The organism is Frigoribacterium sp. PhB24 (assembly GCF_003755185.1).
In the GTDB taxonomy this organism is placed as follows: Bacteria; Actinomycetota; Actinomycetes; order Actinomycetales; family Microbacteriaceae; genus Frigoribacterium.
In genome coordinates this window covers 56,176-167,601 of the sequence record NZ_RKIC01000016.1, presented here as the reverse complement: position 1 = coordinate 167,601, position 111,426 = coordinate 56,176, and the positions used below count along the sequence as shown (strand labels likewise).

General features: G+C 71.5%; 110 protein-coding genes and 1 pseudogene (2 of these 111 cut by a window edge). 58 read left to right on the top strand and 53 right to left on the bottom strand.

What is annotated here, in order from left to right; genetic code table 11:
* Both EDF50_RS16105 and EDF50_RS16100 read right to left on the bottom strand, forming a co-directional pair.
* Window positions 1-1,050: the 5' portion of an MFS transporter gene (locus tag EDF50_RS16105; RefSeq protein WP_123520507.1), read on the bottom strand. Its footprint begins 318 nt before the window's first position; 1,050 of the gene's 1,368 nt are visible here — the first part of the coding sequence; the start codon lies at window positions 1,048-1,050; its stop codon lies off the left edge, out of view.
* A gap of 16 nt (window positions 1,051-1,066) precedes the next feature.
* The gene (locus EDF50_RS16100) at window positions 1,067-2,284 is read right to left on the bottom strand and encodes an MFS transporter (protein ID WP_123520506.1); all 1,218 of its coding nucleotides are present in this window, start codon (window positions 2,282-2,284) and stop codon (window positions 1,067-1,069) included.
* A gap of 46 nt (window positions 2,285-2,330) precedes the next feature.
* Here EDF50_RS16100 and EDF50_RS16095 point away from each other — a divergent pair, with 46 nt between their 5' ends.
* From EDF50_RS16095 to EDF50_RS16080, 4 genes are all read left to right on the top strand, one after another.
* Window positions 2,331-2,915 carry a sugar O-acetyltransferase gene (locus EDF50_RS16095; protein ID WP_123520505.1) on the top strand — a complete coding sequence of 195 codons (585 nt, stop codon included), beginning with the start codon at window positions 2,331-2,333 and terminating at the stop codon, window positions 2,913-2,915.
* 2 nt (window positions 2,916-2,917) lie between these two features.
* On the top strand, window positions 2,918-3,472 hold the full coding sequence (locus EDF50_RS16090) for a TetR/AcrR family transcriptional regulator (RefSeq protein ID WP_123520504.1): 555 nt from the start codon (window positions 2,918-2,920) through the stop codon (window positions 3,470-3,472).
* 168 nt (window positions 3,473-3,640) lie between these two features.
* The gene (locus EDF50_RS16085; protein WP_123520503.1) at window positions 3,641-4,114 is read left to right on the top strand and encodes a hypothetical protein; all 474 of its coding nucleotides are present in this window, start codon (window positions 3,641-3,643) and stop codon (window positions 4,112-4,114) included.
* A gap of 97 nt (window positions 4,115-4,211) precedes the next feature.
* Window positions 4,212-5,171, top strand: a complete 960-nt coding sequence (locus EDF50_RS16080; protein WP_123520502.1) for a helix-turn-helix domain-containing protein — start codon at window positions 4,212-4,214, stop codon at window positions 5,169-5,171.
* 23 nt (window positions 5,172-5,194) lie between these two features.
* Here the strand turns inward: EDF50_RS16080 and EDF50_RS16075 are convergent, their stop codons facing one another.
* On the bottom strand, window positions 5,195-6,433 hold the full coding sequence (locus EDF50_RS16075; protein WP_123520501.1) for a polysaccharide pyruvyl transferase family protein: 1,239 nt from the start codon (window positions 6,431-6,433) through the stop codon (window positions 5,195-5,197).
* Between the two features lie 175 nt (window positions 6,434-6,608).
* Here EDF50_RS16075 and EDF50_RS16070 point away from each other — a divergent pair, with 175 nt between their 5' ends.
* On the top strand, window positions 6,609-8,879 hold the full coding sequence (locus tag EDF50_RS16070; protein ID WP_123520500.1) for a glycosyltransferase: 2,271 nt from the start codon (window positions 6,609-6,611) through the stop codon (window positions 8,877-8,879).
* Complete coding sequence (locus EDF50_RS16065; RefSeq protein ID WP_123520535.1) at window positions 8,876-10,315, top strand: glycosyltransferase; 1,440 nt, start codon at window positions 8,876-8,878, stop codon at window positions 10,313-10,315. Before EDF50_RS16070 ends, EDF50_RS16065 begins: the two co-directional genes overlap by 4 nt.
* A 278-nt stretch (window positions 10,316-10,593) precedes the next feature.
* Here EDF50_RS16065 and EDF50_RS16060 read toward each other — a convergent pair whose 3' ends face one another.
* A complete protein-coding gene (locus EDF50_RS16060) occupies window positions 10,594-11,250 on the bottom strand; it encodes a hypothetical protein (protein WP_123520499.1) in 657 nt (218 codons plus the stop codon).
* Between the two features lie 200 nt (window positions 11,251-11,450).
* A complete protein-coding gene (locus EDF50_RS16055; RefSeq protein WP_123520498.1) occupies window positions 11,451-12,704 on the bottom strand; it encodes an ROK family protein in 1,254 nt (417 codons plus the stop codon).
* 161 nt (window positions 12,705-12,865) lie between these two features.
* Here EDF50_RS16055 and EDF50_RS16050 point away from each other — a divergent pair, with 161 nt between their 5' ends.
* From EDF50_RS16050 to EDF50_RS16035, 4 genes are all read left to right on the top strand, one after another.
* On the top strand, window positions 12,866-14,152 hold the full coding sequence (locus EDF50_RS16050) for an ABC transporter substrate-binding protein (RefSeq protein ID WP_233570679.1): 1,287 nt from the start codon (window positions 12,866-12,868) through the stop codon (window positions 14,150-14,152).
* Between the two features lie 71 nt (window positions 14,153-14,223).
* Entirely contained in the window at window positions 14,224-15,165 is a 942-nt protein-coding gene (locus tag EDF50_RS16045) for a carbohydrate ABC transporter permease (protein WP_123520533.1), read from the top strand.
* Window positions 15,165-16,091 carry a carbohydrate ABC transporter permease gene (locus tag EDF50_RS16040; protein WP_123520497.1) on the top strand — a complete coding sequence of 309 codons (927 nt, stop codon included), beginning with the start codon at window positions 15,165-15,167 and terminating at the stop codon, window positions 16,089-16,091. Before EDF50_RS16045 ends, EDF50_RS16040 begins: the two co-directional genes overlap by 1 nt.
* A gap of 82 nt (window positions 16,092-16,173) precedes the next feature.
* Entirely contained in the window at window positions 16,174-17,865 is a 1,692-nt protein-coding gene (locus EDF50_RS16035) for a glycoside hydrolase family 13 protein (protein ID WP_123520496.1), read from the top strand.
* 122 nt (window positions 17,866-17,987) lie between these two features.
* Here EDF50_RS16035 and EDF50_RS16030 read toward each other — a convergent pair whose 3' ends face one another.
* Window positions 17,988-18,374, bottom strand: a complete 387-nt coding sequence (locus EDF50_RS16030; protein WP_123520495.1) for a PLD nuclease N-terminal domain-containing protein — start codon at window positions 18,372-18,374, stop codon at window positions 17,988-17,990.
* 293 nt (window positions 18,375-18,667) lie between these two features.
* Between EDF50_RS16030 and EDF50_RS16025 the strand changes: the two genes are divergently transcribed.
* Window positions 18,668-19,753, top strand: coding sequence for a M23 family metallopeptidase (locus EDF50_RS16025; RefSeq protein WP_123520494.1), 1,086 nt, complete (start codon window positions 18,668-18,670; stop codon window positions 19,751-19,753).
* 45 nt (window positions 19,754-19,798) lie between these two features.
* Here the strand turns inward: EDF50_RS16025 and EDF50_RS16020 are convergent, their stop codons facing one another.
* Entirely contained in the window at window positions 19,799-20,869 is a 1,071-nt protein-coding gene (locus EDF50_RS16020; RefSeq protein ID WP_199738829.1) for an adenosine deaminase, read from the bottom strand.
* 170 nt (window positions 20,870-21,039) lie between these two features.
* A complete protein-coding gene (locus EDF50_RS16015) occupies window positions 21,040-21,726 on the bottom strand; it encodes a hypothetical protein (protein ID WP_123520531.1) in 687 nt (228 codons plus the stop codon).
* A gap of 110 nt (window positions 21,727-21,836) precedes the next feature.
* Between EDF50_RS16015 and EDF50_RS16010 the strand changes: the two genes are divergently transcribed.
* Window positions 21,837-22,880, top strand: coding sequence for an NAD(P)-dependent alcohol dehydrogenase (locus EDF50_RS16010; RefSeq protein WP_123520493.1), 1,044 nt, complete (start codon window positions 21,837-21,839; stop codon window positions 22,878-22,880).
* Between the two features lie 90 nt (window positions 22,881-22,970).
* Here EDF50_RS16010 and EDF50_RS16005 read toward each other — a convergent pair whose 3' ends face one another.
* A complete protein-coding gene (locus EDF50_RS16005) occupies window positions 22,971-23,153 on the bottom strand; it encodes a hypothetical protein (RefSeq protein ID WP_123520492.1) in 183 nt (60 codons plus the stop codon).
* Window positions 23,154-23,343: 190 nt separating this feature from the next.
* Here EDF50_RS16005 and EDF50_RS16000 point away from each other — a divergent pair, with 190 nt between their 5' ends.
* The 6 genes from EDF50_RS16000 to iolD all read left to right on the top strand — a co-directional run bounded on the left by EDF50_RS16000 (window position 23,344) and on the right by iolD (window position 31,693).
* Complete coding sequence (locus EDF50_RS16000; protein ID WP_123520491.1) at window positions 23,344-25,245, top strand: ABC transporter ATP-binding protein; 1,902 nt, start codon at window positions 23,344-23,346, stop codon at window positions 25,243-25,245.
* Window positions 25,246-25,368: 123 nt separating this feature from the next.
* The gene (gene iolC, locus EDF50_RS15995; protein WP_123520490.1) at window positions 25,369-26,352 is read left to right on the top strand and encodes a 5-dehydro-2-deoxygluconokinase; all 984 of its coding nucleotides are present in this window, start codon (window positions 25,369-25,371) and stop codon (window positions 26,350-26,352) included.
* Window positions 26,339-27,247 carry a class I fructose-bisphosphate aldolase gene (locus EDF50_RS15990; RefSeq protein WP_370454008.1) on the top strand — a complete coding sequence of 303 codons (909 nt, stop codon included), beginning with the start codon at window positions 26,339-26,341 and terminating at the stop codon, window positions 27,245-27,247. Before iolC ends, EDF50_RS15990 begins: the two co-directional genes overlap by 14 nt.
* 26 nt (window positions 27,248-27,273) lie before the next feature.
* Entirely contained in the window at window positions 27,274-28,797 is a 1,524-nt protein-coding gene (locus EDF50_RS15985; protein ID WP_123520489.1) for a CoA-acylating methylmalonate-semialdehyde dehydrogenase, read from the top strand.
* A 41-nt stretch (window positions 28,798-28,838) separates the two neighbouring features.
* A complete protein-coding gene (iolB, locus tag EDF50_RS15980; RefSeq protein ID WP_123520488.1) occupies window positions 28,839-29,741 on the top strand; it encodes a 5-deoxy-glucuronate isomerase in 903 nt (300 codons plus the stop codon).
* Between the two features lie 74 nt (window positions 29,742-29,815).
* On the top strand, window positions 29,816-31,693 hold the full coding sequence (gene iolD / locus EDF50_RS15975; RefSeq protein WP_123520529.1) for a 3D-(3,5/4)-trihydroxycyclohexane-1,2-dione acylhydrolase (decyclizing): 1,878 nt from the start codon (window positions 29,816-29,818) through the stop codon (window positions 31,691-31,693).
* A 9-nt stretch (window positions 31,694-31,702) separates the two neighbouring features.
* Here the strand turns inward: iolD and EDF50_RS15970 are convergent, their stop codons facing one another.
* The 4 genes from EDF50_RS15970 to EDF50_RS15955 all read right to left on the bottom strand — a co-directional run bounded on the left by EDF50_RS15970 (window position 31,703) and on the right by EDF50_RS15955 (window position 35,510).
* Complete coding sequence (locus tag EDF50_RS15970; protein WP_123520487.1) at window positions 31,703-32,464, bottom strand: GntR family transcriptional regulator; 762 nt, start codon at window positions 32,462-32,464, stop codon at window positions 31,703-31,705.
* 64 nt (window positions 32,465-32,528) lie between these two features.
* Complete coding sequence (locus EDF50_RS15965) at window positions 32,529-33,434, bottom strand: ATP-binding cassette domain-containing protein (RefSeq protein ID WP_123520486.1); 906 nt, start codon at window positions 33,432-33,434, stop codon at window positions 32,529-32,531.
* Window positions 33,431-34,474: an ABC transporter permease gene (locus EDF50_RS15960; RefSeq protein WP_123520485.1), complete on the bottom strand. Its 1,044-nt coding sequence runs from the start codon at window positions 34,472-34,474 to the stop codon at window positions 33,431-33,433. The genes EDF50_RS15965 and EDF50_RS15960 overlap by 4 nt, the downstream gene beginning before the upstream one ends.
* A 67-nt stretch (window positions 34,475-34,541) precedes the next feature.
* Window positions 34,542-35,510 (bottom strand): sugar ABC transporter substrate-binding protein, encoded by a 969-nt coding sequence (locus tag EDF50_RS15955; RefSeq protein WP_123520484.1) that lies wholly within the window; start codon window positions 35,508-35,510, stop codon window positions 34,542-34,544.
* 168 nt (window positions 35,511-35,678) lie between these two features.
* Here EDF50_RS15955 and EDF50_RS15950 point away from each other — a divergent pair, with 168 nt between their 5' ends.
* Window positions 35,679-36,863: a Gfo/Idh/MocA family protein gene (locus EDF50_RS15950; protein WP_123520483.1), complete on the top strand. Its 1,185-nt coding sequence runs from the start codon at window positions 35,679-35,681 to the stop codon at window positions 36,861-36,863.
* 89 nt (window positions 36,864-36,952) lie between these two features.
* On the opposite strand, the gene EDF50_RS15945 is transcribed toward EDF50_RS15950, so the two are convergent.
* The 7 genes from EDF50_RS15945 to EDF50_RS15915 form a co-directional block, all read right to left on the bottom strand.
* Window positions 36,953-37,696 (bottom strand): TIM barrel protein, encoded by a 744-nt coding sequence (locus tag EDF50_RS15945; RefSeq protein WP_123520528.1) that lies wholly within the window; start codon window positions 37,694-37,696, stop codon window positions 36,953-36,955.
* 37 nt (window positions 37,697-37,733) lie between these two features.
* The gene (gene iolG, locus EDF50_RS15940; RefSeq protein ID WP_123520482.1) at window positions 37,734-38,738 is read right to left on the bottom strand and encodes an inositol 2-dehydrogenase; all 1,005 of its coding nucleotides are present in this window, start codon (window positions 38,736-38,738) and stop codon (window positions 37,734-37,736) included.
* Window positions 38,739-38,802: 64 nt separating this feature from the next.
* Window positions 38,803-39,720 (bottom strand): sugar phosphate isomerase/epimerase, encoded by a 918-nt coding sequence (locus EDF50_RS15935; protein WP_123520481.1) that lies wholly within the window; start codon window positions 39,718-39,720, stop codon window positions 38,803-38,805.
* Between the two features lie 145 nt (window positions 39,721-39,865).
* Complete coding sequence (locus EDF50_RS15930; RefSeq protein ID WP_123520480.1) at window positions 39,866-40,414, bottom strand: hypothetical protein; 549 nt, start codon at window positions 40,412-40,414, stop codon at window positions 39,866-39,868.
* Window positions 40,407-40,742: a PadR family transcriptional regulator gene (locus tag EDF50_RS15925; protein ID WP_123520479.1), complete on the bottom strand. Its 336-nt coding sequence runs from the start codon at window positions 40,740-40,742 to the stop codon at window positions 40,407-40,409. The genes EDF50_RS15930 and EDF50_RS15925 overlap by 8 nt, the downstream gene beginning before the upstream one ends.
* Window positions 40,743-40,861: 119 nt before the next feature.
* Window positions 40,862-41,134: a hypothetical protein gene (locus EDF50_RS15920; protein WP_123520478.1), complete on the bottom strand. Its 273-nt coding sequence runs from the start codon at window positions 41,132-41,134 to the stop codon at window positions 40,862-40,864.
* Between the two features lie 75 nt (window positions 41,135-41,209).
* On the bottom strand, window positions 41,210-42,037 hold the full coding sequence (locus EDF50_RS15915) for a GDSL-type esterase/lipase family protein (protein WP_123520477.1): 828 nt from the start codon (window positions 42,035-42,037) through the stop codon (window positions 41,210-41,212).
* A gap of 347 nt (window positions 42,038-42,384) precedes the next feature.
* Here EDF50_RS15915 and EDF50_RS16745 point away from each other — a divergent pair, with 347 nt between their 5' ends.
* On the top strand, window positions 42,385-42,555 hold the full coding sequence (locus EDF50_RS16745; protein ID WP_158612749.1) for a hypothetical protein: 171 nt from the start codon (window positions 42,385-42,387) through the stop codon (window positions 42,553-42,555).
* Window positions 42,556-42,714: 159 nt separating this feature from the next.
* Entirely contained in the window at window positions 42,715-43,140 is a 426-nt protein-coding gene (locus tag EDF50_RS15910; protein ID WP_123520476.1) for a DUF4307 domain-containing protein, read from the top strand.
* Window positions 43,141-43,241: 101 nt separating this feature from the next.
* Here EDF50_RS15910 and EDF50_RS15905 read toward each other — a convergent pair whose 3' ends face one another.
* Window positions 43,242-43,892 (bottom strand): NADPH-dependent F420 reductase, encoded by a 651-nt coding sequence (locus EDF50_RS15905; protein ID WP_123520527.1) that lies wholly within the window; start codon window positions 43,890-43,892, stop codon window positions 43,242-43,244.
* Window positions 43,893-44,092: 200 nt separating this feature from the next.
* On the opposite strand from EDF50_RS15905, the gene EDF50_RS15900 reads away from it, so the two are divergent.
* Genes EDF50_RS15900 through EDF50_RS15890 form a run of 3 tightly spaced genes read left to right on the top strand, consistent with a single transcriptional unit; the run spans window position 44,093 to window position 47,527 of the window.
* Window positions 44,093-45,544 (top strand): protein kinase, encoded by a 1,452-nt coding sequence (locus EDF50_RS15900; protein ID WP_123520475.1) that lies wholly within the window; start codon window positions 44,093-44,095, stop codon window positions 45,542-45,544.
* 19 nt (window positions 45,545-45,563) lie between these two features.
* On the top strand, window positions 45,564-46,685 hold the full coding sequence (locus EDF50_RS15895; protein WP_233570678.1) for a DNA adenine methylase: 1,122 nt from the start codon (window positions 45,564-45,566) through the stop codon (window positions 46,683-46,685).
* Window positions 46,686-46,687: 2 nt separating this feature from the next.
* A complete protein-coding gene (locus EDF50_RS15890; RefSeq protein ID WP_123520474.1) occupies window positions 46,688-47,527 on the top strand; it encodes a hypothetical protein in 840 nt (279 codons plus the stop codon).
* 44 nt (window positions 47,528-47,571) lie between these two features.
* Here EDF50_RS15890 and EDF50_RS15885 read toward each other — a convergent pair whose 3' ends face one another.
* On the bottom strand, window positions 47,572-48,087 hold the full coding sequence (locus EDF50_RS15885; protein ID WP_123520473.1) for a MarR family winged helix-turn-helix transcriptional regulator: 516 nt from the start codon (window positions 48,085-48,087) through the stop codon (window positions 47,572-47,574).
* A 274-nt stretch (window positions 48,088-48,361) separates the two neighbouring features.
* Between EDF50_RS15885 and EDF50_RS15880 the strand changes: the two genes are divergently transcribed.
* Window positions 48,362-48,961 carry a hypothetical protein gene (locus EDF50_RS15880; RefSeq protein ID WP_123520472.1) on the top strand — a complete coding sequence of 200 codons (600 nt, stop codon included), beginning with the start codon at window positions 48,362-48,364 and terminating at the stop codon, window positions 48,959-48,961.
* 90 nt (window positions 48,962-49,051) lie between these two features.
* Window positions 49,052-50,539: a signal peptidase I gene (locus EDF50_RS15875; RefSeq protein WP_123520471.1), complete on the top strand. Its 1,488-nt coding sequence runs from the start codon at window positions 49,052-49,054 to the stop codon at window positions 50,537-50,539.
* A gap of 18 nt (window positions 50,540-50,557) precedes the next feature.
* Here the strand turns inward: EDF50_RS15875 and EDF50_RS15870 are convergent, their stop codons facing one another.
* Both EDF50_RS15870 and EDF50_RS15865 read right to left on the bottom strand, forming a co-directional pair.
* Window positions 50,558-51,040 (bottom strand): glutathione peroxidase, encoded by a 483-nt coding sequence (locus tag EDF50_RS15870; protein ID WP_123520470.1) that lies wholly within the window; start codon window positions 51,038-51,040, stop codon window positions 50,558-50,560.
* An 83-nt stretch (window positions 51,041-51,123) separates the two neighbouring features.
* Complete coding sequence (locus EDF50_RS15865; RefSeq protein WP_123520469.1) at window positions 51,124-52,089, bottom strand: glycyl-tRNA synthetase; 966 nt, start codon at window positions 52,087-52,089, stop codon at window positions 51,124-51,126.
* Window positions 52,090-52,418: 329 nt separating this feature from the next.
* Here EDF50_RS15865 and EDF50_RS15860 point away from each other — a divergent pair, with 329 nt between their 5' ends.
* Window positions 52,419-53,378 (top strand): helix-turn-helix domain-containing protein, encoded by a 960-nt coding sequence (locus EDF50_RS15860; RefSeq protein ID WP_123520468.1) that lies wholly within the window; start codon window positions 52,419-52,421, stop codon window positions 53,376-53,378.
* A gap of 2 nt (window positions 53,379-53,380) precedes the next feature.
* Here EDF50_RS15860 and EDF50_RS15855 read toward each other — a convergent pair whose 3' ends face one another.
* Window positions 53,381-54,310: a diacylglycerol kinase family protein gene (locus EDF50_RS15855; protein ID WP_123520467.1), complete on the bottom strand. Its 930-nt coding sequence runs from the start codon at window positions 54,308-54,310 to the stop codon at window positions 53,381-53,383.
* 98 nt (window positions 54,311-54,408) lie between these two features.
* On the opposite strand from EDF50_RS15855, the gene EDF50_RS15850 reads away from it, so the two are divergent.
* Both EDF50_RS15850 and EDF50_RS15845 read left to right on the top strand, forming a co-directional pair.
* Window positions 54,409-54,861, top strand: coding sequence for a DUF4383 domain-containing protein (locus EDF50_RS15850; protein WP_123520466.1), 453 nt, complete (start codon window positions 54,409-54,411; stop codon window positions 54,859-54,861).
* Between the two features lie 143 nt (window positions 54,862-55,004).
* Window positions 55,005-55,649, top strand: a complete 645-nt coding sequence (locus EDF50_RS15845; RefSeq protein WP_123520465.1) for a heme oxygenase (biliverdin-producing) — start codon at window positions 55,005-55,007, stop codon at window positions 55,647-55,649.
* A 50-nt stretch (window positions 55,650-55,699) separates the two neighbouring features.
* Here the strand turns inward: EDF50_RS15845 and EDF50_RS15840 are convergent, their stop codons facing one another.
* Window positions 55,700-57,040, bottom strand: a complete 1,341-nt coding sequence (locus EDF50_RS15840) for an ATP-dependent RecD-like DNA helicase (RefSeq protein WP_199738828.1) — start codon at window positions 57,038-57,040, stop codon at window positions 55,700-55,702.
* Between the two features lie 104 nt (window positions 57,041-57,144).
* Between EDF50_RS15840 and EDF50_RS15835 the strand changes: the two genes are divergently transcribed.
* Window positions 57,145-58,158 carry a hypothetical protein gene (locus EDF50_RS15835; RefSeq protein WP_148076859.1) on the top strand — a complete coding sequence of 338 codons (1,014 nt, stop codon included), beginning with the start codon at window positions 57,145-57,147 and terminating at the stop codon, window positions 58,156-58,158.
* A 17-nt stretch (window positions 58,159-58,175) separates the two neighbouring features.
* On the opposite strand, the gene EDF50_RS15830 is transcribed toward EDF50_RS15835, so the two are convergent.
* Window positions 58,176-59,180, bottom strand: a complete 1,005-nt coding sequence (locus EDF50_RS15830; protein WP_123520462.1) for a GlxA family transcriptional regulator — start codon at window positions 59,178-59,180, stop codon at window positions 58,176-58,178.
* A 100-nt stretch (window positions 59,181-59,280) separates the two neighbouring features.
* Here EDF50_RS15830 and EDF50_RS15825 point away from each other — a divergent pair, with 100 nt between their 5' ends.
* Window positions 59,281-59,907 carry an HD domain-containing protein gene (locus tag EDF50_RS15825; RefSeq protein ID WP_123520461.1) on the top strand — a complete coding sequence of 209 codons (627 nt, stop codon included), beginning with the start codon at window positions 59,281-59,283 and terminating at the stop codon, window positions 59,905-59,907.
* A gap of 89 nt (window positions 59,908-59,996) precedes the next feature.
* Window positions 59,997-61,031, top strand: a complete 1,035-nt coding sequence (locus EDF50_RS15820) for an LLM class flavin-dependent oxidoreductase (protein WP_123520460.1) — start codon at window positions 59,997-59,999, stop codon at window positions 61,029-61,031.
* Window positions 61,032-61,160: 129 nt separating this feature from the next.
* Here the strand turns inward: EDF50_RS15820 and EDF50_RS15815 are convergent, their stop codons facing one another.
* The 9 genes from EDF50_RS15815 to EDF50_RS15775 all read right to left on the bottom strand — a co-directional run bounded on the left by EDF50_RS15815 (window position 61,161) and on the right by EDF50_RS15775 (window position 67,794).
* Entirely contained in the window at window positions 61,161-63,146 is a 1,986-nt protein-coding gene (locus EDF50_RS15815) for a cytochrome c oxidase assembly protein (RefSeq protein WP_123520459.1), read from the bottom strand.
* A 141-nt stretch (window positions 63,147-63,287) separates the two neighbouring features.
* Window positions 63,288-63,575 (bottom strand): HU family DNA-binding protein, encoded by a 288-nt coding sequence (locus EDF50_RS15810; RefSeq protein WP_043595940.1) that lies wholly within the window; start codon window positions 63,573-63,575, stop codon window positions 63,288-63,290.
* A gap of 105 nt (window positions 63,576-63,680) precedes the next feature.
* Window positions 63,681-63,986 carry a 30S ribosomal protein S14 gene (rpsN, locus tag EDF50_RS15805; protein ID WP_043595941.1) on the bottom strand — a complete coding sequence of 102 codons (306 nt, stop codon included), beginning with the start codon at window positions 63,984-63,986 and terminating at the stop codon, window positions 63,681-63,683.
* Window positions 63,987-63,988: 2 nt separating this feature from the next.
* Entirely contained in the window at window positions 63,989-64,156 is a 168-nt protein-coding gene (gene rpmG / locus EDF50_RS15800) for a 50S ribosomal protein L33 (protein ID WP_043595944.1), read from the bottom strand.
* A complete protein-coding gene (rpmB, locus tag EDF50_RS15795) occupies window positions 64,156-64,392 on the bottom strand; it encodes a 50S ribosomal protein L28 (protein ID WP_043595945.1) in 237 nt (78 codons plus the stop codon). Before rpmB ends, rpmG begins: the two co-directional genes overlap by 1 nt.
* Window positions 64,393-64,630: 238 nt before the next feature.
* A complete protein-coding gene (locus tag EDF50_RS15790) occupies window positions 64,631-65,044 on the bottom strand; it encodes a Fur family transcriptional regulator (RefSeq protein ID WP_123520458.1) in 414 nt (137 codons plus the stop codon).
* 37 nt (window positions 65,045-65,081) lie between these two features.
* Complete coding sequence (locus EDF50_RS15785; protein WP_123520457.1) at window positions 65,082-65,972, bottom strand: metal ABC transporter permease; 891 nt, start codon at window positions 65,970-65,972, stop codon at window positions 65,082-65,084.
* On the bottom strand, window positions 65,969-66,850 hold the full coding sequence (locus EDF50_RS15780; protein WP_370454006.1) for a metal ABC transporter ATP-binding protein: 882 nt from the start codon (window positions 66,848-66,850) through the stop codon (window positions 65,969-65,971). The genes EDF50_RS15785 and EDF50_RS15780 overlap by 4 nt, the downstream gene beginning before the upstream one ends.
* The gene (locus tag EDF50_RS15775; protein WP_123520525.1) at window positions 66,847-67,794 is read right to left on the bottom strand and encodes a metal ABC transporter solute-binding protein, Zn/Mn family; all 948 of its coding nucleotides are present in this window, start codon (window positions 67,792-67,794) and stop codon (window positions 66,847-66,849) included. The genes EDF50_RS15780 and EDF50_RS15775 overlap by 4 nt, the downstream gene beginning before the upstream one ends.
* 215 nt (window positions 67,795-68,009) lie before the next feature.
* On the opposite strand from EDF50_RS15775, the gene EDF50_RS15770 reads away from it, so the two are divergent.
* A complete protein-coding gene (locus EDF50_RS15770) occupies window positions 68,010-68,612 on the top strand; it encodes a cupin domain-containing protein (RefSeq protein WP_148076858.1) in 603 nt (200 codons plus the stop codon).
* A gap of 30 nt (window positions 68,613-68,642) precedes the next feature.
* On the opposite strand, the gene EDF50_RS15765 is transcribed toward EDF50_RS15770, so the two are convergent.
* On the bottom strand, window positions 68,643-69,893 hold the full coding sequence (locus EDF50_RS15765; RefSeq protein ID WP_370454009.1) for a PTS transporter subunit EIIC: 1,251 nt from the start codon (window positions 69,891-69,893) through the stop codon (window positions 68,643-68,645).
* A 188-nt stretch (window positions 69,894-70,081) separates the two neighbouring features.
* Here EDF50_RS15765 and EDF50_RS15760 point away from each other — a divergent pair.
* Window positions 70,082-70,336 (top strand): annotated as a pseudogene (locus EDF50_RS15760) (glucose PTS transporter subunit EIIB); the annotation flags it as partial.
* Entirely contained in the window at window positions 70,333-70,803 is a 471-nt protein-coding gene (locus tag EDF50_RS15755) for a PTS glucose transporter subunit IIA (protein ID WP_123520453.1), read from the top strand. The pseudogene EDF50_RS15760 and the gene EDF50_RS15755, both read left to right, overlap by 4 nt.
* Before the next feature lie 32 nt (window positions 70,804-70,835).
* On the opposite strand, the gene EDF50_RS15750 is transcribed toward EDF50_RS15755, so the two are convergent.
* The 5 genes from EDF50_RS15750 to EDF50_RS15730 all read right to left on the bottom strand — a co-directional run bounded on the left by EDF50_RS15750 (window position 70,836) and on the right by EDF50_RS15730 (window position 76,526).
* Window positions 70,836-71,567, bottom strand: coding sequence for a GntR family transcriptional regulator (locus EDF50_RS15750; protein ID WP_123520524.1), 732 nt, complete (start codon window positions 71,565-71,567; stop codon window positions 70,836-70,838).
* A gap of 147 nt (window positions 71,568-71,714) precedes the next feature.
* Window positions 71,715-73,229 (bottom strand): dihydrolipoamide acetyltransferase family protein, encoded by a 1,515-nt coding sequence (locus tag EDF50_RS15745; RefSeq protein WP_123520452.1) that lies wholly within the window; start codon window positions 73,227-73,229, stop codon window positions 71,715-71,717.
* A 10-nt stretch (window positions 73,230-73,239) separates the two neighbouring features.
* The gene (locus EDF50_RS15740; RefSeq protein ID WP_123520451.1) at window positions 73,240-74,268 is read right to left on the bottom strand and encodes an alpha-ketoacid dehydrogenase subunit beta; all 1,029 of its coding nucleotides are present in this window, start codon (window positions 74,266-74,268) and stop codon (window positions 73,240-73,242) included.
* Entirely contained in the window at window positions 74,265-75,425 is a 1,161-nt protein-coding gene (locus EDF50_RS15735; protein ID WP_123520450.1) for a thiamine pyrophosphate-dependent dehydrogenase E1 component subunit alpha, read from the bottom strand. The genes EDF50_RS15740 and EDF50_RS15735 overlap by 4 nt, the downstream gene beginning before the upstream one ends.
* A gap of 30 nt (window positions 75,426-75,455) precedes the next feature.
* Entirely contained in the window at window positions 75,456-76,526 is a 1,071-nt protein-coding gene (locus EDF50_RS15730) for a histidinol-phosphate transaminase (RefSeq protein WP_123520449.1), read from the bottom strand.
* 108 nt (window positions 76,527-76,634) lie between these two features.
* On the opposite strand from EDF50_RS15730, the gene EDF50_RS15725 reads away from it, so the two are divergent.
* Genes EDF50_RS15725 through purB form a run of 3 tightly spaced genes read left to right on the top strand, consistent with a single transcriptional unit; the run spans window position 76,635 to window position 78,924 of the window.
* Window positions 76,635-77,042: a phage holin family protein gene (locus tag EDF50_RS15725; protein WP_123520448.1), complete on the top strand. Its 408-nt coding sequence runs from the start codon at window positions 76,635-76,637 to the stop codon at window positions 77,040-77,042.
* Window positions 77,039-77,545, top strand: coding sequence for a low molecular weight protein-tyrosine-phosphatase (locus tag EDF50_RS15720; protein WP_255410097.1), 507 nt, complete (start codon window positions 77,039-77,041; stop codon window positions 77,543-77,545). The genes EDF50_RS15725 and EDF50_RS15720 overlap by 4 nt, the downstream gene beginning before the upstream one ends.
* Window positions 77,542-78,924, top strand: a complete 1,383-nt coding sequence (gene purB / locus EDF50_RS15715) for an adenylosuccinate lyase (RefSeq protein ID WP_123520447.1) — start codon at window positions 77,542-77,544, stop codon at window positions 78,922-78,924. Before EDF50_RS15720 ends, purB begins: the two co-directional genes overlap by 4 nt.
* A gap of 94 nt (window positions 78,925-79,018) precedes the next feature.
* Here purB and EDF50_RS15710 read toward each other — a convergent pair whose 3' ends face one another.
* Together EDF50_RS15710 and EDF50_RS15705 are read right to left on the bottom strand one after the other, a co-directional pair.
* On the bottom strand, window positions 79,019-79,264 hold the full coding sequence (locus tag EDF50_RS15710; RefSeq protein ID WP_123520446.1) for a hypothetical protein: 246 nt from the start codon (window positions 79,262-79,264) through the stop codon (window positions 79,019-79,021).
* Window positions 79,261-79,959, bottom strand: coding sequence for a DUF308 domain-containing protein (locus EDF50_RS15705; protein ID WP_233570677.1), 699 nt, complete (start codon window positions 79,957-79,959; stop codon window positions 79,261-79,263). The genes EDF50_RS15710 and EDF50_RS15705 overlap by 4 nt, the downstream gene beginning before the upstream one ends.
* Window positions 79,960-80,147: 188 nt before the next feature.
* On the opposite strand from EDF50_RS15705, the gene EDF50_RS15700 reads away from it, so the two are divergent.
* Window positions 80,148-81,290: an acyl-CoA desaturase gene (locus EDF50_RS15700; RefSeq protein ID WP_123520445.1), complete on the top strand. Its 1,143-nt coding sequence runs from the start codon at window positions 80,148-80,150 to the stop codon at window positions 81,288-81,290.
* A 39-nt stretch (window positions 81,291-81,329) separates the two neighbouring features.
* Here the strand turns inward: EDF50_RS15700 and EDF50_RS15695 are convergent, their stop codons facing one another.
* Together EDF50_RS15695 and idi are read right to left on the bottom strand one after the other, a co-directional pair.
* A complete protein-coding gene (locus tag EDF50_RS15695) occupies window positions 81,330-81,527 on the bottom strand; it encodes a hypothetical protein (protein WP_148076857.1) in 198 nt (65 codons plus the stop codon).
* 125 nt (window positions 81,528-81,652) lie between these two features.
* Entirely contained in the window at window positions 81,653-82,222 is a 570-nt protein-coding gene (gene idi, locus EDF50_RS15690) for an isopentenyl-diphosphate Delta-isomerase (protein WP_123520443.1), read from the bottom strand.
* 18 nt (window positions 82,223-82,240) lie between these two features.
* Between idi and EDF50_RS15685 the strand changes: the two genes are divergently transcribed.
* The 6 genes from EDF50_RS15685 to EDF50_RS15665 are packed head-to-tail and all read left to right on the top strand — an operon-like array spanning window position 82,241 to window position 87,602.
* Window positions 82,241-83,311: a polyprenyl synthetase family protein gene (locus tag EDF50_RS15685; RefSeq protein ID WP_233570676.1), complete on the top strand. Its 1,071-nt coding sequence runs from the start codon at window positions 82,241-82,243 to the stop codon at window positions 83,309-83,311.
* Window positions 83,308-84,189 (top strand): phytoene/squalene synthase family protein, encoded by an 882-nt coding sequence (locus EDF50_RS16850; protein WP_199738827.1) that lies wholly within the window; start codon window positions 83,308-83,310, stop codon window positions 84,187-84,189. The genes EDF50_RS15685 and EDF50_RS16850 overlap by 4 nt, the downstream gene beginning before the upstream one ends.
* Complete coding sequence (gene crtI, locus EDF50_RS15680) at window positions 84,186-85,934, top strand: phytoene desaturase family protein (RefSeq protein WP_199738826.1); 1,749 nt, start codon at window positions 84,186-84,188, stop codon at window positions 85,932-85,934. Before EDF50_RS16850 ends, crtI begins: the two co-directional genes overlap by 4 nt.
* Window positions 85,934-86,323, top strand: coding sequence for a lycopene cyclase domain-containing protein (locus tag EDF50_RS15675; RefSeq protein ID WP_123520442.1), 390 nt, complete (start codon window positions 85,934-85,936; stop codon window positions 86,321-86,323). The genes crtI and EDF50_RS15675 overlap by 1 nt, the downstream gene beginning before the upstream one ends.
* Window positions 86,320-86,724 carry a lycopene cyclase gene (locus tag EDF50_RS15670; protein ID WP_123520441.1) on the top strand — a complete coding sequence of 135 codons (405 nt, stop codon included), beginning with the start codon at window positions 86,320-86,322 and terminating at the stop codon, window positions 86,722-86,724. The genes EDF50_RS15675 and EDF50_RS15670 overlap by 4 nt, the downstream gene beginning before the upstream one ends.
* Window positions 86,721-87,602, top strand: coding sequence for a prenyltransferase (locus EDF50_RS15665; RefSeq protein ID WP_123520440.1), 882 nt, complete (start codon window positions 86,721-86,723; stop codon window positions 87,600-87,602). Before EDF50_RS15670 ends, EDF50_RS15665 begins: the two co-directional genes overlap by 4 nt.
* 45 nt (window positions 87,603-87,647) lie before the next feature.
* Here EDF50_RS15665 and EDF50_RS15660 read toward each other — a convergent pair whose 3' ends face one another.
* Entirely contained in the window at window positions 87,648-88,208 is a 561-nt protein-coding gene (locus EDF50_RS15660) for a MarR family winged helix-turn-helix transcriptional regulator (RefSeq protein WP_148076856.1), read from the bottom strand.
* Window positions 88,209-88,311: 103 nt separating this feature from the next.
* Here EDF50_RS15660 and EDF50_RS15655 point away from each other — a divergent pair, with 103 nt between their 5' ends.
* The 5 genes from EDF50_RS15655 to EDF50_RS15635 all read left to right on the top strand — a co-directional run bounded on the left by EDF50_RS15655 (window position 88,312) and on the right by EDF50_RS15635 (window position 92,195).
* Window positions 88,312-89,700, top strand: coding sequence for a glycosyltransferase family 87 protein (locus EDF50_RS15655; protein WP_158612748.1), 1,389 nt, complete (start codon window positions 88,312-88,314; stop codon window positions 89,698-89,700).
* Between the two features lie 135 nt (window positions 89,701-89,835).
* Window positions 89,836-90,246, top strand: a complete 411-nt coding sequence (locus tag EDF50_RS16740; protein ID WP_158612747.1) for a YtxH domain-containing protein — start codon at window positions 89,836-89,838, stop codon at window positions 90,244-90,246.
* On the top strand, window positions 90,239-90,667 hold the full coding sequence (locus tag EDF50_RS15645) for a phage holin family protein (RefSeq protein WP_054145463.1): 429 nt from the start codon (window positions 90,239-90,241) through the stop codon (window positions 90,665-90,667). Before EDF50_RS16740 ends, EDF50_RS15645 begins: the two co-directional genes overlap by 8 nt.
* Entirely contained in the window at window positions 90,648-91,049 is a 402-nt protein-coding gene (locus EDF50_RS15640) for a DUF3618 domain-containing protein (protein WP_123520437.1), read from the top strand. The genes EDF50_RS15645 and EDF50_RS15640 overlap by 20 nt, the downstream gene beginning before the upstream one ends.
* Window positions 91,050-91,052: 3 nt before the next feature.
* A complete protein-coding gene (locus EDF50_RS15635) occupies window positions 91,053-92,195 on the top strand; it encodes a YihY/virulence factor BrkB family protein (RefSeq protein WP_123520436.1) in 1,143 nt (380 codons plus the stop codon).
* Between the two features lie 112 nt (window positions 92,196-92,307).
* On the opposite strand, the gene EDF50_RS15630 is transcribed toward EDF50_RS15635, so the two are convergent.
* A complete protein-coding gene (locus EDF50_RS15630; RefSeq protein ID WP_123520435.1) occupies window positions 92,308-93,105 on the bottom strand; it encodes an isocitrate lyase/phosphoenolpyruvate mutase family protein in 798 nt (265 codons plus the stop codon).
* A gap of 202 nt (window positions 93,106-93,307) precedes the next feature.
* Here EDF50_RS15630 and EDF50_RS15625 point away from each other — a divergent pair, with 202 nt between their 5' ends.
* Complete coding sequence (locus EDF50_RS15625) at window positions 93,308-94,276, top strand: hypothetical protein (protein ID WP_123520434.1); 969 nt, start codon at window positions 93,308-93,310, stop codon at window positions 94,274-94,276.
* A 55-nt stretch (window positions 94,277-94,331) separates the two neighbouring features.
* Here the strand turns inward: EDF50_RS15625 and EDF50_RS15620 are convergent, their stop codons facing one another.
* Window positions 94,332-94,937: a nitroreductase family protein gene (locus tag EDF50_RS15620; protein ID WP_123520433.1), complete on the bottom strand. Its 606-nt coding sequence runs from the start codon at window positions 94,935-94,937 to the stop codon at window positions 94,332-94,334.
* Window positions 94,938-95,044: 107 nt separating this feature from the next.
* Entirely contained in the window at window positions 95,045-97,102 is a 2,058-nt protein-coding gene (acs, locus tag EDF50_RS15615; RefSeq protein ID WP_123520432.1) for an acetate--CoA ligase, read from the bottom strand.
* A 290-nt stretch (window positions 97,103-97,392) separates the two neighbouring features.
* Here acs and EDF50_RS15605 point away from each other — a divergent pair, with 290 nt between their 5' ends.
* Both EDF50_RS15605 and EDF50_RS15600 read left to right on the top strand, forming a co-directional pair.
* Complete coding sequence (locus EDF50_RS15605; RefSeq protein ID WP_123520431.1) at window positions 97,393-99,819, top strand: S8 family serine peptidase; 2,427 nt, start codon at window positions 97,393-97,395, stop codon at window positions 99,817-99,819.
* Window positions 99,820-100,003: 184 nt separating this feature from the next.
* The gene (locus EDF50_RS15600; RefSeq protein ID WP_199738825.1) at window positions 100,004-101,173 is read left to right on the top strand and encodes a LacI family DNA-binding transcriptional regulator; all 1,170 of its coding nucleotides are present in this window, start codon (window positions 100,004-100,006) and stop codon (window positions 101,171-101,173) included.
* 135 nt (window positions 101,174-101,308) lie between these two features.
* Here the strand turns inward: EDF50_RS15600 and EDF50_RS15595 are convergent, their stop codons facing one another.
* The gene (locus EDF50_RS15595; RefSeq protein ID WP_123520430.1) at window positions 101,309-102,673 is read right to left on the bottom strand and encodes a globin domain-containing protein; all 1,365 of its coding nucleotides are present in this window, start codon (window positions 102,671-102,673) and stop codon (window positions 101,309-101,311) included.
* Between the two features lie 199 nt (window positions 102,674-102,872).
* On the opposite strand from EDF50_RS15595, the gene EDF50_RS15590 reads away from it, so the two are divergent.
* From EDF50_RS15590 to EDF50_RS15570, 5 genes are all read left to right on the top strand, one after another.
* The gene (locus tag EDF50_RS15590) at window positions 102,873-104,561 is read left to right on the top strand and encodes an ABC transporter substrate-binding protein (RefSeq protein ID WP_123520429.1); all 1,689 of its coding nucleotides are present in this window, start codon (window positions 102,873-102,875) and stop codon (window positions 104,559-104,561) included.
* On the top strand, window positions 104,558-105,538 hold the full coding sequence (locus EDF50_RS15585) for an ABC transporter permease (RefSeq protein WP_123520428.1): 981 nt from the start codon (window positions 104,558-104,560) through the stop codon (window positions 105,536-105,538). Before EDF50_RS15590 ends, EDF50_RS15585 begins: the two co-directional genes overlap by 4 nt.
* Window positions 105,535-106,494, top strand: a complete 960-nt coding sequence (locus tag EDF50_RS15580) for an ABC transporter permease (protein WP_123520427.1) — start codon at window positions 105,535-105,537, stop codon at window positions 106,492-106,494. Before EDF50_RS15585 ends, EDF50_RS15580 begins: the two co-directional genes overlap by 4 nt.
* Window positions 106,491-108,239, top strand: a complete 1,749-nt coding sequence (locus EDF50_RS15575) for an ABC transporter ATP-binding protein (protein WP_123520426.1) — start codon at window positions 106,491-106,493, stop codon at window positions 108,237-108,239. Before EDF50_RS15580 ends, EDF50_RS15575 begins: the two co-directional genes overlap by 4 nt.
* 78 nt (window positions 108,240-108,317) lie before the next feature.
* Window positions 108,318-109,499 carry a glycoside hydrolase family 1 protein gene (locus tag EDF50_RS15570; RefSeq protein ID WP_123520425.1) on the top strand — a complete coding sequence of 394 codons (1,182 nt, stop codon included), beginning with the start codon at window positions 108,318-108,320 and terminating at the stop codon, window positions 109,497-109,499.
* Window positions 109,500-109,578: 79 nt separating this feature from the next.
* Here EDF50_RS15570 and EDF50_RS15565 read toward each other — a convergent pair whose 3' ends face one another.
* Both EDF50_RS15565 and EDF50_RS15560 read right to left on the bottom strand, forming a co-directional pair.
* A complete protein-coding gene (locus tag EDF50_RS15565; RefSeq protein ID WP_123520424.1) occupies window positions 109,579-110,907 on the bottom strand; it encodes a GNAT family N-acetyltransferase in 1,329 nt (442 codons plus the stop codon).
* A gap of 68 nt (window positions 110,908-110,975) precedes the next feature.
* On the bottom strand, window positions 110,976-111,426 hold the final stretch of the coding sequence (locus EDF50_RS15560) for an MFS transporter (RefSeq protein WP_123520423.1). It continues 932 nt past the right edge of the window; only the last 451 of its 1,383 coding nucleotides appear in the window; its start codon lies off the right edge, out of view; its stop codon occupies window positions 110,976-110,978.

Here is a 111,426-nt window from a genome sequence, read left to right as displayed (position 1 = left end):
GATCCCCATGCCCACGGCGACGAACACGCCGCCGGCCCGGGCGACGGCCTTCTGTCCGAAGCGGTCGACCATGCCGTCGCCGAGCAGCCGCCCGACGAACTGCGCTCCCTGCAGGGACACGAACCCGAGCGCGGCGACCGTCACGCCGGCACCGAGCGACCCCAGGTAGAGCGCCGCCCAGGTGCTGCCCGAGTCCTCGACCACGGCGCCCGCCGAGGCGATGACGACGAGGGCCAGCAGCACGCCCCACTTCGCGACGAACCCGGGCGAGACCCGGCGGCCGTCACGAGCCGAGGAGGCGCGGGTCGAGTCGACGGGACCGCCCACCGCGGGCGCGACACCCGGCTCCGCGCCCGCCGCGCCCGCCGCGCCCGCCGCGCCCGTCGCGCCCGCCGTGCCCGCCACGGCCGTCGCGTCGACCGTCTCGGCGGAGCCCTCGGCCGGTTCGGGCCCGGAGAGCATGAGCGGGTAGGCGACGAGCGCCACGACGGCGAAGATCAGCGCCGACGCACCGAGGTGCCAGGCGATCGGGATGCCGAGCCCGGCCGCCGCGCCGCCCATCAGCCCGCCGAGGACGGCCCCGATGCTCCACACGGCGTGGAACGAGTTGAGGATCGACCGGCGGTAGCGGTACTGCACGCGCAGTCCGTGCGAGTTCTGCGAGACGTCGACGATGGCGTCCAGGGCACCGGCGAGCAGGAACCCGGCGGCGAGCAGTCCGCCGACGGGGGCGATGCCGGTCAGCAGGACGGCGGCGCCGGTGATCACGGTGCCGACCACGGCCACGCGCGACGACCGCAGGGTGCGGATCAGCCATCCGGCCCCGAGCCCGGCGACGAGCGCGCCGACGGGCATCGCCGCGACCGCCAGGCCGAAGTCGGCGTTCGACAGCTCGAGGCCGTCCTTGATCGCGGGGTAGCGCGGCAGGAGGTTGGCGATCAGGGCGCCGTTGGTGAAGAAGAGCAGGGCGACGCCGAGTCGGGCGCGGCGGTCCTCACGCGTCGGCACGGTGCGGGCCGGTGCGGCAGGAGAGGTCGTCGGTGACGTCATGGTGTACGAACGTACACTAAGGCCGGATGGCGCCGGACCGCTCACGGGGACGTGCCGCCGAGGTGATCGTCGAGGCGCCCGCGACGACCACCAGGACGACGATCATGGCACTGCGCAATCCGACGTGCTCGCCGACGAAGCCGAGCAGCGGGGGCCCGACCAGGAACGCCACGTAGGCCATCGTCGCGACGGCTCCGACCGCCGTCGTCGGGTCGTCGCTGTCCGCAGCGGCCGAGACGGTCACCGGGAACCCCAGGGCGGCGCCCAGCCCCCAGAGCACGACGGCGACGCCCGCGACGACGACCGAGTCCGAGAAGACGACGAGGGCGATGCCGACCGCCGAGACCAGGGCGCTGGCACGCAGCACGGTGGCGTGACCGAAGCGGGCGAGCAGTGGTTCGCCGAGGAACCTGCCGACCGTCATCGCGGCCGCGAACGCGGTGAAGACGACCGTGCCGGCGGTCGCCGAGACGCCGTGGCCGTCGACGAAGAGCAGCGGCAGCCAGTCGTTGGCCGACCCCTCGGCCAGGGCGAGCGCCAGCACGATCAGGCCGAGCAGCACGAGTCGACGGTCGCGCCAGACCGCGAGCGAACCGGCGAGTCGGGCCCTCGCCCCGGAGGCGCGCGCGGCCGGCGCGTCGGAGCGTCCGGTCGATCGCGGCACGATCGGCACCGCCCAGAGCAGTGCGGCACCGCCCGCGAGCGCCACGCCGAGCAGGTGCCACTGGACGGGCACGTGCGTCGCGGTGAGCAGGATGCCCAGGCCGGCCCCGGCGACCGTGCCGAGGCTGAAGCAGCCGTGCAGGACGGGCAGCACCGACCGGCCCGAGGCGGTCTCGATGGCGGCGCCCTCGATGTTGACGGCGATCTCGGCGAGGCCGACGCCGGCACCGACGAGGGCGAGCCCGACGAAGACGCCGGGGGTGATCGAGAGCGAGGCGGCCAGGCCGACCAGGGCGACCCCGGCGACCAGCGACGTGCCACCGATCGCCACGGCGCGGTGGGCCCCGTGTCGCCGCACGATCGGGGCGGAGGACAGGATGCCGCCCATCGACCCGATCGACAGTCCGAAGATGACGAGGCCCATCTCGCCCGTGCTCGCCTGGAGCAGGTCGCGGATGGCGGGGGTCCGCACCACCCACGAGGCGAGCGAGACGCCGACGACGGCCATGAACACGAAGACCGCCGCTCGACGTCGGGCGAGGTCGGGGCTGAACGGCGGGCGGTTCGTCATGTGCCCAGTGTGTACGTTCGTACGCTCGTCGTCTAGGGTGTCGGGCATGACGACCACCGACCACTTCGCCGGCGACCCGCGCACGAACCACGAGCGGATGCTCGCGGGTGACCTCTACATCTCGGACGACCCCGACATCGCGTCGCGGCAGCAGCGGGCGATCACCCTGCAGGCGCGCTTCGCGGCGGCCTTCGCCGACGACGTCGACGCCGCACAGGAGATCGCGCGTGAGCTGTTCGGCAGCCTGCACGAGACGGCGCACGTGCGGCCGCCGGTGTACGTCGACTACGGCAGCTTCGTCACGATCGGGGCCGGCACCTTCGTGAACTACGGCCTCACCGCGCTCGACGTGGCCCCGATCACGATCGGGGCCGACTGTCAGATCGGCCCGAACGTCCAGCTGCTGACGCCGACGCACCCGGTCGAGCCGCAGCCCCGCCGCGACAAGCTCGAGGCCGCGAAGCCGATCACGATCGGCGACAACGTCTGGCTCGGTGGTGGCGTGATCGTGCTGCCCGGGGTGACGATCGGCGACGACAGCGTGATCGGCGCCGGGGCGGTGGTCACGAAGGACGTCCCCGCAGGCGTCGTCGCGGTCGGCAACCCGGCCCGCGTGGTGAGGAGCCTCTGAGCGTGGGGGGCACGCGGCGCACCGAGCCCGACCGACGCGACCGGCTGATCGACGTGACGCTCGACGTCGTCGCCGAGGTCGGCGTCGCCGGCGCGTCGCACCGCAAGATCGCGGCGCGCGCCGACGTGCCGCTCGGCTCGATGACCTACCACTTCGACGGCATGGACGAGCTGCTGCACGAGGCGTTCTCACGCTTCGCCGAGACGATCATCGTGCGGTTCGAGGGGCGGCTCGGTGCCGCGACCACTCGGGACGAGGCCAAGGAGGCGGTGGTCGCGTTGATCCACGACGACCTGACCGGCCCGGCCGCGGTCCGCGACCAGGTGATCAGCTACGAGCTCTACGCCCTGGCCGCCCGTGAGCCGAGGTTCCGCGAGATCACCCGGGAGTGGATGCGTCGCAGCCGGGTCGAGCTCGAGCGCCACTTCGACCCGGACACCGCGCGCCAGCTCGACGCCTTCGTCGAGGGGGCGTCCATCCACCGTGCCCTCGATCCGTCGCCGCCGAGCCGTGCCCTGACTCGTGACGCCGTGGAGCGCATCACCCGGCCCTCGTGACCGGCGCCACCCGCGCCTCCTGTGGTCGTCGGCCGCGATGGCCGCAAACCGAACTGTGGTCGGCGCGAGGCACGGCTCGAGGTCGCTAGGCGGTCTAATGGAACAGGTGCAGAAGCTGCACGGCGGTGGGAAGGTCGTCACCGGATCAGGACGAGAGTCGAGAAACCAGTGGACGCAGAGAGCGACATGTCGCGCCGCGTCCCGGCGGTCGACAGTCCAGAGGCCTCCACCTCGGACGCCCCCGACACCGCGTTCGGCGACTTCAACGTCGCCAGCGACTTCGGCCAGATCGGCGACGCGGCCCGCACGCCGGCGGCCGACCTCTTCTTCGGTGACTTCGCGCCCCCGCTCGACCCCGACCTGGTCTTCGAGTGCTCGGCGTCGATGAACGGCGAGCACGGTGCGGTGGCCCTCTACGAGGACCGCGTCATCGTCGAGAGCCCGGACGAGCCCGAGGGTGAGGCCGTCTTCTCGAGTGACACGGTGCGGGCCTGGTGGCTGGTCGAGGGTGAGGCGTTCTTCGCGCTCGTCGTCGAGGCCGACGTCCTGCACCGCACGCGCCTGCCTTCCGGGTTCAAGGCCGTGCTGGCGGCCGCGTTCACGAAGGCCTTCGGCGCCGCGTCGACCCCGACCGGCGCGTGAGTCACACTCCGTCCGATCCGGGTCCGAACGGCAGCACGGTGACGATTCCCCCGTCAAGGGCCTCTTTCAGTGCGCGCGGCATGGCAGGATCACTCTGATGGAACCCGAACAGACCCTGCCCCCGGTGCGCTCCGAGATGGGCGGCCGCGACATGGACCAGGCGCGAGCCCTGTTCGAGGACACCTACAACGGCGCCGGGTTCCGCACCGACACCCGGCAAGAGACGTTCGCCTACCGCTACACGACGGCGGGCGACGAGGACATGACGTTGCGTTCGGCGATGTTCCTCGGCGACATCCGCGGGGCGATCCAACCCGAGCGCGAATACGTCGTCGCCTGGATCACCGCGGGCGAGGGCCGGGTCGACGTCGGGGCCGAAGAGGCCGCGTTCGAGATCGGCCGCCCGTTGATGTTCCCGACCGGCAAGGCCTTCGAGTTCGAGGTCCGCGAATACCGGCAGAACCTCGTGCACTTCGACGCCGCGTACCTCGAGCGCATGGCCGCCGAGCACGAGGGCGCCCTCGCCGGGCCGCTGCAGTTCGACCACACGGTCGTACCCGACCTCGCGAACCTGCGTCGGTGGCAGGCCACCATCACGAACGCCGCGAAGACGATCCTCGGTGGCGAGTCGACCGAGCTGCTGCGCTCCGAGCTCAAGCGGGAGTCGGCCTTCGCCCTGCTCGACACCTTCTCGCACCGGTCGATCGACCTGCCGCCCGCGTTGCTCGTGCCCCGCAACGCCCGCCTGCGCGAGGCCGTCGAGTACCTGCACACCCACTCGCACCTGCCGGTCAACATGTCCCAGCTGGCCGAGACCGTGCACCTCACGCCCCGCGGGCTGCAGCAGGCCTTCAGCCGGCAGCTCGGGGTCACACCCACCGAGTACCTGCGCACCATCCGCCTCGACCACGTCCGTGCCGAGCTGACCGAGCTGGCCCCGGGTGAGGCGACCGTCGCCGCCGTCGCGCAGCGCTGGGGCTTCACGCACCTGAGTCGTTTCACCGCGTCGTACGTCCAACGCTTCGGCGAGTACCCCAGCGCCACCCTGCAGGGCTGACCCCTCGCGGGCCGCGCAGCGCGTCAGCCGCGCAGCGCACCCGCGACCCGGTCCCACCAGGCGGCCGACGCCGCGCGGGTCCCGTCCAGGCGCTCGGCCCACGCCGTGCGCACCGTGTCGCGTCCGGCCCATGCCGCCAGCGCGACCGCGTCGGCCTCGCCCGCGAGCAGCTGAGCGGCCGTGACGACGCTCGTCTGCCCGAAGTTGCCGAGGGCCCCGGTCAGCTTGATGGTCGTGTAGTCGTCCACCGCGAGCCCGACCGTCGGCACCCCGCCCGCGACGGCGAACACGGCCGGGTGGTAGCGGCTGGTCAGGTGCAGGGCCGCACCTCGGGCGAAGCGCGCGGCCGCGGGGGAGTCGGTCGTGGGTTCGACCCGCGCGGGCACGGTCAGCCGGTCGAGCACGGCCCGGTGCAGCAGCGAGTCGCCGCGCTCCTCGGTCGGGTCGAGCGACGCCCAGTGCGCGAGGAACACGACCTCGAGCCCGGCCTCGCCCGCCACCCGGTCGAGCAGCCGGGCGACGGCCGTGGCGAACGCCGCCCGGTCGGCGTCGCCGACGTGCGCGGACAGGCTGACCGCGAGATACGGCGCCGGTGCGCCAGCTGAGCCCGCGACGTCCGCGGCACCCCCGGCAGGAGGCGCGGCGTCGAACCCGAGGAAGCTCGCGTCGTCCACCGTCCCCACCGCCGTCGCCGGGTCGACGCCGAGCGTCCGCACCAGCTCGAGCGACGCGCCCTCGCGCAACCCCACGAGAGCGGCCGCGTCGAGCAGCTCGGTGACGAGTTCGCGGTCCTCGCCCTCGAGCACCGGCCCGATGGTCTGCCCACTGACGACGAGCGGCTTGTCGAAGCGTCGGGCGATCAGTCCGAGCGTGTTCCGCTCGTACACGTGCATCGGCCACAGCGAGGCCATGTTGCCGCCGCCCGCGACGAGCACGCCGTCGGCCTCGCGGACGGCCTCGACGACCTGCCAGGCCGGGTCGTCCTGCGGCAGGTGACCCGCGCCTCCGTCGATCGCCGACAGCACGCGGGCGCGACGCTCACGCTGGCCGAGTCGGCCGCCGGTCGTCGCGGGGTGGAAGCCGATCGCGGGCACGGCGTCGACGCCGTACCGCTCGGCGGTCTCGGCCGGGTTCGACGAGACGCCCGTGATCAGGGCGCCACGGGCGCGCAGCTGCACGGTCGCCTCGTGGAACATCGCCTCGTCACCGATGTGGACCATTCCGTCGAGCACGCCGACGTCTCCGATGGTGACGATTCGCACGGGTGGGACCTCTCGCTGCGGGACTCGGCAGCGGGATCGATGCCGCCCCCGACGGTACCGGACCCTCGAAGCGCCGAGCGCACCGTCGGGTCACCCCGCGGCGATAGGCTCCACCAGGCCCGGGGCTCCGGGGTCGACTCCGCGCGCCGCGCGCCGCACCACCGAGAGGCACCGCATGGGCATCCAGACCTCGCTCGACGCGATCCACGAGGCCGACCGCCTGGTCGACTCGATGCGGCTCGCCGACGACCTCGCGCTCGACGCCGCGCGGACCGGTGGGGCCCGCACGATCCGAGTGCTGCGCGGTGCCCTCGGCAGCCAGGACCAACTCGTCGCCATCGCGGCCACGAACGCGCTCGCGCAGGTCTTCGACGAGCAGGCCGACGTCGTGCTGAGCGACCTGTTGTCGAGCGACCGCACCTTCCTCCGCGAGCACGCCGCATCGGCGCTCAGTCAGCGGCTGCCCCGCTACGACACCGTCGGCCGGTTGATCGGACTCGTCGTCGCCGGCGGCTTCACCGGCATGGTGGCCCAGCGCACGCTCGAGCAGTGGTCGTCGTCCGCCCCCGCCGTGGTCGCGGTGGCGCTCGAGGGCGCCCTGATCGGCGTGCACGAGCCCGACGCGCGGTACCGCCTGGTCGAGACCCTCGGCCTGGTGCGAGCCCGCATCGCCTCGCGCCCGCTCGCGACCATCGCCCGCGACGGGGGTGAGGACGAGCACGTCCGCGTCGCCGCCGTGTCGGCCCTCGGCCAGCGTCGCGGCGACCAGGCCGTCGCCTCCACCGTGCACGAGCTCGCCCGTCACGACGGCTACCTCGGCGACGTCGCGCGCCTCGCCGTGATCGACCTCTCGGCCCGCGACGACGTGTTCGACGGCGACGGCGGCCTCGACCGCGGCCTCGACCGCGCCGGCGCGCGCCTCCGGGGAGGCACCGACACGGCGGACACCGGCCTCCCGGTCGCGGACCCGGCCGGGCGCGACGGTCTCACCATCGCCCAGCTCTTCCTGCACGCCGACATCGACGCCGGCCTCACCCACGCCGGCAGCGGCGACAACGGCGGTATCGCGACGCTGCTCGTGCGGCTCGGCGACGCGCTCGCCGCCGGAGGCGCGGCGCACGTCCTCGACGACCGTCACGTCGCCCGGGTCGTCACCCTCTCGCGCGGATCGGCGGACGCGGCGGTCGCGAGCGTCCACGACCTGGCGTCCCGCGCCTCCGGACACGTCTACGGGCGCGTGCCGCTGCTCAGCGACCCCGTCTCGTCGTCGACCGCGTGGCCGCTGCGGGTCGCGGCCCGTCGCGGCATCCGACGGGTGCTGCGCGCCGCGGGCGGCGTCGACCTGCTGCATCTGCGCATGGCCGACGTGGGCAGCCTGGCGGCCGCCGACGTGGCCCGCGAGCTCGACATCCCCGTCGTCTTCACGGTCGCGCCCGACCCGCACGCCGTCATCCAGTCCCTCGACCTGTCGGGCGCGCTGACCCGCGAGACCTTCGGCGACGTCGACGAGGTCGAGCACTTCTGGTTCCGTACGCGTCTCGTGCAGCAGCTCGCCTCGAACGCGTCGCACACGGTGCTGTTCCCCCGGCCTGAGCTCGAGCGCGACATGCGCGAGCTGGTCGGCATCGACGTCACCTCGCACCCCGAGCGCCACACGATCGTGCCCGAGGGCATCGACCTCGACGTGGTCGACCGCTCGGTCGCCGAGGCCGCCGAGCACGCCGCGGGCCTGCCCGCGACCCCGCCGCTCGCCGAGCTGTGCGCCCTGCTCGAGACCCTGCCGCCCGAGCGCCGTGGCCTGCCCCTGCTGGTCAGCGTCGGGCGCCTGCACCGGGTCAAGGGGATGGCGACCATCGTCGAGGCGTGGGCCGGCGGACCGTTGCGCGATCGCGCGAATCTGTTGCTGATCGGCGGCGACCTCGAACACCCGAGCGCCGACGAGCGCGAACAGCTCGACCTGATCGACACGATCGTCCCCGTCGACCGGCACCGCGCCTCCGGACTGCTGCTGCCCGGCCACCGGCCGAACGACACGGTCGCCCGGTGGGTCGCCGCGGCGCGCTTCGGCCTGCCCGGGCTCGCGGCGCCGCGCGGCGTCTACGTCTGCGGCAGCCTGAAAGAGGAGTTCGGTATCGCCCTGCTCGAGGCCATGGGCTCCGGTCTGCTCGTCGTCGCGCCGCAGGGTGGCGGGCCGTCGACCTACGTCCGACAAGGGGACACCGGCTGGCTCACCCGCACCTGGGACGTCGACGCCCTGCGCCAGGCCATGGACGAGGCGCTCACCGCCGCCTCGACCGAGACCACGGAGGCGCGCGCGGCCCGGTCACGCGACACCGTCGAGCGCTCCTTCACGATCCAGGCCATGGCGCGGTCGCTGTCCGGCGTCTACGGCACGGTGCACCACGACGAGCTCGAACAGCGCGAGTGGAGCGTGAGCGCACGATGACCCTGCTCGTCATCAGCCCGGACTACGCGTCCCACCTGCTGCCCCTAGCGACCCTGGCCACCGAGTGGCGCGACCGCGGTGAGCGCGTCGTCGTCGCGACCGGGCCGGCCACCGCAGCCATCGTCCGGTCGTTCGGCTTCGAGCGCGTGCACCTGCAGCTCGGTCGCGGCTCGAACCCCGGCGTCATCCGGGCGGAAGAGCAGGTCGCCGACGAGGACGCGTCGCTGCGCGGCTTCTTCGACGCCACCCGGCTCGGCATGGTCGAGACGCTCTCGTACCAGGCGCGCGAACGCCTCACCGACCTCATGTGGCAGCCGGTCGCGACGGCCCGGGCCGTGCTCGACGTGGTCGCCGCCGTGCAGCCCGACCAGATCGTCGTGGACCACCTCGCGTTCAGCGCCCGGCTCGCGCTCGTCGCCGGCGGCGTCTCGTTCGCCGACGTCGTGCTCGGGCACCCGACGGCGCTGCCCGTGGGCGACGAGGTCTACGGCTGCCCGCCCGAGTGGCCTGCCGCGTTCGGCGGTGCCGGTGCCGGTGCCGCCCCGGCCGGAGGCCGCACCACCGTCGCGTCGTCGAACCACGCTCCGGCGTGGTTCGACGACGCGAACGTGGTGCGACCCCCCGCGGGGCCCGGGCCCGCTCCGGCGGGCGTCGTGGGCCTGCGCGAGCTCTGCGAACGGGTCGACGCCTCGTTCACCGCCGAGTGGAACGCGGCCCTGGCCGAACTCGCGCCACACCTCCCGCCGTCGACGAGCGCGTTCGGCGAGCACGGCGACCTGCTGCTCTACAACTACCCCGGCGAGCTCGCCGATCCCGCCCGTGACGCCCTGCTGCCGCGGCACGTCTGGCTCGGGTCGGCCGTCCGCGCCGAGCCGGTCGACGCCGAAGTCGCCGCCTGGCTGGCCGCCGGTGCCGGGCCCACGCCCGCGCCGTTCGTCTACGTCAGCTTCGGCAGCTTCCTGTCGGTGCGGTCGGACGTGCTCGGGCGCGTGGCGGAGGCCCTGCGGCGGGTCGGGGTGCGGGCCGCGATCGCGCTAGGTTCCGGGGCCCGCGCCGACCTCGGCGAGGTGCCGGCCGACTGGCTCGTGCGCGAGTTCCTGCCGCAGGTCACCCTGCTCGACGCGGCGGCCGCGGCCGTCACGCACGGTGGCAACAACAGCGTGACCGAGGCGATGACCGCGGGCGTGCCCGTCGTCGTCCTGCCGTTCTCGACCGACCAGTTCGCCGGGGCCGCGGCCCTCGAACGGACCGGGGTCGGCGTCGCGCTGGCCCCGAACACGGCGACCGTCGACGAGCTGGCGGAGGCCCTGCGGCACGTGCTCGACCTGCCGACGCGCGACCCCGGAGCGGCCGGGCGCCTGGCCGGTCTGGCGGCGTCCCTGCGCGAGACGCCCGGGCGGGCGCGAGCCCACGCGGCGCTCACCGCGACCGGCTGACCGCCCGGGCCCGCGCCTCCTTGCCCGCGCCTCCTTGCCCGCGCCTTCTCGCCCGCGCCTCGGCGTCACCGCGTCGTCGTGCCGACCGAATCGGGCCGGTCCCGCCGTCGAGTGGGCAGAAGACGCTGGTCGGAAGCCGCCCGAGAGCACTTTTCGCCCACTCGGGCCCGACGGTCGCCCGGATGCGGTCGCGCCCCCCCGTCGGGACGGGTGGGCCGCTCGACCACGCGCTCGGCCCGCTGCACACGGTGCCCGCCGACTGAGGCGGCCCGGCCGCCCTACCCCCCGAAGACGACCGCGCGCATCGCGTCGGCGCCGACCGATGCGTCGCGGTACCGCTGCATGAGCGCGGCGTTGGCGTCGTACTGCGGCCCTTCGCGCACCTCGGCCTGGTGGTGCAGGGCGAACACCATGCCCTCGTGGCGGCGGGGCGGTTCGCCGAGCAGGGTGGTGTGGGCGAGGTACCAGGCGGCGTCCTCGAAGCCCCAGCCGCGGAAGCGCTCGTCCTGCCCGCCGTGCGCCTGCCACGAGGAGGCGCGGGTCACGTAGACCCCCGAGCAGGCCCCGCGCACGAGCTCGAAGTCGCACTCCTCGAGGGGGGTGCCCGCGGCCGCCTGCGCGGTGCCGTCGCGTCCCAGCCAGTGGTACTCGGTGTAGGGCAGGTGCACCCGGCCGCTCGTGCGGGCCGCCTCGATCGCCGCCAGCAGGGGCTCGCGTTGCGGCAGGGTGTCGGCGTCGCCGATCACGGCGACCTCGTCGTCGGCCAGGGCCGCGACCCCGAGGTTGCGGCACTGCGCCAGGTTGAAGACCGGGTCCGGCGAGTCGATCGTGCGGATGTCGGCTTCGGGCAGGGCCTCGGCGTACCAGTCGCGGACGACCTCGAACGCCGCGATGCGACTGGGTTGCGGACGCCAGGGGAGCACGACGGTGACCATCCCGCGAGCCTAGCGGCGCTCGCCCGCCTGCCCACCCGCCTGCCCACCCGCCCCTGCCCGCCCGGACCTGCCGTCGCGATGCACCCGGTTTCGAACGATGAACCCGGAAGCAACCGGGTGCATCGTTCGGAACCGGGTTCATCGCCGTCCGAGCCCGAGCCCGAGCCCGAGCCCGAGCCCGAGCCCGAGCCGAGCGGGCCTCAGGAGGCGCGGGTCGCGTCCGCCGCACCCGGCAGCGTCAGCTCGAGTGCGTGGCCGCGCACGTGGGCGAGGGCCCGCTCGACGGCGCCCGTGGTGACCACCGCGTCGCCCAGGGTCGAGGCGACGACCTCGGGTGCGGCCCGGTGCGTGAACCGGCTGAGCCACGGCGTCGTCCGCTCGAGGAGCAGTCCGATCGCGGGGGCGACCGCTCCGGCGACGACGATGCGATCGACGTCGAGCATGCCGCTGAGCATCGCGCAGACGCGGCCGAACCGCTCGGCCGCGCGCTCGACGAGACGCAGGGCGGTCGCGTCGCCGGCGTCGGCGGCGGCCAGAACCGCGGGGGCCTCGAGCTCGTCGAGCGGGATCGCCCGCAGCGGCGACGCGGCAGGCACCGTGCCGAGCTGTCTCGCGGCCCGGGCCCAGTCGCGCAGCAGGGCACCGAGGCCGTCGGCCGACCCGACGCCTTCGACCAGGTCGAGGAGGCGCATCTCGCCCGCGGCACCGCGGCTGCCCCGCACGAGGGCTCCGTCGAGCACGAACCCGGCGCCGAACCGCTCGCCCGCCAGCAGGGTCACGAACGACGTGGCGCCGGCGCCGGCCTCGCGGTCGGCGTGCGACGCGGCCGCCGCCTCGGCGACGGCCGCCAGGTTGGCGTCGTTCTCGACGACGACGGCCCAGCCGCGCTCGGCGAACAGGCCGGTGTAGTCGGGGTTCATCAGCACCCAGAAGTCGGCGCCGACCTCGACCGGCGAACGGCCCTCGGCGTCGGTGGGGGCGGGCACCCCGAGGGCGATCGCCAGGACGTCGGGGTCGGCCAGCCCGGCCTCGGCCAGGACGTCGTCGACGAGTCGGGCGACCGTGCGTCGGCGGGCCGCGGCGGTGCCGTCCGGGTCGATGCGTCGCGCGACGCGGGCCACGACGTCGCCGCGCAGGTCGGCGACGACGGCCGTGAGGTGGTGGCGGCCGGCGTCGACGCCGACGACGTGCCCGGCCGAGCGGGCCAGGGCGTACCGCCGCGCCGGGCGGCCCTTCCGGTACTCGCCGGTCGAGCGGGCGTCGGCGAGCGACACCATCCAGCCGTGGTCGATGAGGTCGTCGCAGACCCCGATCACGGTCGACCGGGTCAGCCCGGTCAGGGCGATCAGGTCGCTGGCCGTGACGGCGTCGACGGACCACGCGTGCCTCAGCACCTCGGCCGCGTTCATACGTCGCAGCAGGCTCGGCGACGACACCCCGGTGCTCAGCGCCACCCGCGCCTCCTCGTGCTGTGGCCGGTGCCTCACGACACGGCGGATCTTTTCGTCGACGACCCATGGTGCCACGCGCCGAATTGATCTAGGGTCTAAATCTACACACCAGATCAACTCGGTCCCGACGCTGTCGTCGGGGTCGCGACCCGGGAGACGACGACGTGCCCACACCCCCACTGCCCTCTGGCGCCGGCCTCAGCCGACGCGCCCTCCTCGGCGGGATCGGTGCCGCCGGTGCGGCCCTGATGCTGGCCGGTTGCGCTCCGACCGGTTCCACCCGTGGGCGCGCCGAGATCACGTTCTACGCGACCAAGCCCGAGGCGATCCCCTACTTCTCCGACCTGGTCTCGAGGTTCAACGAGTCGCAGTCGGCGATCCGGGTGATCCACGACTCCACCTCGGGCATCTCGGCCGGCTTCGTCCGAGGCAACCCGCCCGACGTCGCGGCCTTCACCTACAACCTCGAGATGGCCCGCTTCATGGAGCGCGGCGCCCTGAGCGACCTCGGCGACCTGCCCGAGGCGTCGACGATCCGGCCCGAGGTGCAGAGCCTCGTCGACCAGTACGCGACCTACCCCGGCCGCACGAGCGTGCTGCCGTACTCGATCACCGCGGCGTCGGTCATCTACGACCAGCGGATCTTCGCCGACCTCGGGGTCGAGGTGCCGACCACGTGGGACGAGTTCCTCGCGGCCTGCGACACCTTCACCGCGGCCGGCGTCACGCCGATCTACAGCACCTTCCGCGAGCCGTGGACCGTCGCACAGGGCCTGTTCGACTACACGACCGGCGGCATGCTCGACGTCGCGGCCTTCTACGAGAAGATGAACGCCGAGGGCACGAGCGTCGGCCAGGGCGGCTCGGTCTCGTTCGAGAAGGACTTCCGCGAGCCGGTCGAGCGCATGGTGCAGCTCGCCGGGCTGTCGAACGCGAACCGCAACAGCCGGGGTTACGGCGACGGCAACCTCGCGATGGCGCAGGGCGAGGCCGCGATGCTCATGCAGGGCCCGTGGGCGCTCGGCGAGATCACCAAGGCCAACCCCGAGGCCAAGATCGGCACGTTCCCCCTGCCGATGACCGACGACCCCGACGACCGCAAGGTGCGGGTCAACCTCGACCTCGCCCTCTGGGTGCCCCAGCAGTCGCGCAAGCAGGAGGCCGCCCGCGAGTTCCTCACCTACCTGATGCAGCCCGAGATCCACGACGCGTACAACCGTGACTTCCTGGCGTTCGGCACCACGACCTCGGCCCCCGCCGTGACCGACGAGCGCATCGTCGGCATGCAGAGCTACTACGACGAGGCGCGGTTCTACCAGGGCGCCTCGAAGGCGATCCCGCTGACGATCCCCGCCGAGAACTACGTGCAGGGCATCGTCACGGGTGCGAGCGCCGAAGGCACCCTGCGCACCATGGACGCCGACTGGCGTCGCCTGGCGCTCCGCGCATGAGCGCGACCGACGGCGCGGCCCGCACCGCGGGCCCGGCCGCCCCGACCACCGCCCGAGTCGAAGGAGACCCGATGGCCACGACCACCACCCCCAGGGTCGAGCGAGGCGCCCGCACCTCGCTCAGCGGCAGCACGACCGGCAACCCCCGGCGTCGCGGCAAGCGCGTCGACCCGGTCTTCTACTTCTTCCTCGTGCCGACGCTCGTCCTGTTCTCGCTGGCGATCACCCTGCCGGCCGTGATGGGCGTGTTCTACAGCTTCACGAACTCGATCGGGTTCGGCGAGTTCGACATGGTGGGCGTCACGAACTACCTCGCGATGGCGACCGACCCGGCGATCCTCGGCTCGTACGGCTTCACGATGGGCTTCGCGCTCGTCACGGTGATCGCCGTGAACGTCGTCGCGCTGCTGCTCGCGATCGGCCTGACCTCGCAGATCAAGGCCAAGACGGCGCTGCGAGCCGTGTTCGTCATCCCGATGGTCATCTCGGGCATCATCATCGCGTTCGTCTTCCAGTTCCTCTTCTCGAACTCGCTGCCGGCCCTCGGCGCCTCGCTCGGCATCCCCGGACTGCAGGACAGCATCCTGGCGAACGCCGACACCGCCTGGATCGGCATCGTCGTCGTGACCGCGTGGCAGGCGATCCCGAGCACGCTGCTGATCTACATCGCGGGCCTGCTGGCGATCCCCGGCGAGGTGTACGAGGCGAGCAGCCTCGACGGCGCCTCGGGCTGGAAGCAGCTGCGCTCGATCACGCTGCCGCTCGTCGCGGGCTACGTCGTCATTAACACGATCATCGGGTTCAAGAACTTCCTGAACTCGTACGACATCATCGTCGGCCTGACGAACGGCGGCCCGGGCACGTCGACCCGCAGCATCGCGATGACGATCTTCACCGGCTTCACCGGCGGCGACTACGCCTACCAGATGGCCAACGCGACCATCTTCTTCGCGATCGCCGTCGCGATCGCCCTCGTCCAACTCCGGATCACCCGCGGAAAGGCGGCCGTCTGATGGCGAACACCGCACTCGTCACCCCCGCCGCCTCGGCGGCACCCACCCCGGGAGGCGCGGGTCGCGACGCCGACGCCGTCACCCGTCGTCGACGTGGTCGCGTCGGCCAGGAACGACCGAACCGGCTCGTCACCGCGCTGCTCGTGCTCGGCACGATCACCGTGCTGATCCCGATCTACGTGACCATCACGATGTCGCTCAAGACGACGGCCCAGGCCGTCGACGGCAACGCGTTCAGCCTGCCGGCGCCGGTCGACTTCTCGAACTTCGCGGCCGCCTGGCAGCTGACCGACTTCCCGCGGGCGTTCGGCATCTCGACCCTCGTCACGGCCGCGACCGTCGTCGGCACGGTGGTGCTCGCCTCGATGGCGTCGTACGCGATCTCGCGCAACTGGGACCGCAAGCTCTTCCGCTGGTCGTTCTTCTACCTGCTCGCCGCGATGTTCCTGCCGTTCCCGGTGGTCGCCCTGTCGCAGATCAAGCTGACCGGCATCGTCGGCCTCGACAACCCCGTCGGCGTCGCCCTGCTGCACGTCATGTTCCAGTTGTCGTTCTCGATCCTGTTGTTCACGGCGTTCCTGCGATCGCTGCCCGAAGAGCTCGAAGAGAGCGCGCGGCTCGACGGCGCCACCACGTGGCAGGTGTTCTGGCGCCTGGTGTTCCCGCTGCTCGCCCCGATGAGCGCCACGGTCGGCATCTTCGCCTTCCTGGCCTCGTGGAACGACTTCGCGATGCCCTCGCTGATCACCGCCGACCCGTCGCTGCAGACGCTGCCCGTGCTGCAGCAGATCTTCCAGACCCAGTTCAGCAACAACTACAACGTCGCCTTCGCCTCGTACCTCATGGCCATGGCCCCCGCGATCGTCGTCTACCTCTTCACCCAACGCTGGGTGATGGCGGGCGTGACGCAGGGCGCGATCAAGTAGGCGGCCGTCGGGGGCGCGACCCGCGCCTCCTGACCTCCGAGACGACCCACCACCACCACCACCGAGAGGACCCCGCTCCACGATGACCGACACGCTCCGCACCGCACCCTCGACCGAGCTGCTGACCGACGACCCGACCTGGTGGCGCCAGGCCGCGGTGTACCAGATCTACCCCCGCAGCTTCGCCGACTCGAACGGCGACGGCATCGGCGACCTGCCGGGCATCACCGCCAAGGTGCCGTACCTGCGGCAACTCGGCGTGGACGCGGTCTGGCTCAGCCCGTTCTACCCGTCCGCGCTCGCCGACGGCGGCTACGACGTCGACGACTACCGCGACGTCGACCCCAAAATCGGCACGCTGGCCCAGTTCGACGAGATGATCGACGCGCTGCACACGGCCGGCATCCGGGTGATCGCCGACCTCGTGCCGAACCACTCGTCCGACCGGCACGTCTGGTTCCAGGAGGCGCTGGCCGCCCCCGCCGGGTCACCCGCCCGGGCGCGGTACGTCTTCCGTGACGGCCTCGGCGAGCACGGCGAGTTGCCGCCCTCGGACTGGACCTCGATCTTCGGCGGCCCGGCCTGGACCCGCGTCGCCGACGGCCAGTGGTACCTGCACTCGTTCGCGAGCGAGCAGCCCGACTGGGACTGGGACAACCCGGAGGTACGTGAGGACTTCTTGACGACGCTGCGGTTCTGGTCGGACCGCGGGGTCGACGGCTTCCGCGTCGACGTCGCCCACGGGCTGGCCAAGAGTCTGCCCGAGGTGCTGCCGTCCAAGGCCGAGCTCGACGCGCTGCCCAAGGCCGACGGCGACCACCCGCTGTGGGACCGCGACGAGGTGCACGAGATCTACGCCACGTGGCGCGAGGTGTTCGACGAGTACGACCCGCCGCGCATCGCCGTGGCCGAGGCCTGGGTCGAGCCGTCGCGTCGTGCCCGGTACGCCAGCGCCGAGGGCCTGGGCCAGGCGTTCAACTTCGACCTGCTCGAGGCCGACTTCGACGCCACGCAGTTCCACGACATCATCACCTACAACCTCGACGCCGCCGAGACGTCGGGCTCGTCGACCACGTGGGTGTTCTCGAACCACGACGTCGTCCGCCACGCGACCCGGTACGGCCTGCCCGCCCTCGACGGCCGTGAGGTCAAGCAGGGCGCCGAGTGGCTGTTGTCGGGCGGCACCTCGCCCGAGGTCGACGTCGAGACCGGCCTGCGCCGGGCGCGTGCGGCGTCGCTGTTCATGCTCGGTCTGCCCGGTTCGGCCTACGTCTACCAGGGTGAGGAGCTCGGCCTGCCCGAGGTCGCGGACATCCCCGCGGACGAGCGCCAGGACCCCTCGTTCTTCCGCAACCCCGGCGTCGACATCGGCCGCGACGGCTGCCGCGTGCCGCTGCCCTGGACCCGTTCGGGCTCGTCGTTCGGCTTCGGCGCGGGCGACGCCCACCTGCCGCAGCCGGGCTGGTTCGGCGAGTACTCCGTCGAGGCCGAGGAGGCCGACGCGACGTCGACGCTCGCCCTGTACCGCACGGCCCTCGCCGCACGCCGTCACCTGCAGACCGACGAGACGCTCGAGTGGCTGCCGGTCGACGGCCGTGACGACGTCTTGCACGTCGTGCGGCCCGGCGGGTGGCACGTGGTCTGTGTGTTCGGCACCGAGCCGGTCGACCTGGCCACGCTCGGGCTGGGCTCGGGCGAGGTGCTCGTGGCGAGCGGGCCGCTCTCGGACGCCGGGCGGCTGCCGGGCGAGACGGCGGCCTGGCTGCGCGGCTGAGTCCTGTGCCCTGAACGCCGGGCGGGCGGGTTCGTCGGTGGCGGGCGTCTCCGGACGCCCGCCCCGCCTGGACTCGCCCGCTTCCGTGTGCCGGGCCGGGCGGCCGGGAGGCGCGGTGCCGGTCAGGCGGGGACGTCGTCGCCGGCCGTCGACCGGCGTCTCTCGACCTCGGCCTCGAGCTTCGCCAGGCGGGCGAGCCGCTCGTAGTGCTCGGTCTCGCGGTCGAGGTCGGCGAGCTGCTGCTCGGTGCTGCGCACGCGGTGGTCGAGCGTGCGGGCGGCGGCCTCGTGGTACCGGCTCTGGTCGCGCGGACCGATCTGCTCGACGCGGCGACCGTACTCACGACCGGCGGCGAACCAGACGATGCTGCCGATCAGCGGCAGGAACAGCACGATCATGATCCACAGGCCCTTGGGCAGGTGGCGTACGTCGCCCTCGGGGCGCGTGACGATGTCGACGAGCGCACCCACGATCACCAGCAGGGGCAGGGCAGCCAGTACGAAGGTCACGGCCCGAGGCTAGGGGCGCCGGCGACCGGACGGAACCCCCGCGAGGTGGGGTGACCGAGGCCCCGTTGTGCCGCGTTCTGGGTGTGACCGGCGCCTCTCGTGGTGGATAACGTCGCCCGCATCACGGTGAGCGCCCCCGGTCAGGAGGCGCGGTGCCGGTCGACCCGAAGGGTGCAGCTCATGAAAGATCGCCTCCACCCCTGGCCAGCGGGCGGCTCGGATCGTAGAGTGGGTCGGTCCGCCCAGCCGAGGAGAACCGTGAGTCCTAGCGCCGTCCGTTCCGGGAAGCGCTCATGACCGACCCCTCGACCACTCCCGGGGCCGCCGTGCCGGTGACCACCGACCCGCCGCTGACGCGTCGCGAGGCCCTCGCCCGCGAGCGTGCCGCTGCTGCTCCCGCGCCTCCTGCGTCCGCTGCTGCCCTCGCGCCGTCGTCCTCCGTGTCTCCGGCCGTGCCGACGATGAACCCGGTTCCGAACGATGCACCCATGAGCAACCGGGTGCACGGCTCGACAGCGGGTGCGGCGGCATCCCGTCGCACGAGCACGAGCACGAGCACGAGCACGAGCACGAGCCCGAGCTCGCGTCGCAGGTCCGGCCGGTCGAGGCTGCGCGTCGCGGCGAGACGCGTCCGTGCCGCCACCCTGCCAGTGCTCGGCGCCTGCGCCGTCATGCTCTTCTTCACGTCGAACCTCACCCCGGCGTCGGCGAGCGACCTCGGCGGGTCGAACATCCCGACCGTCGGCGCCGCGCCGATGCCGACCCAGACCCTCGCGGCGTCGCTCGTCGTGTTGACCGTGTCCGAGCGTGACGCCTTCGGGGTGACCGACGCGCCGCCGCCGCCTCCGCCGCCCGAGCCCGAGCCCGTCGTCACCTCGAAGAACCTCGCGGGATCGACGAACTCGAACCGCGCCTCCTCGGGGGCCGGCACCATCGTCAACTCGGGCACCGGCGACATCCGGTGGCCGTTCCCGGGTTCGGTCGTCCTCAGCTCGGGGTTCGGTCCCCGTTCGGCACCGTGCGCGGCGTGCTCGAGCATGCACATGGGCCTCGACATGACGCCCGGCGGCGGCACCCCGATCGGCGCCACGGCGGCGGGCGTCGTGCGGACCTCGGCGATGCACGGTCAGTTCGGTCAGTACGCCGTGATCGACCACGTGATCGACGGCCAGCGGGTCAGCACGCTCTACGCGCACATGCAGGTCGGGTCGAGCCCGCTCGTCGCGGGTCAGACGGTCCAGGTGGGCGAGCTGGTCGGCAGGGTCGGCCGCAGCGGGGTCGCGACCGGTGAGCACCTGCACTTCGAGGTGCTGCTGGGCGGTTCGACGCAGGTCGACCCCAAGGCCTGGCTCGACGCGAACGCCGGCCGCACGCTCTAGCCGTCCTGTCGGGTCCGGCCGTGCGGTGGCGGGGCGGCCCGTGTCTCAGGCCGCGCGACGCGCCTCGCGCCAGGCCCGCACCTCGGCGGTCAGTTCGGCCTTGCGGCCCGCGTCGGCGAACGACGCCTCGACGGAGTTCGTCGCCAGCAGGGCGAGCGCGTCGTCGTCGAGACCGAGCTCGTCGCGCAGGGCCTGGTAGTTGTCGCCCACGTAGCCACCGAAGTAGGCGGGGTCGTCGCTGTTGACCGTGACGAGCAGCCCGGCCTCGAGCATGCGGGGCAGCGGGTGCTCGGCCAGGTCGGACACCACGGCGAGCCGCAGGTTCGACAGGGGGCACACGGTGAGCGGCACCCGGTCGGCGACGAGGCGGGCGACGAGCGCGTCGTCCTCGAGGCTGCGCACCCCGTGGTCGACTCGTTCGACGTGCAGCAGGTCGAGGGCGTCGGAGACGTACGACGGCGGCCCTTCTTCACCGGCGTGGGCGACGACGTGCAACCCGAGGGCGCGGGCACGGTCGAAGACACGGGCGAACGCGGCCGGCGGGAACCCCACCTCGGAGGAGTCGAGCCCCACCCCGAGCAGGTCGGAGGCGCGGTGCGCGACGGACTCGAGGGTCGCGGCCGCGTCGCCCACCGGCAGGTGTCGCAGGAAGCACAGGATGAGACCGCCCGTGATGCCGTACCGCTCGCGCGCCTCACGGAGCGCCTGCGTGAGCCCGTCCACGACCTCGTCGACGTCGACGTCGCGCGAGGTGTGCGCCTGGGGATCGAAGAACATCTCGACGTGTCGCAGCCCTTGGGCGTGGGCCCGTTCGAGGTAGGCCCAGGCGAGGTCGCGGAAGTCCTGTGCGGTCTGCAGCACGGCCGTGCACGCGTAGTACAGGTCGAGGAACTCTTGCAGCGAACCGAACGAGTACGCGGCGCGCAGCTCGTCGACCGAGGCGAAGGGCAGGTCGACGTCGTTGCGGTCGGCGAGGGCGAAGACGAGCTCGGGTTCGAGCGTGCCCTCGACGTGCAGGTGCAGCTCGGCCGTCGGCGGCGTCGCGAGCGCGGTGCCCGTCAGGGGCGTGCCGGGTGCCGTGGCCGTGGTCGTCGGGGAGGTGTCGATCGCCGTCATCGGGCCACCGTAGCGGCACCGTGCCGACGGGCGAAGCCCGGTGCACGATCGTTCACCGTCCCGTCATCCGGGCGACCGCCTGGGGACGAGACGAGGAGGCGCGGGTCGGGTACCCGGGACCCCCGCGACCGGTCGCGTCCCCGCTGCCGGCACCGCGCCTCCTGCAGTCGCTACGCCGTGAGCACGACTGCGAGCGTCTCGGGCTGGTCGTGCCCCGTCCAGGTGCCGGTGAGCACCTCGACGCCGTGGTCACCCGTGTGGCCGCCGGTCGAGGCGAGCGCGCCGGCGTCGTGCCGGCCGAGCACGCGGGCGACGACGATGCGGACCGCGGCACCCGTGACGACCGTGCGCCCCTCGACCTGGTCGACGGTGAGGCGGTCGACGTCGGGCACCGGGGCGCCGGGGGTGCCGCTGCCGACGACGGTCGAGTTCGGCTCGCGGACCTGCCGCTCGCCGTCGACCTCGAACCAGGCCTCGGCCTGTGTGCCGCCGGTCAGCACGGCCGTGGCGAGGGCCGCGGCCCAGACCGGGTCGGCCGTGCCGTCGTAGACCCAGCGCGTGCCGAGCACCGAGTGCTCGGTCGTCCCGACGAGGTGGTCTTCCGCGCCGGCCAGGGGAGCGTCGCGGTAGGTGAGGGGCACCTGCAGCTGCGCACCGTCGGCCGTGGCGACGATGATCGTCTCGACGCCGACCTCGCCCGCCGGGTCGTCGAAGCGGAAGGCGGCGACGCTGCGCAGCCCCTCGTCGTCGGCGCCCTCGGGCCGGCGTGGGCCCTCGAACCACGGCTGGGTGGGCACCCAGGAGTCGAGCAGGTCGATCTTGGAGGGGCTCATGCCGGCCCGGTGCAGGTGTGCCATGCCGTCGATCGTAGGGCCGACCGGCGTCACCGCCGCACCGCGCGCGGATCGACCGAGGTAGGGCGACACCTGTCGCCCGGCTTGCAGCCGTCGGGCGTAACCTGCGCCCCATGAAGGCACTCCAGTACACCCAGATCGGTCAGCACCCCGAAGTCGTCGAGATCGAGAAGCCGTCGCCCGGCCCCGGGCAGGTCCTGCTGAAGGTCACGGCGGCCGGCGTCTGCCACTCCGACGAGTACGTCATGAGCCTCAGTGAAGAGGACTACACGGCGCAGGGCTACCCGCTGCCGCTCACGCTCGGGCACGAGGGAGCCGGCATCGTCACCGAGCTCGGAGAGGGCGTCGAGCACCTGCAGGTCGGTGACGCCGTCGCCGTCTACGGCCCGTGGGGCTGTGGCCGCTGCCACCAGTGCGCCCAGGGCAAGGAGAACTACTGCGTCAACGCCGCCGCCGAGGGCATCAAGCCCCCCGGGCTGGGCGCTCCCGGCTCGATGGCCGAGTACATGATCGTCGACGACCCCCGCCACCTCGTGCCGCTCGGCGACCTCGGCCCCGTCGAGAACGTCTCGCTCACCGACGCCGGCCTCACGCCGTACCACGCGATCAAGACCTCGCTGCCGAAACTCGGGGCGGGCACCTACGCGGTCGTGATCGGCACCGGCGGCCTCGGGCACGTCGGCATCCAGATCCTGCGGGCGCTCTCGGGTGCGCAGATCATCGCACTCGACGTGACCGACGAGAAGCTCGAGCTCGCGAAACACGTCGGCGCTCACCACACGGTCATCAGCGACGAGCACGCCGCCGAGGCGATCCGCGAGATCACCGGAGGCCTCGGCGTCCAGGCCGTCTTCGACTTCGTCGGGGCGAAGCCGACCATGGCCACGGCCGTCGCGGTCGCGGCACCGGACGCCGACGTGACGATCGTCGGAATCGGTGGTGGCACCGTCGAGGTCGGGTTCGGCACGATCGCCTTCGACGTCGCCGTGCGCATCCCCTACTGGGGCAGCCGCAGCGAGCTGATCGAGGTCCTCGACCTCGCCCGGGCCGGCCAGGTCGAGGTCGCCACCCAGCGCTACTCGCTCGACGACGGCCCGAAGGCCTACGAGGCCCTCGCCGCGGGCACGGTCCGCGGCCGCGCCGTCATCGTCCCCTAGCGCGACCGCCCCGAGGAGGCGCGGTGTCGGACGTCCCGGCACCGCGCCTCCTGCAGGTCCTCCGCACGCGGGTGCCCGACAGCCGATCGGTCACGGTGACCCCGTGGTCTGCCGGGCCGCCTTCCGGCAGGTGAGGGCGCCCAGAACGGTGTTGAGCAGGCCGGTGGCCACGAGGAGCCATCCGTAGGCATGGCCGGTGCCGACGATTCCCAGGCCTGCGACGAGAACGACCACAGAGCTCACCACCACGACGACCGACCAGCTTCTGCTCATGCTCTGATCATGCGCCGGCGGCCGTGTCTCGTCCGGGGATCGATCACCGACGGCAGTGCCCCTCCGCCGGTGCAGAGCTCGGCGGAGGTTCTCGACCACGTGGCGAACCTACTGCCTTCCGAGGGCCGAACGGCGGGCACGGGGCCGCCCGCCGTCTAGGTTGGGCCTGGTACCCACGGAAGGAACCGCCATGAGCATGGAAGGCGCGGCCTGGAGCTCGCTGTACAAGATCTCGTCCGCGAGGGACGGCAAGCACGGCATCTCCCGCGAATCGGTGCGGCGGATCATGACGTTCGCCGTGCCCTACCGGTCCAAGCTGGTGGTCTTCATCGGCCTCTCGATCGTAGGGGCCTTCCTCGCCGTCGCGACACCGGTGCTGGCCGGCCGGGTGGTCGACGTCATCGTCGCGAAGGGCGAGGTGTCGATGATCGTCCGACTCGCCGTCCTCATCGCCGTCGTGGCCGTGGCCGACGCCGGCGTCTCCCTCCTGACGCGCTGGTTCTCCGCCCGGATCGGCGAGGGGGTCATCCTCGACCTCCGCACCGCCGTCTTCAACCACGTCCAGAAGATGCCGATCGCGTTCTTCACCCGCACCCGCACGGGCGCCCTCGTCAGCCGCCTCAACAATGACGTCATCGGCGCCCAACAAGCCTTCAGCGGCACGCTGTCGGGCGTCGTGACCAACGTCGTCGCCCTGATCCTCACCCTCGTCGTCATGCTCAGCACCTCCTGGTTGGTGACGGTGCTCGCCGTCGTCATGCTGCCGATCTTCCTGGTGCCCGCACGCCGCATGGGCAGCCGCCTCGCCGCCCTGCGCCGCGAGGCCGCCGACCACAACTCGGCGATGAGCACGCAGATGACCGAGCGGTTCTCGGCACCCGGCGCCACCCTCGTCAAGCTCTTCGGCCGTCCCGACGAGGAGGCGGAGGAGTTCCGCGTCCGCGCCGCCCGTGTCCGAGACATCGGGGTCCGCAGCGCGCTGCTGCAGTTCGTCTTCGTCACCGCGCTGACGCTCGTCTCCGCCCTGGCCCTCGCGCTCGTCTACGGCCTCGGCGGCTTCCTCGCCCTCGCCGGCCAGCTCGACACCGGCGAGGTCGTCACCCTGGCGCTCCTCCTCACCCGCCTCTACGTGCCGCTGACCGGCCTCGCGAGCGCCCGGGTCGAGATCATGAGCGCGGTCGTCAGCTTCGAGCGCGTCTTCGAGGTGCTCGACCTGAAGCCGCTCATCCAGGAGAAGCCGACCGCCTCCTCCGTCCCCGAGGGCCCGGTGAGCGTCGAGTTCGACGACGTCCGGTTCGCGTACCCGTCCGCGGACAAGGTGTCGCTCGCCTCGCTGGAAGAGGTCTCCACCCTGGACACCCGCGGCGGCGACGAGGTGCTGCACGGAGTGTCGTTCCGGATCGAGCCGGGGCAGACCGTCGCCCTCGTGGGCACGTCCGGCGCCGGCAAGTCCACCATCGCCCAGCTGCTCTCGCGCCTGTACGACGTCGACAGCGGTGCCGTGCGCCTCGCCGGTGCCGACGTGCGCGACGTGACCTTCGCCTCGATGCGCCACACCCTGGGCATGGTGACGCAGGACGGCCACCTGTTCCACGAGACGATCCTCAGCAACCTGCGCCTCGCGAGGCCGGAGGCGTCCGAGGACGAGGTGTGGGACGCCGTCCGCCGTGCGCGGCTCGAGCCGCTGCTCCGGTCGCTGCCGGACCAGCTCGACACGATGGTGGGGGAGCGCGGCTACCGGCTCTCGGGAGGCGAGCGTCAGCGGATGACCATCGCGCGCCTCCTGCTCGCCCAGCCGCGCGTCGTCATCCTCGACGAGGCGACCGCGGCGCTGGACTCGACGTCGGAGGCTGCCGTGCAGGCGGCGCTCAGCGAGGCGCTCGACGGGCGGACGGCGATGGTGATCGCCCACCGGCTCTCCACCATCCGCAGCGCGGACATGATCCTGGTGGTCGAGGACGGGTCGATCGTGGAGCGCGGCACGCACGACGAGCTGCTGGCTGCGGCCGGACGGTACGAAGAGCTGCACCGGACCCAGTTCGCCGTGCAGAAGGACGTGGCGGCCGACGAGGAGGCGCCGATCGCGCCCTAGTCCTGCTCGCCGGTCGGCCGGCCGTGACTTCTCGGCACTCGTGCGCTATGTTCATATGTAAGCACATGGCGGCCGCGACAGGGCGGGCCCGATCGACACGACCAGAGAGTTGTACAGAGACGTATGACCGACACCAGCACCTCCGCGACGGACGCTTCCCTCGACCTCGTCACCATCGGACGTTCGGGCGTCGACCTCTACCCGTTGCAGGACGGCGTCGGCCTCGAGGCCGTCGAGACGTTCGGCAAGTACCTCGGCGGCAGCGCTGCGAACGTGACCGTCGCCGCCGCCCGCCACGGCCTCCGCACCGCCATCGTCACCCGCACCGGCGATGACCCCTTCGGTCGCTTCGTGACGGGCGAGCTCGAGCGCCTCGGGGTCTCGACCCGGTTCGTCCGCACGGTGCCCGACCTGAACACCCCGGTCACGTTCTGCGAGATCTTCCCGCCCGACGACTTCCCCCTCTACTTCTACCGGGCGCCCAAGGCCCCTGACATGGTCGTCCACGCCGACGAGCTCGACCTCGACGCGATCGCCGACGCCCGCATCTTCTGGGCCACCGTCACCGGTCTGTCCGAGGACCCGAGCCGGACGGCTCACCACGCCGCGTGGGAGGCGCGTGGGCGCAAGCCGCTCACCGTCCTCGACCTCGACTACCGTCCGATGTTCTGGTCGTCGCCCGACGACGCCCGACGCGAGGTGTCGCTCGCGCTCGAGCACGTCAGCGTGGCCGTCGGCAACCGCGAGGAGTGCGAGATCGCCGTCGGCGAGACCGACCCCCACCGCGCCGCCGACGCGTTGCTCGACCGCGGTCTCGAGTTGGCCGTCGTGAAGCAGGGCCCGCGCGGCGTGCTCGCCAAGACCCGCGACGAGACCGTGGAGGTCCCGCCCCACGCCGTCGAGGTCGTCAACGGGCTCGGTGCGGGCGACGGCTTCGGCGGTGCCCTCTGCCACGGCCTGTTGCAGGACCGGTCGCTCAGGGACGTCCTCCGTTTCGCCAACGTCGCCGGCGCGATCGTCGCCAGTCGGCGCGAGTGCTCGACCGCCATGCCCTCCACCGACGAGGTCGACGCGATCGTGAGGAGCATCGCCCGTGTCGACGCCTGACGTCCCCGTCCCGGCCCCCGCCCCGCTCGACTTCGAGACGCTGCGCCACGTGCGCACCTTCGCCCCGCAGACGGTGCTGCCCCGGGTGCGCGACCGGTCGCGCCGGCCGCTGCTGGCCGACGACGGCCGCCTCTTCATCGTCGCCGCCGACCATCCGGCACGCGGGGCGCTCGGCGTCCGAGACGACCCGTCGGCGATGGCCGACCGGTACGAGATGCTCACGCGCCTGGTCACCGCCCTCTCGCGACCGGGAGTGGACGGCGTGCTCGGGACGCCCGACGTCATCGAGGACCTCGCCCTGTTGGGCGCCCTCGAGGGCAAGGTCGTGGTGGGGTCGATGAACCGCGGCGGCCTCAAGGGCGCCCGGTTCGAGATGGACGACCGGTTCACCGGATACGACGTGCCGGGCATCGTCGCGTCGGGCATCGACTTCGCGAAGCTGCTGATCAGGGTCAACCTCGGCGACGCCGCGACCGCGTCCACCCTCGAGTCGACCGCCAGGGCCGTCGACGCCGCCGCCGCGGCCCAGGTGCCGATCATGCTCGAGCCGTTCCTCAGCCGTTGGGTGGACGGCGTCGTCGAGAACGACCTCACACCGGAGGCGGTGGTCACCTCGGTCGCGATCGCCGCGGGCCTCGGTGCCACGTCCGCCTGGTCGTGGCTCAAGCTCCCCGTCGTACCCGAGATGGAGCGGGTGATGGCGTCGACCACGCTGCCGACCCTCCTGCTCGGCGGCGATCCTTCGGGCCGTCCCGACGAGACCTACGCGTCGTGGGAGGCCGCGCTCGCGCTCCCGGGCGTCCGCGGGCTCGTCGTGGGCCGCACGCTGCTGTACCCGGCCGACGGCGACGTGGTCGCCGCCGTCGACACCGCCGCCGCGCTCGTGCACGGCTGATCCCTCCCGAGAAGAGAAGCAGGACGATGTCTGACTCCCCGACGAACGCTCCCGCCCCCGAGCTGCCCGTCGTGCCGCACTGGATCGACGGTCGCGAGTCGCCGTCGAGCTCCGGTCGCACGGCCCCCGTCTACGATCCGGCGCTCGGAGTCGTGACGAAGCACGTCGCCCTCGCCGACGAGGACGAGATCGAGGCGGCGATCGCCTCGGCACAAGCCGCGTTCCCCGCCTGGCGCGACCTCTCGCTCGCCAAGCGTCAGCAGATCCTCTTCCGGTTCCGCGAGCTGCTCGAGGCCAAGAAGGGCGAGCTGGCCGAGATCATCACCTCGGAGCACGGCAAGGTCGTGTCCGACGCGCTGGGCGAGATCACCCGCGGTCAAGAGGTCGTCGAGTTCGCGACCGGTCTCGCGCACCACCTGAAGGGCGAGTACTCCGAGCAGGTGTCGACGGGCGTCGACGTCTACTCGACCAAGCAGCCGCTGGGCGTCGTCGGCGTCATCTCGCCCTTCAACTTCCCCGCGATGGTACCGATGTGGTTCTTCCCCATCGCCATCGCCGCCGGCAACACCGTCGTCCTCAAGCCGTCCGAGAAGGACCCCTCCGCCGCGCTCTGGCTCGCCGCCCTCTGGGCCGAGGCCGGTCTGCCCGCCGGTGTCTTCACGGTGCTCAACGGCGACAAGCAGGCCGTCGACGGCCTGCTCACGCACCCGGCCGTCCGGGCCGTCTCGTTCGTCGGCTCCACCCCGATCGCCCGGTACGTCTCCGAGACGGGCGCCGCGAACGGCAAGCGCGTGCAGGCCCTCGGCGGCGCCAAGAACCACATGCTGGTCCTGCCCGACGCCGACCTCGACCTCGTCGCCGACTCCGCGATCAACGCCGGGTTCGGCTCGGCGGGCGAACGCTGCATGGCGATCTCCGTCGTCGTCGCGGTGGAGCCCGTCGCCGACGCGCTCATCACCAAGATCCGCGACCGCGCCTCGAGGCTGCGCATCGGCGACGGCCGCCGCGGCTGCGACATGGGCCCGCTCGTCACCGAGCAGCACCGCGACAAGGTCACCTCGTACATCGCCGTCGCCGAAGAGGACGGCGCCGAGGTCGTCATCGACGGTCGCGGCATCGAGGTCGACGGCGACGCCGCGGGCTTCTGGCTCGGGCCGACCCTGCTCGACAAGGTGCCGACCACCTCGCGGGCCTACACGGAAGAGATCTTCGGACCCGTCCTCTCCATCGTCCGCGTCGCCTCCTACGACGAGGGCGTCGCCCTGATCAACGACGGCGCGTTCGGCAACGGCACGGCGATCTTCACGAACGACGGAGGCGCGGCGCGACGCTTCCAGAACGAGGTGCAGGTCGGGATGATCGGCATCAACGTGCCCATCCCGGTGCCCGTCGCGACGTTCTCGTTCGGCGGCTGGAAGGACTCGCTGTTCGGCGACACCAAGGCCCACGGGGCTGAGGGCGTCCGGTTCTTCACCCAGCAGAAGGCGATCACCTCACGGTGGCTCGACCCGTCGCACGGCGGCGTCGACCTCGGGTTCCCGCAGAACTGACGCGCACGGAGCCGACCGGGTTCCCGACGAGCAGGAGAGACATGACCACGCAGAACGAGTGGGTGTTCGCGAAGGGCGCCCTGAGGCGCGGCGACTGGGAGTCCGTCGTCGACGACGAGCTCGCGGGCTGGCAGCACACCGGTCTACGGGTCGCCGAACTCGGGCCCGGAGGCCGGCTCCCGCTGCCCGCGGCCGGCGTCGAGCGCCTCGTGGTTCCGCTGTCGGGGTCGTTCATGGTCGAACACCGGGTCTCGGGCGCGCTCGAGACCACCCACCTGGCGGGCCGTGCCTCGGTCTTCGACGGCCCGAGCGACGTCCTCTACCTCTCGACCGGCGCCTCCGCCACGATCGAGGGGGAGGGGCGGGTGGCCGTGGCCGAGGCGCCCACCGCCGAGGTCCACCCCAGCCGGCACGTCCGGCGCGACGAGGTGCCCGTCGAACTGCGCGGAGCAGGTCGCTCCAGCCGGCAGGTGCACAACTTCGGCACGCCCCAGGTGCTCGACGCCGGCCGGTTCATCGTCTGCGAGGTCATCACGCCCGCCGAGAACTGGTCGAGCTGGCCCCCGCACAAACACGACGAGCTGCAGGCGGGGCAGGAGTCACGGCTCGAGGAGATCTACTACTTCGAGACCGCGGTCGAGCGGGGCCTCGACGGGCCGCCGCAGGCCGATCCGTTCGGGTTCGTCCGCGCCTACTCGTCCCCGGCCGGCGAGATCGACGTGCTCGCCGAGGTGCGCACCGGCGACGTCGCCCTGCTGCCCCACGGCTGGCACGGCCCGTGCGTCGCGGCCCCCGGCTACGACCTCTACTACCTCAACGTCATGGCGGGGCCCGACCCCGAGCGGGTGTGGCACATCTCGGACGACCCGGCCCACGGGTGGATCCGCGCGACGTGGGAGGCGCAGGACGTCGACCCGCGCCTCCCCTACGAGCGACGCCCGTGACGAGCACCCACCGGACGACCGGACCCGCGATGACGCGTCGCGACGACGACCCCACGACGACAGGACACGATGACATGGGCACCACCAGGCGGATGACGGTCGGGCAGGCGCTGATCGAGTTCCTCGCGAACCAGTGGACGGTCGACGGCGAGCACCGCGAGCGCACCGTCGCCGGCACGTTCGGCATCTTCGGCCACGGCAACGTCGCCGGCATCGGCCAGGCGCTCCAGCAACTCGAGGTCGAGCAGCCGGGCCTCATGCCGTACCACCAGGCCCGGAACGAGCAGGCGATGGTGCACCAGGCCGTCGGCTACGCCCGCATGAGGCGCCGCCGCGGCACCTTCGCGAGCACCGCCTCCGTGGGGCCGGGCGCCGCCAACATGCTCACCGGTGCCGCGCTGGCGACCGCGAACCGGCTGCCCGCCCTGCTGCTGCCCAGCGACACCTTCGCGACCCGCGTCGCCGATCCGGTGCTGCAGCAGATCGAGCTGCCGCACGACCCGAGCGTGCAGGTCACCGACGCGTTCCGGCCGCTGTCGCGGTTCTTCGACCGGGTCGACCGCCCCGAGAAGCTCTTCTCGATCGCGCTGGCCGCGATGCGCGTGCTGACCGACCCCGCCGAGACGGGAGCGGTCACGATCGCCCTGCCCGAGGACGTCCAGGCCGAGGCGGTCGACGTGCCCGTCGAATTTCTCGCGCCGCGTGACTGGCACGTGCGCCGGCCCGTGCCCGAGCGTGGTCCGCTGGAGCGCGCCGTCGCCGCGATCCGTGCCGCGAAGGCGCCGGTCGTCGTGGCCGGCGGCGGAGTCCTGTACTCGGGGGCCGAGGAGTCGTTGCGCGCCCTCGTCGAGCTGACCGGCATCCCGGTCGGCACCACCCAGGCGGGCGGCGGCTCGCTGCCGTGGGACCAGCCCGGCTACCTCGGTGCCGTCGGGGCGACCGGCAGCACCGCGGCGAACCGCCTCGCCGCCGAGGCCGACGTGGTCATCGGCATCGGCACACGGTACTCGGACTTCACCACGGCGAGCCGGACCGCCTTCCAAGCCCAGGGCGTGCGCTTCGTGAACGTCAACGTCGCCTCGTTCGACGCGTACAAGCACGGCACGCAGCTGCCCGTCATCGCGGACGCCCGCGAGGCCCTCGACGCCCTGCGCACCGAGCTCGCCGACTGGAGGGCCCCCGCCGGGTGGGTCGAGCGGGCGGCGGCCGAGAAGGCCGGGTGGGATGCGGTCGTCGACCGGGCCTTCGAGCCCTCGGGGCTCGCGCGGCCGGGTCAGGCCGAGATCATCGGGGCCGTGCAGGCCGCCACCGACCCCCGTGACGTCGTCGTGCAGGCCGCGGGTTCGCTGCCGGGCGACCTCCACAAGCTCTGGCGGGTGCGCGACGCCCTCGGCTACCACGTCGAGTACGCCTTCTCGTGCATGGGCTACGAGATCGCCGGCGGACTCGGCGTCCGGCGCGCCGCCCCCGACCGGGACGTCGTCGTCATGGTCGGCGACGGCTCGTACCTCATGCTGCACACCGAACTCGTGACCGCGGTCGCCGAGGGCGTCAAGATCATCGTCGTGCTGATCCAGAACCACGGCTACGCGTCGATCGGGCACCTCTCCGAGACGGTCGGCTCCGAGCGCTTCGGCACGCGGTACCGCGACGGCAGCGGGGCCACCCTGCCCGTCGACCTGGCCGCCAACGCCCGGAGCTACGGCGTCGAGACCATCGAGATCGCGGCGGGTCCGGAGGCGGTGGCCGACCTGGGCAGGGCCGTGGCGGTCGCGAAGGCGTCCGAGACCACGACGCTCATCCACGTCGAGAGCGACCCGCTGCTCTACGCGCCCGGCGGCGAGGGCTGGTGGGACGTGCCGGTCGCCGAGGTGTCGACGCTGCCCGGCACGCAGCAGGCGCGCGACGAGTACGTCACGCGCTCGGCGGCCCGCCGTCCGCTGCTGGGCTGACGCCGCAGGTCAGCGCTCGACGAGCGTGATCTCGAACGAGTAGAGGTCGGGCCGGTAGCAGTGCTGGCCGTGCTCGACGGCACGCCCGGAGTTGTCGAAGGCCGTGCGCCCCATGGTCAGGACGGCCGCGCTCTTGGGCAGGTCGAGCAGGCGGCCCTCGGAGGCGGTGGCCGAGCGCGCCCCGATGCGCTGCTTCGCGACCCGCATCGTCACCCCACGGCCACGGAGCAGCTGGTAGAGGCCGTGCTTCTCGAGCGACGCCAGGTCGAGATCGGCGAACGGTTCGGGGAGCACGTTGTCCAGGACGGCCAGGGGCACGCCGTCGGCGGAGCGCAGGCGCACGAGGTGGAGCGTGGGGCTGTCGACCTCGACCCCCAGGGCCTCGGCCGTCTTCTCGTCGGCGCCCTCGACGGACGACGAGAGCAGCGACGTCTCGGGCTTCTGTCCCGTGCGTTCGAGGTCTTCGTAGAGGCTGGTCAGCTCGACGTTGCGGGTGACGCGACCATGGACGACCTGCGTGCCGATGCCCCGGCGGCGGACGAGCAGGCCCTTGTCGACGAGCTCTTGGATCGCCCGCCGGATCGTCGGACGAGAGAGCCCGAGCCGGGCGCTGAGCGCCACCTCGTTCTCGAGGCGCGCACCGGCGGGGAGCGTCTCGTCGTGGATGGCGCCCTCGAGGAGGTTCGACACCTGGTAATAGAGCGGCACCGGGCCGGAGCGATCGAGCCCGAGGAAGAAATCGGGAGGCAGCAGCTGCTCGTCCTGAGGCATCGTGTCCGCTCTTGATCGGTGGTCCTCCATCTTTCCACAGAGGTGGATCGGCAGGCGTCGGGCCTCAGCTCCCCGCCGGAGGCACGGTCTCGGAGGCGTCGGCCGCCATCTCGCGTGCCACGGGCGAACCGGGCATCTCGCGTTCGAGCTCGTGCGCGAGCGAGTCGAGCTCGGCTCCGCCGGCCATCAGCGCGGTCAGCTCGGGGAGGGTGATCTCGCTCTTCTCGAAGTTGCCGAGGCTCGTGCCGCGATTCAGGAGCAGGAAGCGGTCGCCCACCGGGTACGCGTGGTGCGGGTTGTGCGTGATGAAGACGACACCGAGGCCCTCGTCCCGGGAGCGCGCGATGTACTTGAGCACGACACCGGACTGCTTCACACCGAGGGCGGCCGTCGGCTCGTCGAGGATCAGCACGCGAGCCCCGAAGTAGACGGCGCGGGCGATGGCGACGCACTGCCGCTCGCCTCCCGACAGCGTGCCGATCGGCTGGTCGACGTCGCGGAGGTCGATGCCCATGCGGGCCAGCTCCTCGAAGGTGATCTGCTTCATCGCCTTGACGTCCAGGCGACGGAACGGGCCGGCCCCGATCGTCATCTCGGAGCCGAGGAAGAAGTTGCGCCAGACGGGCATGAGGGGAACGACCGCGAGGTCCTGGTAGACCGTCGCGATGCCGGCGCTCAGGGCGGCCCGCGGCGACGCGAAGGTGACGGGCTCGCCGTCGAGCAGCAGCTCGCCCTCGCTCGGCGTGTGCGCGCCGGCCAGCATCTTGATGAACGTGGACTTGCCCGCGCCGTTGTCGCCGAGCACGCACGTGACCTGGCCGGCCGCGACCGTCGTCGAGACCCCGGCGAGGGCGTTGACGGCCCCGTAGGTCTTGCCGATGTCGCGGACCTCGACGATCGTCGTGCCGACGGCGGCTCGCGGCGACACGGGACGCGCGTCCGCGCGGTCGTGGGTGGTCTCGGTGCTCATCGCGCGCCTCCTGCTCGTGTCCTGACGAAGTTGTTCAGCAGCACCGCGGCGAGCAGCATGCCGCCGAGGACCGTCCTCAGCCAGTTGGTGTCCCACTGGGCGAAGGTGATGCCCTGGAAGACCATGCCGTAGATCAGCGCGCCGAGGGCGGCACCGATCGCGGAGCCGTAGCCGCCCGTCATGAGGCAGCCGCCGACGACGGCGCAGATGATGTAGATGAACTCCTGGCCCACCCCGGTGTTGGCCTGGACCGTCGAGGTGCGGAAGAGCGAGATCATGCCGACCAGCCAGGCGGCGCCCGCCGTCCCCATGAAGAGGCCGATCTTGGTCGTGAAGACGGGGACGCCCACCTGGCGGGACGAGTTCAGGGCCCCACCCACGGCGAAGATCCAGTTGCCCGCACGGGTGCGCAGCAAGATCCAGGTGGCCGCCGCGGCGACGACGAACCACCAGAGGACCGAGACGTAGAAGGTGCCGCCGCCGATCTGAACCGACGCGCCGAACAGCGGCTGGATCGAGTCGTAGGCAGGGACCTTGGTCATGCCCTGGATGGCGACCTGGCCGGTGATGATCTTGGTGACGGCGAGGTCGATGCCCGCGAGGGCGAAGAACGTGCCCAGGGTCACGATGAAGCTCGGCAGGCCCGTCTTCATGACCAGGACCCCGTTGACGGCGCCGACGCCGAGACAGACGACGAGCGACACGACGACCGCGACCCAGATGCTCAGGCCGTAGTGCGTCGTGAGGATGCCGACGATCAAGGCCGAGAAGCCGGTCATGACGCCGGCCGAGAGGTCGAACTCGCCGCCGATCATGAGCACGGCCACCGCGACGGCCATGATGCCGAAGGTCGAGGCCGACTCGAGCCAGACGCCGGCTCCGGCGAAGCTGAGGAACTGGGGCGTGTAGAGGGAGAAGAACAGGAGCACCGCGAGCGCGGCGACGAAGGCGCCCGTCTCGGGCCGGGCGAGGATCTTGCGGAGCGGACGCCGCTCGAGGCGTGGCCTCGTCGCGATCGTCACGATGTCAGTGGTCGTCAACGGTGACTCCTGGGTCGGGGGAGGAGAGGGGGCCGGCCGCGTGCTGCGCCGGCCCCCGGGGGGATGCCTAGCGCGTGCCGTTGGCGGCGAACTCGGCGACCTGGGCCGCGTTGTCCTCGGTGACGAAGGCCGGGCCGGAGTAGACCGGCTGGCCGCCGCCGATGACGTTGCCGTTGGTGACGTACAACTGGAGGGCCGTCACGCCGAGGAAGCCCTGCACGTAGGGCTGCTGGTCGACGGCGAACAGGATGGAGCCGTTCTCGACGTCCGACACGACGTCCTCGGAGAGGTCGAAGGTGCCGACCTTCGCCGAGCTGCCGGACTCCTCGACCGCGCCGACCGCATCGATGGCGTACTGGCCGCCGAGGGTGAGGACCCCGTCGATGGACGGATCGGCCTGGAGCTTCGACTTGATCGTCGCCTTCACGTCGGCGTCGTTCGTGCCGTCGACCTGGAGGTTCGTCATCGTCCCGCCGAAGGTCTTCGCGGCGGCGGAGCAGCGGTCCTCGAGCCCGACGTTGCCGGCCTCCTGGATGACGCAGAGCGCGTTGCTCAGGCCCGCGTCGGCGAGCTCGGTGCCGACGGCCTCGCCGGCGACGGTCTCGCTCTGGCCGATGTGGGTCAGGGCGCCGAACTCGGCGGATCGCTCGATGCCGGAGTTGATGGTGACGACCGGGATGCCCGCGGCGACGGCCTTCTTGACGCTGTCCTCGACACCGTCGGGGTTGGCCATCGAGACGACGATGCCGTCGACCTTCTGCGCCACCGCGTTGTCGATGAGCTGCGACTGCTTGGCGGGGTCGGCGTCGGAGTTGTAGGTGACGGTGGCGTCGTAGTCGGCTCCGGCCGTCTCGGCCCCCGACTTCACGCGGTCCCAGAAGGCGTCGCCGGGACCGGAGTGGGTGACGACCGCGAAGGTGAGGTCTCCGCCTCCGGTGTTCGGTCCGGCCGTCTCCTGGCCCGTTCCCGCGCAGCCGGCGAGGAGGAACCCGGTCGCCGCAGCGAGGCCGAGGCCGGCGAGGAATCGCTTCTTCATTGAAAGTCCCTTCGATGCGGAGCTCGTCGCGGAGGACGGTCCGGGGTGACGTCGATGTCGGGTCCGAGTATGTGCGAGGGGTGCATGATTGTCAATACATTCTGTCATTGGGCTAGGCTCGGTCCGACCCCGCTCGACCGGGGCCCCACCGACGACGTCAGGAGAACCATGTCGACACCGGATCGCGTAGGAGTGGGTCTCGTCTCGCTCGGATGGATGGGGCGGCTGCACTCGCGGGCGTACCGCGCGGTCGCGGAGCACTACCCCGAGCTGCCGGTCCGCGTGGAGTTGGTGTCCGCCGCGGACACGGATGCCGACGCGCGACGGAGCGCCGAGACGGTGCTCGGCTACCGCCGCACCACCGGAGATTACCGTGAGGTGGTCTCCGACCCCGAGGTCGACGTCGTGTCGATCTGCGCGCCGAACTTCCTCCACCACGAGGTGGCCCTCGCCGCGGCCGCCGCGGGCAAGCCGTTCTGGATCGAGAAGCCGATGGGCCGGTCGGCCGCCGAGTCGTCCGAGATCGCCCGCGCCGCCGCCGACGCGGGCGTCGTCACCTCCGTCGGGTTCAACTACCGCCACGCGCCTGCGGTCGCCCGCGCCCGGGAGCTCGTCCGCTCGGGCGCCCTCGGCACGGTGACCAACGTGCGGGTGAGCCTGCTGGCCGACTATTCGGCCGATCCCCTCGGCGCCCTGACCTGGCGGTTCCGGCGCGACCGGGCCGGGTCGGGCGTGCTGGGCGACCTGCTGTCGCACGGGGCGGACCTGGCCCAGTTCGTGGTCGGGCGCATCGAGTCCGTGACCGGTCTCACCGAGACGTTCATCCGCAAGCGTCCGCTGCCGGGCTCGGGCTCGGCGGGCCACTTCAGCAAGGGCGCCGAGGGCGGGGCGACCGGCGCGGTCGAGAACGAGGACTACGCCGCCGTGCTCGGCCGGTTCGCTTCGGGCGCCGTCGTCGTGCTCGAGTCGAGCCGCGTGGCGATCGGTCCGCGCGCGGAGTACGCGCTCGAGGTCTACGGGACGAAGGGTTCGCTGCGCTGGGACTTCCAGCGGCTGAACGAGCTGCAGGTCGCCGACGACACGACCGGGTACCGCACCGTCATGGCCCAGCCCGGCTTCGGCGACTTCGCCCGGTTCCAGCCGGGCGCCGGCACGAGCATGGGCTTCGACGACCTCAAGACCATCGAGGCGCAGCTGTTCCTCCGATCCGTGCTCGAGAGCCGCCAGCTGGCGCCGTCGGCCGCGGACGCCTGGTCGGCCGCCGAGATCGTCGAGGCCGCCGTCCGCAGCGACAGGGCCCGGGCGTGGCAGGCCGTGGGTCGCGTCGAGGGTCCCACCACGTACGACCTCTGAGCCGCGGTCTCCGCCGCGCCGGGATGCTCGGCGGGCCGTCCCCTGGACCGGACTCGCGCCTCCTCGGGTCCGGTGGGTCGCGGGCGGCGTCAGGCGAAGGAGGCGCGGAAGCGTTCGAGCGCCGTGGCGGAGTCGACGGACGGCCAGGCCTCGAGGCCCACGACGCCCTCGTACCCGAGCGTCCGGAGTTCGGCGGCGATCGCCGGGTACCGGATCTCACCCGTACCCGGCTCGAAGCGCCCCGGCACGTCCGCGACCTGGATCTCGCCGACCCAGGGCAGGGCCCGCCGGAGCAGCTCGACGAGGTTCCCCTCGCCGATCTGCGCGTGGTAGAGGTCGAGGTTGAGGCGCAGGCCGGGGCTGTCCACGGCGCTCACGAGCGCGAGCGTGTCCTCGGCCCGGGCGAAGGGCGTGCCCGGGTGGTCCACCGCGGTGTTGAGGTTCTCCAGCGTGAAGACGCGGTCGTGGCGCTCGCCGAGGCGTGCCAGACGGGCGAGCGTCTCGTGCGCCCGTTCGCGGTCACTCGGCGTCACCGCTTCGCCCGGGCGCACCGGGAGGCCGTCCGGGTCGAGGCCGGTGCCGTGGAGGTTGAGCCTCGGCGAGTCGATGATCTCGGCCGCGGCGATCGACTCCTCCGCGGTGCGGAGGAGTTCGGCGATGCCGTCGGCCGTGGTCAGGTCGCCGGCGAGGTAGCCGGTCATCGACGAGAACGTGGCCCCGGTGGCGGCGAGGGCGGGCAGGTCCTTCGTCGACCAGTCCCAGATCTCGACCTGGAAGCCGAGTTCGTGGAGGCGCCGGACGCGGTCGACGACGGGAAGCTCCCGGAACAACATCTCGGCGGAGGCCGCCAGGTGGAAGGTCACCGCCGGCTCAGAGCTCGACGGCGACGGAGACGTGCTCGGCCGCCGAGCGGGCCGCGGCGTCGGCGAGGACGAGCGCCGCGCGACCGTCGGCGAAGGTCGGGCTCGCCGACTCCTCACCTCGGGCCAGGTCGATGAACGCGCGCAACTCGGCGACGTAGGCCGCGGCGTACCGCTCGAGGAAGAAGTCCTGGTACGGCGGCTTCGCCTCGACATGGGAGGCGGTGGAGACGCTGACGAGGCTGGTGAGCGCGTTCGACACCTGCAGGGAGCCCCGGGCACCGAACGCCTCGAGCCGCTGGTCGTAGCCCACGGCGCTGTGCCGGGAGTTGGTGATCGAGACCAGGGCCCCCGAGGACGACCGGAGCGTCACCATCGCGGTGTCGTAGTCGCCGTGTTCACGGGCGCCCGGGTCGAAGACGGTCGTGCCGGTCGCCGTCACCTCGACGATGTCCGGGAGGAAGAACCGGGCCATGTCGAAGTCGTGGATGGTCATGTCGCGGAAGATGCCGCCCGAGACCCCGACGTACGCGGCAGGCGGGGCCGCCGGGTCGCGGCTGATGATCGAGAGCTGCTCGAGCTCGCCGATCTCGCCGGCCGTCACGCGGGCGTGCGCGGCGGCGAATGCGGGGTCGAAACGGCGGTTGAAGCCCAGGGCGATCGGGATGCCGGAGGACCGAACGCGGGGCAGCAACGCGTCGACCCGCGCGATGTCGAGGTCGATCGGCTTCTCGCACAGCGCGGGGACGCCGGCGTCGAGCGCCGCCCCGAGCAGGTCCACGTGGGTCGCGGTGGGCGAGGCGATGAGGACGGCGTCGATGTCGCCCGAGGCGAACATCTCGGCGGCGTCGGTCGTCACGGTACCGCCGTGGCGTGCCGAGACGGCCTCGGCGCCGTCGACGAAGGGGTCGCAGACCCAGGCGAGGGTGGCCTCGGGGTCAGCCGCGATGTTGGCTGCGTGCACCTGGCCGATGCGGCCGGTGCCGATGAGTCCGAAGCGGAGCGGAGCGGTCACGTCGTCGTCCTTGCTGCCCGTAGGCGTCGTGGGGCCCCGAGGGGCGGGAGGGGGCGGAGGCGCATCAGGCCCAGTCGCGGAGGGCGTCGCGGTTGACGAGCTGGTCGGCACCCCGCTCGGCGCGGAACCTGGAGAGGTCGGCGTCCGGAGTGTTGAGCACGTCCTGCTCGACGACGATCCAGCCGTCGTAGTCCAGGCCGTCGACCGCGGTCATGACGGCGTCGAGGTCGACGTCGCCCTGCCCGAAGGCCACGAAGGCACCGGAGGACCAGACCTCGCGCATCCCGCCTCCCGCGTGCAGCACCCGCCGGAGCTCGGCCACGTCGACGTCCTTGAGGTGCAGGTGGTTGATGCGATCGCCCCAGCGCTCGATCGCGAGCACGGGGTCGCCGCCCCCGATCACGAGGTGCCCGGTGTCGAGGGTCAGGCCGACGTCGACCGCGCCGAGGAACCGGTCGATCTCGTCGGGCGACTCGACGAACGTGCCCGCGTGGTGGTGGAAGGTCGGTTCGAAACCGGCTGCCCGCGTCACGCCGACGGCACGCTCGACGTTGGCGACGAGGGTCGACCATCGGCGACCGTCGAGAGGGTCGGTGGCGGCGCCGCGGCCAGGGCCGGCGCGACGCGCGTCGGATCCGTCGTCGGCGAGGGTGGGCAGCGGCAGCCGTGCGGGCCCGTCCTCGCAGGCCTCGGCGAAGAGTCGCAGGGTCGCGTCCAACCGGGGGAGCGCCGCCTCGAAGGCGTCCTCGTCGGAGAACGGCAGCTGGACCCAGCCGCCCGCGAGCTCGAGGCCCGATCGAGCGAGTCGTGCGCGGAGTTCGTCGCCTCGGCCGAGGTAGTCGACGGGTCCGAGGTCGACGCCGGCGTAGCCGCTCTCGGCGAGGACGTCGACGAGTTCGTCGGGGCCGATGACGTCCGCGCCCTCGGGGGTGAGCTCGAAGACGCCGAAGCTGACCGGGGCTCCGGCGACGGAGGCCTTCATCGGAACGCCGGACGCGGGGTGCGCGCGAGGGACTGGTTCATACGTCTCTGTACAACTTCCAGGTGAGGAGCAATTGTCCTAACAATGGCACAAAGCATCCGGCGGGGCAACGCCGGGTGAGCCGGCCGGGGCCGTGGGCGTCGGCTCAGGCGAGCCAGCCCCGACGGTGCGCCCGGACGGCCAGCACGATGCCGACGGCGGGGAAGACGAGGTAGCCGACCGAGATGACGAGGTGGACACCGCCGACGCCCGCCGAGGCCGTCAGCATCGCCGCTGCAAGGGCGAGGAGGGCGACGCCGACGGATGCGAGCCAGGCGGCCGCCTTCTCCCGTCGGGTCCAGGCCGCGGCCTGGCTGACGAAGAGGAGGCCGACGAGAGCGCCGACGACCGGCACCAGGAGCGAGCCCGCGATCAGGACGACGACCGCGACGATCGAGAACGTCCGGCCGGGGGGTGGCGCGTCGGCGCTGACGTGGGGGGCTGCGGTAACCGTCTCGGCGCGCGCCTCCGCCGCGATGAAGGCCGGATCGCCGAGCTGCCGGATGCGTGCGGCGGCGGACTCGGCATCGAGGCCCTGGAGCTCCTCCTGGATGCCGGCGACGATGTCCCGGTGTAGGCCGGGCGGCAGCTGGACGAGCTCGGCGTCGAGCTGCGCGAGGTAGGCGGTGGTGACTTCGGGTGTGGTGTCAGTCATGGGTGTCGTCTCCGATGAGTTGGTTCACCGATGCGGTGAAAGGGGCCCACTGGAGGCGGAAAGCGACGAGCTGAGCGCGTCCGAGAGGGGTGAGTCGGTAGTACTTCCGGACGGGGCCCGTCGCCGACGGTCGATCGAACGCCGTGGCGAGGCCCTGGGCCCGGAGGCGGCCGAGCAGGGGGTAGAGCGTGCCGATGCTGGCGACGAGTCCGGCTTCGACGAGCTGTTCGGAGAGCTGCCAGCCGTACATCGGCTCTCGGTCGAGCAGGCCGAGGATGCAGTACTCGACCACACCCTTGCGCAATTGCGCTCCCGCATCTGCTGTCATGCCTCACAAGTTACCTTGCCGTGCAAGACAGAGCAAGTGGTCGTCGTCGGGCACCTCGCCTCGACCGGAGGGAGGGCGCGTTCGGCTCGGTCCGCCCCGCGCGGCGAGCATGCGACGGCTCAGTCGTAGACGCGGCCGAGCACCCAGCCGCCGTCGTCGCCGAGGACGACCTCGAACATGTGGGTCGTGCCGTCGTCGTCGGTGGCCTGGAAGCGCCACCCCACGAAACGACGGGGCGGGTGCGTGATGAAGGCCGGTGTGACGGCCGGCTCGACGCGCAGCTCGGTCGGGGTGTCGCTCACCCGCCACCGCCGGCACGACCAGACCAGCCGCGCCGGGAGGCCGCGCTCGAACCACAGCGCGACGGGCTCGTGGGTGGTCTGGGTGGTCATCTCGTCCTCCTGATCGTTCGAACGTGTGTTCGAACGAGTCGAGTGTAGGTCAGCCCGGAGGGGCCGGCAACCAGATCACGTCCGTCTTCCCGGACAGGGGGTCCAGGCCCGGACGCCGGGCCCGGCGTCGCGGTCCCGCGGCACGCCGACGACGCCGACCGCCCCGAGCGACGTCACCACGGCCGGCGCGATCGCCTGCCCCCAGCGCCGGTGCATGGTCGCCCACGACAGCAGCTCCTGGTGGTACAGCCCCTCCGAGCGCCACTCGGGGAACGGCACCCACGAGGCTCCGGGCGTGGTCAGCGCGACCCGCGCGGTCAGGGCGTTGAGGCGTTCGATCTGCCGGGTCAGCAGCCGTTTGGCGACCGGTGGGATCGGTCGGAACTCGGCCATCGGCGGGATGCCGACGTAGACGACGCGGCAGTCCGGGCCGGCCGTCTCGCGCACCCGTTCCGCGAGGCGGCGGAGCGACGCCTCCCACGAGGCCCCACCGGTCGCGAGCAGCACGTCGCAGATGCCCAGCAGCACCACGGCCACGTCGGCACGTTCCGACGGCAGCTCGACGCGCGCGGCCTCCGCGGCCGTCAGCACGGGCGAGGAGACCTCGCGCCAGGTGACCCCGCGGCCGCGGGCGGAGCCGACGAGGCGCGCCGTCTGGCTGGCGCAGGTGAGGTCGTGGGCGAGCACGCCGAAGCCCTCGACGGCGATGCTGCCGACGAACAGCAGGCGGTCGGGGTCCGGGCCGTCGACGATCGTGCGTCTGGCGTCGCGGGGGAAGGGTGACCGGGCCAGCTCACGCTTGTAGAGCGCGAGGTGGAGGTGGAAGAGGGGCTTGGTGGCCCGCACCACCGCCGCGATCAGGCGGCCGTGTCGGCTGGGGGTCGGGGTCTCGACCAGGGGCATGTGTGTTCGCAATCCGTGCGGCGCAGGAGGCGCGGCCTCCGACGGTCTCGTCCTGAGACCGTAGCCAGTCTGCCGGTCCTCCGAAAAGAGGACATGTCCCCGTTGGGGAGGTACGACGGAAAATGGCTAGGCGTCGGGCCGGAACACGTGTCGCACAGGGTCTCGAGGCGATGCGTCATCCGCAATGCGAACTGCCCGGACAGGTAGCTAGATGGCCTAACTACCTCATGGTTTCATTCGTGTGTACCGACTTCACGGGCGGTGCGGGCCGCGGCGCACGAGCCGCGGCCCTCCAGGACATCAGCATCACGGGCAGGCAGCACAGGGCTGCCGAGAACGGACACACCATGACACTCCTCACCCCGACGCGTCGCCGCTCCGACGAGGGTCGCAGCCCCTTCTCCGAGGTCCGCGAGACCGAGCGCCAGGCGACCCTCTTCGTCATCGCCACGGCGGCCGTGGGTGCGAGCGCCAGCCTCGTCGCCGCTCTCTTCCTCAGCAACGGACTCTTCCTGTGAACGACGACCTGACGTACGTCGAGCTCGCCCCCACCGAGCCCCTCGACCTGTCCATGCTGTTCGAGGCCGACGCCGCCTGATCCAGGGCGCGGCGGTTCCGTCCCGGCACGGACGCGACGTCCATGCGGTTCCGAGCCGGCGCCTCCTACCCTGGACGGCATGCAGACCCTCGATCCGGCACCCGTCGACCCGGCCGCACGGCTCGACGACCGGTACGGTCGACGGCCCGGCCGGGCTCGCCGGTCGCGGCTGATCGCCCTCGTGTCGGGCGGCGTCGTCGCCGTCGTGGTCGCGGCGTGGGTCGTGCTCGTCGCCTTCGACGGCGACTCGGCCGAACTCGAGGTGAGCCACTACGGCTTCACCGTCGAGGGTGACGACGCGGTCCGCGTGCAGTACACGATCAACGTGGCCGGTGGCACCGACGTGGGCTGCGCCGTGCAGGCGCTCAACGAGAACCGCGCGGTGGTCGGCTGGAAGGTCGTCGACCTCCCGGCCGTCGACACGTTCACCCAGACCTACACGACCTCGCTCGTGACCAGCGAGCGCGCCGTCACCGGGTCCGCGTACCGCTGCTGGGTGAGCTGAGCCGCCCTGCGCCTGCCGGCCCGTCCGACGACGACGCGACCCGCCCCTCCTGCAGGAGGCGCGGGTCGCGTTCTTCGGGGCGGCGTCACCGCCCGGCCGGCTCAGGAGGCCTGCGGCACGCGGTTCGCCTTCGCGAGGTTGGCGACCAGCTCGTCCTTCGTCTGGCGCACGACGTAGGCGGGACGGTCGCGCTCGACGCGCCAGCTCTCGGACAGCGGGCTGACGTCGACGGTGTCGAAGCCGAGCTCGTCGTAGAGGTCGGTCACGAGCGCGACGGCCTCGGGCGAGTCGCTCGACGTCGCCAGGGCCCGGCGGTCGGCGGTGCCGGAGGGGGCGACGTCGGTGGTGATGTCGTCGGCGGGGATGTGGTTGAAGCCCTTGACCACGCGGCTGGTGGGCAGGTGGCGCTGCAGCATCTCGGCGGTCGTGTCGGTTCCGTCGTCGAGCGCCTGGATGTGACCGTCGCGCTCGAAGTAGTAGTTGTTCGTGTCGATGACCGTCTTGCCGGCGAGCGGTTCGACGGGCACCTGGTCGAGGTTCTTGAGCGGGACGGTGACGACGACCACGTCGCCTGCCGCGCCGGCCTCGGTCGAGGTGGCCGCCCGGGCCTTCGGGCCGAGATCGGCCACGAGGTCGGCGAGGGTCTCGGGCCCGCGCGAGTTGCTGATCACGACGTCGTGCCCGTGGCTGATGAGGGCCCGTGCGACCTGGCTGCCGATGTTGCCTGCTCCGATGATTCCGTACGTTGTCATGAGCAACTCAACCGGCGGGCCTCACGCCCCCTTCCCGACGACACCGTTCTCCCAGGGCATCGCAAGGTGCGCACCCGGCGCGGTGGGGTCGCGGGCGCTCGCCGTGACGCGGTCGTGATGCGATCGTCACCCGCGCGATCGTCACCGGATCGCCCCGCATGCGACAGGATGGACCCCACACGAGTCACGAGGGGGAGGCGATGGCCGCGCCACAGCAGGACGACGCGCTCGATCGCGTCCTCGCCCAGCGGTACCGCCTGCAGTCCGTCGTGGGTCGAGGCGGCATGGCGACCGTCTACAAGGCCGTCGACGAGAGCCTCAACCGCACGGTGGCGATCAAGGTGTTCCACAGTGCGATGGTCGACCCCGCCCGGCAAGAGGCCGAACTCGGCGTGCTGTCGAGCCTCGAGCACCACGGCCTGGTCGGACTGTTCGACGCCGGCGTCGAACAGGGGCCGAACGGGCCGCAGCGCTTCCTCGTGATGCCGCTGATCGCCGGGCTCAACCTCGAGGACCGGTTGCGCCACGGCGCCCTCGCCCCGCGGCACATCGCCGAGATCGGCTACGACATGGCCGAGGCGCTCGACTACATCCATGGCCACTCGGTCGTGCACCGCGACATCAAGCCGTCGAACATCCTGCTCGTCGACTACGGCGACCACGAGGCGGCGCGTGCCCGGGCCAAGCTCGCCGACTTCGGCATCGCCCTCACCGAGGACGTCGAACGACTCACCGCCGAGGGCGTCACGACGGGAACCGCCGCCTACCTCAGCCCCGAACAGGCCGTGGGTGGCGAGGTCGGCCCCCCGAGCGACGTCTACAGCCTCGGTCTCGTGCTGCTGCAGTGCTTCACCCGCCGGCGCGAGTTCCCCGGGTCGCTCGTCGAGTCGGCCGTGGCGCGGCTGTCACGCGACCCCGTGCTGCCCGATCCGTTGCCCGAGCACTGGCGCCACGCGTTGCGCGCGATGACCCGCCGCGACCCCGCCGAACGCCCGACACGGGCCGCGCTCGTGGCGCTGATGCGCGACGTCGTGATCACCGAGACCACGGACCACCGCGACGGCGTGGGCGACCTGTCGGTCGGCGACGGCTCGACGCGCGGCGGCGACACCGAGCCCTTCGACCACAGCGAGGTGCTCGACACCCTGCCGAACGAGGCGCTCGACCGGGTCACGGCCATGGCCGCGCGGCTGTTCTCGGCGCCCATCGCGCTGGCGACCGTGATCGACGACGACCGCACCTGGTTCACCACCCACTACGACCCCGCCGTGGGTGACGTGGCCCGCCAGATCGACCTCTCGCAGGGTGCCGTGCACTCGTCCGAGCCCCTGGTCATCGAGGACGCCGCGACCGACCGTCGCGTCGCGTCCAGTCCGCTCGTCACCGGACCGCTCGGCATGAGGTTCTACGTCAGCGTGCCCCTCACGCGGCGGGACGGCCACACGATCGGCACGCTCTCCGTCATCGACCGCGAGCCGGGCACGGCCAGCGACGAGCAGGTCGCCAACCTCACCGATCTCGCGGCGCTCGTGGTCGCCCAGCTCGAGCTGCGACAAGAGAGCCTGCGCATCGCCGGCACCACCACGGGTAACGTGCCGCACGCGTCCCGCGCCGATCTCGACACCCAGGCCTGGAGCCCGTCCGACGGGTGAGGTGCGGCAGACTTGCCCGGTGACCATCGAGCTCGTGCCCGCCGACGTGGGTGAGGCCACCACCGCCGGTCCCGTCCCCTCGCGCGTCGCCGCCTTCCCGCGCCTGCGCTACATGGGCTCGAAGTACGCCCTGCTGCCCGTGCTGCACGACGTCTTCTCACGCGTGGCGCCCGTGCCGGTCGGCGACCCCGACGGCGCAGGAGGCGCGGTCCGGCCCTCGACCGCGATCGACGCCTTCAGCGGGTCGGGCGTCGTCTCGTACCTGATGAAGGCGCACGGTCGCCAGGTCGTGAGCAACGACTTCCTGGCCTTCCCCGCGGTCATCGCCCGCGCCTCCGTCGTCAACGGGTCGACGACGCTGTCGGACGACCTCGTGGACGAGATCTGCGGTCCGGCCGCCGACGACCGCGACCTCGTCCGCCGCACCTTCGACGGCGTCTTCTTCTCGGCCGACGACCGGGCCTTCCTCGACTCGGCCTGGTCGCACGTCGACCGGCTCGACGGCGCCGAGCGCGACCTCGCGATCGCGGGCCTCGTGCTGGCCGCGGCGCGCAAGCAGCCGCGCGGTGTCTTCACCTTCACCGGGACGCGCTACGACGACGGGCGCCGCGACCTTCGGCTGACCATGGCCGAGCAGTTCCGGGCGGCCGTCCGGGCGTACGGCGCGACCGTCTTCGACGACGGGCTCGCCCACGAGGCCGTCGAGGGCGACGTGGTCGACCTGAGGCGACCGCCCGCCGACCTGGTGTACCTCGATCCGCCCTACGCGCCTCCTCGGGACGACGCGGACTACATGAAGCGGTACCACGTCCTGCAGGGGCTGGCCGTGTACTGGCGGGGGCAGACGATCATGACCGAGACCAAGACCAAGAAGATCGCCAAGCTCTTCACACCGTTCGCCTACCCGCGCACGGTGGACGACGCCCTCGTGCGCACCTTCGAGCAGTTCGCGGACGCCGGGGCGCTCGTGCTCTCGTACTCGTCGAACGCCGTGCCGAGCCGCGAGCGCATCGAGCAGCTGATGCGGACGGTCAAGCCGCACGTCGAGGTGCACGTGGTCGACCACACCTACAGCTTCGGCACGCACCGTGCGGCGACCCGCACGGCGGCCACCGAGTACGTCTTCGTCGGGAGGGACTGACCATGACGATCCCCACCTTCGACGAGTACCTGGCGTCGCTCGGCCGCATGACCCCGCACGTCGACCCGACCGCCCCCTCGGCGGCGGCGGCCGACCTCGCCCGGGCCGCGGCGAGTCTCGGGGAGCTGCCCGTCGTCGACCGCGACCACCTGGCCGAGTGGGCCCGGCAGCACCCGGCGTGGGTGCCGGCCCTCGGCCTGGCCGTCGGGCTGTCGCAAGAGAAGCTGCGCAACTCGCTGCGGCACGCCTTCGACACCCCGAGCTGGCTCACGCTCGCGCGGGGGCGGGCCGACGAACTGGTCGCCCACCTCGACGACGAGTTCGAGCTCGTGCGCCTGGTCGCGTCGCAACGGCACCGCACCTACGACTTCGGCGACCTGCTCGCGGCACGGGCCGGCACCCGGGCGTCGGCGATCCGTGCCGGTGTGTCGGGCCGCCGACTCGAGGACGAGATCGAGGCCATCGCCCGCGACCTCGGGTTGGCCTGCGGCACGCGGACGCGCTTCACCGGCCGGGCGAACCGCACGGCGCCGTGCGACCTCGTGATCCCGTCGGCCGCCGAGCCGGCGATCGTGGTCGCGGCGAAGGGCTTCGACTCGACCGGTTCGAAGCTGACCGACGCGGTGCGCGAGATCGAGGAGATGGCCGACGTGCGGCTGCCGCGGCAGACCGTGATGGCCGTGATCGACGGCATCGGCTGGAAGAGCCGCCAGGCCGACCTCAAGCGCATCCACCAGCTGTGGGTCGACCAGCAGATCGACGGGCTCTACACGCTGTCGACGCTCGACCGGTTCCGGGCCGACCTGGCCGACGCCGCCCGCCTGCGCCGCCTGATCCCGTAGCGGACCGTCCACACGGTGACGTCCTCGGGTCGGATCGGGACGCGTCAGGCCGCGGCGGAGGTCTCCGGGGCGGCGCCGAGCCCGTGGCGGTCGAACGCCCGGCCGAGGTCGAGCAGCGTGTCGGCGAGGGCGCGCTGCTGTGACGCCGGCACGGCCTCGGCGAACGCGGCGCCGTAGGCGGTGGCGATGGCGGTCGTGACCTCGACGCCGCGCGGCGTGCGGCTGACGATGACGCTGCGACGGTCGTCGGGGTTCCGGCGGCGGTCGAGGTGCCCGGCGTCGACGAGGCGGTCGACGAGGTTCGTCATCGCGCCCGACGAGAGGTCGAGGTGCTCGGCCGCGCGCTTGGGCGTGACCAGGTCGCCGGTGGCCCACACGTAGAAGAGGAACCGGATGTCGGTGTCACCCAGCCCGAAGAGGTCGCCTTGGTGGTCGAGCACCCGGGAGTGGTTCAGCATCAACAGTCGGAACGAGTCGAGCAGGCGCCCGAGGTCGGCGGGGCCGGTGGCGGTGAGGCCGAGGTCGGTGGGGCCGGTGGCAATGGGGGTCGTGACGAGCAAGGGGTCCTCCGTGACGCAGGTCGCGTGCCGTCCATGGCACCGGCTCAGTCAACAAGAATCTCGACGATCGTGACACCCCCACCACTGGGGACATCGTTCGCCTTGCAAGCCTCTCGGGTTCCAAGTAATTTGATTGCCGTACCACTTGAGAACAACGATCACTCGAAATCAGAACGGTTCGAGTGGTGAGCGTCTCACCGGCGAAGCCCCTGAACCACCTCGCCGGAGTGGCCCCCGACCTCCCCTCTTCCACCCTCTCGCCCTGGAGCACACCATGTCCCGTCCCACCCCCCGCATCGCCCGCATCGCCGCCTGGATCGCCATCCCCGCCGCACTCGTCGCCTCGGGAATCGTCGTCTCGACCGCGTCGTACTCGGCCTTCTCGTCGACCACGGTCAACCCCACCAGCAACTGGACCGCCGGCACCGTCGCCCTGACCGACGACGACAGCAACACCGCCCTCTTCACCGCCACGAACCTCAAGCCCGGCCAGACCGGCAGCAACTGCATCGCCGTCACCAGCACCGGCTCGCTCGCCTCGGCCGTCAAGCTGTACGGCACGGGCGCCGCCACGACCAACAACCTCGCGTCGAACATCACGCTGAGCGTCGTGCAGGGCACCGGCGGCGGCTTCGGCTCGTGCACCGGCTTCACCCCGCTCTCGTCGGGTTCGAGTCTCTACAGCGGCACGCTGGCCGCCTTCGGCACGAGCTACACCAACTACTCCAACGGCGTCGGCACCTGGGCTCCGACCGGCACCGCGTCCGAGACCCGCACCTACCAGGTGAACTACACCGTCTCGAACACCGCCCCCAACACGACCCAGGGCGGCACCGCGAGCCTCGGCCTCACGTGGGAGGCCCAGAACAGCTGAGGCCCCACCCCCGGCTGATCCCTCCCCCCGCCACACCGCACCACAGCACCAGGCGGCCCGACACCGCACCACCCCCGAACAGAGGCACCCATGAGCACGATCGACCTGAAGCTGCGGCCCGCCGCCGCGGCCACGGCCTCGATCACCGTGCCCGTGGGTGCCTCTCGCTCGTGGCTCGACTGGACGCGCCTCGCCCTCGGCACCGCCTCGCGCGTCGTGCTCTACTCGCTGCTCGGCCTGATGGTCTACGCCGCCGCCCCCGCGGCCCTCGGCTGGAGCCCCACCACCGTGATGACCGGCTCGATGGAGCCTCGCATCCACCCCGGCGACGTCGTCGTCGCGAAGCCGGTGGCGACGTCAGACGTCCACCGTGGCCAGGTCCTGCTCTTCGACGACCCCGACCAGGCCGGGCACCTGCGTCTGCACCGCTACTCCGACGACGGCCGGGCCGGGCAGATCGTCACCAAGGGCGACGCCAACCCGAGCGCCGACTCGACGCCGATCGACCGCAGCGCCGTGATCGGCGTCGGCTTCCTCCGCGTCCCCTACGTCGGCACGCCCTTCGTGTGGGCGGCCGCCCACCAGTACGGCCACCTGCTGGTGACCGGCGGGCTGTTGATCCTCGTCGTCCTGCTGAGTCGGAACGACCGGTACCTGCTGCGCGACGAGCGCGACGAGCGCACCGCGTCGCCGCGGGTGACCGCCTCGACCGGCCGTCGTGCGCAGCGACGACGCGAGCGGCGCCTCCGTCGCCTCAGGACCGCAGGAGGCGCGATCGGCCTGGCGGCGATCGGCGGCGGTCTCGCGCTCACCCTGGTCGTCTCGGGCGGTTCGCACGCCGCGTTCGCCGCGTCGGCGGCGAACCCGACGTCGAAGTTCACGGCCGGCACCTACGAGTGCCTCACCGAGACGTTCAGCGACAAGCCCGACTTCGCCTTCGCCTACAGCGAGGTGTCGGGACCGACGGCCGCCGACAGCTCGGGCAACGCTCGACCCGGCACCCTGGTCGGGGGTGCGTCGTTCACCGCCGGTTCGTGCGCGCCCGACGACAGCCCGTACCTGACGCTCGACGGTGCCAGCGGTCAGGTCACCACCCCGACGTCGTTCACCGGCTCGAACAACTTCACGATCGAGACCTGGGTCAGGACGAAGACGACCGCCGGTGGCGAGCTCGTCGGCTTCTCGAACTCGCAGGCGGGCGCCCCCGGCAACTACGACCGGCATCTCTACATGACGAACGCGGGCAAGCTCGTCTTCGGCGTCTACCCGAACGCCGTCAAGACGGTCGTCTCACCGCTGTCGTACAACGACGGAGCGTGGCACCACGTCGTCGCGACGCTCTCGAGCACGAACGGCATGACCCTCTACGTCGACGGGAAGAGCGTGGCCGTCGACCCGGCCACCAAGAGCGCCCAGGCGTACACCGGCTGGTGGCGCATCGGTCAGCTGCCGCTGTCGGGCTGGACCTCGGCACCGAGCAGCAACTACTTCGCCGGATCGCTCGACAGCACCCAGGTCTGGAACGCCGGCGTGCTGACGGCGACCGGGGTCACCGCCCACTTCAAGGCGGGGCGCTGACGCCGAGGGTTTCCTCGCTCAGCCGGCCAGCGCCTCCTCGATGACCGCGACGACCTCGGGGGCGTCCGGCTCGGTCGTCGGACGGAAGCGGTGCACCGCGCCGCCAGGGGTGATCACGAATTTCTCGAAGTTCCACTTGACGCGACCGGCCTTGCCGTCGACGTCGGCGGCCTTCTTCAGCTCGGTATAGAGCGGGTGCTCGCCACGGCCGTTGACCTTGACCTTCTCCATCATCGGGAAGGTCACGCCCCAGGTCGCCGAGCAGTACTCCTCGATGGCCTCGCCGCTCGAGAGCTCCTGGAAGAACTGGTTGCTGGGGAAGCCCAGCACCGTGAAGCCCTGTTCGCCGTAGTGCTTCTGCAACGCCTCGAGCTTCTCGTACTGCGGTGCGAGGCCGCAGCGCGAGGCCACGTTCACGACCATCACCACCTTGTCGGAGTAGGCGCCGAACGTGGTGGACTCGCCGCGGATCGTGGTCAGGGTGATGTCGTCGAGGCTCATGCGGTCGACCGTAGGCGCGCCGGCTGCGAACCCGCTCGCGGTGGCACGTGCTGCCACGGCCCCGTTCCGTCCTGCGCCCCTCGTCACCCTGCCATCATCGGCAACTCCTGACCCGCGCGTCGCCGGGGTGGGGCGAGCCGCCAGGTTCTCCGCCCCCTCGGTCCGAGCACTCGCGGCAGGGAGGAGTTGCCGACACCCACGACGGGCCGCGGCCCGCCCGCTGTGCGGATGAGAGTCCTGATCGCGCCGGCCGTCGCCTCCCACATGTCCCGCACCATCACCGTCCCTGCCCGGAACGGGACCCGCCCGTCGCGAGCTATGTCGGCATCTTTCAGGCGGTCCTTGTCGAAGCGTGTCTCATGATGCAGGCGCCCGTCCGTCTCGAGACCGATGATGCCGTCGATCACCATGTCGATGATCTTCGGCGTTCCGGGGATGGGCACCTGGCGGACGACGTGATGCCCTGCCTGCCGGAGCCTCGTGCCCGCCGCGCTCTCGAGGATGCTCTCGGCGCCGGAGTCGCTCCACGCCACGAGACCGGCGGCGTCTGCCCGTTTTCGGGACAGCACTTCGGCTGCGTCGTCGTCTCCCTCGACGATGCCGACCCGCCTGGCCCAGTCGACGAGGATCACCGCATCCTCGAATGATCGGGTCTCGACCACCGCCCGGGCAAGAGCGTCACGGGGGTCGACGGACCAGGTCGAACCGCGACCACTGATCTCGAGTGCATCCCACACGACCCGCACTCCGCGCCGGCGCCGCAGCCGCGAAGCCGTCACGGGGACCGACACCGTCACCGGCGGCCGGGACCACGACCACGCGCCCAACTGGTGCAACGCGGACGCACCGGTGAGTCGACCACCCACGGCGACCGCGATGTATCGAGGGTCCTCAGGCGCCCAGGTGGAGTACCACCCACGCCGGGGCCTGCTGACGGTGCGGGAACGAACCGCGACCGTCAGATGCCGGTCGGTGGCACCGGATGCGACGAGGTCGTGTTTGTGGAGGAGTCCCCCGGCGGACGAGACGAGTTCGGCGATCGTGGTCATGCCACACGAGCGTGGCGAGAAGACGGACTCCCTCGTCGAGCACGCCTCCGCGCGTGTTCAGAGGGTGCCAGACGTTTCCCTTGGGGAGGAGGCGTCGGAGGGGCCGAGGCGACGTTCCCGCGGGCCGCCCGGGCCTCCGGTCGGCAAATCCTCCCTCACGTGCTGGACGTGCTCGTCGCGCCGCTCGGTCCGCCGCGGCCGCAGCACGGGTCAGGAGTTGCCGAGCGCAGGTGCGGCGCGGGCCGGGGTCGACAGGCACGGTACGCACTTGTCAACCCCCCTCGGAATGACTGGTGCGGGCTTTGGAGTGCGTGCAACAATTCGGTGAGATGGCTGCCCGGGACGACAAGATGCGCTTCGACGCGCGCGGACGCGATCTCGACGAGGCCGTCGCCATCCTGCAGGCCGGTTACAACGGTCGTGGCTTCCACGTCGCCCCGTCCGAGGCGCCTTTCGAGTTCCGCCACACCATCGTCGGTGACGGGGCGATGACCTTGCGCTCCACGATGTTCATGGGCCGCGTCGACGGCCAGGCGGCGGCGGGCGACGAGCACGTCGTGCACTGGCTGCTCGACGGGCGTTCGACCGTCGACAACGGTCGCGACGAGGTGGCCGGCGCCGTCGGGCGGCCGATCCTCTTCCCCGAGGGGCGCGAGTTCGAGTTCACCACCGAGGACGTCAACCAGAGTCTGCTGCACCTGTCGAAGTCCGTCGTGGACGAGGTGGCGGCCGAGCGGTACGGCATCATGCCCGGCACGATCCGCTTCGACCACGCTGCCCCCGTCTCGTCGGCTGCGGTGCAGGCCTGGCACGCGACCGTGCGCTTGATCGGCCGTGTCTACCTGGGATCGGGCGAACCCAGCGACCTGATGCGCACCGAGATGGCCCGACTCGCCGCCGGCGCCCTGCTCGACACCTTCGTCCACACCTCGACTCCGATGCCCGCGGCCCTGCTCGCGCCGCGTAACGCGAGCCTGCGTCTGGCCGTCGAGTACATGCACGCGAGCGCCCACCTGCCCATCTCGGCCGTCGACATCGCCCGGGAGGCGGGGCTCACGCCTCGAGGACTGCAGCAGGCGTTCAGTCGGCACCTCGACACCACGCCCACGGCGTACCTGCGCGAGATCCGGCTCGAGCGCGTGCACGAGGCCCTCCGGGCGGCCCCCCCGGACTCCACGACCGTCGCCGACGTGGCCCGGCACTGGGCCTTCGCCCACCTCGGTCGGTTCTCGGCCGCGTACCAGCAGCGGTTCGGCGAGTATCCCCGCGAGACGCTGCACCGCGGCTGAGGTCAGCGCCCGATCGCGGCGTACACGTGCAGGGCGCCGGGAACGACCTCGACCGTGACGGGCAGCGGCCCGACGCGCTCGCCGTCCGCGTAGGCGGCGACCCCGTCGGCCTCGACGACGGCACGACGCACCCGGTGCACCGTGACGTTCGGGTGGCTCAGGTGGGTGCCGCGGAACACGCTCGGGAACAACCGCACGAACTGCCACCGGGTGAGCCGCTCGACCACGAGCACGTCGAGCAGCCCGTCGTCGAGCACGGCGTCCGGGGTGACCTTCATGCCCCCGCCGAGGGACTGGCCGTTGCCGATCGAGATCAGGGTGCCCTCGACGGTCGTGGCGACGCCGTCGAGCTCGAGTCGGTACGAGATCCTCGGCAGGCGCACCAGCTCGATCGCGAGGGCGACGTCGTACCGGCGGCGCCCCTTCGGCCAGCTCAACCGGTTGGCCCGCTCGTTGACGACGGCGTCGAAGCCGGCCGACACCATGCAGGCGAACCAGGTGGCACGGCCGTCGGCCTGCAGCACGCGTCCGGCGTCGATGGTGGTCGGCTCACTCTCGAGCAGCCGGACCAGGAGGCGCGTGGCCGCCTCGGCGTCGTCGTGGGGCAGCCCGAAGGCGCGGGCCGTGTCGTTGCCGGTGCCCGTCGGCACCAGTCCCAGCGGCACGTCGGTGCCCGCGACGAGGTTCGCCCCGAGGTTCACCATGCCGTCGCCGCCGACGACGATCAGCGCGTCGGGGCGCTCGCCGCGCTCGGGATCGAGCTCGCGGTGTGCAGCGGCCACGAGGTCGTCGTAGCTCGACTCGGTGAGCGGCACGACGGTGTGGCCTGCCTCCCGCAACACGGCGAGCATCCCGTCGACGAGGTGCGTGCGGCCGCCGGCGGACGCACCGGGGTTGATCGCCACGACCAGGCGGAGGGGCATCGGGGTCATGGGGACGATCCTGCCAGCCACGCGCCCGTCCGGCTCGGGCGGCCCGCCGCGGGTGGCGGGCATACTGGACAGCGACCGGACCGACGAGAGGCACCCCCATGAGCAGCACCCACGGCACCACGACCACGGCGACCCCGGCTCCCTACGAGCCGACCATCCGCGAGTCGCCCAACCGCGGGGCCGGCCTGTTCGTCGGGACGGTCTTCCTGGTGCTCGGGGCCATCGGGTTCCTCGTCGAGGACATGGGCACCTTCTTCTCCCCGCAGGGCGCCTCGCTCTGGTTCGTCTGGAACCTCAACCCGGCGCTGGTCGTCGTCTGGGTGCTGGCCGGCGCCGCGCTGATCATCGCGGGTGCGTCGTCGCGGGCGAGCGCCCGCTACATCAACACCGTGGTCGGCCTGGTCTTCGTGGTCTTCGGCGTCGCCGGGTTCTTCCTCGAGGGCACCGACGTCAACTTCTTGGCGTTCAACCTCGGTGACAACGTCACTCACCTCGCCGGTGGTCTGCTGCTGCTCGCGACCGCCGTGGGTGCCGAGCGTCGTCGCCGCTGATCCTGCCGGGGCATGCCCCGCCTCGCAGCGGGCCGTGATGCACCTGCGTGTGCGCCGGGATCGGTCCCGGGGGCTACCGGCACCGCGCCTCCCTGGCTAGGGTTAGGGTCACCTAACCCAGGTCACCCCAGGAGGTGCGCCCCATGACCGTCGTCATCCCCTTCTCCGAGGCGGTGCGCGAGCGTACGGCCGAGCGTGTCCCCGCCGACGTCGGCTGCACGTTCATGACCGACCTGCTGATCGGCCGCGGCACGCGCGACGACTACGTGCAGCTGCTCGCCCAGCACTACTTCGTCTACGCCGCCCTCGAGGACGCCGCCGAGCGCTGGTCGGGCGACGTCGTCGTGGCACCGTTCCTCGCCCCGGGTCTGACCCGGCTGCCCGCCATCGAGGCCGACCTGGCGTTCCTGCTCGGCGACGAGTGGCGCGCGCTGGTCTCGCCGCTGCCGAGCACCCGGGCGTACGTCGACCGCATCGAGCTCGCCTCGACCTGGGCCGGCGGGTTCATCGCGCACCACTACACGCGGTGCCTCGGCGATCTGTCGGGCGGGCACCTGATCCGCAGCATCCTGCAACGCCGGTTCGGGTTCGACACGAACGGAGTCGGGTTCTTCCTGTTCGCCGAGATCGCCGAACCGAAGTCGTTCAAGACGACGTACCGGCGTCAGCTCGACTCGGTCGCCTGGTCGGCCGACGAGCGGGAACACGTGCTCGACGAGGTCTGCGCCGCGTACCGGTTCAGCACCGAGCTGTTCGCCGACCTCGCCGCCGCGAAGGCCGCTGCCTGATCCGCAGCGGTCGGGTCGCAGCGGTCAGGCCGGAGCCGTGAGGCGAACGCTCAACCCGTGGCGGCCGTGGCGGCCGTGGCGTCGTCCTGGACGCCGGCGTCGGTGGCGGCCTTGATCGCCGGCACGCGCGACGCCTCACTCATGAAGCGGCGGACGTCGAGGTCGACGATGATGTCGGCAGGCCGGAGCGGGCGAGACAGGTAGAGACCCTCGAGCGAGGTGATGCGGCTCAGGGCGACGTAGGTCTGCCCCGCGCTGAACACCCTCGAGCCGAGGTCGACGATGGCCCGGTCGTAGGTCTTGCCCTGGGACTTGTGGATCGTGACGGCCCAGGCGAGCCGCAGCGGGAACTGCGTGAACTCGGCCACGACGTCTTTCTTGAGCTGCTTGGTGGTCGCCGAGTACGAGTACTTGTGCTTCTCCCACACGACGGGCTGCACCTCGTGCACCTCGCCGTCGACCTCGACGAAGACGGTGTCGCGCACCCGGGTGACGACGCCCGTGGTGCCGTTGACCCACCGCTGCTCGGAGTCGTTGCGGAGGAACATCACCCGGGCCCCGACCTTGAGCTCGAGGGCCTCGTCGGCCGGGTAGGCACGCCCGCCGAACTCGCCGCTGACCTCGGCCTTGGCGGTCATCACCTTGCCCGACAGTCGGTCGAGTTCGACCTTGTTGATGCGGTTGACGGTGTCGTTGCGTGTGGCCAGGGTGATGGCCCCGCCGTCGGTCGGCACCGGTCGGGCGCCGGCGCCGTTCAGCGCCCCGGCGATCTCGGCCGTGACCCGACCGTGCCGCACGGCGTTGAGCATCTCTTTGAAGTCGCCCTCGGTCTGCCGGTGGATGAACGCCAGCTCGTAGATGCGCAGGCTCGCCTCGGCCCACACCTTGGCGTCGAAGAACCACATCGAGCGGTAGTTGTCGCGGAAGTACTCGCGCTCTTCGGCGTCACCCGGTACCGGGGGCAGCTGGTAGGGGTCGCCGAAGAGCACGACCTGCACGCCGCCGAACGGCTCGTGCTTGCGTTGGCGGGCCTGGCGCAGCGAGCGGTCGATCGCGTCCATCAGGTCGGCGTTGACCATCGAGACCTCGTCGATGACGAGCGTGTCGATGGTGTTCAGCAGCTTGCGCAGCTCGGCGTTCTGCTCGATGTCGTGGTCGGCGATCAGCCCCACCGAGAGGCGGAACAGCGAGTGGATCGTCTGGCCCCCGACGTTGAGCGCCGCGACGCCGGTGGGGGCACAGATGACGATCTGCTTCGAGGTGTTCCACGACAGGTGGTTCAGCAACGTCGACTTGCCCGTGCCGGCCCGCCCCGTGACGAAGATGTGCTCGCGGGTGTTCTCGATCGCGTCGTACAGCGCCTGCTGTTCGGCGGAGAGGGCCACGCTCACGACGACGAGCACCTTTCGGGAGGGGGTGGGGGGAGGTCACCAATCTACCCGCGACGCCGGTGACGCTCGGGAGTTCGTGACCCGCGCCTCCTATTGTTGTCGTCATGTCGTCGTCTGTGGGGGAGGGGACGCGCTCACCGCTCGGCTGGCCGTTCGTCGCGATCTGGGGTGGAGCGCTGCTCTTCGTGCTGATCGGTTTCTGGGTCACCGTCGTGGCGCTCAACGCCACCGTCTACAGCGCCGCCGGGTTCGCGCGCGGCTACGTGGCCGCGGTCGACCGTGGCGACACGTCGAGCGCCTTGACCCTCGCGGGTGTGACGCCGACCGACCAGCTGGCCGACGTGTTGCTCGAGGTGCCCTCGCTCGGCGGCGTCGACGACGTGGCCGAGGTGGGCGACGTCGACCTCGGCGACGACACGCACGCGATCACCCTCTCGTACTCGATGCAGGGCACGTCGGCCACGGCCGAGGCCCCGGCGCAGTCGCAGTTCGTCGTGCAGCGGGCCGGCACCCGGTTCGGGTTGTTCCACGCCTGGCGTTTCGTGCAGGCGCCCACCGCCCAGCTCGACGTGACGCCCCAGCACGACCCGCGGTTCACGGTGGACGGCCGCGACGTCACGACCGATGCCCCCGACGTCGCGACCCGGTTCACGGTGCTCGCGCCGTCGCGGTTCGAACTCGGGCACTCGTCCCGTTACCTCGAGGCGCCGACCGTCGAGGCCGACGCGCTCAGCGTGGGGGCGACGTCGGGGGTGTCGATCGAGGTGCAGCCGCGGGTCGCGTTCGTCCAGGCCGTGCAGGACATGGTCGACCAGCAGCTCGACGAACGGTGCGTCACGCAGCAGGTGCTGCTGCCCGCCGGTTGCCCCTTCGGCCGCCAGGTCGACGACCGGGTCACCGACGACCCGACGTGGACGGTCCCCGTGCACCCCGTCGTCTCGATCGTGGCCGGTCCGTCGGGCCAGTGGCAGGTGCCCGGTGTGGCCGGCACCGCCCACCTCGTCGTCGGCGCCCAGTCGCTCTTCGACGGCAAGCGCTACACGATCGACGAGGACGTCCCTTTCACGGTCACGTACCTGATGCGCATCAGCACCTCCGACGAGCTGACCTTCGAGTAGGGAGCGGGGCACCCCGGTCACGCGGTGGCGGCACCCGCCCGCTCGAGGTCGCGCACGTCGTCGACGCCGCCGAACGTCGAGCGGTAGGCGCGCGGGGTGGTGCCGAGCACGCGCGCGAAGTGGTGCCTCAGCACCGCGGCCGAGCCGAAGCCCACCTCGTCGGCGATCGCGTCGATGCCGAGCCCGGTCGTCTCGAGGAGCTCTTGCGAGCGCAGGAGGCGCTGGCGGGTGAGCCACGCCCCGGGCGTCGCCCCCGACTCCGCCTTGAACCGACGGGCGAAGGTGCGCGGCGACATGTGGGCCCTCGCGGCCAACCCCTCGATGCTCAGGTCGTCGCGGAGGTGCCCGAGCATCCAGTCGGTCAGCGGTGCGAGCGAGTCGTCGACCTCGACCGGCAGGGGGGTCTTGATGAACTGGCTCTGCCCGCCGTCGCGGTGCGGCGGGACGACCATGCGCCGGGCGATCACGTTCGCGGCGGCGGCACCGTGCTCGCGACGGACGAGGTGCAGGCAGGCGTCGATACCGGCGGCCGTGCCCGCGCTCGTGATGACGCGGCGGTCCTCGACGAAGAGCACGTCGGCGTCGACGTCGATCGCGGGGTGCTCGCGTTGCAGGGCGTCCGAGTACCGCCAGTGGGTCGTCGCGCGGCGACCGTCGAGCAGTCCCGCCTCGGCCAGCACGAACGCCCCGCTGCAGACGCTGAGCAACCACGCCCCTCGGGCCTCGGCCGCGACCAGCAGCTCGCGCACGGCCGGCGAGACGAGCTCGGCCTGGTCGAGCCGGTTCCACAAGGCCGGCACGCAGATGACGTCGGCGTCGGCCGCGGCGCTCAGGTCGAGGTCGACCGTGATCGAGAAACCCTGGTTCGTGCGGACGAGCCCCGGGCGCTCGGTCACGATGCGGTGCTCGAACGGAGGCGCGCCCTCGTCGGTCCGGTCGAGGCCGAACACCTCGCACAGCACCCCGAACTCGAAGGGAGCGACGCCGTCGGCGACGATCGTGGCGACGGTGCGGAACGGCATGGGGGCTCCTCGGGGCGGGATGGCGACGTGGCGGGATGTCGTCGGACCGTGGCAAGACTGCCACTCGTGGCAGGAGCTGTCCACTCATAAAGTTCCTGCCATGACCGCCGAGCCCCGACCGACCGCCGCCCTCCTCGACGAGCTGCTCGCGCCTCCCTCGCTCGCCGCCTCCCGTGCCCTCGAGGCCGCCGCCGTCGTGTCGAGCCCGGCCCTGTTCGCGCACAGCCGCCGCTCGGCGGCGCTCGCCGTCGACCTCGGCCGGCGCGAGGGCCTGATCTTCGACCACGAGCTGCTGTTCGTCGCGGCGGCCTTGCACGACGTCGGGTTGGCGTCACCGTTCGACAGCCACACCGAGCCGTTCGAGCGGGCCGGGGGCGAGGTCGCCCGGGTGTTCGCCACAGGGGCGGGTTGGTCGGCCGAGCGGGCCCAGCGGCTGGTCGACGTGGTCGTGCGGCACATGTGGCCCGCGGTCTCGCCCGACCTCGACGTCGAGGGGCACCTGCTCGAGCGGGCGACGAGCCTCGACGTGTCGGGGGTGGGCGGCGACGACTGGCCGGTCGAGGTCGTCCGAGCCCTCGTCGAGCGGGTGCCCCGCGACGGTTTCGGCGTCGAGTTCGCCGGGCTGATGTCGACCCAGGCGCACCGGAAGCCCGGCTCCGAGGCCGCCCGGACGATCCGTGGCGGCATGCGCGACCGCATCGCCGCGAATCGGCTCGACCGGCTCTGACCCGGGCGTCCGCGCTCCGGACGGCCCCTCCCGTGATCGCCCCCCATCGGGTAGAATGATGCGAACGTATTGATTTGGAGAGCACACGCATGGCACACCCCCTCGAGTTCGGCCTCGACACCTTCGGTGACATCACCGACCGCCTCGACGGGAGCCCGGTCACGCACGCCGAGGCCATCCGCAACCTGGTCGAGCAGGCCGTCCTGGCCGACCAGGTGGGCCTCGACTTCATCGGAGTCGGCGAGCACCACCGCAAGGACTTCGCCGTCTCGGCCCCCGAGGTCGTGCTCGCGGCGATCGCTGCCCGCACGAAGACGATCCGCCTGGGCTCGGCCGTCACGGTGCTCAGCTCGGACGACCCCGTGCGGGTCTTCCAGCGCTTCGCCACGGTCGACGCGATCTCGAACGGCCGTGCCGAGGTCATCCTGGGTCGCGGCTCGTTCACCGAGTCGTTCCCGCTCTTCGGTCTCGACCTGCAGGACTACGAGGTGCTCTTCGAGGAGAAGATCCAGCTCTTCGCCGAGTTGCTCAAAGAGGGCCCGACGACCTGGACGGGCACCGTCCGGGCCGGCCTCGACGCGCAAGAGGTGTACCCGAAGACCGAGGGTGGCTCCATCCGCACCTGGGTCGGCGTCGGCGGATCGCCGCAGTCGGTCATCCGCGCCGCGCACTACGGATTCCCGCTCTTCCTCGCGATCATCGGCGGACAGCCCGCCCAGTTCGCGCCCTACGCCGACCTCTACCGGCGTGCCCTCGGCGAGTTCGGTCACGACTCGCAGCCGATCGCGATGCACTCGCCCGGTTTCGTGGCCGACACCGACGCCGACGCCAAGGAGGCGCTGTTCCCGTACCAGGAGGAGCAGACGAACCAGCTCGGTCGCGAACGCGGTTGGCCGCCCTACAGCCGCGCGCAGTACGAGGCCAGCGCCAGCTCGACCGGGGCACTGTACGTGGGCTCACCCGAGACCGTCGCCACGAAGATCGCTCAGAACATGCGCCTGCTCGGCGCGACGCGCTTCGACATGCGGTACAGCATGGGCCGCCTGCCACACGAGCTCATGATGCGCAGCATCGAGTTGTACGGGACGAAGGTCGTGCCGCTCGTCCGCGAGATGCTCGCCTGACCCGACCCGCGCCTCCTCGGGGGCTCGTGCCCTGCGACCCCGACCAGCGCACCGCCTTTCGTGCACCGCACCCCGACTGGTTGCGGTGCCCTGCACGAGACGCGGTGCGCTGCCGTTTCGCTGCTCGCGTCAGCGGGTGCGCTCGCGCTGGTGCGACAGTGCCTCGAGCTGCTCGTTGTACGCCCTGAGCTCGGCGTCGTCGTCGCGTTCGGCCTGACGGTCCTTGCGCACCGCCTCGCGGCCGTCGCTGCGCTGCCACATGATGGCCACGGCGATGGCCATGATGATCGTGGGGATCTCGCCGACGCTCCACGCGATGCCACCGGCGACGTACTGGTCCTGCATCGGAGTCGGCCCCCAGGTGCGACCCATGGCGCCGTACCAGTCGGCGAGGAAGAGCCCGGTGGCGCTCATGATGCCCAGTCCGAAGAACGCGTGGAACGCCATCGTGGCCAGCAGCACGACGAGCCGCGCCGGGTAGGGCAAGCGGCCCTTGACCGGGTCGATGCCGATCATCGACTGGACGAAGAGGTACCCGGTGATCACGAAATGCACGATCATCCAGTAGTGGCCGATGTGGGTCGTCGTCGCCCAGCTGAACAGCGGCGTGTAGTAGAACGCCCAGAGCGACCCGGCGAACAGCACCGCGGCCACGATCGGGTTGCTGACCACGGTCGCCGCCCGCGAGTGCACGAGGATCATGATCCACTCGCGGCCACCGCGCGTGCCGTCACCGCGCTTCGTGATGGTGCGCAACGCGAGCGTCACCGGCGCACCCGGTACGAGCAGCACGGGGACGAGCATCCCCAGCGCCATGTGCGCCAGCATGTGGGTGCTGAACAGGTACTCCTCGTAGACGTTCGGGGCGCCGCAGGTGATGTAGAACAGCACGACGAGGCCGGCCACCCACGAGACGGTGCGCCCGATCGGCCAGCGGTCGCCGCGGCGGTGCAGGCGGACGACGCCGGCCAGGTAGAAGAAGACACCGAAGGCGCAGAGCAGACCCCAGAGCAGGTCGACGTTCCACTCGGTGAGGTAGCGCAGGGGCGTCAGCTCGGGCGGAAGCGCCTCTTCGGTGAGGATCACGGCCGGCGTGGGGTCGGCGAGATCGGTCGCGGCGACCTGCTCGACCGGGGTGGCCGTTCGCGCGAGGGCGGCGGCGACACCCGAGGCGAGTCCCATGAAGGCGAGCTCTGCGGTGACGAACCACCAGAAGAGCTTGGTCGTCGCCTTGGGGTGGGTCGCCAGGCGGCCGACGAGCCACCGCCGCTGCACGACGCCGAACAGACCCAAGGCGACGAGGGCGAACGTCTTGACCAGCACGAGCACTCCGTAGCCCGAGGTCAGGGCCGACCAGTCGCCGATGCGGATGGCGGCGCTGCCGATGCCCGAGACCGCGACGACAACGAAGCAGACGATGGCCACGCTCGAATAGCGCGCGAGGACGATCGCCAGCCGCCCACCCGAGAGGTGGCCGCGGAGCAGCACGATGGCGAGCAGGCCGCCGAGCCAGACCGAGGCCCCGACCAGGTGCAGGGCGAGGTCGGTGACGGCGGCGTCGTGCCCGCTCGTGCCCGCCGCGTGGCCCTGCTCGGCGATGGGGATGAGCCCGCCCGCGGCGAGCACGGTCACGGCGACGATCAACCAGATGTTGCGGACGACGAAGCAGAGCACCGTGACCGTCGCCGCGACGAGCGTGGTGATGAGCCAGGCGGTGCCGAGTTCGGTGTTCGTCAGGAAGAACGCCAGCGTGCGTCCGAACTGGTCGTCGAAGGTGACCGGGACGTTGGCGACGCTGAGGAAGGTGAAGAACGTGGTGACGGCCGAGGCGACGGCCCAGAAGCCCGCGGCGGCGGCGGCGACGTCCAACGCGCGGTCGTACTCGGGCTCGCGGCGGGTGAGCGCGAAGCAGGTCAGGAAGAGCGTGCCGATGGTGAGGGCCGCCCCGATGTTGCCCAGCATCTTGGCCATGGGCAGGCCGTAGCGCACGACCTCGCCGGGGTCGACGACGAGGGGCGCGTCGGCCGCCCCGCCGAACTGCAACGCGGCGAGGAGTGACGCGAACGCCACCAGCACGAGCAGTGCGGGCGCCGTGGTGCGAGCGAGTCTGGGCATCGTCTACCAGGGTAAGTCGGATCGCCTGGTGAACAGGCGGGGGTGAAGGGCGTCGCTCGACGTCGAGTGATCGGAACGAGAGAAGGGGCGGGACGACCGTTGGTCGTCACGCCCCTTCTCGGGTGCTCGTGAGAGCGAGGACTACTTGACGGCAGCCTTGAGCTTGCTGCCGGCGCTGACCTTGACGCTGTCGCTGGCGGCGATCTCGAGGGCCTCACCCGTCTGGGGGTTGCGGCCGGTGCGAGCGGCGCGGTGCGTCTTCTCGAAGGCGATCCACCCGGGGATGGTGACCTTCGTGCCGTCGGCGACCGACTTCGAGACGACGGAGAAGAACGCGTCGACGACGCCGCTGACGGCGGCCTGGCTCTGGCCGGACTCGGAAGCGACAGCTGCGACGAGCTCGGTACGGTTCAGTGACTTGTCAGCCATGTAAATGTCCTCCTCGGACTTCGTTCGGTATGACGAGACACGGCGTTCACCATGCCTGTGCGGTCGAGACCAGAGAGCCGAGGGCCCTGTGGAACCGGTTGAAACCTACCAGGAAGACTTCGTGATGCCCGGCAACTCGCCCCGGTGGGCCATGTCGCGGAACCGCACGCGGCTGATGCCGTAGGCCTTGAGGTGGCCACGGGGGCGACCGTCGACCGAGTCGCGGTTGCGGAGGCGGACCGGCGACGCGTTGCGCGGCAGCTTCTGCAGGCCGAGGCGAGCGGCCTCACGGCTCTCGTCGGAACCGTTCGGGTCGATCAGGGCCTTCTTCAGCTCGAGACGCTTCTCGGCGTAGCGGGCCACGATCTCGGCGCGCTGGTTGTTCTTGGCGATCATGCTCTTCTTGGCCATTTTTAGCGCTCCTCGCGGAATTCGACGTGCTTGCGAATCACCGGGTCGTACTTCTTCAGCACGAGACGGTCGGGGTTGTTGCGACGGTTCTTCTTGGTCACGTACGTGAAACCGGTGCCCGCCGTCGAGCGGAGCTTGATGATGGGACGAACGTCCTGCTGACGAGCCATTAGATCTTCTCCCCACGAGCGAGCAGGTCCTTGACGACCGACTCGATGCCACGGGCGTCGATGACCTTGATGCCCTTGGCGCTGAGCTGCAGCGTCACGTTACGACGAAGCGACGGCACGTAGTACGTCTTCTTCTGGATGTTCGGGTCGAAACGACGCTTGGTGCGTCGGTGCGAGTGCGAGATGTTGTGCCCGAAGCCGGGAACGGCTCCGGTCACCTGGCAGGTTGCTGCCATGGTTTTCCTCCGTAGATACCGTGAGGGCCGGAGCCCTCACCCAAGGTCACTTGTCGGCGCGCCGGTCCCCCTGCCCGATCGAAGGATCGGGCGATGGTGCCGGGAGGCGGTGCACATGGGCGCAGAGAGCGCCCAACCAAAGGAAGAGCTTACGCGACACGCCCGGACCCACGCAACCCGGGCCTCCCGGGGTGCCGTGGCCTGCGGGCCGTGAACCGCGGGGACGAGGAGGCGCGGCTCAGCGGGATGCTGGGGCGTCGGCGGCCGCGCGGGCCTCGGCCGTGCACGCGGGGCACAGGCCGAACACGTCGACGACGTGCTGCGCCTCGGTGAACCCGTGCGTCGCGGCGACGTGCTGGGCCCAGGTCTCGACCTCGTCGGCCTCGATCTCGACCGTGGTGCCGCAGGTGCGGCAGATCAGGTGGTGGTGGTGGGTGCCCGGGGTGCAGGCGCGGTAGAGGCTCTCGCCTTCTTGCTGCAGCGAGTCGGCCGAGCCGTCGGCGGCGAGGTCGGCGAGGGCCCGGTAGACCGTGGCCAGGCCGATACCGGTCTCGCGCAGGTGGGCGTGCAGCGCCTGGGCGCTGACGAACCCCTCGCTCGTGCCCAGTGCTTCTCGCACGGCCTCGCGTTGCCACGTGTTGCGTCGGACCACCACGTCGTCCTGCCTCTCTGTGTCGGACCCCGGTGTGTCAGACCCCGGTCGTGGCCAAGGGTACCCGCGGGCCCCTGCGCGGCTTCACGGCGGCGGTCGTGCGACGCCAGCTGATCAGGCGGCAGACGAGCCAGATCGTGAACGAGATCGTCGTGACGTAGGGGCTGATGGGCAGGCCGCCGCCGAGGGCGAGCAGGATGCCGCCGACGACCGAGACGACGGCGAACGTGACGCTGAGCACGGGCACGAGCCGGGGGTTCACGGTCAGCCGAAGGGCGGCGGCTGCGGGCGTCACGAGCAACGAGAGGACGAGCAGCGCGCCGATGATCTGGACCGAGACCGCGACCGACAGGCCGAGCACGAGCATGAAGACGATGCCGAGGGCGCGGACGGGCACGCCGGCCGCCGCGGCGACGTCGGGGTCGACGCTGGCGAAGGTCAGTGGTCGCCAGATGACGACCAGCGTGACGATCACGACGGCGGAGATGGCGATCAGCCAGCCCAGCTGCGGGTTGTCGACCGACACGATCTGACCGGTCAGCAGCCCGAACTTGTTGGCGGACCGCCCCCGGTAGAGCGCCAGGAAGAGGATGCCGAGCCCCAGGCCGAACGGCATGAGGACCGCGATGATCGAGTTGCGTTCGCGTGCCCGGGTGCCGAGCAGGCCGATCAGCAGGGCGGCGAGCAGGCTGCCGACGAGCGACCCGCTGACGACGTTGACGCCGAGCAGCAGGGCCGCGGCGGCGCCGGCGAACGAGAGCTCGCTGATGCCGTGCACGGCGAAGGGCATGTTGCGCGTGATCACGAACGGCCCGATCAGGCCGCCGACCAGGCCGAGCACGGCGCCTGCGATGACGCTGTTCTTGACCAGGACGAACAGCTCGCCGAAGTCCTGGAAGCTGAAGAGCTGCGACCACAGGTCGGTCATCGCACGAGCCCTTCGTCGTCGAGGTGCTCGTCGACGTGGTGGTCGTGCCCGTCGTGGCTGCCGACGATCACGATGCGACCCATGGTGCGGATCACGTCGACCGGGGTGCCGTAGAGGTCGCTCAGCACGTCGGCCCGGAGCACCTCGTCGGGCGTGCCGATGCGGAACCGGCCGCCGGCGAGGTAGAGCACCCGGTCGACGACGTCGAGGATCGGGTTGACGTCGTGCGTGACGAACACGACCGCGGCGTTGCGCGCGCGGCGCTGCTCGTCGATCAGGCGGGTGACCTCGCGCTGATGGCGCAGGTCGAGCGAGATGAGGGGCTCGTCGCAGAGCAGCAGGGCGGGTTCGGCGGCGAGGGCCTGGCCGACCCGGGTGCGCTGTTGTTCGCCGCCGCTGAGGCTGGCGACCGGCGAGGTCGCGAACGACGTCGCGCCGACCTCGCCGACCAGGGCGTCGATGCGGGCGCGCTCGGCCGCCGACTCGCGCCGCAGGCCCCAGCGGTGGCCCGTGACGCCCAGGGCGATCATGTCGCGGGCACGCAGCGGGGTGCCGGACTCCATCAGCCGTTGCTGCGGCACGTAGCCGATGCGGCGGTGGCCGCGACCGACCGGTCGCCCGAGGAACTCGATGGTGCCCTCGGTCAGCTGCTGCTGCCCGAGGATCGTCCGCAGCATCGTCGTCTTGCCCGCGCCGTTGGGCCCGAGCACCGCGATGAACTCGCCCGGCCGCACGTCGAGGTCGAGCCCCGACCAGAGCGTGCGGGCGCCGAACGAGACCCCGGCGTCACGGAGGCGCAGCACGGCGTCGCCGCCGCCACCGGCCGAGGAGGCGCGGGTGGCGGCGGCGACGGAGGTCGCGCCGACGGGCTCGGTCACGTGCCGAGCGCCTCCGAGATCGCGTCGATGTTGCTCTGTTGCCATGACACGTAGTCTTCCCCCTCGGGCAGCAGCTCGGTGACCGGCACGATCGCGACGCCCGCGTCGGTGGCGGCCTTCTCGACCTGTTCGGTCTCAGGGCTCGAGGTCTGCTCGTTGTAGGCGAGCAGGTCGACCTTCTGGTCGGTGAAGAGCGTCAGCGTCTCGTTGAGCACGGCGGGCGAGACGTCGTCGCCTTCTTCGATGGCCTCGGAGAACGCCTCGGGGGTCACGTTGACCAGGCCCATCGCGTCGAAGAGGTAGCCGGGCACGGGTTCGGTGTAGGCGACCGAGTCGCCGTCGTGGGCCGTCTTGATCGCCGCGGCCTGCGCCTCCAGGTCGGCGATCTTCTCGCCGAACGCCTCGGCGTTCGCGGTGAAGGTGTCGGCGTTCGCCGCGTCGACCCGGCCGAACTCGTCGGCCATGGCCGTGGCGAGCTTCGCCATGCTCGGGAGGCTGTAGAAGACGTGTTCGTTGAACGCGGCGTGGTCGTGGTCGGCGTGGTCGTCGTGCCCGGCCTCGGGGTCGAGCCCCGAGACGTCGACGGCGTCGACGATCGCGGCGTCGGTGCCGCTCGCGTCGACCATCGTGTCGACGAACGGGTCGTAGCCGCCGCCGTTCTCGACGATGACGTCGGCCTTCGAGACGGCCAGCTGCGTGCGGGCGTCGGCCTCGTACGAGTGCGGGTCCTGCGAGGGGTCGCTGATGATGCTCGTGACGTCGACGAGGTCCCCGCCGACGGTCTTCGCGATGTCGCCGTAGACGTTGGTCGACGTGACGACCGAGATCGCGCCTCCGTCGGCGGCGTCGGCCGAGCCGCCGTCGCTCGACGTCGCGCATCCGCTCAGCACGAGGGCTGCCGCGGCGGGCAGGGCGATCAGGGTCGGCAACGAGCGCTTCTTCATGTCGGTCACGCTATTGCTACTGATAATGATTGTCAAAACGAGGAGGCGCGGGTCGGGTCGCCACCGTCCGTCCTGGTCGTGCGCAACAGCCACCCCGTCACCGCGATGATGACCCTTGCGCATCGCACGGCCCCGGAGTAAACATGTCACATGTCAATTCCGGCGTTGTCTCTCGACGGCGTCGCGACGACGAGTTGCATCGCCGCACGACACCGATGCCGGCGGGCGACCGGAGCTGCCTCGGAACCCAAGCCACGTCAGAATCCGCAGTAAGGAGTCCCCTCATGAACGGGCACACGCCCTCTCCCTCCGCAACGCCGACGAAAACGCCCACGAGAACGGTGATCGCGCTCATCGCGGTGTCGGTGGCGGTAGCGACCGGCCTGTCCGCCTGCGCGGCCGGGAGCCCGGAGGCGACGGGCATCGCCTCTCCTCCGTCACCCTCCGCGTCCGCTACGGGCCCCGACGTCGTCGACCTCGCTCACGGCGTACGCGGCGACTCCGTCGAGATCAGGGTCGACGGCCCCCTGGCCGTCGACCAGCGCGTCATCACGCTCCACCCCGGCCAGTCGACCGGTGTGCACTGCCACTACGGCAGGCTGCTCGGTGTCGTCGAGCAAGGCGAATTGACCCACTACGCCGATATCTACCCCGACGGTGTGCACGTCTATCGGACGGGTGATGCCATCGACGAAGGCTCTGGCTACGTCCACGAGGGGCGCAACGAGGGCGACGTCGACACGGTGCTTTCGGTGACCTACGTCACGCCCGAGGGGGCCCCGCTCGCCGAGACCGACCTGGAGAAGTGCGATGCGTGAGCACGGTCGGGCGGTGAGGCGATCCGGTGTCTAGGCTTTCGCGGCGACCTCGACGGACTCGTCGTCGTCCTCGCGGCCGGGCGTCTTGAGGTTCCACTTCTTGATCACGAAGCTGAACAAGAAGTAGTACACGACCGCGTAGCCGAGCCCGATCGGGATCAGCCAGATCGAGTTCTGCGAGATGTTGAAGTTCAGCACGTAGTCGATCAACCCCGCCGAGAAGGTGAACCCGGTGTGGATGTCGAGCGCGTTGACCAGCATCATCGACGTGCCGGTCAGCACGGCGTGGATGAGGTAGAGCGGCCAGGCGACGAACATGAACGAGAACTCGAGCGGTTCGGTGATGCCGGTCAGGAAGGCGGTCAGGGCCGTCGACAGCATGATGCCGCCGATCAGCTTCTTCTTCTCGGGGCGGGCGTGGCGCCAGATCGCGAGGGCGGCGGCCGGCAGGGCGAACATGAAGATCGGGAAGAACCCGGTCATGAAGACGCCGGCGCTCGGGTCGCCCTGGAAGAACCGGGTCAGGTCGCCGCGATAGAGCTTGCCGTCGGCTCCGGTGTAGTCGCCCACCAGGAACCAGACGACCGAGTTGAGGATGTGGTGCAGGCCGGTCGGGATGAGCAGGCGGTTCGCGAGGCCATAGACCCCGCCGCCGATGACGTCGTTCGAGGCGACGGCCGTGCCGATCCAGACGAGAGCGTTGTTGAAGAGCGGGTAGACGAACGACATGACCACGCCGACGACGAGGCCCGTGACCGCCGTCAGGATCGGCACGAGGCGACGCCCCGAGAAGAAGCCGAGGAAGTCGGGCAGCTTGGTCCGGTAGAAACGCTGCCAGATGATCGCCGACAGGATGCCCATCACGATGCCGCCGAGCACGCCGTAGTTGATCAGCTCGGGGTCGCCCGTCGCGGTCTCGCGACCGGCGAGCACGACGGGTGACATCGCCTTGAACACCCCGTCGATCACCATGTAGCCGACCACGGCCGCCAGGGCCGTCGAGCCGTCGCTCTTCTTGGCCCAGCCGATCGCGATGCCGACCGCGAAGATCAGCGGCAGCCAGGTGAAGACGGCGTTGCCGGCCGCGCCGATCACCGACGCGCCGGTTTCGAAGCCGGGGATCGCGCCGAGCAGGTCGGCCTGCCCGAGCCGCAGCAGGATGCCCGCGGCCGGCAGCACGGCGATCGGCAGCATGAGGCTGCGACCGAGGCGCTGCAGCACCGCGAACGCGGCCGAGCCCCTCTTCTTGGTCGGGGCCGACTCGGTCGTCGTCGTCATCAGGTGGTCCTCTCGTCGGTGAGCAGCCGTGGTGCGGGGGTGGGGTCGTGCGGGTCGCGCGGCGCAGGAGGCGCGGGTCGCGTCTCGCGGAGCCCGACCGGTCCTGTCCGGTCATGACCAGTGAGTGGTAGTTTCCTCAGACCGACGGGTGGTGTCAACTAGGACGACACACGCGTCGCCACGAGCGACCGACCAACGGAGGAGAACAGCTCATGTCGAAAGCACAGGCCATGATCGACGGACTCGGCGGCGCCGACAACATCGAAGAGATCGAGGGCTGCATCACGCGCCTCCGCACCGACGTGCGGGACGTCTCGCTCGTCGACGACGCCGCCCTCAAGGCCGCCGGAGCGACCGCCGTCGTCCACGCCGGTGGCAGCGTCCAGGTGATCGTCGGCACGATCGCCGACTCGCTCGCCGAAGACATCAACGACCTGCTGCCGTGACCACGGTCGTCTCGCCGGTCGCCGGCCGGGTGACGGCGCTCGCCGAGGTGCCCGACGCCGTGTTCGCCGGGCAGCTCGTGGGCGCGGGCGTCGCGGTCGAGCCGAGCGCGCCTCCTGCGGGTGACGGCGCGGACGCTCGTGTCTCGGTCGTCTCGCCGATCGCGGGCGAGATCGTCAAACTGCACCCGCACGCGTTCGTCGTCGTCGCCGGGTCCGGCACGGGTGTGCTCGTGCACGTCGGCATCGACACCGTGAAACTGGGCGGCTCGGGCTTCGAGCTCGCCGTCGCCGAGGGCGCGACCGTCGCGGCGGGCGACCTGGTCGTCCGCTTCGACCCGGCCGTCGTGGCCGAGGCGGGGTACTCGGCCGTCGTCCCGGTCGTGGTGCTCGACAGCGCCCCCGACAGTGTCTCGCAGCAGGCCGTCGGCACGACCGTCGCGTCGGGAGCGCCCCTCTTCGATCTCTGAGGCACGCACCGCGCTGCAGCCGTGACCGGCCGTCAGGCGGGCGACGTGCCCGGCGCGACCTGCATCTGCAGGCGGTAGCGGTCCGAGCGGTACCAGCTCTTGGCGTGTTCGAGCGGGACGTCGCCGGCGAACGAGACCCGGTCGAAGTGCAGCACCGGGGCGCCCTCACGCGTGCCGAGCAGGGTGGCGACGTCGGCGTCGGCCCCCTCGGCGCTGACCGTCTGGGTCGCGCGGGTGATCGGCGTCGAGTAGTCGCCGTCGAGCGTCCGGTAGAGCGACCGGCTCAGGTCGTGGTCGAGCAGGCCGGGCAGGCGGTCGACCGGGTACCAGCCGTCGTCGATGCTGATCGGTACACCGTCGGCCAGGCGAAGGCGTTTGACGTGGAACGCCGAGGCGCCGGCCTCGAGCCCGAGAGCCGAGGCCGTCTCGTCCGGGGGAGTCGTCTGGGCCTTGACCAGCACGACCGTGCTCGGCACGTGGCCCAGCTTGGTCATCTCGTCGGTGAACGAGGCGAGGTGCAGCGTCGACTGCACGACACGGTGCGCCACGAAGGTGCCCTTGCCGCGCACCCTCGTCAACCAGCCCTCGTTCACGAGCTGCCCCACGGCTTCGCGGACGGTGATGCGGCTGACGCCGTACTCGAGCATGAGTTGACGCTCGCTCGGGATCGTCGAGCCGGGCTGCGCGACGGCTGCGAGCCGTTGCACGATGGAGCGCAACTGCTCGTGTTTCGGCACGGCTCCGTCGGTGATGTGGTCGGTCATGGGCCCCTCGTCGGTCGTGCCCGAAGGTGGTCCCATCTGGTCATGACCGGTCGTCCTGCCCTCGACGCTAGCGCACACCGCCCGACCGCAGTGAGACGCGCGCCCCCTCGCGACGCACTTTGCAGGAAGGGACGAGGAGGCGCGGCGTCAGTCGAGCAGCAGCGCGGGCTCTTCGAGGACGCTCGCCACGTCGGCCACGAACCGGCTGGCGACGTCGCCGTCGACCACGCGGTGGTCGAAGCTCGCCCCGATCGTCGTCACCATGCGCGAGCGCACCTCGCCGTCGACCACCCAGGCCTTGGGCTTGATCGTGCCGAGGGCGACGATCGCCACCTCGCCCGGGTTGAGGATCGGCGTCCCGGTGTCCATGCCGAAGACACCGATGTTGGTGATGGTGATCGTGCCGTCTCGCATGTCGGCCGGCGTCGTCTTGCCGTCGCGGGCGGTCAGGGTGAGTTGCTCGAGGGCCTGGGCCAGTTCGAGCAGGCTCATCGACTGGGCCTCTTTGACGTTCGGGACGATCAGGCCGCGAGGGGTGGCCGCGGCGATGCCGAGGTTGACGAAGTGGCGGACGAGGATCTCGCGGTCGGTCCAGGCCGAGTTGACCATGGGGTTGCGACGTACGGCCCAGATGATCGCCTTGGCCATGATCAGCAGCGGTGAGACCTTGACGCCGGCGAACTGCGGAGAGGCCTTGAGTCGCTTGACGAACTCCATCGTGCGGGTGGCGTCGACGTCGACGAACAGGCTGACGTGAGGGGCCGTGAACGCCGAGGACGTCATGGCCGCGGCGATGGCCTTGCGGACGCCCTTGACGGGGATGCGCTCGACGCGCTCCTCGCCCCATTCAGGCGTCTCGATGTTGCGGAAGACGCTGGCCTGCTGGGCGTGACGGATCACGTCGTCGCGGGTGACCTCGCCGGCCAGACCGGTCGGCTGGACGACGGCCAGGTCGACCTCGAGGTCTTTGGCCAGCTTGCGGATCGGCGGCTTGGCGATGATCGGCAGGGCCTGGGCGGCGGGAACCGACGTGGTGGGGCGGCGACGGGCCTGCTCGGCGACGCGCAACTGGCGGGCGTCGACCTCGGTCTGCGACGGGCGGCGGCGACGGGTCGAGCCGTGACCACCGGCGGCACCGTAGCCGACGAGCACGGCACCCGAGCCCGAGTCGGCCGGGGCCTCGGGGGCGTGCGCCACCGAGCCGGTGTCGCCGTCGGCACTGACCGCGTCGGCCGAGCGGGCCGGGACGGCGGGGGTCGCGTGGGGCGCCGCAGCGGAGGTGCCCGCGGCGGGCTCGGCCTGGCGGGCGCGCTGGGCCGACAGTGCCTCTTCGCCCTGCGAGACGATCTGGGCCGTGCGGGCCAGTCCGCCCGACTCGAGCGACTCGGACTCGGCCGCTCGGCCCGACGGGGTCGCCGGTGCCGACGAGTCGCCGACCCGGATGATCGGGGTGCCGACGTCGACCGTCGTCCCGGGCTCGACCAGGATGCTCTCGACCACGCCGGCGTAGGGGGACGGCAGCTCGACGAGGGACTTCGCGGTCTCGATCTCGACGAGCACCTGGTTGATCTCGACGCTGTCGCCCGGGGCGACCTTCCACTCGACGATCTCGGCCTCGGTCAGGCCCTCGCCGACGTCGGGCAGGGTGAATTCGCTGGTCATGTCGTGACTCCTAGTAGGCCAGGGCCCGGTCGACCGCTTCGAGCACGCGGTCGGCGTCGGGCAGGTACTGCGTCTCGAGCTTGGCGGGCGGGAAGGGGGTGTCGAAGCCGCTCACGCGGAGCACCGGTGCCTCGAGCGAGTAGAACGCCTTCTCGGCCACGGTCGCGGCGATCTCGGAGCCGACGCTGACGAAGCCGGGCGCCTCTTGCGCGACGACGAGTCGGCCGGTCTTGCGGACCGACTCGAGGATCGGCCCGTAGTCGACGGGAGAGAGCGACCGCAGGTCGACGACCTCGGCCGAGACTCCCTCGGCCGCGGCGATCTCGGCCGCCTGGAGCAGCACGCTCACCATCGCGCCGTGCCCGAGCAGGGTGACCTCGGTGCCCGTGCGGACGACCCGGCTGGCGTGCAGCGGGGCCTGTGGGTCGCTCAGGTCGACCTCGCCCTTGGGCCAGTAACGGCTCTTGGGCTCGAAGAACATGACGGGGTCGTTCGACGCGATCGCCTCTTGGATCATCCAGTAGGCGTCGTGCGGCGTGCTGGGGCTGACGACGCGCAGCCCGGCCGTGTGGGCGAAGTACGCCTCGGGGCTCTCCTGGTGGTGCTCGACAGCTCCGATGTGCCCGCCGTAGGGCACCCGGATCACGACGGGCATGGTGACCGCGCCCTCGTGCCGGTTCGTCATCTTCGCGAGTTGCGACGTGATCTGGTCGAAGCCGGGGTAGATGAAGCCGTCGAACTGGATCTCGCAGACCGGGCGGAACCCGCCCATGGCGAGCCCGATCGCGGTGCCGACGATGCCCGACTCGGCGAGAGGGGTGTCGATGACGCGCTTCTCGCCGAACTCGGCCTGCAGCCCCTCGGTCACGCGGAAGACGCCGCCGAGCGTCCCGATGTCTTCGCCCATGAGCAGCACGCGGGGGTCGTCGGCCATGGCCTTGCGCAGGCCGGCGTTGATCGCCTTGCCGAGCGGCATGGTCTGCACGGAGGCGCGGGTCGGCTCGATCGTGCCGGTCCGGCCCTCGACGGTGTCGGTCATGATGCCCCCTCGTCGGTGGTCACGGTGTCGCCCGTGCCGCCGAAGCTCTGCTCGTAGGTCGCCAGCCACTGCTTCTGCTCGGTCATGAGCGGGTGCGGCTCGGAGTACACGTGGTCGAAGATGAGGCCGCGGTCGGGATTCGGCAGCGTGACTGTCCGCCGTCGGACGTCGGCACCGAGGTCGTCGCACTCGGTCTCGAGGTCGGCGAAGAACGCGTCGCCCTCACCGCGGCCTCGGAGGAACGCCTCGAACCGTGTGATGGGGTCGCGGGCGATCCACGACTGCAGTTCGTCGTCCGTGCGGTACTTGGTGGGGTCGTCGGACGACGTGTGCGCCCCGACCCGGTAGGTCAGCGCCTCGATGAACCGGGGGCCGCCGCCACCGCGGGCGGCCTCGAGGTCGCGACGGCTGACGGCGTAGCTCGCGAGCACGTCGTTGCCGTCCACTTGGGTGCCCGGGATGCCGAAGCCGCCGGCACGGGCGACGAGGGGAGTGCGCGACTGGCGGGAGACGGGGACGCTGATCGCCCACTGGTTGTTCTGCAAGAAGAACAGCTCGGGCGTCTGGAAGCTCGCGGCGAAGACCAGTGCCTCGCTCACGTCGCCCTGGCTCGTGGCGCCGTCGCCGAAGAAGGTCACCACGGCCTGGTCGACCTCGGGGTCGCCCGTACCGCTCTTGCCGTCGAGCCCGAGGCCCATGGCGAAGCCGGTCGCGTGCAACGTCTGCGAGCCGATGACGAGCGTGTAGACGTGGAAATTCTGGTGCTCGGCCGGGTTCCAGCCACCGTGCGTGTGTCCGCGCAGCAGGCGCAGGATGTCGACCGGGTCGATGCCGCGGGACAGGGCGACGGCGTGCTCGCGGTACGACGGGAAGAGGTGGTCCTGGGGGCGGGTGGCGTGGGCCAGACCGACCTGTGCCCCCTCTTGACCGTGGCTCGGCACCCAGAGCGCGAGCTGACCCTGGCGGGCGAGTGCGGCGGCTTCGCGGTCGAAGCGGCGCGTGAGCACCATGTCGCGGTGCAGGGCGCGGAGCCCCTCGTCGCCGAGGGCGTCGACGTACGGGCGGAATTCGTCGGCCGCGGCGGACTCGACCACCTCGCCCGACGGCGACAGGAGCTGGACGGGCGGCGGCGCGTCGGTCGCTTCGGAGGAAGACATGGCGTCCAATCTATTCCGCGGCATATGCCGTCACCGGGATGTGAGGTCGACGATCTGTTGGGCGGCGTGCAGCAGCTTGTCGACCGACGAGGGTTCGCCGATCGTGACGCGGACGCCCTCGCCTGCGAAGGGTCGCACGACGACCCCGTGGTCGGCGAACACCTGTGCCGCGGCGGCCGTGTGCTCGCCCGTGGCGAGCCAGACGAAGTTGCCCTGGGCCTCGGGGACCGACCAGCCCTGGTCGATCAGGGCGCGTCGCACCTGGTCGCGCAGCAGGACGATGCGGTCGACCCGGCCGAGCAGCTCGTCGGAGTGGTCGAGCGAGGCGAGGGCCGCGGCGGCGCCCTGCTCGGTGACGGCGAGGGGGATGGCCGTGGCCCGCGCGGCGTCGAGCAGGTAGGAGGCGCCGATCGCGTAGCCGACGCGCAGCGCGGCCAGCCCGTACGCCTTCGAGAACGTGCGCAGCAGGACGAGGTTCGGGTGCAGTTCGGTGAGCGTCTCGCCGTCGACGGCGGTGCGGTCGGTGACGAACTCGGCGTAGGCCTCGTCGAGCAGCACGAGCACGTCGTCGGGCACGGCGGCCATGAACGTCTCGAACTCGCCGGCCGCCACCGTGGTGCCCGTCGGGTTGTTGGGTGAGCAGACGATGACGACCCGGGTGCGGTCGGTGACGGCCGAGGCCATGGCCTCGAGGTCGTGGCCACCGTCGGCCCGCAGCGGCACCTGGACGCTCGTCCCGCCGGCCACCGTGACGAGCCCCGGGTAGGCCTCGAACGAGCGCCACGCGTAGACGACCTCGTCACCGACCGACGCCGCCGCGAGCACGAACTGGGCGAGCAACGAGACCGACCCCGCGCCGACGTGCACCTCGTCGACGGTGACGCCGAAGCGCGCGGCCAGGGCCGTCCGCAGGGCCGCCGCCGAGGCGTCGGGGTAGCGGTTGAGCGAGACGGCACCGCGGACGGCCTCGACGACCGAGGGGAGGGGCTCGAACGGGTTCTCGTTCGACGACAGTTTGTAGGCCTCGGGGGACGCCTGCTTGCCCTGGCGGTAGGGCGGCAGGGCGGCGATCTCTGGACGGAGTCGGACGGGAGTGGTCACGCGGCCAGCCTATGGGGCCGGGCCCGCGTCGCGTCAGGGGGCCGCGCCTCCTCGGGAGATCCGGTCGGGCACTACCGCCCGTGGACGAGAGGTCGGCATGATGGGGGCATGACCCGATTCGTCGTCAGGCTGCTCATCAACGCGGTGGCCCTGTGGCTCACCACGCTGCTCGTGTCGGGGGTGTCGGTGACGCCCTACGGGGCAGGGGGCACCTTCGAGACGATCGTGACCTTCCTGCTGCTCGCCCTGGTCTTCGGTGTCGTCAACGGCGTCGTCGGCACGGCGATCCGGGTCGTGGCGTTCCCTCTGTACATCCTGACGCTCGGCTTGATCGCCCTGGTCGTGAACGGCCTGCTGCTGCTGATCGTGGCCTGGATCTCAGGACTCTTCGGATTCGGGTTGACGATCGACGGCTTCTGGTGGGGCGTGCTCGGTGCGATCGTCCTCGCCGTGTTCGCCTGGGCCATCGGCGTCGTCGTCCGCCCCGTGGTCGGGCGGGGTGATCGTCAGCGGTGAACCGGTTCCGCATCTGCTTCGTCTGCACGGGCAACATCTGCCGTTCGCCCATGGCCGAGACCGTGCTGCGCGCGCTCGCCGCCGACGCCGGCCTCGGTGACCGGGTCGAGGTCACCAGTGCGGGCACCGGCGACTGGCACGTCGGCGAAGGGGCCGATCCCCGCACCGTCGAGGCCCTCGAGCGCCGCGGCTACGATGGTTCGCGGCACCGGGCGAAGCAGTTCGAGGCCGACGACTTCGCGCGCTACGACCTCGTGGTGGCGTTCGATCGCGGCCAAGAACGCATCCTCCGGGCCTGGGCAGGCGACGACGCCGACCGCTCGAAGGTGCAGCTGCTGCTCACCTTCGCCTCCGACGCCGCGCCGGCGGGCGGCGGTCTCGACGTCCCCGATCCGTACTACTCCGACGCAGGACTCTTCGACGAGGTGCTCGACATGGTCGAGCGCGCCTGCTCGGCCCTCTTCCGCCAGATCGAACCCGCACTCCGCAAGGGACAGTCATGACGTTGCCTCCTCAGCCCCTCAGCCCGCTCGACGGCCGCTACCGCTCGTCGGTCGGCGCACTGGGCGACCACCTCAGCGAGGCAGGGCTGAACCGGGCCCGCGTGCACGTCGAGGTCGAGTGGTTGATCGCCCAGACAGACCGCGGCGCGTTCGGCTCGACCCCGCTCGACGACGAGCAGAAGCGGGCCCTGCGGGCCGTCGTCACCGACTTCGGCCAGCCCGCGATCGACGAGCTCGCCGGCCTCGAGGCCACGACCCGTCACGACGTCAAAGCGGTCGAGTACTTCGTGCGGGCCCGTCTGGCCGAGCTCGGGCTCGACGGCATCGCCGAGCTCACCCACTTCGCCTGCACCAGCGAGGACATCAACAACCTCTCGTACGCGGTCACCGTCAAGGCGGCCCTGTTCGACGTCTGGCTGCCGGCCTTCGACGCCGTCCTCGCGGCCCTCACCGCCTGGGCGACCGACGCCCGCGACGTGCCGATGCTGGCCCACACCCATGGTCAGCCGGCCACGCCGACGACCGTCGGCAAAGAGTTCGCCGTCTTCGCCCACCGCCTCCAGCGCCTCCGGACGCAGATCGTCGGCACGGAGTTCCTCGGCAAGTTCAGCGGGGCCACCGGCACGTTCTCCGCGCACGTCGTCGCCGATCCCGAGCTCGACTGGCCCGCGACCGCCCGGGCCTTCGTCGAGGACGCCCTGGGGCTGACCTTCAACCCCTTGACGACCCAGATCGAGTCGCACGACTGGCAGGCCGAGCTCTACTCGCGCGTCTCCCACGCCAACCGCGTGCTGCACAACCTCGCCACCGACGTGTGGTCGTACATCTCGATGGGCTACTTCACGCAGATCCCGCAGGCGGGTGCGACCGGGTCGTCGACCATGCCCCACAAGATCAACCCGATCCGTTTCGAGAACGCCGAGGCGAACCTCGAGATCTCGTCGGCGCTCTTCGACTCGCTGGCCTCGACCCTGGTCACGAGCCGCCAACAGCGCGACCTGACCGACTCGTCCGCGCAGCGCAACATCGGCGTCGCCTTCGGCCACTCGATGCTCGCGCTCGACAACCTGCGTCGCGGCCTCGGCGAGATCGCCGTCGGTTCCGTGGCGCTCGAGGCCGACCTCGACACCAACTGGGAGGTCCTCGCCGAGGCCATCCAGACCGTGATCCGCGCCGAGGTCGTCGCCGGGCGGTCGTCCATCGACGACCCCTACGCGATGCTGAAAGAGCTCACCCGCGGCAAGCGCGTCGGGCAGGCCGAGCTGGTCGCGTTCGTCGACAGTCTCGACGTGTCCGACGGGGCCAAGCAGCGCCTCGTGGCGTTGACCCCGGCGACCTACACGGGTATCGCCTCGCAATTGGTCGATCGCCTGGCCTGAGCCGAGCAGGCGTGGGTCGCCCGACGGGGACGACCCACGCCCACCGGTTCGTCGTCGATCAGGCGGCGGGCGTCATGCGCGGGTCGAGAGCGGGTCAGTGGCCGCGGGGCTTGTCCGCGTCGTCGATCTCGTGTCGCTCGTCGTCGTTGGGCTTGGCGGCGAGGGCGAGCATGGCGATGACGACGAGCGCGACGATGAAGCCGATGCAGAGGAAGATCAGCGCGAGCTGCAGGTCGCGGGTCGTCATCAGGACGACGAGACCGACGAAGACGGCGAAGACCGCCGACAGTCCGAGGAACTCTGCGGGGCGGAACCGGTCGCGCCAGGTGGGGTGGGTCATGACGTGCGTGCCTTGTCGTCAGGGGTGTCGGCAACGGCCGGGTGCCCGGTCTGCCATTTGAGCGAGAGGCCGGCGATCACGAGGAAGACGCCGACCAGGGCGCCATAGGCGCCCAGGATGCCGACGAGCACGGTCGAGGACGTCAGTTCGCCCTCGATCTGCTCGATGCCGCCGAGCTGCTGGCTGTAGTCGGGCGGAACGACGAGGAACACGACGGCCAGGGCCAGGGTCAGCACGCCGACGGTCGTCCAGTCGCGGGCGAGCGGCGAGCGCCGCCGACGGCGCAGACCGGCCGAGAGTTCGAGCACGCCCGTCAGCACGGCCCAGGCCGTGACGAAGGCGACGAGGACGGGGAGGTCCCCGTGCGAGAAGACGAGGCAGAGGGCGCCGATCACGGCCCCGACGACGCCCTGCAGGACGGCGATGGTGCGGCTCGAGCGATCGGTGAGGCGCAGGCTCGACCCCACCGCGAGCACGACGCCGCCGACGACCGCCGCCGAACCGAAGGCGAGCAGGCCCACCTGGGGTGAATGGTCGGGGTTGAACGTGATGGCCGCGGCGGCCGCGAGGGCGGGAACGGCTCGCAGCACCGGGACGGGCCAGTACGCGGAGAGCGACGGGTCGACGCCCCGGTCAGAGGGGTCGGACGACGCCACGGGGGCGGTCGCGCCGGAGTCGTGGTGCGCAGGCGTCACGAGACCTCTTTCACGGGTGGGGGACCCGCAGAGTTTACCGCGCGCTCCTGAACGCCAGGCGGCGGCGAACCCAGCCGGGCCCGGTGATCTCCCGACGCCTTCCCAGCCCACGCCGTTAGGTTCACCCCATCTGTGGGTCGCACCGGCCCCTCCACCCGGCTGAGAAGTCGACCAGCCGCGGGAGCCCGATGACCGCCACCGTCCCCACGACCCCTCGAACCGCCCGCCCCCACGTCGTCCATGCACCGGCTGGTGCGGCACCCGCCGGGTTCCGCCCGACCGTCGCCGGCCAGGTCGGCAAGCCGACCAGCACCTACTCGAGCCTGCTCAAGTCCGTGCGCGAGGCCGGTCTGCTGAAGCGTCGCACCGGCTTCTACGTCACGGTCTTCGTCGTGCTCGTGGCCTGCCTCGGCGGGGCTGCCACCGGGTTCGTCCTGTTGGGCTCGAGCTGGTTCCAGCTGCTGATCGCCGGGGCCCTGGGCATCATCCTCACGCAGTTCGCCTTCCTCACGCATGAGGCCGCGCACCGTCAGGTGTTCGAGTCGGGCACGCGCAACGACAAGGTCGGCCGTGTGCTCGCCGCCGGTGTCGTCGGCATCAGCTACGCGTGGTGGATGACCAAGCACAGCCGCCACCACGCCAACCCGAACACCAAGGGCAAAGACCCCGACATCGCGTTCGACACGATCTCGTTCCTCGAAGAGGACGCGGCGAAGCAGCGTGGCGTGCTCGGCTTCATCACGCGCCGCCAGGGCTACTTCTTCTTCCCCCTGCTGCTCGGTGAGGGCGTCAATCTGCACGTCACCTCGTTCCGCACCCTGCTCGGTCGCGAGAAGGTCGAGGGCCGCGTGCTCGAGATCGTCCTCATCGCCACGCGCCTCGTGCTCTACTTCGGCGTCGTCTTCTGGTTCCTCCCGCTCGGGATGGCCTTCGCGTTCATCGGCGTGCAGATGGCCGTCTTCGGTCTCTACATGGGCTCGTCGTTCGCCCCGAACCACAAGGGCATGCCGATCATCCCCGAGGGCGCCAAGGTCGACTTCCTCAGCAAGCAGGTGCTCACCTCGCGCAACATCACGGGCCGGCACTCGACCGCGTTCATGGGCGGGCTGAACTACCAGATCGAGCACCACCTCTTCCCGAGCATGGCGCGACCGAACCTGCGCGCGGCCAGCGCCCTGGTCAAGGCGCACTGCGCCGAGCACGGCATCCCCTACACCGAGACCACGATCGGCAAGTCGTACGCCATCGTCATCCGGTACCTCAACCGCGTCGGCCTCTCGGCTCGTGACCCGTTCGACTGCCCTGCCGCGTACGCCCTGCGTCCGCGCTAGACGGCGCGCACGGGACGAGCGCAGGAGGCGCGGGCCGGGTCAGGCGGACCGGCTCGCGCCTTCGTCGTCCTCGAAGAAGTCCTCGTAGCGGACGGGACGTGACGCGACCGTCGCGAGCCGCGCCTCCTGGTCCCTCGCCCGGCCGTCGCGCGGACCGCCCGTGGGGGACTGCTGCTTGGGATAGGGGTGGATGTCCACCCGCCTGGTCTCGGGATCGCTCGTGTAGTGGGATTCCACGTCGGCCTCCGTCCGCTCCGGTCGGGTCACCCGACGGGCCACCCGGTCGTCACGATACGAGCGGCGGCGCTCCGGCACGAGGGGCTTGCCAACGGGGCAGGCCCGGGTCTAGCCTCTCGGGTCGCTCACGTGGGCCAGGCGGCCAGCTGCCAGCCCAACCAGGGCGAGAAGGCGAACGGGGCGGCCGCGACGGCGGCGCGCAGCTCGCCGGGCTCGACCCAGGCCCATTCGGCGACCTCGTCGGGCGAGGGGTCGGGCAATCCGACGGCACGAGCCGTGAAGACCGGGCAGATCTCGTTCTCGACCACGCCCGAGGCGTCGGTGGCCAGGTAGCGGAACTCGGGCAGGATCACCTCGACGTCGCGCACCTCCATGCCGAGCTCTTGGTGGGCACGGCGCAACAACGCCTCGGCGGGTGTCTCGCCGGGGGCGGGGTGGCCGCAGAACGAGTTGGTCCACACGCCGGGCCAGGTCTTCTTGGACAGTGCGCGGCGGGTGACGAGCACGCGGCCCAGCTCGTCGGTGACGTGGCAGCTGAAGGCCAGGTGCAGGGGCGTCGTGGCGGTGTGCACCGTCGCCTTCGCGGTCGTGCCGATGGGCGTGCCCAGGTCGTCGAGCAGTACCACGAGCTCGTCGTGCGCGCCCGACCGGTCGCCGGACGTCGGCTGGGGATGCGTCGAGGTCTCACGGGTCATGAGAGGTAGTCTGCCCTGGTGGACGGTGATCACCTGCACGCAGGCACGCGGGCGAGACACGATCGTGTCGACGCCGTCCTCGACGACTTCTTCGCGCTGGCCAAGCGCCGCGCCGAGTCGGTGGGCTGGCGCTACGTCGATCTCTGGTCGGTTCTCGAGCGCAACAGCGCCGGGGGCAAGCGGTTCCGGCCGCGCATGGTCTTCACGGTCTACGACGCCCTCGGGGGTGCCGACGACGAGGCGGTGGCCCGCGTCGGCGCGGCCTTCGAGCTGCTGCACACCGCCCTGATCGTCCACGACGACGTGATCGACCGTGACTTCTCGAGACGCGGCATCCCCAACGTGTCGGGTAGCTACCGCGACACCGCGACGACGGCCGGCATCCCGACCCCTGCGGCCGAGCACCGGGGCATGTCGGCCGCCGTCATCGCCGGCGACCTCGCCCTGACCGGCGCCAGCCGCATGTTGCTCGGCATCGGTTGCGCCGACCACGTCCGCACCCGCCTGCTCGACCTGCTCGACGAGGCGATCTTCGTCAGCGCGGGTGGCGAGATGGTCGACGTCGAGTTCTCGTTGGCCGCCGAACTCCCGACGGTGGACGAGATCCTCGACATGGAGCGCGCCAAGACGGCCGTCTACTCGTTCGAGGCGCCCCTGCAGGCGGGCGCCGTCCTGGCGGGGGCAGGAGACACCGTCGTCACGGCCGTCGGCGACTTCGGTCGCGAGGTCGGCGTCGCGTACCAGGTGGTCGACGACCTGCTCGGGGTCTTCGGCACCGAAGAGGCCACCGGCAAGACCACGCGCGGCGATCTGCGCGAGGGCAAGCGCACGGTGCTCGTCGCCCACGCCGCGACCACCGACGAGTGGTTCTCGATCCAGCCCTTCATCGGCAAGGCCGACCTCAGCGAGGCCGAAGCCGAACACGTCCGCGGACGCCTCGAGGTCAGCGGCGCCCGCGCCTTCGCCGAGGGGCTCGTCGAAGAGCACGCCCGTCGGGCGTTGGACGTGCTCGACCGGGACGAGGTGCCCGAGCCCCTGCGAGAGGCCCTGACGCCGGTCGTGCAGGACGTGCTCGAGAGGGTGCGATGACGGGCCTGTCGCTGTACGACTCCGTGGCCGACGCGACCGCGGGAGGCGTGATCCGACGCTATTCGACGTCGTTCGGCCTGGCCTCGCGCCTGCTGGGCGGCGAGGTGCGCCAGCACGTCGAGAACGTGTACGCGCTCGTGCGCGTCGCCGACGAGATCGTCGACGGTCCCGCGACCGAGGCGGGGCTGGGCGTCGAGGCCGCCGGTCGGCTGCTCGACGGGTTCGAGGCCGAGACCGAGCGGGCCCTGGTCGAGGGCTTCAGCCCCAACCTCGTCGTGCACGCGTTCGCCCGCACAGCCCGCGCCACGGGCTTCGGTGCCGAGCTGACCGCTCCCTTCTTCGCATCGATGCGGGCCGACCTCAGTGCCCGCGAGCACGACCAGGCCTCGTTCGACGCCTACGTGTACGGCTCGGCCGAGGTCGTCGGCCTGATGTGCCTCAAGGCGTTCCTGCAGGGGCACTCCTTCCCGCCGAGCACGGTCGCCGAGCTCGAAGAGGGCGCCCGCCGGCTGGGCGCGGCCTTCCAGAAGGTGAACTTCTTGCGCGACCTCGCGGCCGACTTCGAACAGCTCGGCCGCAGCTACTTCCCCGGAGTCGACGTGACCACGTTCGACGAGCAGACCAAGACGAGACTGGTGCGAGACATCGACGACGACCTGCGTGTGAGCGGCGAGATCATCCCCGTGCTGCCGACGAGCTCCCGTCGGGCGGTGGCACTCGCCCACGGCCTGTTCGCCGAGTTGAACCGGCGTCTCGAGGCGACCCCCGCCTCCTCGCTGGTCCGGGCGCGCGTGCGCGTGCCGAACCCGGTCAAGGTGCGCATCGCGGCAGGTGCCGCGGCCGGTCGCGTCACCCGCCTGCCCGAGGCCCGCGCATGAGCGGCGCGTCGGCCGATCGCGGTGCGACCGGTGCCGGCACGGGTGCGCCCGACACGTCGCACGGTCTGAGCGTCACCCGACACGGCCGCCGCGTCGTCGTGATCGGTGGCGGCATCAGCGGCCTGGCATCGGCCGCGCTCCTCGCCCGCGAGGGGCACGAGGTCACGCTGCTCGAGAAGAACGACGAGGTGGGTGGCCGCGCGGGCTCGTGGAGCCACGCGGGCTTCCGCTTCGACCTCGGCCCCAGCTGGTACCTCATGCCCGAGGTCTTCGACCACTTCTTCCGGCTGATGGGCACCTCGGCGGCCGAGCGCCTCGACCTGATCGAGCTCGACCCGGGGTACCGGGTGCTGTTCGAGCCGACGCCCGACGACCCCGCCGCCAGCGCACCCATCGACGTGCCGCGCGGACTCGAGCAGAACGTCGAGCTCTTCGACCGCGTCGAGCCCGGCAGCGGCGAGCACATGCGCCGCTACCTGCGATCGGCGCGCGACACCTACGAGATCGCCAAGCGGCGATTCCTCTACACGAGCTTCGGCAGCCTCACGCCGTTGCTGCGGGGCGACGTGTTGGTACGCCTGCCCACGCTGGCGCGGCTGCTGCTGACGAGCCTCGACTCGTACGCCTCCCGCACGGTCACCGACCCGCGCCTCCGTCAGATCCTGGGGTACCCGGCGGTCTTCCTGGGCTCGTCGCCGTTCGACACCCCGAGCATGTACCACCTGATGAGCACGCTCGACCTCGACGACGGCGTGCTGTACCCGCGGGGCGGCCTGATCTCGGTGATCGAGGCGATCCGCGACGTGGCCGTCGAGGCCGGGGTGACGATCGTGACGGGCGCCACCGTGACGCGGATCGTCACGCGGCCGCTCGGGGTCGAGGGTGCCGTCCTGCCCCGCGGCTCGAAGGCGACCGCCGAGGCGACCGGGGTCGACTGGACCGACGCCGCGGGCGACGAGCGCCGCGTCGACGCCGACCTCGTGGTCAGCGCCGCCGACCTCCACCACACCGAGACCCGGCTGCTGCCCCGCGAGCTGCGGACGTACGACGAGACGTACTGGTCGACGAAGAACCCCGGGCCGAGCGCCCTGCTGCTCTACCTCGGCGTCGAGGGTGAGATCCCCGAGCTCGAGCACCACACGTTGCTCTTCGCCCGTGACTGGCACGAGAACTTCGAGCGCATCTTCGGTGCCGACAAGCGCATCCCCGACCCGCCGTCGCTCTACGTCTGCAAGCCGAGCACGGTCGACCCGTCGACGGCCCCGGCCGGTCACACGAACCTCTTCGTGCTGGTGCCGCTGCCCGCCGACCCGGCGTTCGGCTCGGGCGACCTCGACGGCGACGGCGACCCGATGATCGAGCGCCTCGCCGACGGGGTCATCGCCCAGATCGCCGAGTGGGCGGGCGTGCCCGACCTCGCCGACCGCATCGTCGTGCGACGAACCCGCGGCCCGCGCGACTTCGTCGACGACGTGAACGCCTGGAGCGGCAGCATGCTCGGGCCGGCGCACACGCTCGCCCAGAGCGCCCTCTTCCGCACGGGCAACGTCTCGACGCGCGTCGACTCGCTGTTCTACGCGGGTGGTTCGGTCCGCCCGGGCATCGGCCTGCCCATGTGCCTGATCAGCGCCGAGGTGCTGCTCAAGAACCTGCGCGGCGACACGAGCACCGAGCCCCTGCCCGAACCGTCGGTGTCCGATCCGACGCCGGCCGGGCCGTCGGCGACCGGGCCCGCCGCCGGCTGATGGGCTTCGTCTACCTCGCGGCGCTGCTCGTGTCGCTCTTCGGCATGGTGATGCTCGACCGGCGGTTCACCCTGTTCTTCTGGCGCGACGTGCCCCGCGCCGCCGTGACGCTGCTGGTCGGAGTCGCTTTCTTCCTGATCTGGGACGTCGTCGGCATCGACCTCGGCATCTTCTTCCGGGGCGAGACCTCGTTCATGACCGGTGTCCTCGTGGCGCCAGAGCTGCCGCTCGAAGAGGTCTTCTTCCTCACGCTCCTCTGCTACCTCACGATGAACCTTTTGGCCGGGGCCCGCATGCTCGCGGTGGCCGTGCTCGACCGCCGCGAGGCGTCACCGGCGGTGGCCGACGGTCCCGCGGCGGCCCGCTCGACGGGCGAGGCCACATCGTGACCTACTGGGCCGTGAACGCGGTGTTCCTGGCGATCGTCGCCGTGCTCGGGGTGCTGGCGCTGGTGACCGGGGCGGTCCGTGGTCGGGCCGCACGCGCCTCCTCGTCGCCTGCGGCGTCGACGCGTCGGCGTCGCGAGGTGGTGCTGGCCGCCGGCATCGCGACCGGGGTGCTGCTCGTCATGACCGCGGTGTTCGACAACGTCATGATCGGCATCGGGCTGGTCGGCTACGACGCCGCCCGCATCAGCGGCGTCTTCGTCGGCATCGCCCCGCTCGAGGACTTCGCCTACGCGGTCGCGGCACTCGTGCTGCTGCCGTCGGTGTGGGTACTGCTCGGCGGACCCAAGACCCCCCGGACGCCCGAGGCGACGACGCCGCCGGCGAAGGAGGCGCGTTCGTGAACACGCTCACAGCCCTGTTCGTCTCGTCACGGCCCCTGAGCTGGATCAACACGGCGTTCCCGTTCGCCGCGGCGTACGTGCTGACGTCGTTGATCGGCGGCGGCGACGTGGACTGGCTGGTCCTCGTCGTCGGCGCCCTGTACTTCCTCGTCCCGTACAACCTGGCGATGTACGGCATCAACGACGTCTTCGACTACGAGAGCGACCTGCACAACCCGCGCAAGGGCGGCGTCGAGGGGGCGCTGCTCGACCGCAGCCTGCACCGCACGACGGTGCGTGCCGCGGTGATCACGAACGTGCCGTTCCTGGTGTTCCTCGTAGCGGTCGGCGGTCCGCTGAGCTGGCTCGTGCTGGCCGTCAGCGTCTTCGCCGTGATCGCCTACTCGGCCCCCGGTCTGCGCTTCAAGGAGCGCCCGTTCGTCGACTCCGTCACCTCGAGCACCCACTTCGTCAGTCCGGCCGTCTACGGTCTCGTGCTGGCCGGTGCGGCCTTCACTCCCGAATTGTGGGCGCTGCTCGGCGCGTTCTTCCTGTGGGGCGTCGCGAGTCACGCGTTCGGCGCCGTGCAGGACGTCCTCGCTGACCGTGAGGGCGGCATCTCGTCGATCGCGACCGAGATCGGCGCCCGTGCCACGGTGCGCCTGTCGGTGGTCGCGTATCTGCTGGCCGGCGTGCTGCTGACCTTCGCCGAGTGGCCGGGCCCGCTCGCGGCACTGCTGACCCTGCCCTACGCGATCAGCTGCGCGCCGTGGTGGAACGTGACCGACGACCGGGCCGAAGAGGTCAACCGGGGGTGGCGCCGCTTCCTGGCGCTCAACTTCGTCAGCGGATTCGTCGTGACGATGTTGATGATCTGGTGGGTGTTCCTGCGGAGCTGACGCCGCGCCTCCTGCGCACGCCGCCGGCCGCATGCCGCGCACGGCTCAGGGCTGGTCGGGCCGGTCCGACGGCCCGGGGCGCCAACCGAGGTTGAGCGCCGCCGTGCGGAGGAATCGTACGGTCGTCGCGTGGGCACCCGGCTCGGCCCCCCGGACGGCGTCGTCGCGGATGCCCTCGACGACGTCGACCAACTTGCGGTGCGCCAGGCCTCCGCGCTCGGTGAGGGTGTAGCGGCCGTCGCCGACCCCGTCGGTCGCGAAGCTCACCCAGCCGCTCTCGACCAGTTCGGCCAGGTGGTCGGCGCTCGACTCGCCCGTGGCCCGGTCGAGGAAGGGCGCGACGGCACCGTCGAGGGCGGCGCGCGTCGCCGGGCCGCGTTCGAGCAGGGCGAGCAGCTGCCATTGGCGACGGGTGACCCCGTGCTCGTCGAGCACCTCGTCGAAGCGTCGGTCGATCAACCCGTCGACGAGCTTCAGCCAGAAGCCGATCGGGCGCCCCCGGCCGACGGCCAGGTCGTCGTCGACGCTGCCCAGGTCGAGGGGTGCGTGCGTGTCGTCCATCGGCGGGGTGACCTCGCCTCCGTCTGCGGAACGTCGTCGGTCCATGGACGGCACCGTACACCGCTCGGACCTCCGTCTCGAGAGGGATCTTCTGATGGATTCACCTGCCGGAAAGACAACGGCAAGGCCGCCGCCGTACATTCGAGGCGTGACCACCTCGAGCGCCGTCGCGCCTGCACCCCTCACCGCGCGGCTGGGCCGCCGCTGGGCGCGCGTGCAGGCGCATCCGCGCGGTCTGCTCTACGGCTTCGTCGCCGTGCACGCCGCCGTGTTCCTGGCGTTGACGCCGCTGATGATCGGCGGCGGGGTCAGCGGCGACCTCCCCCTGTACCGCCTGTGGGCGACCGGGGCCCTGAGCGACGGGGTCTGGCCGGTCCTCGACTTCTCCTGGGTCTACCCGGCCGGGGCGATCGTGCCGATCGTGTTGCCCGACGTCTTCGGCGAGCAGCACTACCAGTTCGTCTGGCTGGCGCTCTTGACCGCCCTCAACGCCGTCGCGCTCTGGCTGCTGACCGATCGCGGTCGTCGCACCGTCGACAACCGGGCCGCCTGGTGGTGGCTGCTCGTGACGCTCGTGCTCAGCCCCGTGGCCTTCCTGCGGCTCGAGGGCTTCAGCGCCCCCTTGGTCGTCGCCGCCCTGATGCTGCTGTCGACCCGCCCCCGGGTGGCCGGTCTGCTGCTGGCCGCGGCGACCTGGATCAAGGTCTGGCCGGCGGCCGTCATCGCGGCCGTCGTCGTCGGTTCGAGGCACCGCGCCGTCGTGGTGCGCGCCGGCGTGCTGGTCACCATGGTCGTCGTCTCGTGCGTCCTGCTCGGCCGCGGCGCGGACGACATCACGAGCTTCGTCACGATGCAGTCGGGGCGGGCCCTGCAACTCGAGGCGACCCTCGCGACCCCGTGGCTCTGGATGGCGATGTTGCGCGTACCCGGTGCCTCCGTCTACCAGAACGTCGCCCTCGCCACCCGCGAGGTGATGGGACCGGGCGACACCTGGATGATCAACGACAGCACCCAGGTCATGCTCGCCGTCCTCGTGCTGCTGGCCGGCGTGCTGGCCGTCGCCACCTTCGGCCTGCCCCTGACCGGCGGGTTCCGGAGGCGCGGGTCGGCGGCGTCCGACGGCACCGTGACCGTCGCCCCGGCTCGTGGCCACGGCGACGAGTTCGGCACGGTGCTGCTCGGCGCCCTGACCCTCACCCTCGCCTTCGTCGTGTTCAACAAGGTGGGCTCACCGCAGTACCTGCTCTGGATCGTGCCCATCGTCGCCGTGGGCTACGCCGCGCGCCCCGAGGCGTTCCGCACGCCGGCCGTCCTGACCGCCTGGGCCTCGGGGCTCACGACGCTCGTCTTCCCGATCCTCTACCGGCTTCTCGTCGAGCTCAACCCGGTGGCCGTGTTCGTCCTGGGTGCCCGCAACGCCTTGCTCGTGGTGCTGTTCTGCTGGTGCACGGCGCGACTCGTGCGGCTGGCCGTCGCCATGGTGCGCGACGACGCGCTCGAGGTACGCGTCCCCGTGGTGGCGACCCGCGCCTCCTGACCTCGTGTCGGGGAGGCTCGTCCCCAGGGTCCGAGTAGGTGGTGGTCGTCCCCGGGGGCCCGCCAATCTGGGCCGTGTGCTCCGACTCGTGCCACCGTGGAAGGCCTACCTGCCACCACGAGCCAAGGAGCACTCATGAAAGGCAAGATCCTCTTCGTCGCAGGAGCGGCCGTCGGGTACGTCCTCGGAGCCCGCGCGGGTCGCGGCGCGTACGTCAAGATCAAGAACCAGGCCGAGAGCCTGTGGGAGAACCCGACCGTCCAGAAGGGCGTGCAGCAGGCCGAGGGCTTCGTGAAGGAGAACGCTCCGGTCGTCGCCAAGAAGGCCCAGGACGTCGCGAACGACGCCGCCCACGCGGTCGGCTCCAAGGCGAAGTCCGTCTCGGGCAAGGGCTCGGACGCCACCGACAAGGCCGCCGCCAAGGCGACCGAGGCGGCGCACAAGGCCGCCGACAAGGTGGACGAGAAGGCCGACGACGTCAAGAAGCAGACCTCGGGCACCAGCCCCGACGACGACAAGCTGCCGGGGGTGACGGTCGGTGAGTGACCTGAAGGCACCCGAACAGAGCACCAAACGTTCGCTCGGCTCGCTGATCGGCAGCCTGCCCGAGCTGATCTCGCGGCTGATCCGCGGCGAGATCGCGCTCGCCAAGACCGAACTCGCCACCAAGGCCAAAGAGGCGGGGGTGGGTGTCGGGTTGTTGGTCGGTGCCGCCCTGTTCGGCTTCTTCCTGCTCGCCGTGCTCATCACGGCCGGGGTGCTGGGGCTGTCGACCGTCGTCGCTCCCTGGCTCGCGGCGCTCATCGTGGCCGCTGTCCTGCTCGTGATCACCGCCGTGCTGGCACTGCTCGGCATCAAGGCGCTCAAGAAGGGCGTGCCACCGACCCCCGAGAAGGCCGTCGCCAGCGTGAAGGCCGACGTCAGCGCGTTGAAAGGGCAGGGCAGCTATGACTCCGAGAAGCACTGACGCGAGCGATCACGAGAAGCACGGCAAGGCCGACGGACCCGACCCTCGGGCCGAGCTCGCCGAGGCCCGAGCGGCCGAAGAACGACGTGACGCCCACGGCAGCACGTCGCCCGACAAGGACGCAGAGAACGCCACCGGGCCCCGCGACGGAGCGAGCATCCCCGAGATCGAGCTCGACCTCGCCCGAACCCGCGAGGAGTTCGCCGCGACGCTCGACGCCATCGAAGACAAGCTGAGCGTTCCCGCTCATGCCCGGCGGCTGAAGGCGAGCGTCAAGCGGCGCCTCGACAGCGATCCGAAGCCCGTCGTGGCGGCCGCTGCGGCCGGTACCGTCGGCGTCGTCGCCATCGTCGCGGGCATCGTCAAGACGATCAGGCGCTGACCCGTGGCCCAGAAGAGCACCGAACGCGAGCAGCAGTCGCCCGACGAGGACGACTCGCGCAAGCCGCAAGACCTCACCGACGTCTCGAAGCCGTCGTGGGGCTACGTGTTGGGCAAGACCCTGCGTGAATTCACGCGAGATCAGTGCACCGACCTCGCGGCCGCCCTCACGTACTACGCCGTGCTCGCGATCTTCCCGGCGCTGCTGGCGATCGTCTCGTTGCTCGGCGTCGTGGGGCAGGCGGATTCGACCGCCAAGACCCTGCTCGACCTCGTCTCGCAGTTCGGGTCCGAAGACGTCGCAGCACTGCTCCGTGACCCGATCATGCAGCTCACCGGTTCGCCGGCCGCCGGGGTCGCCCTCGTCGTCGGTGTGCTCGGCGCGCTCTGGTCGGCGTCGGGTTACGTCGGGGCGTTCGGACGGGCCATGAACCGCGTCTACGGCATCGACGAGGGGCGTCCGATCTGGAAGCTCCGCCCGACCATGCTCGGCGTCACGGCGTTCACCGTCGTGCTCATCGTGGTGGCCGCGCTCATCCTGGTCATCAGCGGGCCCGTGGCCCAGACGGTCGGCGACCTCGTCGGGCTGGGCAGCACCGCGGTCTTCGTGTGGGACATCGCCAAGCTGCCGATCCTCGCGATCATCGCCATCGTGATCGTCGCGGTGCTCTACTACTGGGCGCCGAACGTCAAGCAGCCGAAGTTCAAGTGGATGAGCCTCGGGTCGCTCGTCGCGTTGGTCATCTGGCTGGTCGCGTCCGTGGGGTTCGCGTTCTACATCGCGAACTTCTCGAACTACAACAAGACGTACGGCTCGCTCGGTGCCGTCATCGTGTTCTTGCTGTGGCTCTGGATCACGAACAACGCCCTGCTCTTCGGGGCCGAGTTCGACGCCGAGCTCGAGCGTGGTCGCGAGTTGCAGGCCGGCCTCCGGGCCGAGCGCGACATCTTGCTGCCGCCGCGTGACACCGCCCAGAGCGAGAAGAAGGCCGCGGCCCTCGCCAAGGACGAGCTCGCCGGCATGCGCCTGCGGCAGGCCGCCGCGGCGACCATCGAGCGGAACGGCGACGAGGTGCCCGAGCCGGACGGCGAGGGCGGCTCCGAGGCGTCCGAGTCCGACCGGAAGAAGGACGACCGCGACGACTAGGCGACGTCCACGCGTGGCACGACCCGCGCCTCCTCGGCTCTCACGAGCTCAGGAGGCGCGGGTCGCGTCGTTCGTCAGGCGGCAAGGGAGACGTGCCCGGCCCGGCCGGCGGTCAGAACGAGAAGCCGAGCTCCGCCGGGTAGTCGCCGCGGGCGGTGAGGGTGGTGGCGGCGTCGCGCAGGTGCGAGAGGGTCAGGCCCATCGTGGTCGGACCGAAGCTGACCCGCGAGACGCCGAGTTCTGCCAGGCGCGCGAGCGGCACGGAGGACGGGTTCGAGATGACGCTGACCTTGCCGTGGATCTGGTCGAGGGCGGCCTTGACGAGGTCTTCGGTGCCCAGGCCGAGGACGAAGGCGCAGTCGGCACCGGCGTCGAGGTAGGCGTTGGCGCGGGTGATCGCGTCGTCGAACGAGTCGGGGTCGCCGGCCAGGGCGTCGACCCTGGCGTTGATCACGATCGGCACACCGGCGCGGTCGCCGGCCCGGCGGGCGGCGGCGATCTTCGAGACCTGGGTGTCGATGTCGTAGAGCGGCGCCTTGGCCTGGCCGATGCTGTCCTCGATGTTGAGCCCGGCGGCGCCCTCTTCGATGAGGCGGAAGACGTTGTCGAGGGTGCCGGCGGCGTCGGTCGCGTAGGCCTTCTCGAAGTCGACCGAGACGGGCAGGTCGACCGAGCGGATCACGATGCGGGCGGCGGCCAGCATGTCGTCGACGTCGAGACCCTCGCCGTCCTCGACGCCGTGCGCCTCGCTGATCGAGTGGGAGGCGGTGGCCAGGGCCTTGACGCCCGGCGCGCCCGCGACGATGCGGGCGGTGATGCTGTCCCAGACGTTCGTCACGATCAGCGGGTCGCCGGGGACGTGCAGGGAGCGGAGGAGTTCGGCCTTCTCGGCCGTGCTGGAGATCGACATGCGACCAGCCAACCAGCCCGGGCTGGCAGGCACCAGCCCGGGCCCGTCCCCTCGAGATGTCACGACGTGCCGCTCACCCCTTAAGGTGAGCGGCACGTCCTGACATCTCGCGCCTCCTCCCCACCTTTCCTCGTCCAGGGACGGTTCACAGGTGCGGCCGGCCTCCACCGGCATGCGATGAGGGGGCGGCCACGCTCGAGGGGTGCCGCTCGACCTTCCTTCCCCGCTGGCGGACCGGGCGTTCGCGGTCGCCGAGGCCCGGGCGCTGGGCGTGGGTTCCGACCGACTCCGCCGGGCCGACCTCCGGGCACCCCATCACGGTGTGCGCACGCACCGGCAGGCGGTCACCCTGGTGGATCGCTGCCGAGAGCTCGTCCCTGTGCTTGCGCCGGGGGTGGTCTTCAGCCACACCACGGCGTTGGCCCTGTGGCGGCTACCCCTGCCCCGGGGGCAGGACGTCGAGGGAGGGCCGCTGCACGTCGAGTCGACGGGCGGCGGTCGGGTCCGCCGGACCGGGGTGATCGGGCACGTCGGGCGCGTCGACACGGTGGGCAGGTCCGAGTACCGGGTGCGGGGTCTGCCCGTCGTCGACCCTCTGACTGCCTGGGCCCAGTCGGCCGTGGGTCTTTCTCTCGACGACCTCGTGACGGTCGCGGACGCCCTGGCGGGACGGTGGTCGCCGTTCGGCCCGGCCCGGGGAATCCCCATCGGGCAGCTGTCCGACCGCGTGACGGCCTGGGGATCTCGCCGGAGCGCGTCGGTGCTGCGTGAGGCGCTGGCGCTGGCCCGGCCCGGGGTGTGGTCGCCGCAAGAGACCCGGATGCGCCTGCTGCTGGAACGAGCGGGTGTGACCGGCCTGGTGCCGAACCACCCGGTGCGCGACGTTCACGACCGGCTCGTCGGGATCGCGGATCTCGCCGACATCTCCGCCCGACTGGCCATCGAGTACCAGGGCGAACACCACCGCACCGATCGAGACACGTACCGCGGCGACCTGCGGCGACGCGAGGACTTCGAAGACGTGGGTTGGCGGCAGGTGCAGGCCTCGGATGACGACCTCGGCCCCTGCTCGGCGGTGTTCGTGGCACGGGTGCAGCGGCTGGTCATCGGGCGGGGCGGGAGCCCGGCCGTGGGCGAGATGTCACGACGTGCCGCTCACGTTCGAAGGTGAGCGGCACGTCGTGACATCTCGGCGCGCGGCGCAGACGCCCGGCCAGGGGGAACTGCTAGTCGCGGCGCAGGACGAGCTCGCTGAGCGGCAGGCGCTCGCGGGGGGCGGTCTCGCGCTCGGCGAGGGCCTCGATCAGCCTGTCCGCCTCGTCGACGACGCCGACGGCCGTGACGGTGACGGGCTTCAGGTTGTCGGTGAGGCCGAACGCGGCGACGATCTCGTCCCATTCGACACCGGCCATCTGGTGCGTGTGGAAGCCCTCGGCGTGGGCCTGGACGCTCAGGTGGGCGACGGCCTGGCCGAGGTCGTACTCCGCCCACTGGCGCACCTCGCCCTCGACGGTCGAGGTCTCGGCGACGGCGACCACGAGGGCCGACGCGTTGCCCGCCCAGGCGGCGTTGAAGCCCATGAGGGCCTTGACGATGGTGTCGAACGTGGCGGTGCCGCGACGACCGACGACGAACCGACGGGGCTGCGTGTTCGCGGCGGACGGGGCCCAGCGGGCGGCTTCGAGCAGGGCGTCGAGCTGACGGTCAGAGATCTCGGCGGTCGGGTCGAACGAGCGGGGGCTCCAGCGCTCGTCGAGCAGCGGCACGAGCGGCACGCTCGTCTCGGCGGTACGGAGGGTGGACGGGGCGGCGGTGGTCTCGGAGATCGACATGACGACGCTTTCTTCTCGGAACGGTACGGGGGAGCGAGGCGCGTCATCGAGCCACGGACACGACAACCCGGTGCGCGCACGCATGATTCCCGCGGCGTGGGGGAGCGTCAGGAGGCGCGGGTCGCCTCGGCGAGGACGGCCGCCACCCGGCCGGGCACGGTCTCGTCCTGCAGGCTCGTCGTGTCGCCGAGCGGGCGGCCGTCGACGATGTCGGCCAGCAGCCGCCGCATGATCTTGCCCGAGCGCGTCTTGGGCAGGTCGGGCACGACGAGCACGGTCGCGGGCTTCGCGATCGGCCCGATCTGGTCGGCCACGTGGGCGCGCAGCGTGGGGGAGAGCGACTCCGCGAGCGGAGCCCACACCGACGGCTCGGCGGCGTCCCCGGCGTCGCGCACCGCGCCTCCTTCGGGTCGCGCGGACGGCACCACGAAGGCGGCGATCGCCTGACCGGTGCGCTCGTCGGTCACGCCGACGACGGCGGCCTCGGCGACGGCCGGGTGCGAGACGAGCGACGACTCGATCTCGATGGTCGACAGGCGGTGACCCGACACGTTGATCACGTCGTCGACCCGGCCGAGCAGCCAGATGTCGCCGTCCGAGTCGTACTTGGCGCCATCGCCCGAGAAGAACCAGCCCTGCCGCCAGTACGTGGCCCAGTAGCTGTCGCGGTAGCGCTCGGGGTCGCCCCAGACGGTGCGGGCGAGCGCCGGCCCGGTCTGTTGCACCACGAGGTAGCCACCGCCGCCGTTCGGCACGCGCTCGCCGACGTCGTCGACCACCGCGGTCGACAGCCCGGGCAGGGCCCGCAGCGACGAGCCCGGCTTGAGGGTGTCGGCACCGGGCAGCGGGGCCATGACGGCGGCTCCCGTCTCGGACTGCCACCAGGTGTCGACGATCGGACACCGGCCGCGGCCGAACTGCTCGTGGAACCACACCCACGCCTCGGGGTTGATGGCCTCGCCCACCGTGCCGAGCAGGCGGAGCGACGACAGGTCGTGGCCGTCGGGCAGCCCCTCGGGGAACCACGACGACAGCGTCCGCACCAGTGTCGGGGCCGTGTAGTACGTGGTGACGCCGTAGCGCTCGATGATCTCGAGGTGCCGGGCGGGGTGCGGGGTGTCGGGCGTGCCCTCGTAGATCACCTGGGTCAGGCCGTTCGACAGCGGACCGTAGATCTCGTAGGTGTGCGCCGTGACCCAGGCGAGGTCGGCCGTGCACCAGTGCACGTCGTCGGGTTTGGCGTCAAAGACGGCCCAGTGGGTCCAGTTCGCCTGCGTGAGGTAGCCACCGCTCGTGTGCACGAGCCCCTTGGGCTTTCCGGTCGTACCGCTCGTGTACATGATGAACAACGGCGTCTCGGCGTCGAAGAAGTCGGGTTCGTCGGTGTCGGGCTGCGGGTCGACGACGTCGTGCCACCACAGGTCGCGGCCTTCGGTCCACGGCACGTCCGGCGTCCGGTCCCCGGTGCGCCGCACGACGAGCACGTGTTCGATCTCGTTGTCGCCGCCGACCGCGTGGTCGGCGTTCGCCTTGACCGGCACCGCGGCCCCGCGACGGAACTGCCCGTCGGTCGTGACCAGCAGCTTGGCCCGCGTGTCCTCGACGCGGAACTTCAGCGCCTCGCCTGAGAAGCCGCCGAAGACGAGCGAGTGGATAGCGCCGAGACGCGCGATGGCCAGCGTCACGACGATCGTCTCGGCGATCACCGGCAGGTACACGACGACCCGGTCGCCCTTCCCCACGCCGAGCGACCGCAGGCCGTTCGCGGCCTTCACGACCTCGCGCTGCAGCTGCGCGTACGTGACGTCGCGGCGGTCGCCGGGCTCGCCCTCGACGTGCAGGGCGACCTTGTCACCGCGGCCGGCGGCGACGTGTCGGTCGACGCAGTTGACGGCGACGTTGAGGGTGCCGTCGGCGAACCATGTGGCCTCGGGCACCGTGAGCACGCCGTCGGGCCCTTCGGTGACGGGCTTCCAGGTGTGGGCGATCGTCCACGGCGTGTGCCAGTCGAGCCGCTGCGACGCCTCGGCCCAGAACGCGACCGGGTCGGCGGCCGCCCGTGCGTGCTCGGCGGACGTGACGTTGGCCCCCTCGACGAGCGCAGGAGGCGCGGCGAAGGTCCGTCGCTCGTCGAGCAGGTTCGAGATGGTGTCGCTGGTGGCCATGCGTCCCACGCTACGGGCGGCTCGGCGGCCGTGGGCTCCGCAGGGCAACTTCGCGTAATCCGCGGGCGGGCGGGCGGTCGGGAGGCGGGGCGAGGTGTTCCGCAGTGACGGCGCCTGCCGCCGACCGATCTCGAACAATCGTCATACCGGTGTGACACATTCACATTGGATATGTTTATGACCGGCCTGAGGTCGCCGGGTCTTGGGGCCGAGTGAGGGCGATCCATGGCCACCGTGATCTCGCCCCGCCGATCTCCGCGCGAGGCGAGTCGACCTACAGGAGCACATCCGTGAACAAAGAAACTGCATGCCGGGCGCCGCGCACCGCGACCGCCCTGGCGCTCGCCGGGGCACTCGTCCTGGCTCCCACCGTCGCTTTCGCGGCCGACGGCGTCGATGTCGCGGCCGCCGGTCCCGTCGTCGACGGAGGGGGGCAGGGTGCCGACGCGTCGCCTTCGACCGGCGCTTCGACGTCGGCCGCCGCCACGACCGAGGTGCAGGACGCACCCTTTCCCGCGGCCGACGCCCAGATCGCCGACGGCGTCGTGATGAACTACCTCGTCAACACCACCGTCACCGGCCAGGCGGCGATCGACATGGCCGCTGCCGCCGTTGTCGCCGACGGCGGGACCGTGCTCAGCGAGTACCCCGAGATCGGCGTCCTCAGCGCGCAGTCGTCCGATGGGGGCTTCCTCGCGGCCGTCCGTCTGGCCACGGGCGTCGAGTCCGCCGGCCCGACCCGCACGGCGGCGGTCGGCGAGGCCGAGACGGTGGTTCCGGCCTCAGCCGGCATCCAGAGCATCGGTGGCCCACTCGGCGGGCAGGCGGTGGCGGCCGATCCGCGCGAGGTCGACCAGTGGGACATGATGGACATCGGTGCGCCTGAGGCGCGTCAGATCACGTCCGGCGGCCCCTCGGTCGTCGTGGGCGTGCTCGACACAGGCATCGACGTCTCGCACCCCGACCTCGCCGGACAGGTCGACCCCGACCTTTCGGTCGGTTGCACCGTCAACGGCATCCCCGACCAGAACCAGTCCGCGTGGGTTCCTGTCGACAATGGCGAGTCCCACGGAACCCACGTCGCCGGAACGGTCGCGGCCGCCGAGAACCACGTGGGCATAGCCGGCGTCGCCCCCGGCGTCACGCTCGCCAGCGTCAAGGTTGCCAGCCACGACGACCGCGCCTACCCCGAGTACGTCCTCTGCGGCTTCATGTGGGCCGCTGACCACGGCTTCGAGGTCACCAACAACAGCTACTTCGTCGACCCTTACGAATTCTGGTGCCGGGGCGAGATCGACCAGGCTCCGGCCCTCGAAGCCGTGACCCGCGCGGTCAGATACTCCGAGGCGCGAGGCGTGCTGAACGTGGCCGCCGCCGGCAACTCGTCCTACGACTTGGCGAACAAGACCACGGACTCCTCGAGCCCCGATGACTCGAAGCCGATCAGAGGTCGTGATGTGTCCGAGGGTTGCTTCGGCCTGCCCGCCGAGATCGAGGGCGTCGTCACGGTGTCGGCCCTGCGCAAGGGTGCCGATGGTCACCCTGTCTTCGACGCCGGCTACTCGAACTACGGCGCCGGGGTCATCGACGTGGGGGCGCCCGGTTCGTACATCCTCAGCACCGCCTTCGGCGGCGGCTACCAGGTCTCCAGCGGCACGTCGATGGCCTCGCCCCACGTCGCTGGCGTCGTCGCGTTGCTCGCCTCGACCCACCGTGGCGCCACGCCGGACGAACTGCGGGCGCTCCTGGAGAAGCAGACCGTCGGGGGCGGTGACCCCGCGCTCTACGGCGCGGGCGTTGTGAACGCTTTCGCTGCCGTCACCGAAGACCTCGGTCTCGGTCCGATCGCTGCCGTCGCGGACGGCACCGTCCGGGTCGACGTCCCGTTCCGCATCCGCGGAGCGAACTTCGGGCCCGGTGAGGTCATAACGGTCGACGGTCTCGACGCCGGGTTCGTCGCCGACGAGAACGGCCGGCTCGACGACGTTGCCCGGGTGTCGCCGTCGCTTCCGGCCGGCGCGACGTCGCTGACTCTCGTCGGATCCGAGGGTAGCGAGACGACTCTCGACCTGCTCGTCGAGGCCACTGCCGTGGCCCCGGTGATCACGGCTCCCGTCGAGGGTGCGGTGCTCGAACCCGGCACCGTGACCGTGACGGGCACGGCGCAGCCCGGTGCGGAAGTGACCGTGGGGCTCGCGACGGCTGATCAGCTTGCACATCTCGACGAGCCCGTGCCCTCCTCGTCCGCCCGATCCGCCCGATCCGCCCGCGTGGTGGCCGACCCCATCGCCTACGACCCCGAGGCCGGTAACGTGATGGCGGTCGTGCAGGCGGACGTAAGCGGGCAGTTCTCGGTGCCCGTCGCCGGTGTCCCGGTCGGCGCCTTCGGCGTGGTCGCGGTGCAGACCCTGACCGACAGGACGATGAGCTTCTCCTCGCCGGTCTTCTTTTCGGTGGTCGAGGTGGTGCCTCCGGAGGTGGTACCTCCGGTTGTAGCTCCGGTGGTACCTCCGGACGTGGTACCTCCGGTCGTGATGCCGGTCTCGAGTGGCCTCGTCCCCGTCTCGACCGCTCGCGCCACCCGGGTGCTCGCCTACACGGGCAGCGAACCGGCGCCGTTCGTGGCCACCGCTGTGCTGATGGTGCTCGCCGGAGTGGCGACCGTCATGGCGAAGCGGCACCGTCGCCGGTCGGCTTCCGCCCCCCGCGGCGACTGACCGGCGGCCCGGCGGGTCGTCATCCGGATGCCGCTCGCCCTCGACGGGGCGGGCGGCGTCCGTCGTCGCGTGCCCCGACGGCCTGTGTCGTGGCCGTGTCGCTCGGCCCGACCCGGCCCCGGGCCGGGCACCGGCCGACCTAGGATGGTCCGCGACCCGCCGCCGCCCGCCTGGAGGACCGCTCGTGACCAAGGCCCCCACCGTGTACGACGTGGCCGCTCACGCCGGCGTGTCGATCGCCACGGTGTCGAGGGTGCTGCGCCGTCCCGACGACGTGCGCCCCGAGACCCGCGGACGGGTGCTCGAGTCGGTGCGCGCGCTCGGCTACGTGCCGAGCGGCGCGGCCCGCGGCCTCGCCGGTCGACGCACGGGCGTGCTCGGGCTCTTCCTGCCGGGCCACGACGGCATCGACGGCCCGGAGCCCGACTGGGCCCGGGTGGCCGACGCGACCCGCATCCCACTGATCGACGACCGCGAAGGGGCGGGGGCGTCGCACGCCCCGCTCTCGCGTCCCGGTGCGGCGACCCGCACCGCGCCTCCTGCGCCGGATCACGGCTCAAACCCGGCGAACCTCTACTTCGACGAGGTGCTCCGCGGCGCCGAGGTCGAGGCCTGGCGCCGCGGCTTCGCGCTGATGGTCGCCGCCGGTCGCGGCTCGAGCCGCGAGGTGATGGTGAACGACATCGCGGGCCGCGTCGACGGGTTGGCCGTGCTGGCCCAGACCGTGCCGGGCGACCTGCTCGCGCACGTGTCGCGGCGCATCCCCGTCGTGGTGCTGGCCGACTCCCGTCCGGGCGACGAGCTCGACCACGTCGGCGTCGACAACGTCGCCGGCATGCACGCCCTGACCGATTTCGTCCTCGGCGCGCACGGGGCGCGCGACGTGGCCTACGTCGCCGGCCCGTCCGATTCACCCGACGAGCTCGACCGTCACGCCGGCTTCGACCGGGCCGTCGCGGCGCACCGGGCGTCGGGCGCGCGCGTCGACGCCCGGGTCGAACCGGGCGAGTTCTCCCGTGCCGGCGGTCGCCGGGCGGCTGCGGCCCTGCTGGCGGCCGGCGAACCGCCGCGGGCCGTCCTCTGCGCGAACGACCAGTCGGCCCTCGGCGTCCTCGACGTCTTCGGCGAGCAGGGTGTCGACGTCCCCGGCCGCGTGCTCGTGACGGGTTTCGACGGCATCGACGCCGGCCGGTTCTCCCGGCCCCGCCTGACCACGGTGCGCCAGCCGATGGGTGAGCTCGGCCGCCTCGCCGTGCGCACCGTCGTGCAGCGCCTGACCGACCCCGGGGCTCCTCCGCAGCGCGTCACGCTCCCGGTCGAGGTGCTGCTGCGTGAGAGCTGTCCCGCGCTCTGAGCGGTGCCCGCCCGTGGTCGCCGCGCCGCGCCTCCTGCCGGCGAGATGTCACGACGTGCCGCTCACGTTCAGAGGTGAGCGGCACGTCGTGACATCTCGGCAGCCCTATCCGAGTCAGCCCTACCCGAGTCCGCCCTACCCGAGTCCGCCCTGCCCGGTGTCGGCCCCGGTGACGCTGCCGTCGTCGGGCCCGAAGACGAAGTAGTGCACGCGTTCGGCGTCGACTCCGTGGCTGATCAGGGCAGCGCGGGCGATCGCCATGAACGGCACCGGCCCGCAGAGGAACACCCGGTGCGACGCGGTCAGGTCGACCCGGCCGAGGTCGATCGGGTCGAGGTAGACCCCGGGCCCGTCGATCGACGCCGCGGCCAGCGCGCTGAGCGCCGAGAGCGACCCCTGCGTGTAGCTGACCCGCAACGTCGCGTTCGGCATCGACGCGACCAACGCCTCGAGCTCGACCCGGTGGGCGTGGCGCTCGGGCGTGCGCTCGAAGTGCAGGGCCGTCACGACACGGTCCGGCTCGGTGCGGGCGAGGTGGTCGAGCATGCCGAGCACGGGGGTGCAGCCGATGCCCGCCGAGACGAACAGCAGCGGCGCGTCGTCGAGGTCGTCGATGGTCAGCGAGCCGATCGGGGGCGAGACGCTCACGACGTCGCCCACACGCAGCTCGCGCATGAGGTGCGACGAGACCTCGCCGTCGGGCGCGGGCGGTTCACCGGCCAGCAGCCGGGCGCTGATGCGCCACTGCTCGTCGTGCCCGCCGCGCAGGCTGTACTGCCGGATCTGACGCGCGCCGTCGGCCAGCCGCACCTGCACCGACGCGAACTGGCCGGCGCGGTAGCGCGGCAGGGCCTCGCTGTCGGCGGAGACGAGGGTGAGTGCGACGACGTCCTCGGCCTCGACGCGGTGCTCGGTGACGACGGCCTCGCGCCACTCGTCGCCGGGCTCGAGGTCGAACTGCCGGTAGATCGTCTCGACCGTCGTCGCCATCTCGTCACGGGTCCGGCGGTAGACGGCCGCCCACGCGTCGGCGACCTCGGGCGTGAGGACCGGGCCGAGGGCGGCGGCGAACGCCTGGCCGAGGTGCCGCTCGAACACGTCGTATTCGTCGCGTGTCACGCCGAGCGCCGCGTGCCGCTGGGCCAGCCGCGAGACGATCTCGCCGGGTGTCGCCGGAGCGAGGGTCGGCGCCCCGGCCTGGCGTGCGGTGTCGTCGCCGAGCGGCCGGCCCCCCGAGGAGGCGCGGCGCCGGTCGGTGCCGGCAGCGCGCGTCGACCCCGGGGCCGCGTCGAGCACGGCCTCGGCCAGTGCCACGATCGTGCGGGCGAGATCGCGTTGCTGCCGCCCCTGCGCGAGGTCGCCCCGGTTGAACCGGTCACGCAGCAGGTCGGGTCGCGAGGCGAACAGGCGGCGGTAGAAGTCGTCGGCGATGTCGTGCGCCCGCTCGGCGACCGCGGGCAACGAGGCGCGGAGCGCCTGCAGCTGCGTCGTGCTGGCCATGCGGGTCCCTCCGGTCGGCCGGGATGCCGCGACCGGCACCCGACGCCGATTCTGGCGCGCGGGCCCTGGCGTCCCCTGACGGTTGGCTCGGCATCGAACGACCTCGCGCCTCCTCGTCCGGCCCGCTGCTTGCGCCGTGGCGATGTATGCGCTTACAGTGGGCGCAGCTCACCTCGACGACGAATGAGAGAACGTGGCGATGACGCACGCGACACCCCCTCGGCGACACCCGCGCCGACGCCTCCGCACGCTGGGGGCCCTGGCGGCCACCACGGCCGCCGTGCTCGTGGCCACCGGCTGCAGCATCCAGATCCGCAGCCAGCCCGACCCCAGCATCGGGGCCGACACGATGTTGATCAACGCCGACAAGGGCAACCCGCAGTTCGAGCGCAACTTCAACCCGTTCCTCACGAACAAGCGCACGGCCTCGACCTGGATCTACGAGCCCCTGCTCGAGATCAACCCGCTCGACGGCGAGATCACGCCGTGGCTCGCGGGCGAGACCGTGCTGCCCGACGCGCGAACGATCGACATGACGATCCGCGACGGCGTCGAGTGGTCCGACGGTACGCCCATGACCCCCGCCGACGTGGTCTACACGTTCGACCTGATCAAGGCGAACCCGACCCTCGACCTCAAGGGCGCCTGGCAGCACATCGACACGATCGAGCAGCAGGGCGACCACGTGGTCTTCCACCTGCAGACCGACGACGTGCCGGCGATGGAGATCATCGGCCAGACGACCATCGTCCCCGAGCACCTGTGGAAGGACGTCGACGACCCCACGACCTTCCGCAACCCCGACCCGGTCGGCACCGGCCCGTTCACGCTCGGCAACTACTCGCCGCAGCAGTACTCGATGGACAAGAACGAGACGTACTGGCAGGCCGACGAGATCGAGATCGGCCACCTCATCCTGCCCGCGACGAACAACCAGCTCGACACCGTCACGCGCGGTTACGACTGGTCGTACTCGTTCATCAGCGACGTCGAGGGCACCTGGGGTGCCGCCAGCCCCGACAACCACTTCTGGTTCCCGCCGGGTGGCGTGATCGGTCTCGTGCCGAACCTCACCAAGGCACCCTTCGACGACGTCAACGTGCGGCGTGGCATCGCGCTGGCGCTCGACCGCGGCCCGATCGCCGAGTCCGCCACCGAGGGCTACCTCGAGCCGGCCGGCCAGACCGGGCTCATCCTGCCCAACCAGCAGGACGACCTCGACCCGTCGATCCCGAACGCCGGCATCCTCGAGCAGGACGTCGACGGCGCCCTCGCGGCGTTCTCCGAGTCGGGCTACACGCAGCAGGGCGACCGTCTGGTCGGCCCCGACGGCGAGCAGCTGAAGATCACGATCCTCACGGCCAACGGCTACACCGACTGGCTGCGGGCCGTGCAGGAGGTGCGGAGCCAGTTGGGCGCGATCGGCGTCGACGTGCAGATCCAGGCTCCTCAGCCGGCCGGCTACCAGTCGGCCATCGCCAACGGCGAGTTCGACATGGCGATGGGCGGCATGGGCAACGGCAACGTCTACCAGGCCTACAACAACCTGTTGAACAGCCAGTTCGCGACCCCGGTCGGCGAGACCACCGCGGCCAACTTCGAGCGGTTCAGCGACCCCGCGGTCGACCAGTTGCTCGACGACTGGAAGGCCACGACCGACCCCGAGCAGCAGAAGCAGTACAGCTACCAGCTGCAGAACGTCGTCTACGACCAGCTGCCCGTGATCGGCCTCTACTACGGCGGCCTCTGGGGCCTGTTCAACGACTCGAAGTTCACCGGCTGGCCCTCCGCCGAGAACCCGTACATGGCCCCGCAGAACTACGACCAGGCGCCGCTGCTGATCTTCACGAAGCTCAAGCGCGTCTCGACCGAGGGGGACGACAAGTGAAGTACGCAGCCCAGAAGCTCGGCTTGTTCGCGCTCACGTTGTGGGCCGCCGTCACGCTGAACTTCATCCTGCCGCGGCTGATGCCCGGCAGCCCGACCGACGCCGCCATCGCCAAGCTGTCGCAGAACGGTCCCGTCAGCGACGCGACCCGCGCCGCGATCGAGGCCCAGCTCGGGGTGCCGAGCGGCAACGTGCTGCAGCAGTACGTCAGCTACCTCGGCCAGGTGGTGCGTCTCGACTTCGGCACGAGCTACACGTTCTTCCCCGAGACGGTCGGCCACCTGGTCGGCCAGGCCCTGCCGTTCACGCTGATCCTCGTCGGGGTCTGCACGATCATCGCGTTCGTGCTCGGCACCCTGATCGGCGTCGCGGCCGCCTGGAAGCGCGGTACCTGGCTCGACTCCCTGCCGACCCTCTCGGGCAGCTTCATGAGCACCTTCCCGTACTTCTGGACGGCGCTGCTGTTGCTCTTCTTCCTGGGCTACGTGTTGCACTGGTTCCCGACGACGGGGGCCTACGGTGCGACGACCACACCCGGCTTCACACCCGCCTTCGTCGGGGACGCGCTGCAGCACGCGGTGCTGCCGGCGATCACGATCCTGCTGACGAGTCTCGGCGGGTGGATACTCGGCATGCGCAACGCGATGATCTCGACGCTGGGCGACGACTACGTCACCTTCGCCGAGGCCAACGGCCTGAAGGGTCGCACGGTCGCCGTGCGCTACGCCGCCCGCAACGCGATCCTGCCGAACCTGACCGGCTTCGGCCTCGCCCTCGGTGGCGTGGTCGGCGGGTCGATCCTCGTCGAGCAGGTGTTCGGCTACCCCGGCATCGGCTACCTGCTGTTCAACGCCGTCATCGGCCAGGACTACCCGCTGATGCAGGCCCTCTTCCTGATGATCACGGTCAGCGTGCTCGTCGCCAACTTCCTCGTCGACATCTTGTACGGCGTGCTCGACCCAAGGACCCGCCGATGACCACCACCGTGTCCGTCCACCTGCCCGAGGGCGCGCCTCCCACCGGCCCCGCCGAGCAGAAGGCGCCCAGTCGCTGGCTCACCATCGGCCGCATGGCCGCGACCATCTGGTCGAACCCCAAGGCGAAGATCGGCGTCGTCATCTTCGGCGTCTTCGTGCTGGTCGCGATCTTCGCCCCGTTGCTCGCCCCCTACGGCGGCAGCGAGAACGGCTTCGCGCGCAACGCCGACGCCAGCTGGGCCCACTGGATGGGCACCACGGCCGCCGGTGAGGACGTCCTGAGCCAGCTCATCTACGGCGCCCGCATCAGCGTCTTCGTCGGCGTCGTGGCCGGCGTGCTGTCGACGCTGGTCGCCGTCGCGATCGGACTGAGCTGGGGCTACATGAAGGGCTTCGGCGGTGACGTCGTCGGGTTCGTCGTGAACCTGTTCCTCGTCATCCCGGGGCTGCCGCTGATGATCGTCATCGCGGCCTACCTGCAGAACGGCGGGATCGCGGTCATCCTCGCGGTGATCGTCATCACCGGCTGGGCCTGGGGCGCGCGCGTGCTGCGCAGCCAGACGCAGTCGCTGCGCTCGCGCGACTTCGTCACGGCGGCGCGGTTCTCGGGCGAGAGCGCGGGACGCATCGTGTTCCGCGAGATCCTGCCCAACATGACGTCGCTGATCACCGGTTCGTTCTTCGGTGCCGCGACCAGCGCGATCCTCGCCGAGGCCGGCCTCGAGTTCTTGGGGCTGGGTGACTCGTCGATCGTCAGCTGGGGCACGATCCTCTACTGGGCGCAGAACTCGAACGCCCTGCTCACCGGCCAGTGGATCCTGCTCTTCGCGCCGGGCCTCTGCATCGCGTTGCTGGCGATGAGCCTGACCTTGATCAACTTCGGCGTCGACGCCGTCGGCAATCCGCGTCTCCGCGAAGGCGGAGCCAAACGAACCAAGAAGGAGGCGCGCGCATGACCGCCACGGACCTCACCACCGCAGACCGCGCCTCCTCGTCCTCCGACGACGTGCTGCTCGACGTCCGCGACCTCAGCGTCGTCTACGAGAGCGCAGGCGCCGAGCCCGTGCAGGCCGTCGACCACGTGTCGTTCCGGCTGAAGCGGGGCGAGTTCGTCGGCCTGGTCGGCGAGTCCGGCTCGGGCAAGTCGACGCTCGGCTACGCGCTGACCCGCCTGCAGAAGCCGCCTGCGCGTACCAACGGCGGCAGCATCCGGTTCGACGGCGCCGACGTCCGCGACCTCGACACCGAGGCCCTGCGTCAGCAGCGCCAGGGTGGCTTCGCGATGGTGCTGCAGTCGGGCATGAACGCGCTGAACCCCGTGCGCACGATCCGCAACCACTTCGTCGACGTCTTCAAGGCCCACGGCCACGTGCCGCGCGATCGCTGGCACAGCCGCGCCGCCGAGCTGGTGGCCAAGGTCGAGCTCGACCCGGGCGTCCTCGCGCGGTTCCCCGGCGAGCTGTCCGGCGGCATGCGCCAGCGCGTCTCGATCGCCCTCGCCCTGTCGCTCGAGCCGCAGCTGATGGTCTTCGACGAGCCGACCACCGCCCTCGACGTGCTCGTGCAGCACGCCGTGATGGACACGATCATCTCGCTGCAGCGGAGCGAAGGCTTCACGGCCGTGCTGATCAGCCACGACCTCGGCATCGTGCTCGAGTCGGCCCAGCGCGTGCTCGTCATGCACGAGGGACGCATCGTCGAGGACGGCCGCTCGGCCGACGTGCTCGCCGACCCGCAGGACGACTACACGACGATGCTGCTGTCGCACTACGCCGACCCGCGCGCCGAGGTCGTCTCGCTGCCCGGCTTCGAGGACCGTTCGGTCCGTCGGGCCCGGGGCGACCGCCGCGTCGACACGACGACCTCGGTGCCGACCGTCGCCACGCGCGGCCAGCGCACGGCGCAGCACGCGATCACCGTCAGCGGCGTGACCAAGACCTACGCGCCTCCTCGTCGGGGGGACGACCCCGTGCGAGCCGTCCGCGACGTGTCGTTCACGCTCGAACCGGGTCAGTCGCTCGCCCTCGTCGGGCAGAGCGGCTCGGGCAAGAGCACGATCGCCAAGCTCGTCACCGGCGTCGAGAAGCCCACGAGCGGCAGCGTCACCTTCGGCGACACCGACGTCACGCGCCTGCGGGGGCGTGCCCTGCGCAGCTTCCGCAGCGACGTGCAGATGGTCTTCCAGGACCCCTACGCCGCCCTCAACCCATTGCACACGGTCGAGTACACGCTGACGCGTCCCGTCGTGAACTACACGGGTCTCGAGGGCCAGGAGGCGCGGCGCCGGGTGCTCGAGCTGCTCGAGACGGTCGGTCTGACGCCGGTCGAGCAGTTCGCGGCGAAACTGCCGCACCAGCTGTCGGGTGGTCAGCGGCAGCGCGTCGTGATCGCCCGCGCCCTGGCGAGCGACCCGCAGGTGATCATCGCCGACGAACCGGTCTCGATGCTCGACGTCTCGCTGCGGGCCGGTGTGCTCGCCCTGCTCGAGGACCTGCGCGAGCAGTGGGGCGTCTCGATGCTGTACATCACGCACGACCTGCTGAGCGCCCGCCTCGTCACCGACGACATCATGGTGCTGAACCAGGGCGCCGTGGTCGAGCGGGGGCACACGGCCGAGGTGTTGCAGCGGCCGACCGACCCCTACACGGTGCGGCTGCTCGAGGCGGTGCCCAACCCGCGCCGGACGCACCGCGCTTCCTGAACCCGACCGCCCGCCGGCGACGTCGACCTTCGGCGCGTTCCCGTCCCGACCGCTGACCACCATCGAGAGGAGCACCCCGTGCTGACCTTCCCCGAGAACTTCTTGTGGGGTGCCGCGACCGCGGCGCACCAGATCGAGGGCAACAACGTCAACAGCAACTGGTGGGTGCACGAGCACGCGCCGGGCACCACCATCGTCGAGCCGAGCGGCGACGCGGCCGACAGCTACCACCGGTTCCGTGACGACATCCGGCTGCTCGCCGAGCTGGGGTTGAACAGCTACCGGTTCAGCATCGAGTGGGCGCGCATCGAACCCGAACGCGGCGTCGTCAGCACGGCGCAGATCGCGCACTACCGCCGCATGGTCGAGACCTGTCACGAGTTCGGCATCGAGCCGATCGTCACCCTGATGCACTTCACCGTGCCCCGCTGGTTCGAGCGCGACGGCTTCTGGCGGGCGCCCGACGCCGCCGACCTGTTCGCGCGCTACACCGAGCTCGCCCTGCCGGTCGTCGCCGAAGGCGTCGAGTACGTCTGCACGATCAACGAGCCGAACATCGCCGCGATGCTGGCCGGCGGCGAGGACGCTTCGAACCTGGTCGCCTACGGGCTGCCGAACCCCGACCTCGAGGTCGCCGACGCGCTGCTCGCCTCGCACAGGCGCAGCCGCGAGGTGCTGTCGCAGCTGCCGCGGATCAAGTCGGGCTGGACCGTCGCGACCCAGGCGTTCAAGGCGGTCGACGAGCCGGGGGCCGCCGAGAGGACGCGCGAGTACGGCTACGTCCGCGACGACTGGTACAGCGAGATGGCGGCGGGCGACGACTTCGTCGGGGTGCAGGCCTACACGCAGACCTTCGTGGGCCCCGAGGGGCCACGGCCGGTCGCCGAGGGACTCGAGACGACGTTGACCGGGTGGGAGTTCTACCCGCCGGCCGCCGCCGAGGGCATCCGCAGCGCCTGGGAGCTGTCGGGCCACGTGCCCGTCATGGTCACCGAGAACGGCATCGCCACAGCCGACGACACCCGACGCATCGCCTACACGCAGGGTGCCCTCGAGGGCATCCACGAGACGATCGCCGAGGGCGTCGAGGTGCTCGGCTACCAGCACTGGAGCGCCCTCGACAACTACGAGTGGGCCAGCGGGTTCCGCCCCACCTTCGGCCTGATCGGCTGGGACCGCGAGACCTTCGAGCGCACGCCCAAGCCGAGCGCCCACTGGTACGGCGCGGTCGCCCGGGCGAACGGGCTCGAGCGGGCGTAGGCCCGCTGCCGAGACGCAGGAGGCGCGAGTCGGGTGACCCGCGCCTCCTGCGTCGTCGGCGCCCTCGCGACGACGCGTCCTAGAAGTAGGTGATGCCGTGCAGCGGGCGATCGGGCAGCAGCATCGCACGGAGCTTCTGCACGGCGCCCTTGCGGCGCTCGCGCACGAGACCCGCGGCGGCCAGGGTGACCGGGTCGACCCCGCCGAGCCAGAGCGAACCGAGCGTCGCGACGTCGAGCTCGAGGTCGGCCCGGCGCACCGCCGCCTTCTTCACCGTGGCGTCGCCGCCCTCGCTCGTGACCCGGTAGGTGCCGGACGCGTGGCCGAGCGCGTCGCCGATGGCGATCGTGACGACGCCGTCGGCCGCCCAGGGGCGTGCCTGCAGGGCGGCCACCGGGTCGAGGACGCGGAACCACACGTGGTCCTCGTCGTGGCTGATCGTCAGGGCGCGTCCGTCGACCAGGGCGTGGGGCAGCGGGTCGTGTTGCGGGGCGTTCGAGTACCGGACGGCCTGGACCAGGTCGACCGAGAGCAGCAGCTGCCAGAGGCCGAGGTAGGCGTCGTCGGTGGCGGCCACGAGGTCGACGACGACGAGGGTCTGCGTGCCGGTGGCACCCGGCCCGCCGCCCACCGACTCGACCCGGTAGGTGACGTAGCCATCGACGGTGCCGGTCGCGTCGCGGTGCACGGCCGCCCGGACGCCCGGGTCGGGCGTGCCGTCGGCGCGCTCACGGCCGAGCGCGTGGTCCCAGGCGCCCTGATGGCGGTCGATCGAGCCGGGGCTGCGGACGTGGAACCGGGCGAACACCTCGGGGGCCACGTCGGCCAGCGACGCGAGGGTGACGAGTTCGGTGCTGCCCTCGGGCTCGCTGAGCATCCCGCCGGCACGCCGCACGTCGACCTCGATCGTGCGCTCGCGGACCCCGACGCCGAAGCCGAAGCGACGGTAGATCGACGCCTCGCTCGCGGTGAGGGCGGCGACCGGGGTGCCGGCGGCCTTGGCGCGGGCGAGGTCGTCGGTGATCATGCGGCGCAGGATGCCCTTGCGGCGGTGGGTCGGTTGCACGGTGACGCCGGCGACCAGGTCGGCCTCGACCAGGCGGCCGCCGCCGACGTGCAGGGTCTTGTCGAACGAGGCGAAGGTGGCCACGGGGCGGCCCTCGGCGTCGAGCGAGCCGGGATTCGACTCGCGACGGTAGACGCCCGTGAGGCGTCGGCCGTCGGCGTCGAGTCGACGGGCGGCCCGGCCCAGGGCGGCGTCGTCGGCGGCCGCCTCGTGGAAGCCCATCGACTCGGCGGCGACCCAGCCGGCGGTGGCGTCGTCGGCCCGCGGCGCGTCACCCGGTGCCTCGGGGTCGAGCGCGGCCGCGAACGTGCGGAGGTCGTAGTCGTCGTCGAGGGAGCTCACCCGATCAGCCTACGGAGGACCGCCGACCTTGTCGTCGTCCGCAGGGCGGAGGCGCCTCCGCCGGATCGTCAGTCGATCGAGCGCTGGACCGCCTTGACCGGCAGCATCAGCACGAGCCCGGCGAGCAGCACGAGCGCGATGCCGACGATGCCGAAACGGGTGTCGCCCGTCGCGCTGACGAACAGGGTGAAGAGTCCCGGCGCCAGGAAGCTCACCGCTCGCCCGGTCGTCGCGTAGAGCCCGAAGATCTCGCCCTCCCGGCCCGGAGGCGTGATGCGGGCGAGGAACGACCGGCTGGCCGACTGGATCGGTCCGACGAACAACGCCAGGGCCAGGCCGAACACCCAGAAGAGGTTCGTCGCGGTGCCGATGGCGAGCACGGCGAAGGCGGCGGCGACCAGGCCGATCAGCGACCCCACGATGATCGTCTTCGCCCCCAGCCGGTCGTCGAGCCAGCCGCCGACGAACGTGCCGACGCCCGCCACGAGGTTGGCGCCGACGGCGAAGTAGATGACCATG

What these genes read in the sequence shown, in the direction of transcription:
- EDF50_RS16100 (WP_123520506.1), bottom strand. Translation starts at nt 2,284, where the DNA reads ATGACGAACCGCCCGCCGTTCAGCCCCGACCTCGCCCGACGTCGAGCG.
- EDF50_RS16095 (WP_123520505.1), top strand. Translation starts at nt 2,331, where the DNA reads ATGACGACCACCGACCACTTCGCCGGCGACCCGCGCACGAACCACGAG.
- EDF50_RS16080 (WP_123520502.1), top strand. Translation starts at nt 4,212, where the DNA reads ATGGAACCCGAACAGACCCTGCCCCCGGTGCGCTCCGAGATGGGCGGC.
- EDF50_RS16070 (WP_123520500.1), top strand. Translation starts at nt 6,609, where the DNA reads ATGGGCATCCAGACCTCGCTCGACGCGATCCACGAGGCCGACCGCCTG.
- EDF50_RS16065 (WP_123520535.1), top strand. Translation starts at nt 8,876, where the DNA reads ATGACCCTGCTCGTCATCAGCCCGGACTACGCGTCCCACCTGCTGCCC.
- EDF50_RS16060 (WP_123520499.1), bottom strand. Translation starts at nt 11,250, where the DNA reads ATGGTCACCGTCGTGCTCCCCTGGCGTCCGCAACCCAGTCGCATCGCG.
- EDF50_RS16045 (WP_123520533.1), top strand. Translation starts at nt 14,224, where the DNA reads ATGGCCACGACCACCACCCCCAGGGTCGAGCGAGGCGCCCGCACCTCG.
- EDF50_RS16040 (WP_123520497.1), top strand. Translation starts at nt 15,165, where the DNA reads ATGGCGAACACCGCACTCGTCACCCCCGCCGCCTCGGCGGCACCCACC.
- EDF50_RS16035 (WP_123520496.1), top strand. Translation starts at nt 16,174, where the DNA reads ATGACCGACACGCTCCGCACCGCACCCTCGACCGAGCTGCTGACCGAC.
- EDF50_RS16025 (WP_123520494.1), top strand. Translation starts at nt 18,668, where the DNA reads ATGACCGACCCCTCGACCACTCCCGGGGCCGCCGTGCCGGTGACCACC.
- EDF50_RS16020 (WP_199738829.1), bottom strand. Translation starts at nt 20,869, where the DNA reads ATGACGGCGATCGACACCTCCCCGACGACCACGGCCACGGCACCCGGC.
- EDF50_RS16015 (WP_123520531.1), bottom strand. Translation starts at nt 21,726, where the DNA reads ATGGCACACCTGCACCGGGCCGGCATGAGCCCCTCCAAGATCGACCTG.
- EDF50_RS16010 (WP_123520493.1), top strand. Translation starts at nt 21,837, where the DNA reads ATGAAGGCACTCCAGTACACCCAGATCGGTCAGCACCCCGAAGTCGTC.
- EDF50_RS16005 (WP_123520492.1), bottom strand. Translation starts at nt 23,153, where the DNA reads ATGAGCAGAAGCTGGTCGGTCGTCGTGGTGGTGAGCTCTGTGGTCGTT.
- EDF50_RS16000 (WP_123520491.1), top strand. Translation starts at nt 23,344, where the DNA reads ATGAGCATGGAAGGCGCGGCCTGGAGCTCGCTGTACAAGATCTCGTCC.
- iolC (WP_123520490.1), top strand. Translation starts at nt 25,369, where the DNA reads ATGACCGACACCAGCACCTCCGCGACGGACGCTTCCCTCGACCTCGTC.
- EDF50_RS15985 (WP_123520489.1), top strand. Translation starts at nt 27,274, where the DNA reads ATGTCTGACTCCCCGACGAACGCTCCCGCCCCCGAGCTGCCCGTCGTG.
- iolB (WP_123520488.1), top strand. Translation starts at nt 28,839, where the DNA reads ATGACCACGCAGAACGAGTGGGTGTTCGCGAAGGGCGCCCTGAGGCGC.
- iolD (WP_123520529.1), top strand. Translation starts at nt 29,816, where the DNA reads ATGGGCACCACCAGGCGGATGACGGTCGGGCAGGCGCTGATCGAGTTC.
- EDF50_RS15970 (WP_123520487.1), bottom strand. Translation starts at nt 32,464, where the DNA reads ATGCCTCAGGACGAGCAGCTGCTGCCTCCCGATTTCTTCCTCGGGCTC.
- EDF50_RS15965 (WP_123520486.1), bottom strand. Translation starts at nt 33,434, where the DNA reads ATGAGCACCGAGACCACCCACGACCGCGCGGACGCGCGTCCCGTGTCG.
- EDF50_RS15955 (WP_123520484.1), bottom strand. Translation starts at nt 35,510, where the DNA reads ATGAAGAAGCGATTCCTCGCCGGCCTCGGCCTCGCTGCGGCGACCGGG.
- EDF50_RS15950 (WP_123520483.1), top strand. Translation starts at nt 35,679, where the DNA reads ATGTCGACACCGGATCGCGTAGGAGTGGGTCTCGTCTCGCTCGGATGG.
- EDF50_RS15945 (WP_123520528.1), bottom strand. Translation starts at nt 37,696, where the DNA reads ATGTTGTTCCGGGAGCTTCCCGTCGTCGACCGCGTCCGGCGCCTCCAC.
- EDF50_RS15935 (WP_123520481.1), bottom strand. Translation starts at nt 39,720, where the DNA reads ATGAAGGCCTCCGTCGCCGGAGCCCCGGTCAGCTTCGGCGTCTTCGAG.
- EDF50_RS15930 (WP_123520480.1), bottom strand. Translation starts at nt 40,414, where the DNA reads ATGACTGACACCACACCCGAAGTCACCACCGCCTACCTCGCGCAGCTC.
- EDF50_RS15925 (WP_123520479.1), bottom strand. Translation starts at nt 40,742, where the DNA reads ATGACAGCAGATGCGGGAGCGCAATTGCGCAAGGGTGTGGTCGAGTAC.
- EDF50_RS15920 (WP_123520478.1), bottom strand. Translation starts at nt 41,134, where the DNA reads ATGACCACCCAGACCACCCACGAGCCCGTCGCGCTGTGGTTCGAGCGC.
- EDF50_RS15915 (WP_123520477.1), bottom strand. Translation starts at nt 42,037, where the DNA reads ATGCCCCTGGTCGAGACCCCGACCCCCAGCCGACACGGCCGCCTGATC.
- EDF50_RS16745 (WP_158612749.1), top strand. Translation starts at nt 42,385, where the DNA reads ATGACACTCCTCACCCCGACGCGTCGCCGCTCCGACGAGGGTCGCAGC.
- EDF50_RS15910 (WP_123520476.1), top strand. Translation starts at nt 42,715, where the DNA reads ATGCAGACCCTCGATCCGGCACCCGTCGACCCGGCCGCACGGCTCGAC.
- EDF50_RS15905 (WP_123520527.1), bottom strand. Translation starts at nt 43,892, where the DNA reads ATGACAACGTACGGAATCATCGGAGCAGGCAACATCGGCAGCCAGGTC.
- EDF50_RS15900 (WP_123520475.1), top strand. Translation starts at nt 44,093, where the DNA reads ATGGCCGCGCCACAGCAGGACGACGCGCTCGATCGCGTCCTCGCCCAG.
- EDF50_RS15890 (WP_123520474.1), top strand. Translation starts at nt 46,688, where the DNA reads ATGACGATCCCCACCTTCGACGAGTACCTGGCGTCGCTCGGCCGCATG.
- EDF50_RS15880 (WP_123520472.1), top strand. Translation starts at nt 48,362, where the DNA reads ATGTCCCGTCCCACCCCCCGCATCGCCCGCATCGCCGCCTGGATCGCC.
- EDF50_RS15875 (WP_123520471.1), top strand. Translation starts at nt 49,052, where the DNA reads ATGAGCACGATCGACCTGAAGCTGCGGCCCGCCGCCGCGGCCACGGCC.
- EDF50_RS15870 (WP_123520470.1), bottom strand. Translation starts at nt 51,040, where the DNA reads ATGAGCCTCGACGACATCACCCTGACCACGATCCGCGGCGAGTCCACC.
- EDF50_RS15865 (WP_123520469.1), bottom strand. Translation starts at nt 52,089, where the DNA reads ATGACCACGATCGCCGAACTCGTCTCGTCCGCCGGGGGACTCCTCCAC.
- EDF50_RS15860 (WP_123520468.1), top strand. Translation starts at nt 52,419, where the DNA reads ATGGCTGCCCGGGACGACAAGATGCGCTTCGACGCGCGCGGACGCGAT.
- EDF50_RS15855 (WP_123520467.1), bottom strand. Translation starts at nt 54,310, where the DNA reads ATGACCCCGATGCCCCTCCGCCTGGTCGTGGCGATCAACCCCGGTGCG.
- EDF50_RS15850 (WP_123520466.1), top strand. Translation starts at nt 54,409, where the DNA reads ATGAGCAGCACCCACGGCACCACGACCACGGCGACCCCGGCTCCCTAC.
- EDF50_RS15845 (WP_123520465.1), top strand. Translation starts at nt 55,005, where the DNA reads ATGACCGTCGTCATCCCCTTCTCCGAGGCGGTGCGCGAGCGTACGGCC.
- EDF50_RS15835 (WP_148076859.1), top strand. Translation starts at nt 57,145, where the DNA reads ATGTCGTCGTCTGTGGGGGAGGGGACGCGCTCACCGCTCGGCTGGCCG.
- EDF50_RS15830 (WP_123520462.1), bottom strand. Translation starts at nt 59,180, where the DNA reads ATGCCGTTCCGCACCGTCGCCACGATCGTCGCCGACGGCGTCGCTCCC.
- EDF50_RS15825 (WP_123520461.1), top strand. Translation starts at nt 59,281, where the DNA reads ATGACCGCCGAGCCCCGACCGACCGCCGCCCTCCTCGACGAGCTGCTC.
- EDF50_RS15820 (WP_123520460.1), top strand. Translation starts at nt 59,997, where the DNA reads ATGGCACACCCCCTCGAGTTCGGCCTCGACACCTTCGGTGACATCACC.
- EDF50_RS15815 (WP_123520459.1), bottom strand. Translation starts at nt 63,146, where the DNA reads ATGCCCAGACTCGCTCGCACCACGGCGCCCGCACTGCTCGTGCTGGTG.
- EDF50_RS15810 (WP_043595940.1), bottom strand. Translation starts at nt 63,575, where the DNA reads ATGGCTGACAAGTCACTGAACCGTACCGAGCTCGTCGCAGCTGTCGCT.
- rpsN (WP_043595941.1), bottom strand. Translation starts at nt 63,986, where the DNA reads ATGGCCAAGAAGAGCATGATCGCCAAGAACAACCAGCGCGCCGAGATC.
- rpmG (WP_043595944.1), bottom strand. Translation starts at nt 64,156, where the DNA reads ATGGCTCGTCAGCAGGACGTTCGTCCCATCATCAAGCTCCGCTCGACG.
- rpmB (WP_043595945.1), bottom strand. Translation starts at nt 64,392, where the DNA reads ATGGCAGCAACCTGCCAGGTGACCGGAGCCGTTCCCGGCTTCGGGCAC.
- EDF50_RS15785 (WP_123520457.1), bottom strand. Translation starts at nt 65,972, where the DNA reads ATGACCGACCTGTGGTCGCAGCTCTTCAGCTTCCAGGACTTCGGCGAG.
- EDF50_RS15775 (WP_123520525.1), bottom strand. Translation starts at nt 67,794, where the DNA reads ATGAAGAAGCGCTCGTTGCCGACCCTGATCGCCCTGCCCGCCGCGGCA.
- EDF50_RS15770 (WP_148076858.1), top strand. Translation starts at nt 68,010, where the DNA reads ATGCCGGCGGGCGACCGGAGCTGCCTCGGAACCCAAGCCACGTCAGAA.
- EDF50_RS15750 (WP_123520524.1), bottom strand. Translation starts at nt 71,567, where the DNA reads ATGACCGACCACATCACCGACGGAGCCGTGCCGAAACACGAGCAGTTG.
- EDF50_RS15745 (WP_123520452.1), bottom strand. Translation starts at nt 73,229, where the DNA reads ATGACCAGCGAATTCACCCTGCCCGACGTCGGCGAGGGCCTGACCGAG.
- EDF50_RS15740 (WP_123520451.1), bottom strand. Translation starts at nt 74,268, where the DNA reads ATGACCGACACCGTCGAGGGCCGGACCGGCACGATCGAGCCGACCCGC.
- EDF50_RS15735 (WP_123520450.1), bottom strand. Translation starts at nt 75,425, where the DNA reads ATGTCTTCCTCCGAAGCGACCGACGCGCCGCCGCCCGTCCAGCTCCTG.
- EDF50_RS15725 (WP_123520448.1), top strand. Translation starts at nt 76,635, where the DNA reads ATGACCCGATTCGTCGTCAGGCTGCTCATCAACGCGGTGGCCCTGTGG.
- purB (WP_123520447.1), top strand. Translation starts at nt 77,542, where the DNA reads ATGACGTTGCCTCCTCAGCCCCTCAGCCCGCTCGACGGCCGCTACCGC.
- EDF50_RS15710 (WP_123520446.1), bottom strand. Translation starts at nt 79,264, where the DNA reads ATGACCCACCCCACCTGGCGCGACCGGTTCCGCCCCGCAGAGTTCCTC.
- EDF50_RS15700 (WP_123520445.1), top strand. Translation starts at nt 80,148, where the DNA reads ATGACCGCCACCGTCCCCACGACCCCTCGAACCGCCCGCCCCCACGTC.
- idi (WP_123520443.1), bottom strand. Translation starts at nt 82,222, where the DNA reads ATGACCCGTGAGACCTCGACGCATCCCCAGCCGACGTCCGGCGACCGG.
- EDF50_RS16850 (WP_199738827.1), top strand. Translation starts at nt 83,308, where the DNA reads ATGACGGGCCTGTCGCTGTACGACTCCGTGGCCGACGCGACCGCGGGA.
- crtI (WP_199738826.1), top strand. Translation starts at nt 84,186, where the DNA reads ATGAGCGGCGCGTCGGCCGATCGCGGTGCGACCGGTGCCGGCACGGGT.
- EDF50_RS15675 (WP_123520442.1), top strand. Translation starts at nt 85,934, where the DNA reads ATGGGCTTCGTCTACCTCGCGGCGCTGCTCGTGTCGCTCTTCGGCATG.
- EDF50_RS15660 (WP_148076856.1), bottom strand. Translation starts at nt 88,208, where the DNA reads ATGGACCGACGACGTTCCGCAGACGGAGGCGAGGTCACCCCGCCGATG.
- EDF50_RS16740 (WP_158612747.1), top strand. Translation starts at nt 89,836, where the DNA reads ATGAAAGGCAAGATCCTCTTCGTCGCAGGAGCGGCCGTCGGGTACGTC.
- EDF50_RS15640 (WP_123520437.1), top strand. Translation starts at nt 90,648, where the DNA reads ATGACTCCGAGAAGCACTGACGCGAGCGATCACGAGAAGCACGGCAAG.
- EDF50_RS15630 (WP_123520435.1), bottom strand. Translation starts at nt 93,105, where the DNA reads ATGTCGATCTCCAGCACGGCCGAGAAGGCCGAACTCCTCCGCTCCCTG.
- EDF50_RS15620 (WP_123520433.1), bottom strand. Translation starts at nt 94,937, where the DNA reads ATGTCGATCTCCGAGACCACCGCCGCCCCGTCCACCCTCCGTACCGCC.
- acs (WP_123520432.1), bottom strand. Translation starts at nt 97,102, where the DNA reads ATGGCCACCAGCGACACCATCTCGAACCTGCTCGACGAGCGACGGACC.
- EDF50_RS15595 (WP_123520430.1), bottom strand. Translation starts at nt 102,673, where the DNA reads ATGGCCAGCACGACGCAGCTGCAGGCGCTCCGCGCCTCGTTGCCCGCG.
- EDF50_RS15590 (WP_123520429.1), top strand. Translation starts at nt 102,873, where the DNA reads ATGACGCACGCGACACCCCCTCGGCGACACCCGCGCCGACGCCTCCGC.
- EDF50_RS15580 (WP_123520427.1), top strand. Translation starts at nt 105,535, where the DNA reads ATGACCACCACCGTGTCCGTCCACCTGCCCGAGGGCGCGCCTCCCACC.
- EDF50_RS15575 (WP_123520426.1), top strand. Translation starts at nt 106,491, where the DNA reads ATGACCGCCACGGACCTCACCACCGCAGACCGCGCCTCCTCGTCCTCC.